General features: G+C 65.1%; 99 protein-coding genes and 1 pseudogene. 47 read left to right on the forward strand and 53 right to left on the reverse strand.

Going from position 1 to position 115,214, the window contains the following annotated elements:
• Nucleotides 1-762 (reverse strand): FUSC family protein (locus ABY44_RS22405; RefSeq protein WP_431642149.1); only part of this gene is annotated, 762 nt, incomplete at its 3' end.
• A 142-nt stretch (nucleotides 763-904) separates the two neighbouring features.
• Between ABY44_RS22405 and ABY44_RS22410 the strand changes: the two genes are divergently transcribed.
• From ABY44_RS22410 to ABY44_RS22440, 7 genes are all read left to right on the forward strand, one after another.
• A complete protein-coding gene (locus tag ABY44_RS22410; protein ID WP_060173415.1) occupies nucleotides 905-1,807 on the forward strand; it encodes a LysR family transcriptional regulator in 903 nt (300 codons plus the stop codon).
• Nucleotides 1,808-2,220: 413 nt separating this feature from the next.
• Nucleotides 2,221-3,780: a DHA2 family efflux MFS transporter permease subunit gene (locus tag ABY44_RS22415; RefSeq protein WP_027791881.1), complete on the forward strand. Its 1,560-nt coding sequence runs from the start codon at nucleotides 2,221-2,223 to the stop codon at nucleotides 3,778-3,780.
• A gap of 154 nt (nucleotides 3,781-3,934) precedes the next feature.
• The gene (locus ABY44_RS22420) at nucleotides 3,935-4,264 is read left to right on the forward strand and encodes a hypothetical protein (RefSeq protein WP_060173416.1); all 330 of its coding nucleotides are present in this window, start codon (nucleotides 3,935-3,937) and stop codon (nucleotides 4,262-4,264) included.
• A gap of 257 nt (nucleotides 4,265-4,521) precedes the next feature.
• The gene (locus ABY44_RS22425) at nucleotides 4,522-4,857 is read left to right on the forward strand and encodes a hypothetical protein (RefSeq protein WP_021161344.1); all 336 of its coding nucleotides are present in this window, start codon (nucleotides 4,522-4,524) and stop codon (nucleotides 4,855-4,857) included.
• Nucleotides 4,858-4,994: 137 nt separating this feature from the next.
• Complete coding sequence (locus tag ABY44_RS22430; RefSeq protein ID WP_059687091.1) at nucleotides 4,995-6,584, forward strand: ABC transporter substrate-binding protein; 1,590 nt, start codon at nucleotides 4,995-4,997, stop codon at nucleotides 6,582-6,584.
• A gap of 170 nt (nucleotides 6,585-6,754) precedes the next feature.
• Nucleotides 6,755-7,297, forward strand: coding sequence for a class I SAM-dependent methyltransferase (locus tag ABY44_RS22435; RefSeq protein WP_021161346.1), 543 nt, complete (start codon nucleotides 6,755-6,757; stop codon nucleotides 7,295-7,297).
• Nucleotides 7,298-7,324: 27 nt separating this feature from the next.
• Nucleotides 7,325-8,578: a hypothetical protein gene (locus tag ABY44_RS22440; protein ID WP_060173417.1), complete on the forward strand. Its 1,254-nt coding sequence runs from the start codon at nucleotides 7,325-7,327 to the stop codon at nucleotides 8,576-8,578.
• A gap of 32 nt (nucleotides 8,579-8,610) precedes the next feature.
• Here ABY44_RS22440 and ABY44_RS22445 read toward each other — a convergent pair whose 3' ends face one another.
• The 4 genes from ABY44_RS22445 to ABY44_RS22460 all read right to left on the reverse strand — a co-directional run bounded on the left by ABY44_RS22445 (nucleotide 8,611) and on the right by ABY44_RS22460 (nucleotide 13,241).
• Nucleotides 8,611-9,927: an Nramp family divalent metal transporter gene (locus ABY44_RS22445; RefSeq protein ID WP_060173418.1), complete on the reverse strand. Its 1,317-nt coding sequence runs from the start codon at nucleotides 9,925-9,927 to the stop codon at nucleotides 8,611-8,613.
• Between the two features lie 90 nt (nucleotides 9,928-10,017).
• Nucleotides 10,018-11,274, reverse strand: coding sequence for an oxalate decarboxylase family bicupin (locus ABY44_RS22450; protein ID WP_060173419.1), 1,257 nt, complete (start codon nucleotides 11,272-11,274; stop codon nucleotides 10,018-10,020).
• 380 nt (nucleotides 11,275-11,654) lie between these two features.
• Complete coding sequence (locus ABY44_RS22455) at nucleotides 11,655-12,989, reverse strand: type II toxin-antitoxin system HipA family toxin (RefSeq protein WP_060173420.1); 1,335 nt, start codon at nucleotides 12,987-12,989, stop codon at nucleotides 11,655-11,657.
• A gap of 3 nt (nucleotides 12,990-12,992) precedes the next feature.
• Complete coding sequence (locus ABY44_RS22460; RefSeq protein WP_021161351.1) at nucleotides 12,993-13,241, reverse strand: helix-turn-helix domain-containing protein; 249 nt, start codon at nucleotides 13,239-13,241, stop codon at nucleotides 12,993-12,995.
• 259 nt (nucleotides 13,242-13,500) lie between these two features.
• Here ABY44_RS22460 and sapR point away from each other — a divergent pair, with 259 nt between their 5' ends.
• From sapR to ABY44_RS22505, 9 genes are all read left to right on the forward strand, one after another.
• Nucleotides 13,501-14,388, forward strand: coding sequence for a sap1 transcriptional regulator SapR (gene sapR, locus ABY44_RS22465; protein WP_060173421.1), 888 nt, complete (start codon nucleotides 13,501-13,503; stop codon nucleotides 14,386-14,388).
• A gap of 27 nt (nucleotides 14,389-14,415) precedes the next feature.
• Nucleotides 14,416-14,979: a D-alanyl-D-alanine dipeptidase gene (gene ddpX, locus ABY44_RS22470; protein ID WP_027791890.1), complete on the forward strand. Its 564-nt coding sequence runs from the start codon at nucleotides 14,416-14,418 to the stop codon at nucleotides 14,977-14,979.
• Between the two features lie 61 nt (nucleotides 14,980-15,040).
• Entirely contained in the window at nucleotides 15,041-16,642 is a 1,602-nt protein-coding gene (locus ABY44_RS22475; RefSeq protein ID WP_059496889.1) for an ABC transporter substrate-binding protein, read from the forward strand.
• A 10-nt stretch (nucleotides 16,643-16,652) separates the two neighbouring features.
• Nucleotides 16,653-17,723 (forward strand): ABC transporter permease, encoded by a 1,071-nt coding sequence (locus tag ABY44_RS22480; RefSeq protein ID WP_027791892.1) that lies wholly within the window; start codon nucleotides 16,653-16,655, stop codon nucleotides 17,721-17,723.
• A 67-nt stretch (nucleotides 17,724-17,790) separates the two neighbouring features.
• Nucleotides 17,791-18,705: a nickel transporter permease gene (gene nikC / locus ABY44_RS22485; protein WP_027791893.1), complete on the forward strand. Its 915-nt coding sequence runs from the start codon at nucleotides 17,791-17,793 to the stop codon at nucleotides 18,703-18,705.
• A gap of 1 nt (nucleotide 18,706) precedes the next feature.
• Nucleotides 18,707-19,609 carry an ABC transporter ATP-binding protein gene (locus tag ABY44_RS22490; protein ID WP_060173422.1) on the forward strand — a complete coding sequence of 301 codons (903 nt, stop codon included), beginning with the start codon at nucleotides 18,707-18,709 and terminating at the stop codon, nucleotides 19,607-19,609.
• Nucleotides 19,606-20,382 (forward strand): ABC transporter ATP-binding protein, encoded by a 777-nt coding sequence (locus ABY44_RS22495; protein ID WP_060173423.1) that lies wholly within the window; start codon nucleotides 19,606-19,608, stop codon nucleotides 20,380-20,382. Before ABY44_RS22490 ends, ABY44_RS22495 begins: the two co-directional genes overlap by 4 nt.
• A 129-nt stretch (nucleotides 20,383-20,511) precedes the next feature.
• Nucleotides 20,512-20,766 carry a GlsB/YeaQ/YmgE family stress response membrane protein gene (locus ABY44_RS22500; RefSeq protein WP_027791896.1) on the forward strand — a complete coding sequence of 85 codons (255 nt, stop codon included), beginning with the start codon at nucleotides 20,512-20,514 and terminating at the stop codon, nucleotides 20,764-20,766.
• Between the two features lie 327 nt (nucleotides 20,767-21,093).
• A complete protein-coding gene (locus ABY44_RS22505) occupies nucleotides 21,094-21,429 on the forward strand; it encodes a hypothetical protein (RefSeq protein ID WP_027791897.1) in 336 nt (111 codons plus the stop codon).
• 66 nt (nucleotides 21,430-21,495) lie between these two features.
• Here ABY44_RS22505 and ABY44_RS22510 read toward each other — a convergent pair whose 3' ends face one another.
• The 3 genes from ABY44_RS22510 to ABY44_RS22520 all read right to left on the reverse strand — a co-directional run bounded on the left by ABY44_RS22510 (nucleotide 21,496) and on the right by ABY44_RS22520 (nucleotide 24,492).
• Entirely contained in the window at nucleotides 21,496-22,368 is an 873-nt protein-coding gene (locus ABY44_RS22510) for a LysR substrate-binding domain-containing protein (RefSeq protein WP_027791898.1), read from the reverse strand.
• Nucleotides 22,369-22,512: 144 nt separating this feature from the next.
• Entirely contained in the window at nucleotides 22,513-23,412 is a 900-nt protein-coding gene (gene bla / locus ABY44_RS22515; RefSeq protein ID WP_060173424.1) for a class A beta-lactamase, read from the reverse strand.
• Between the two features lie 219 nt (nucleotides 23,413-23,631).
• The gene (locus tag ABY44_RS22520; protein ID WP_060173425.1) at nucleotides 23,632-24,492 is read right to left on the reverse strand and encodes a peptidoglycan DD-metalloendopeptidase family protein; all 861 of its coding nucleotides are present in this window, start codon (nucleotides 24,490-24,492) and stop codon (nucleotides 23,632-23,634) included.
• A 522-nt stretch (nucleotides 24,493-25,014) separates the two neighbouring features.
• Between ABY44_RS22520 and ABY44_RS22525 the strand changes: the two genes are divergently transcribed.
• Together ABY44_RS22525 and ABY44_RS22530 are read left to right on the forward strand one after the other, a co-directional pair.
• The gene (locus ABY44_RS22525; protein ID WP_060173426.1) at nucleotides 25,015-25,911 is read left to right on the forward strand and encodes a LysR substrate-binding domain-containing protein; all 897 of its coding nucleotides are present in this window, start codon (nucleotides 25,015-25,017) and stop codon (nucleotides 25,909-25,911) included.
• A gap of 483 nt (nucleotides 25,912-26,394) precedes the next feature.
• Nucleotides 26,395-28,581, forward strand: a complete 2,187-nt coding sequence (locus tag ABY44_RS22530) for a hypothetical protein (protein ID WP_060173427.1) — start codon at nucleotides 26,395-26,397, stop codon at nucleotides 28,579-28,581.
• A gap of 102 nt (nucleotides 28,582-28,683) precedes the next feature.
• Here ABY44_RS22530 and ABY44_RS22535 read toward each other — a convergent pair whose 3' ends face one another.
• Complete coding sequence (locus ABY44_RS22535) at nucleotides 28,684-29,424, reverse strand: sulfite exporter TauE/SafE family protein (RefSeq protein WP_059697785.1); 741 nt, start codon at nucleotides 29,422-29,424, stop codon at nucleotides 28,684-28,686.
• 192 nt (nucleotides 29,425-29,616) lie between these two features.
• Nucleotides 29,617-30,648: an aldo/keto reductase gene (locus ABY44_RS22540; RefSeq protein ID WP_060173428.1), complete on the reverse strand. Its 1,032-nt coding sequence runs from the start codon at nucleotides 30,646-30,648 to the stop codon at nucleotides 29,617-29,619.
• A 138-nt stretch (nucleotides 30,649-30,786) separates the two neighbouring features.
• Between ABY44_RS22540 and ABY44_RS22545 the strand changes: the two genes are divergently transcribed.
• Nucleotides 30,787-31,698 carry a LysR family transcriptional regulator gene (locus ABY44_RS22545; RefSeq protein WP_048022506.1) on the forward strand — a complete coding sequence of 304 codons (912 nt, stop codon included), beginning with the start codon at nucleotides 30,787-30,789 and terminating at the stop codon, nucleotides 31,696-31,698.
• 43 nt (nucleotides 31,699-31,741) lie between these two features.
• Here ABY44_RS22545 and ABY44_RS22550 read toward each other — a convergent pair whose 3' ends face one another.
• The gene (locus ABY44_RS22550) at nucleotides 31,742-32,896 is read right to left on the reverse strand and encodes a porin (RefSeq protein WP_060173429.1); all 1,155 of its coding nucleotides are present in this window, start codon (nucleotides 32,894-32,896) and stop codon (nucleotides 31,742-31,744) included.
• A 380-nt stretch (nucleotides 32,897-33,276) separates the two neighbouring features.
• On the opposite strand from ABY44_RS22550, the gene ABY44_RS22555 reads away from it, so the two are divergent.
• Nucleotides 33,277-34,374, forward strand: coding sequence for an OpgC domain-containing protein (locus tag ABY44_RS22555; RefSeq protein WP_027791907.1), 1,098 nt, complete (start codon nucleotides 33,277-33,279; stop codon nucleotides 34,372-34,374).
• Nucleotides 34,375-34,435: 61 nt separating this feature from the next.
• Nucleotides 34,436-35,368: an alpha/beta hydrolase gene (locus ABY44_RS22560; protein WP_060173430.1), complete on the forward strand. Its 933-nt coding sequence runs from the start codon at nucleotides 34,436-34,438 to the stop codon at nucleotides 35,366-35,368.
• Between the two features lie 123 nt (nucleotides 35,369-35,491).
• On the opposite strand, the gene ABY44_RS22565 is transcribed toward ABY44_RS22560, so the two are convergent.
• Entirely contained in the window at nucleotides 35,492-36,706 is a 1,215-nt protein-coding gene (locus ABY44_RS22565) for an FAD-dependent monooxygenase (protein ID WP_060173522.1), read from the reverse strand.
• Nucleotides 36,707-36,872: 166 nt separating this feature from the next.
• Here ABY44_RS22565 and ABY44_RS22570 point away from each other — a divergent pair, with 166 nt between their 5' ends.
• The gene (locus ABY44_RS22570; RefSeq protein ID WP_059697463.1) at nucleotides 36,873-37,817 is read left to right on the forward strand and encodes a LysR family transcriptional regulator; all 945 of its coding nucleotides are present in this window, start codon (nucleotides 36,873-36,875) and stop codon (nucleotides 37,815-37,817) included.
• Nucleotides 37,818-37,944: 127 nt separating this feature from the next.
• The gene (locus tag ABY44_RS22575; protein ID WP_060173431.1) at nucleotides 37,945-38,703 is read left to right on the forward strand and encodes an SDR family oxidoreductase; all 759 of its coding nucleotides are present in this window, start codon (nucleotides 37,945-37,947) and stop codon (nucleotides 38,701-38,703) included.
• A 77-nt stretch (nucleotides 38,704-38,780) separates the two neighbouring features.
• On the opposite strand, the gene ABY44_RS22580 is transcribed toward ABY44_RS22575, so the two are convergent.
• Entirely contained in the window at nucleotides 38,781-39,566 is a 786-nt protein-coding gene (locus tag ABY44_RS22580; protein ID WP_027791912.1) for an AraC family transcriptional regulator, read from the reverse strand.
• A gap of 219 nt (nucleotides 39,567-39,785) precedes the next feature.
• Here ABY44_RS22580 and ABY44_RS22585 point away from each other — a divergent pair, with 219 nt between their 5' ends.
• The 5 genes from ABY44_RS22585 (at nucleotide 39,786) to ABY44_RS22605 (ending at nucleotide 47,631) form a co-directional block, all read left to right on the forward strand.
• Entirely contained in the window at nucleotides 39,786-41,462 is a 1,677-nt protein-coding gene (locus ABY44_RS22585) for a cyclic peptide export ABC transporter (RefSeq protein ID WP_034196066.1), read from the forward strand.
• The gene (locus tag ABY44_RS22590; protein ID WP_060173432.1) at nucleotides 41,459-42,289 is read left to right on the forward strand and encodes an ABC transporter ATP-binding protein; all 831 of its coding nucleotides are present in this window, start codon (nucleotides 41,459-41,461) and stop codon (nucleotides 42,287-42,289) included. The genes ABY44_RS22585 and ABY44_RS22590 overlap by 4 nt, the downstream gene beginning before the upstream one ends.
• A gap of 50 nt (nucleotides 42,290-42,339) precedes the next feature.
• Complete coding sequence (locus tag ABY44_RS22595) at nucleotides 42,340-43,260, forward strand: iron-siderophore ABC transporter substrate-binding protein (RefSeq protein WP_230948731.1); 921 nt, start codon at nucleotides 42,340-42,342, stop codon at nucleotides 43,258-43,260.
• On the forward strand, nucleotides 43,253-45,277 hold the full coding sequence (gene fhuB, locus ABY44_RS22600) for a Fe(3+)-hydroxamate ABC transporter permease FhuB (protein ID WP_230948732.1): 2,025 nt from the start codon (nucleotides 43,253-43,255) through the stop codon (nucleotides 45,275-45,277). The genes ABY44_RS22595 and fhuB overlap by 8 nt, the downstream gene beginning before the upstream one ends.
• A 179-nt stretch (nucleotides 45,278-45,456) precedes the next feature.
• Nucleotides 45,457-47,631 carry a TonB-dependent siderophore receptor gene (locus ABY44_RS22605; protein WP_431642187.1) on the forward strand — a complete coding sequence of 725 codons (2,175 nt, stop codon included), beginning with the start codon at nucleotides 45,457-45,459 and terminating at the stop codon, nucleotides 47,629-47,631.
• Nucleotides 47,632-47,635: 4 nt separating this feature from the next.
• Here the strand turns inward: ABY44_RS22605 and ABY44_RS22610 are convergent.
• The 6 genes and pseudogenes from ABY44_RS22610 to ABY44_RS22635 form a co-directional block, all read right to left on the reverse strand.
• Nucleotides 47,636-48,096, reverse strand: a pseudogene (locus ABY44_RS22610) (MFS transporter); the annotation flags it as partial.
• A gap of 233 nt (nucleotides 48,097-48,329) precedes the next feature.
• Complete coding sequence (locus ABY44_RS22615; RefSeq protein ID WP_027791916.1) at nucleotides 48,330-49,712, reverse strand: LLM class flavin-dependent oxidoreductase; 1,383 nt, start codon at nucleotides 49,710-49,712, stop codon at nucleotides 48,330-48,332.
• A 26-nt stretch (nucleotides 49,713-49,738) separates the two neighbouring features.
• Nucleotides 49,739-50,509 (reverse strand): ABC transporter permease, encoded by a 771-nt coding sequence (locus tag ABY44_RS22620; RefSeq protein ID WP_060173435.1) that lies wholly within the window; start codon nucleotides 50,507-50,509, stop codon nucleotides 49,739-49,741.
• The gene (locus ABY44_RS22625; protein WP_060173436.1) at nucleotides 50,506-51,240 is read right to left on the reverse strand and encodes an ABC transporter permease; all 735 of its coding nucleotides are present in this window, start codon (nucleotides 51,238-51,240) and stop codon (nucleotides 50,506-50,508) included. Before ABY44_RS22625 ends, ABY44_RS22620 begins: the two co-directional genes overlap by 4 nt.
• A 4-nt stretch (nucleotides 51,241-51,244) precedes the next feature.
• A complete protein-coding gene (locus ABY44_RS22630) occupies nucleotides 51,245-52,048 on the reverse strand; it encodes a transporter substrate-binding domain-containing protein (protein ID WP_060173437.1) in 804 nt (267 codons plus the stop codon).
• A 175-nt stretch (nucleotides 52,049-52,223) separates the two neighbouring features.
• On the reverse strand, nucleotides 52,224-53,531 hold the full coding sequence (locus tag ABY44_RS22635; protein WP_060173438.1) for an NtaA/DmoA family FMN-dependent monooxygenase: 1,308 nt from the start codon (nucleotides 53,529-53,531) through the stop codon (nucleotides 52,224-52,226).
• 333 nt (nucleotides 53,532-53,864) lie between these two features.
• On the opposite strand from ABY44_RS22635, the gene ABY44_RS22640 reads away from it, so the two are divergent.
• The 6 genes from ABY44_RS22640 to ABY44_RS22665 all read left to right on the forward strand — a co-directional run bounded on the left by ABY44_RS22640 (nucleotide 53,865) and on the right by ABY44_RS22665 (nucleotide 60,921).
• Complete coding sequence (locus ABY44_RS22640) at nucleotides 53,865-55,019, forward strand: MsnO8 family LLM class oxidoreductase (RefSeq protein WP_063809874.1); 1,155 nt, start codon at nucleotides 53,865-53,867, stop codon at nucleotides 55,017-55,019.
• Nucleotides 55,016-55,591, forward strand: a complete 576-nt coding sequence (locus tag ABY44_RS22645) for a GNAT family N-acetyltransferase (protein ID WP_060173439.1) — start codon at nucleotides 55,016-55,018, stop codon at nucleotides 55,589-55,591. The genes ABY44_RS22640 and ABY44_RS22645 overlap by 4 nt, the downstream gene beginning before the upstream one ends.
• Nucleotides 55,592-55,656: 65 nt before the next feature.
• Entirely contained in the window at nucleotides 55,657-57,297 is a 1,641-nt protein-coding gene (locus ABY44_RS22650; protein ID WP_060173440.1) for an ABC transporter substrate-binding protein, read from the forward strand.
• Nucleotides 57,298-57,354: 57 nt separating this feature from the next.
• On the forward strand, nucleotides 57,355-58,365 hold the full coding sequence (locus tag ABY44_RS22655) for an ABC transporter permease (RefSeq protein ID WP_060173441.1): 1,011 nt from the start codon (nucleotides 57,355-57,357) through the stop codon (nucleotides 58,363-58,365).
• 13 nt (nucleotides 58,366-58,378) lie between these two features.
• Nucleotides 58,379-59,248: an ABC transporter permease gene (locus ABY44_RS22660; RefSeq protein ID WP_081072584.1), complete on the forward strand. Its 870-nt coding sequence runs from the start codon at nucleotides 58,379-58,381 to the stop codon at nucleotides 59,246-59,248.
• Complete coding sequence (locus tag ABY44_RS22665; protein WP_060173442.1) at nucleotides 59,245-60,921, forward strand: dipeptide ABC transporter ATP-binding protein; 1,677 nt, start codon at nucleotides 59,245-59,247, stop codon at nucleotides 60,919-60,921. Before ABY44_RS22660 ends, ABY44_RS22665 begins: the two co-directional genes overlap by 4 nt.
• A gap of 38 nt (nucleotides 60,922-60,959) precedes the next feature.
• Here ABY44_RS22665 and ABY44_RS22670 read toward each other — a convergent pair whose 3' ends face one another.
• Nucleotides 60,960-61,982 carry an AraC family transcriptional regulator gene (locus ABY44_RS22670; protein ID WP_431642205.1) on the reverse strand — a complete coding sequence of 341 codons (1,023 nt, stop codon included), beginning with the start codon at nucleotides 61,980-61,982 and terminating at the stop codon, nucleotides 60,960-60,962.
• Nucleotides 61,983-62,040: 58 nt separating this feature from the next.
• On the opposite strand from ABY44_RS22670, the gene ABY44_RS22675 reads away from it, so the two are divergent.
• Complete coding sequence (locus ABY44_RS22675; protein ID WP_060173444.1) at nucleotides 62,041-63,096, forward strand: SDR family oxidoreductase; 1,056 nt, start codon at nucleotides 62,041-62,043, stop codon at nucleotides 63,094-63,096.
• A 37-nt stretch (nucleotides 63,097-63,133) separates the two neighbouring features.
• Here the strand turns inward: ABY44_RS22675 and ABY44_RS22680 are convergent, their stop codons facing one another.
• The 4 genes from ABY44_RS22680 to ABY44_RS22695 form a co-directional block, all read right to left on the reverse strand.
• Nucleotides 63,134-63,595 (reverse strand): MarR family winged helix-turn-helix transcriptional regulator, encoded by a 462-nt coding sequence (locus ABY44_RS22680; RefSeq protein ID WP_060085489.1) that lies wholly within the window; start codon nucleotides 63,593-63,595, stop codon nucleotides 63,134-63,136.
• A 160-nt stretch (nucleotides 63,596-63,755) separates the two neighbouring features.
• Nucleotides 63,756-64,469, reverse strand: a complete 714-nt coding sequence (locus tag ABY44_RS22685) for an SDR family oxidoreductase (RefSeq protein ID WP_059697495.1) — start codon at nucleotides 64,467-64,469, stop codon at nucleotides 63,756-63,758.
• A gap of 72 nt (nucleotides 64,470-64,541) precedes the next feature.
• Nucleotides 64,542-64,916 carry a hypothetical protein gene (locus ABY44_RS22690; RefSeq protein WP_027789306.1) on the reverse strand — a complete coding sequence of 125 codons (375 nt, stop codon included), beginning with the start codon at nucleotides 64,914-64,916 and terminating at the stop codon, nucleotides 64,542-64,544.
• Between the two features lie 33 nt (nucleotides 64,917-64,949).
• On the reverse strand, nucleotides 64,950-65,831 hold the full coding sequence (locus tag ABY44_RS22695) for an NmrA family NAD(P)-binding protein (RefSeq protein ID WP_060173445.1): 882 nt from the start codon (nucleotides 65,829-65,831) through the stop codon (nucleotides 64,950-64,952).
• A 310-nt stretch (nucleotides 65,832-66,141) separates the two neighbouring features.
• Here ABY44_RS22695 and soxC point away from each other — a divergent pair, with 310 nt between their 5' ends.
• Entirely contained in the window at nucleotides 66,142-67,398 is a 1,257-nt protein-coding gene (gene soxC / locus ABY44_RS22700) for a sulfite dehydrogenase (RefSeq protein ID WP_060173446.1), read from the forward strand.
• Complete coding sequence (locus tag ABY44_RS22705) at nucleotides 67,391-67,915, forward strand: c-type cytochrome (RefSeq protein WP_060173447.1); 525 nt, start codon at nucleotides 67,391-67,393, stop codon at nucleotides 67,913-67,915. Before soxC ends, ABY44_RS22705 begins: the two co-directional genes overlap by 8 nt.
• 268 nt (nucleotides 67,916-68,183) lie before the next feature.
• Here ABY44_RS22705 and ABY44_RS22710 read toward each other — a convergent pair whose 3' ends face one another.
• From ABY44_RS22710 to ABY44_RS22775, 14 genes are all read right to left on the reverse strand, one after another.
• On the reverse strand, nucleotides 68,184-69,071 hold the full coding sequence (locus ABY44_RS22710; protein WP_027789310.1) for an ABC transporter permease: 888 nt from the start codon (nucleotides 69,069-69,071) through the stop codon (nucleotides 68,184-68,186).
• Nucleotides 69,068-70,057 carry an ABC transporter ATP-binding protein gene (locus ABY44_RS22715; protein ID WP_060173448.1) on the reverse strand — a complete coding sequence of 330 codons (990 nt, stop codon included), beginning with the start codon at nucleotides 70,055-70,057 and terminating at the stop codon, nucleotides 69,068-69,070. The genes ABY44_RS22710 and ABY44_RS22715 overlap by 4 nt, the downstream gene beginning before the upstream one ends.
• Before the next feature lie 67 nt (nucleotides 70,058-70,124).
• Entirely contained in the window at nucleotides 70,125-71,156 is a 1,032-nt protein-coding gene (locus ABY44_RS22720) for an ABC transporter substrate-binding protein (protein ID WP_059575161.1), read from the reverse strand.
• Between the two features lie 48 nt (nucleotides 71,157-71,204).
• Nucleotides 71,205-72,131 carry a TauD/TfdA dioxygenase family protein gene (locus tag ABY44_RS22725; RefSeq protein WP_060173449.1) on the reverse strand — a complete coding sequence of 309 codons (927 nt, stop codon included), beginning with the start codon at nucleotides 72,129-72,131 and terminating at the stop codon, nucleotides 71,205-71,207.
• A gap of 203 nt (nucleotides 72,132-72,334) precedes the next feature.
• The gene (scpA, locus tag ABY44_RS22730; protein ID WP_060173450.1) at nucleotides 72,335-74,476 is read right to left on the reverse strand and encodes a methylmalonyl-CoA mutase; all 2,142 of its coding nucleotides are present in this window, start codon (nucleotides 74,474-74,476) and stop codon (nucleotides 72,335-72,337) included.
• Nucleotides 74,473-75,306, reverse strand: a complete 834-nt coding sequence (locus ABY44_RS22735) for a Pnap_2097 family protein (protein WP_060173451.1) — start codon at nucleotides 75,304-75,306, stop codon at nucleotides 74,473-74,475. Before ABY44_RS22735 ends, scpA begins: the two co-directional genes overlap by 4 nt.
• Before the next feature lie 5 nt (nucleotides 75,307-75,311).
• Entirely contained in the window at nucleotides 75,312-76,613 is a 1,302-nt protein-coding gene (locus tag ABY44_RS22740) for an MSMEG_0569 family flavin-dependent oxidoreductase (RefSeq protein WP_059496970.1), read from the reverse strand.
• 56 nt (nucleotides 76,614-76,669) lie between these two features.
• Nucleotides 76,670-76,954 carry an MSMEG_0570 family nitrogen starvation response protein gene (locus ABY44_RS22745; protein WP_021156903.1) on the reverse strand — a complete coding sequence of 95 codons (285 nt, stop codon included), beginning with the start codon at nucleotides 76,952-76,954 and terminating at the stop codon, nucleotides 76,670-76,672.
• A gap of 9 nt (nucleotides 76,955-76,963) precedes the next feature.
• Entirely contained in the window at nucleotides 76,964-78,148 is a 1,185-nt protein-coding gene (locus tag ABY44_RS22750; protein WP_060173452.1) for an MSMEG_0565 family glycosyltransferase, read from the reverse strand.
• Nucleotides 78,145-79,128 (reverse strand): sll0787 family AIR synthase-like protein, encoded by a 984-nt coding sequence (locus tag ABY44_RS22755; RefSeq protein WP_060173453.1) that lies wholly within the window; start codon nucleotides 79,126-79,128, stop codon nucleotides 78,145-78,147. The genes ABY44_RS22750 and ABY44_RS22755 overlap by 4 nt, the downstream gene beginning before the upstream one ends.
• Complete coding sequence (locus tag ABY44_RS22760; protein ID WP_060173454.1) at nucleotides 79,125-79,685, reverse strand: MSMEG_0567/Sll0786 family nitrogen starvation N-acetyltransferase; 561 nt, start codon at nucleotides 79,683-79,685, stop codon at nucleotides 79,125-79,127. The genes ABY44_RS22755 and ABY44_RS22760 overlap by 4 nt, the downstream gene beginning before the upstream one ends.
• A 2-nt stretch (nucleotides 79,686-79,687) precedes the next feature.
• Nucleotides 79,688-80,758, reverse strand: a complete 1,071-nt coding sequence (locus ABY44_RS22765; protein WP_060173525.1) for an MSMEG_0568 family radical SAM protein — start codon at nucleotides 80,756-80,758, stop codon at nucleotides 79,688-79,690.
• Nucleotides 80,751-81,773 carry a Nit6803 family nitrilase gene (locus ABY44_RS22770; protein ID WP_027789321.1) on the reverse strand — a complete coding sequence of 341 codons (1,023 nt, stop codon included), beginning with the start codon at nucleotides 81,771-81,773 and terminating at the stop codon, nucleotides 80,751-80,753. The genes ABY44_RS22765 and ABY44_RS22770 overlap by 8 nt, the downstream gene beginning before the upstream one ends.
• Nucleotides 81,774-81,792: 19 nt before the next feature.
• Nucleotides 81,793-82,275, reverse strand: coding sequence for an MSMEG_0572/Sll0783 family nitrogen starvation response protein (locus ABY44_RS22775; RefSeq protein ID WP_006405208.1), 483 nt, complete (start codon nucleotides 82,273-82,275; stop codon nucleotides 81,793-81,795).
• 381 nt (nucleotides 82,276-82,656) lie between these two features.
• Here ABY44_RS22775 and ABY44_RS22780 point away from each other — a divergent pair, with 381 nt between their 5' ends.
• Entirely contained in the window at nucleotides 82,657-84,048 is a 1,392-nt protein-coding gene (locus ABY44_RS22780) for a PLP-dependent aminotransferase family protein (RefSeq protein WP_060173455.1), read from the forward strand.
• A 67-nt stretch (nucleotides 84,049-84,115) separates the two neighbouring features.
• Here ABY44_RS22780 and ABY44_RS22785 read toward each other — a convergent pair whose 3' ends face one another.
• Nucleotides 84,116-85,174 (reverse strand): porin, encoded by a 1,059-nt coding sequence (locus ABY44_RS22785; protein WP_060173456.1) that lies wholly within the window; start codon nucleotides 85,172-85,174, stop codon nucleotides 84,116-84,118.
• Between the two features lie 456 nt (nucleotides 85,175-85,630).
• Here ABY44_RS22785 and ABY44_RS22790 point away from each other — a divergent pair, with 456 nt between their 5' ends.
• Complete coding sequence (locus ABY44_RS22790; RefSeq protein WP_060173457.1) at nucleotides 85,631-86,368, forward strand: helix-turn-helix transcriptional regulator; 738 nt, start codon at nucleotides 85,631-85,633, stop codon at nucleotides 86,366-86,368.
• A gap of 46 nt (nucleotides 86,369-86,414) precedes the next feature.
• Here ABY44_RS22790 and ABY44_RS22795 read toward each other — a convergent pair whose 3' ends face one another.
• The 10 genes from ABY44_RS22795 to mdlC all read right to left on the reverse strand — a co-directional run bounded on the left by ABY44_RS22795 (nucleotide 86,415) and on the right by mdlC (nucleotide 98,403).
• Complete coding sequence (locus ABY44_RS22795) at nucleotides 86,415-87,314, reverse strand: amidase family protein (protein WP_060173458.1); 900 nt, start codon at nucleotides 87,312-87,314, stop codon at nucleotides 86,415-86,417.
• Between the two features lie 197 nt (nucleotides 87,315-87,511).
• Nucleotides 87,512-88,744, reverse strand: a complete 1,233-nt coding sequence (locus ABY44_RS22800; RefSeq protein WP_196487866.1) for an MFS transporter — start codon at nucleotides 88,742-88,744, stop codon at nucleotides 87,512-87,514.
• Nucleotides 88,745-88,892: 148 nt separating this feature from the next.
• Complete coding sequence (locus ABY44_RS22805) at nucleotides 88,893-89,945, reverse strand: carbon-nitrogen hydrolase family protein (protein WP_081072585.1); 1,053 nt, start codon at nucleotides 89,943-89,945, stop codon at nucleotides 88,893-88,895.
• Nucleotides 89,946-90,097: 152 nt separating this feature from the next.
• Nucleotides 90,098-91,057: a helix-turn-helix domain-containing protein gene (locus ABY44_RS22810; protein WP_321917733.1), complete on the reverse strand. Its 960-nt coding sequence runs from the start codon at nucleotides 91,055-91,057 to the stop codon at nucleotides 90,098-90,100.
• Between the two features lie 83 nt (nucleotides 91,058-91,140).
• Nucleotides 91,141-92,286, reverse strand: a complete 1,146-nt coding sequence (locus ABY44_RS22815; RefSeq protein WP_081072586.1) for an alpha-hydroxy-acid oxidizing protein — start codon at nucleotides 92,284-92,286, stop codon at nucleotides 91,141-91,143.
• Between the two features lie 124 nt (nucleotides 92,287-92,410).
• Nucleotides 92,411-93,583 (reverse strand): 4-hydroxybenzoate 3-monooxygenase, encoded by a 1,173-nt coding sequence (locus tag ABY44_RS22820; RefSeq protein ID WP_060173463.1) that lies wholly within the window; start codon nucleotides 93,581-93,583, stop codon nucleotides 92,411-92,413.
• A gap of 114 nt (nucleotides 93,584-93,697) precedes the next feature.
• Nucleotides 93,698-95,044, reverse strand: a complete 1,347-nt coding sequence (locus ABY44_RS22825) for an MFS transporter (protein WP_431642233.1) — start codon at nucleotides 95,042-95,044, stop codon at nucleotides 93,698-93,700.
• Nucleotides 95,041-95,166, reverse strand: a complete 126-nt coding sequence (locus tag ABY44_RS22830) for a hypothetical protein (protein WP_269113174.1) — start codon at nucleotides 95,164-95,166, stop codon at nucleotides 95,041-95,043. The genes ABY44_RS22825 and ABY44_RS22830 overlap by 4 nt, the downstream gene beginning before the upstream one ends.
• 141 nt (nucleotides 95,167-95,307) lie before the next feature.
• On the reverse strand, nucleotides 95,308-96,759 hold the full coding sequence (locus tag ABY44_RS22835; RefSeq protein ID WP_060173464.1) for an aldehyde dehydrogenase: 1,452 nt from the start codon (nucleotides 96,757-96,759) through the stop codon (nucleotides 95,308-95,310).
• A 54-nt stretch (nucleotides 96,760-96,813) separates the two neighbouring features.
• On the reverse strand, nucleotides 96,814-98,403 hold the full coding sequence (mdlC, locus tag ABY44_RS22840) for a benzoylformate decarboxylase (protein WP_060173465.1): 1,590 nt from the start codon (nucleotides 98,401-98,403) through the stop codon (nucleotides 96,814-96,816).
• A 311-nt stretch (nucleotides 98,404-98,714) separates the two neighbouring features.
• Between mdlC and ABY44_RS22845 the strand changes: the two genes are divergently transcribed.
• The 4 genes from ABY44_RS22845 (at nucleotide 98,715) to ABY44_RS22860 (ending at nucleotide 102,425) form a co-directional block, all read left to right on the forward strand.
• Nucleotides 98,715-99,644 (forward strand): LysR family transcriptional regulator, encoded by a 930-nt coding sequence (locus tag ABY44_RS22845; protein ID WP_060173526.1) that lies wholly within the window; start codon nucleotides 98,715-98,717, stop codon nucleotides 99,642-99,644.
• A gap of 304 nt (nucleotides 99,645-99,948) precedes the next feature.
• Nucleotides 99,949-101,301 carry a tyrosine-type recombinase/integrase gene (locus tag ABY44_RS22850; protein WP_081075845.1) on the forward strand — a complete coding sequence of 451 codons (1,353 nt, stop codon included), beginning with the start codon at nucleotides 99,949-99,951 and terminating at the stop codon, nucleotides 101,299-101,301.
• 73 nt (nucleotides 101,302-101,374) lie between these two features.
• Nucleotides 101,375-101,569 (forward strand): KTSC domain-containing protein, encoded by a 195-nt coding sequence (locus tag ABY44_RS22855; RefSeq protein WP_431642254.1) that lies wholly within the window; start codon nucleotides 101,375-101,377, stop codon nucleotides 101,567-101,569.
• A 55-nt stretch (nucleotides 101,570-101,624) separates the two neighbouring features.
• Nucleotides 101,625-102,425 (forward strand): TIGR02391 family protein, encoded by an 801-nt coding sequence (locus ABY44_RS22860; RefSeq protein ID WP_431642237.1) that lies wholly within the window; start codon nucleotides 101,625-101,627, stop codon nucleotides 102,423-102,425.
• A gap of 582 nt (nucleotides 102,426-103,007) precedes the next feature.
• On the opposite strand, the gene ABY44_RS22865 is transcribed toward ABY44_RS22860, so the two are convergent.
• From ABY44_RS22865 to ABY44_RS22880, 4 genes are all read right to left on the reverse strand, one after another.
• Nucleotides 103,008-106,649: a DEAD/DEAH box helicase gene (locus ABY44_RS22865; protein ID WP_431642240.1), complete on the reverse strand. Its 3,642-nt coding sequence runs from the start codon at nucleotides 106,647-106,649 to the stop codon at nucleotides 103,008-103,010.
• A complete protein-coding gene (locus ABY44_RS22870; RefSeq protein ID WP_431642243.1) occupies nucleotides 106,649-107,614 on the reverse strand; it encodes a hypothetical protein in 966 nt (321 codons plus the stop codon). Before ABY44_RS22870 ends, ABY44_RS22865 begins: the two co-directional genes overlap by 1 nt.
• Nucleotides 107,615-107,763: 149 nt before the next feature.
• Nucleotides 107,764-110,319 carry a DEAD/DEAH box helicase gene (locus ABY44_RS22875; protein WP_125331787.1) on the reverse strand — a complete coding sequence of 852 codons (2,556 nt, stop codon included), beginning with the start codon at nucleotides 110,317-110,319 and terminating at the stop codon, nucleotides 107,764-107,766.
• Complete coding sequence (locus ABY44_RS22880) at nucleotides 110,312-111,289, reverse strand: HamA C-terminal domain-containing protein (RefSeq protein ID WP_125331785.1); 978 nt, start codon at nucleotides 111,287-111,289, stop codon at nucleotides 110,312-110,314. Before ABY44_RS22880 ends, ABY44_RS22875 begins: the two co-directional genes overlap by 8 nt.
• A 691-nt stretch (nucleotides 111,290-111,980) precedes the next feature.
• Here ABY44_RS22880 and ABY44_RS22885 point away from each other — a divergent pair.
• The 4 genes from ABY44_RS22885 (at nucleotide 111,981) to ABY44_RS22900 (ending at nucleotide 115,078) form a co-directional block, all read left to right on the forward strand.
• On the forward strand, nucleotides 111,981-112,745 hold the full coding sequence (locus ABY44_RS22885; RefSeq protein WP_227746305.1) for a hypothetical protein: 765 nt from the start codon (nucleotides 111,981-111,983) through the stop codon (nucleotides 112,743-112,745).
• A 117-nt stretch (nucleotides 112,746-112,862) separates the two neighbouring features.
• Complete coding sequence (locus ABY44_RS22890; protein WP_124676057.1) at nucleotides 112,863-113,828, forward strand: DUF932 domain-containing protein; 966 nt, start codon at nucleotides 112,863-112,865, stop codon at nucleotides 113,826-113,828.
• Nucleotides 113,829-113,900: 72 nt separating this feature from the next.
• Nucleotides 113,901-114,893: a YqaJ viral recombinase family protein gene (locus ABY44_RS22895; RefSeq protein ID WP_060061527.1), complete on the forward strand. Its 993-nt coding sequence runs from the start codon at nucleotides 113,901-113,903 to the stop codon at nucleotides 114,891-114,893.
• A gap of 11 nt (nucleotides 114,894-114,904) precedes the next feature.
• The gene (locus ABY44_RS22900; RefSeq protein WP_185723438.1) at nucleotides 114,905-115,078 is read left to right on the forward strand and encodes a hypothetical protein; all 174 of its coding nucleotides are present in this window, start codon (nucleotides 114,905-114,907) and stop codon (nucleotides 115,076-115,078) included.
• Nucleotides 115,079-115,214: the final 136 nt, after the last annotated feature.

Below are 115,214 nucleotides of genomic sequence, written 5' to 3' on the forward strand. Positions count from 1 at the left end.
GGACAGCACGCCCAGCACCGCCGTGCGCAGATGACCGATCGCGTTGCGCACCGGCGGCGCGCCGGTGGCCGCATATTCGGCCGCCGTGTCGAGTTCGAGCGCATCCGCGAACAGCCGGTGCACGGCCGCGACGTTCGGCTCGCGGCGCAGCGCCCCCGCGCCGACCGCCGCCGCGCGGTCGAGATAGCGCTTGAGGCGCGTACGGACATCGTCCAGCGGCGCGCCCGGCGCGAAGACCGTATCGAACAGCGCGCCGCACAGGATGCCGACCACCACGTAGAGGAACCGCGCGACCGCGATGTCGAACGCGTGCAACGGCGCGGATACCGCATCCATCGCGACGATCGCGGCCGTGTAGCCGGCGAGCACCGCCGCGTAGGCGCGGAAATTCCGCTGGAACGTCGCGACGCCCGCGCACAGGCCGATCCAGGCGGCGAGCGCCGGCAGGAACAGTTCGGGGGTCTGCGCGAATGCACCGGTCAGCACGAGCGCGACGACCGCGCCGATCGCGGTGCCGAGAATCCGGTACTGGCTCTTCGACAAGCCCATCCCGCGGCTGCCCTGCGCGACGATCCACACCGTCGATGCGGCCCATTTCGGGTCGTCGAGATTCATCCGGAAGGCAATGTAGAGCGCGAGCAGCGACGCGGCCGTGTTGCGCAACGCGAAGGCGAGCGCACCGGGCGGCAGCGTGGGCCGTGCGTCGCGCAGCACGGTGCGGAAGGCCGCGCGCGGCGGCAGATCGGGCAAGGCGAATTTCATGCGGCGAGCATACGGGGGCGCGCCGCCACTAAGAGGCGCGGACAGGATGCGTTATTGCACCGGGCAGGATAATCGCCGCCGCACGGAGCGATCCGGCCGGCGAAGGTAAGATGCGCGCAGGTCGAACACGGAAGCACCCCGTATGAACTTCGAAAGCATCCGCATATTCCTGCGCGTGGTCGAGCGCGGCAACTTCACCGCCGCCGCCACGCAACTCGACATCCCGCTCAGCCGCGTGAGCCGCAAGGTCAAGCAGCTCGAGGACGATCTCGGCGTCCAGCTGCTGTACCGGACCACGCGCCGCGTGTCCGTCACCGAGGCCGGACGCGACTACTACGAGCGCTGCCTGCGCGCCGAGGACATCCTGCTCGACGCGGACCGCCAGGCCCGCGCGCTGCGCATGGCGCCGGAAGGCACGCTGCGCGTGCTGGTGCCCTACTCGATCGGCCTGTTCGAACTGGAGCCGGCGCTCGCCGAGTTTCGCCGGCGCTACCCGCTCGTCCAGCTCGTGCTGATCTACGACAACAACCCGCTCGATCTCGTCGAGCACGGCTTCGACGTCGCGCTGCGCGCGGGCGTGCTGACCGACTCCAGCTACATCGCACGCTCGCTCGGCTGGTCGCAGGCGAAGCTCGCGGCGAGCCCCGCCTATCTCGACCGCGTCGGCCGGCCCGCCACGCCGCAGGATCTCGCGCGGCACGACCTGCTGCTCGTCGGCCGCGACGCGCCCGGCCTGACGCTGCGGCTCACCAATGCGGCCGGCGAAGTCGCCGACGTGCCGGTGCGGCCGGTGCTGATCACCAACGAATCGGTGACGGTGCTGCGCCAGGCCGCGAGCGGCGGCGGCATCGCGCTGGCCTCGACGCACTACACGGCCCGCCGGCTCGAACGGAACGAACTCGAAATCGTGCTGCCCGACTGGCACCGGGCCGACGACGTCGAACTGCACGTGCTGTACCCGCGGCGCGCGACGCTCGACAGCAAGGTGCGCGCGTTCGTCGATTTCCTCGCGGAACTGTTCACCGCATGGCGAACCGCACCGTAACCGGCTCGGTTCGGCACGGTTCGCACACCGATTATTGCGCGGCGCGAAATCGATTAATGAGCCGGCCCGTGTTGATGGCGGCTCGCCGCATCGTTAGCCTGTCGCGATGCACAACGACTCTACCGGCGACGCCAGCCGCCTGACCGCTGCCCGCAGACGCGTCACGCGCGTCCCGCCTTCCTGACCGGCAGCATCCCGCCTTCCGAAGTCCGTCACGGCTTCGTGCATCCGATCGAGCCGCACATCGCACGCGTCGGCCCCGGCTACCGGGCCGCATCGCGCGCCGTGCGCCCTTCCGTTCAGCAGCCGCGCCGCGCCTGCGTCGCCTTCGCGCGCGTGCGTGCGCGGCGGCGCATGCCCGCCGCGACGGGCCGCAGCCGTCAAGCACCTTACGCTTCTTACGCAGGAAACCCATGTCCACTCCGTCATCTCCAGCCCCGCTGTCGGGCGGCAAGCTCGCGATCGGCACGATCGCGGTATCGCTCGCGATGTTCATGAACGTGCTCGACTCGTCGATCGCGAACGTCGCCATTCCGACCATTTCGGGCGACCTCGGCGTGTCGGTCGACGAAGGCACGTGGGTCATCACGATCTTTGCGGCCGCGAACGCGGTGTCGATTCCGTTGACGGGCTGGCTCACGCAGCGCTTCGGCCAGGTACGCCTGTTCGTCACGTCGATCCTGCTGTTCGTGTTCGCGTCATGGCTGTGCGGGATCGCGCCGAACCTGCCGACGCTGCTCGCCGCGCGAATCCTGCAGGGCGCGGTCGCCGGGCCGCTCGCGCCGCTGTCGCAGGCGCTGCTGCTCGGCGCGTGGCCGCGGCAGAAATCGTCGAGCGCGCTGGCGCTGTGGTCGATGACGGCGCTCGTCGGCCCGATCGCCGGGCCGTCGCTCGGCGGCTGGATCACGTACGACTACAACTGGTCGTGGATCTTCTACATCAACATCCCGGTGGGCTTCTTCGCGGCCGCCGTCACGTGGATCGTGTTCCGGGATCGCGAATCGGCCACGCGCCGCCTGCCGATCGATACGGTCGGCCTGCTGCTGCTCGTGCTGTGGGTCGCATCGCTGCAGATCATGCTCGACAAGGGCAAGGATCTCGACTGGTTCAACTCGCCCGTCGTCGTCGCGCTCGGCATCGTCGCGCTGATCGGCTTCGCGTTCTTCCTCGTGTGGGAGCTGCACGAGGCCAACCCGATCGTCGACCTGCGGCTCTTCACGCAGCGCAATTTCGCGGGCGGCACGATCGCGATCTCGGTCGCCTACGGGATGTTCTTCGGCACGCTCGTGCTGCTGCCGCAGTGGATGCAGGGCTATCTCGGCTACCGCGCGGTCGATTCGGGGCTCGCCACCGCGCCGCTCGGGGTGTTCGCGATCCTGCTCACGCCGGTCATGGGGCGCCTGCTGCCGCGCACCGATCCGCGCTACATCGCGACGCTCGCGTTCGTCGGCTTCGCGGTCGTGTTCATGATGCGCACGACCTTCTACACCGACGTGTCGCGCTGGGACCTCGTGCTGCCGACGCTGCTGCAAGGCATCCCGATGGCGATGTTCTTCGTGCCGCTGACGTCGATCATCCTGTCCGGGCTGCCGCCGGAAAAGATCCCCGCCGCCGCCGGCCTGTCGAATTTCGGCCGCACGTTCTGCGGCGCCGTCGGCACGTCGCTGATCAGCAACGCCTGGAACGACCGCACGATCCTGCATCATGCGCGGCTCACCGAACAGGCGAGCATCGACAACCCGACCTTCGCGCAACACGTCGACACGACGCGCTCGCTGCTGCACCTGAGCCCCGATTCGGCGCTCGCGCTCTTCAACTCGTCGGTCGATTCGCAAGCCGCCGTGATGGGGCTGAACGACATCTTCTATGTATCGGCGATCATCTTCGTCGCGATCATTCCGCTGATCTGGATCACGAAACCGTCGCGCTCGGGCGGCGGCGATGCCGACGCGGCGGCGGCCGGCGCGCATTGATCCGCGTGCGCGGCGGCCGGAGCCCGCGCCGCCACGCGCCGACGTAATAAAGACTTGCAATCGATACAGGCGGAAACGTCAACAGCCGGTGCCCGCGCCGCGTTTTCTGGACAAGCGCCCACGATTCGAGCGCGCAACGACAGGAGAAAACACCATGCGAGCCCTGACCCGCCATCTCGCGATTGCCGCCGCCCTGATGTCGGTACTGACCGGCACCGCGTTCGCCGACACGCCGTGGCAACAGGCGCATCCGCGCCGCGAAGCGGTCAACCAGCGCCTCGCAAACCAGAATCGCCGGATCCGTCACGAAGTGAAGGAAGGCGAAATGTCGCACGCACAGGCCGCGCGCCTGCACCGTGACGACCGCAAGATCCGCCGGGAAGAGCGGGACATGGCTGCGCAGGATCGCAGCCACATCACGAAGAGCGAAAAGCACGTGCTGAACCAGCAGGAAAATGCGGTCAGCCACCAGATCGGCCAATAAGATCGACAACACCGGCAGGTGCCCATTCGCCACCACCTGAAACGCCCGCTGCCGCCGCGCGGCAGCGGGTGCTTGTTGTGTATCGAATCGTTTCAACGCGTCAACGGCGTCAAATGCTGCGGGTATACTCCGTCGTCAGCCGCCTGCCGCATCGTCGTCCGTCAAAAATGGCCCGATTCCGGGCGGTTTCGTCGCGAAGCTTCGCGTTTCGCCTACCCCGCGCCCCAGCCTCGATACGAGACCCACGACGACCCACCATGAAACGATTCCTGCTGCTCCTTCCCGCCGCCCTGCTCGCCGCCTGCGGTTCCGCGCCGTCGTCCGACTCGGCCGCCTCGTCCGGCGCGGCGCCGATGATGTACGTGTCGTCGCAACGTCCGGCCTACGCGATCGCCAACTGCCTCGACAGCCGCCTGCCGGGCACCGAGCAATCGCAGCACAACGGCGTGACCGATATCGCCGTCGGCTCGAACTCGTACTTCGTCACGCTGACGCCGTCGGGCAACGGTTCGGTCGTCAAGGTCGTGCGCGGCTCGGGCAGCGAGCCGCCCGAGGAAACGATGCGCTTCGCGCTCGCACGCTGCCTGATCTGATCCGAACCCCGCCGATGCCGGGCGCCCGCCCGGCTCGCGCCTGCGCGCCGGCCCGTCGGCGCGCACGCTGAATATTTTCATCCGGGTGGCCGTCGATGAGAGAATCGCACCCACGATTCCCTTTCAACGGAGCCCGCATGAAGCACCTGCTGTCCCGGCTGTTCGTCAGCGCCGCGCTCGTCGCGCTTGTTCCGGCGCTGCCGGCGCAGGCGGCCACGCCGCCCGGCATCTTCGTCGTCGCCACGCAGCTCGGCGAATTCACGACCCTCGACCCGAGCGGGATTTACGAACTGGTGCCATCGGAGTACGTCGCGAATACCTACGAGCGGCTCGTGCGCGTCGACCTGAAGGACCCGACGCGCTTCGACGGGCAGATCGCGCAATCGTGGACGGTCGGCGCCGACGGCGTGACCTACACGTTCAAGCTGCGCCCCGGCCTCACGTTCCATTCCGGCAACCCGGTCACCGCCGACGACGTCGCGTGGTCGCTGCAGCGCACCATCCTGCTCGACAAGGGGCCGGCCGGCGTGCTCGCCGACCTCGGCCTCACGAAGGCGAACGTGGCGCAGAAGGTGCGCGTGGTCGATCCGCAGACCGTCGTGCTCGAAACCGACCGCAAGTACGCACCGAGCTTCGTGCTCAACGTGCTGAGCGCATGCCCGGCATCGGTCTTCGACAAGAAGCTGCTGCTGTCGCACCAGCAGGGCAACGATTTCGGCAGCGGCTGGCTCCGGACCAACGACGCGGGCTCGGGCCCGTACCAGCTCGTCAAGTGGACACCCAACGAGACCATCGTGCTGCAGCGTTTCGAGAAATACCGCACGCCGTACCCGATGAAGCGCGTCGTGCTGCGCCACGTGCCCGAAGCGTCCGCGCAACGGTTGCTGCTGGAGAACGGCGACGCCGACGCCGCGCGCAACCTGAGCCCCGACAGCCTCGCCGCGCTGACGAAGGCCGGCAAGATCAAGGTCGCATCGTGGCCGGTGTCCGCGCTGCTGTACCTGAGCCTGAACACGAAGAACCCGAACCTCGCGAAACCCGAGGTGCAGCAGGCGATGAAATGGCTGGTCGACTATGACGGCATCCAGCGCAACATCGTCAGCACGACGTACAAGGTGCATGAAACCTTCCTGCCCGAAGGCTTCCTCGGCGCGTCGAATGCGCGGCCGTACAGGCAGGACGTCGCGAAGGCGAAGGCGCTGCTCGCCAAGGCCGGCCTGCCGAACGGTTTCGACGTGACGATGGACATGCCGAACGACTATCCGTACCTCGAGATCGCGCAGGCGCTGCAGGCGAACTTCGCGCTGGGCGGCATCCGCGTGAAGCTGATTCCGGGCGATGCGAAGCAGGCGATCGGCAAGTATCGCGCGCGCCAGCACGACATCTTCGTCGGCGAATGGTCGCCCGACTACATGGACCCGAACAGCAATGCGCGCGGCTTCGCGTGGAATCCGGACAACTCCGACCAGTCGCCGACGAAGATGCTCGCGTGGCGCAACAGCTGGGACATTCCGCAACTGACGAAGGACACCGAGGCCGCGCTCGTCGAGCCGTCGCCCGCGAAACGCGCGCAGCGTTACGAAGCGCTGCAGAAGGCCGTGCTCGCGAACTCGCCGTTCATCATCATGTTCGAGAAGGTCGTGCAGGTCGCGACGCGCCCCGGCGTGACCGGGCCGGAAATCGGGCCGATCAACGACCTCGTGTCATACCGCACGCTGGCGAAATAATGGCGCCCGCCCGCGCGCCCGGCCCTGCCGGCGCGCGGGTAATCGCCGCGGGCCGCCGTGGCGGTGCTATGCCGTGCGGCGCGGGCGATCTACAATGCGCGACGCCACGGACGCCGGCCGCGACCGGCGACGATCGGGATCCGCCAATCCGCTTCGCCAAGGAAAACAGGATGCGCACGCTACAACAACTGCGAATGGAGTTCCTTCAGTACAAGATCGAGCCGATCGGCTGGCTCGGCGACAGCCCCTCCCGCTTCGACTTCTATACGCAAACGGCCGCCGGATGCGACACCATCCTGGAGCTCGGCGTGTTCACCGGGCTGACCACGACGGCCTTCCTGCTCGCGCAGCCGAAGCGCCTCGTGTCGGTCGACATCTCCGACGAGTATTTCCAGATCCGGCCCGAACTGGAGCAGGCGGCGAAAGACCTGTCGATCGACTTCGAATTCCGGATCGCCGACGATCTCGCGATGGAGCCGCTCGCCGCCGACCTGCTGTTCATCGACACCACCCATACGTACGAGCAGACGCTCGCCGAACTGAACCGTTTCGGCCCGCTGGCGCGCAAGAAGATCGTGCTGCACGACATGACCGTGGCCGGCGTGTACCAGGCCGTGTTCCAGTGGCTGTGGGACAACAAGCAGTTTCATATTACGTATCACGACAGCCGCGGTTGCGGCGCGGTCGTCTGCGAGCGCCACGTCGGCTACTGAGCCGGGCGCGCGCAACGGGGGGCGAACATGCAATCGAGCGAACACGCGGTCTGCGTGGCGATCAACGACAACAACCGCGCGTGGTACGAGATGCTCGTGCCGTTCCTGCTGTCGCTGCGGCACACCGGCTACGACGGCCGGATCGCGGTGATCGGCTACGGGCTGTCCGACCGCAAGCGGCAGATCCTCGCGAGCCAGTCGGTCGACGTGATCGACGCGTCGAGCGCGTATGCGCTGCCGGTCGGCCGCTTCATCGAGGCCGCCGAATATTGCGCACGCAACCCGCAGATCCGCAAGCTCGCGCTGTACGACGCCGACATCTGGTTCTGCGCGCCGCCGTTCGACCTGTTCTCGCAGATCGGCGACGACCGGCTCCACGCGTGCCCCGACCCGCTGTTCTGCACGTTCGTCGTCACGCCGCTGATCGGCGAGCGGCGCGACCATCACTGGCGCCTCGTCGTCGACGAAGTCTCCGCACGCCACGGCAGCGCCTTGCAGGCCGGGCTCGTTGCCGGGACCGCCGACGCGTGGGCACGCTACGCCGGCCACCTGCGCGACTGCGCCGCCCGCATCGGCACCGATTTCCAGGAATGCTTCGGGATCGATACGACGTTCCTGCACCTGTGGAGCGCCCAGGGCGAAACGGCGCTGCTCGATCCGGTCCAGAACTTCGTCAGCAAGTACGGCATTCACGAAGCGTTCGATGCCGGCACCGGCACGACGACGCTCCGGTATCACGGCGAGCCGATCCGCGCGCTGCACATGACCGGCGACATCCGCTTCCTCGACCGCTGGCGCTACTACGCGAACCACGTCGACGCCGCGCTGCGCGACGGCGTGCCGTTCGCGTTGTCGGACGGCAGGCCGGCACAGTCCGACGCGGTCGCCGCGCGCATCGCGGCAACCGACTACGTGCGCTCGGCCGGGCTGACCGTTGCGACCGCAACGATCGAGACAAGCGCGGGCGCCTACCTGCAGGCGATCGACGAACCCGGCGGCACGATGCTGATCGGCAGCGGGAACCACGAAGTCGTGTTCACCGCGACACGCGACATCGCGCGGCTGAACGTCTATGTCACGCACCCGTCCGGGTCGCCGTCGCCGCTGCTGTGCGAAGTGCTGGTCGACGGGCAGCCGCAGCGGAAAGGCACCGAGCTGACGGCGCATTTCACGTACCGGATCGCGCCCGGCACCGTCGTCACGCTGCGCTCGACGAGCCTCGGCGGCCAGCAGTGCAATGCGATCTGGCGGCTGCGCGAGGCGCCGGACATGCAGCAGTAGGCAGCGGGCAGCAGGCGGCGGCCCGCCGCCGGTCAATTGAATGCCGCCCACACCAGGTACGCATTCAACCCGACGATCACGACCGTCGCCGCGCCGGCGACGATCCGCAGCGGCATCCGCATCGCGTAAGCGCCCATCACGTCCGCGCGCGCCGACAGCATCAGCAGCGCGATCATCGGCATCGGCAGCACGAAACTCAGCACCACCTGGCTCGCGACCATCGCGCGCGTGACGTCGCAGCCGAGCGCGACCACTGCGAACGCGGGCACGACCGTCACCGCGCGCCGCACCCAGACCGGCATGCGGCGGTGGATGAAGCCCTGCATCACGACCTGCCCGGCCATCGTGCCGACCACCGAACTCGACACGCCCGAGGTCAGCAGCGCGACGAGAAACAGCGCGCCGGCCGCCGGCCCGAGCACCGGGATCAGCGTGTGATACGCGTCGCCGATGTCGGTCATGCCCGGCGCGCTCGCGTGAAACGCCGACGACGCCATCATCACCATCGCGAGATTCACGAACCCGGCCAGCCCGAGCGCGACGACCACCTCGCGATTCGAGAAGCGCACGAGCCGCCGCCGCTCCGTATCGTCGCGCGGCGCGGTGCGATCCTGCGTGAGCCCCGAATGCAGATACAGCGTGTGCGGCATGATCGTCGCGCCGATGATCCCGACCGCGATCGTCAGCGCCGCGCGATCCGGAATCTGCGGAACGACCAGGTGGAACGCGGCCGCGTGCCAGTCCTGCGGCGCGATCAGCAGTTCGCCGAGATAGCACGCGCCGATCACGCCGACCAGCGCCGCGATCGCGGCTTCCAGCGGCCGGAAGCCGCGCTTTTCGAGCGCGAGGATCGCGCAGGTCGCGAGCGCCGTCGCGATCATCCCCGCGAACAGCGACAGGTGGCACAACAGCCCGAATGCGAGCGCGCCGCCGAGGAATTCGGCGAGATCGGTCGCCATCGCGGCGATCTCGGATGCGACCCACATCCCCCATACGACCGGCGCGGGAAACCGGTCGCGGCACAGCTCCGCGAGATTGCGGCCGGTCACGATGCCGAGCTTCGCCGACATCGCCTGGAACAGCATCGCGATCGCGTTCGCGGCCAGCACGACCCACAGCAGCCGGTAGCCGTACGCGGCACCGGCCTGGATGTTGGTCGCGAAGTTGCCGGGGTCCATATAGCCGATCGACGCGATCACGGCCGGGCCGACGAACGGCAGCAGCGCGGCGACGCCGGTGCGGCGCCCTTCCAGCGCGGCACGCGCCGCGCCGTCGGGGTGGCCGGTGTGGCCGGCAGGCAGACTCGGCAGCGCGAAGCCGCCGGCAGGTTTGTTCGTGACGGGAATCATGGTGGTGTTCCGTTCGAATGAAGCAGGATTCCTGAAGGTCTGGCGCCGCGGCCGGCATGTCGGCTGCCGGCCGCGGCGGCAGCGGCGGCGTTACAGCGGCACGACGTCGGGACGGTTGCGCGGAAACTGCGCGATCACGTCCGGCGCGACGTTCAGGTGTGCTTCGACGAGCTTCGGCGGCGTATGCGCGAGCCAGTCGGACAGCGACACTTCCGCATAGCGGTCGGTCTTGAAGATCTCGAGGAACACCAGATCGGTGTTGCCGGTGTTCTGCACGTAGTGCCCGAGGCTTTTCTTCACGTAGCCGACGTCGCCCGCGCGGAAGTCGGCCGTCTGCGCCTTCGGCCCCGTGTCGAACACGGTCATCCGTGCCTCGCCCTGCAGGTAGTACTGCCATTCATCCGCGTTCGGGTGCCAGTGCAGCTCCCGCATGCCGCCCGGATGCACGGTGACGAGCGCCGCCGCGACGGTCGTCGACACGTTGAAGTTCGTGCTGTCCGCGATCCGCACTTCGCCGCCGCGGGTCTTCCTGACCGGTTTCATGTCGCCGAGCGAGAAGATGAACGGATGCGGCGGCGCCCCTGCCGCCGACGCCGATGCGCGCTGGGCTTCCGCGAGCGGGCCCGGTTCGTCGCCCTGGAAGATCCACAGGTTGTCGAGCGGGATGTTCCGGAATGCGTCGGCCGGCACGCCGAAGTTGAGCGCGAGCACGTCGGGCGGCGTGTGCGCGACCCAGTCGGTCAGCAGCAGCGTGTTGAATTCGGATGCGCGGCCGTTATCGAACGCGAGCAGGAATTCGGCGCCGTCGGTGCCGAGGCCCTGCAGCGAATGCGGCAGGCCGGGCGGGAAATACCAGAGATCGCCGGTTTTCACGTCCTGCACCGATGGCCGCCCGAGTTCGTCGAGCACCGTGATCCGGCACCGGCCGTCGAGCATGATGGCCCACTCGGCCTGCTGGTGCCAGTGCATCTCGCGAATGCCGCCGCGCGTCAGGCGCATGTTGACGCCGGAAATGGTTTCGGAAATCGCAAAATCGTCCTGGGTGACTTCACGCGCCCATCCGCCATTTTGAATTCTTTTATGCGCATTATTGAACGAGGCCCAGAATAACGGCATGCCGTTGATATCGGTGGCCGGCGGATCCTGAAAGGACGGAAACTGGTTGGCGATAGCCGGATTTTTGGGCCCCGGATCGGTCAGGCTCTGACGGTTGCGCGCATTGACCGCGCCTTCCGGCGGACTGTCCGGATTGCCGAACGAGGCGGCCTTGGCCGATACCGCAATACCGGCGGCGGCAATGGCGCCGGCCGTATTCGCCAGCATCCTGCGTCGAGAAAGATTCGTCATGACTTCTCCTTCATTCTTGCGATCAAGTGAATTCCCATTACGGAACACATGCCGTTTTTCGGATTATCGAAAATCGAACATCCCGTCACGCAAGTTAAATACAATTCGACGAATAAATTAAATGAATTATTAACCTGAATTAATGACTTAAGCTGATCGGCTTTAAATTTGTAATTATTGCGGTGCAGCGGGATGGCGGGAAGGGAACGGATTTCGGTGAATGAGGGGATAGGATTGCGCCCGGTCGTGACGACCCTGTATGGCGAGAGCACGAGATCGGGATACGACGCGGCCGATTCGAATCACCGATCGTATCGAGCGGGCCTGTGCGGATGCGAATACACCGGATCCCGGCGACCTGCGCCGCGACCGGAAGCGGTTCACTCTCGCGGCATCGCGTCGAGCCGTTGCGCGGCAAACCTCAAGCCGCCCAGAATCCGTTCCGCGACCCGTGCCGGAAAGCCGGGCGGCAACGCCGCGGCGACCGATTCGATCACATGCGGCGTCATCGCGACGAGCCGTTCGACGATCGGCGTCGCGATATCGCCGAGCAGGCAGTGCTCGGCCATCGCGCTGAAGTGCCGTCGCGTGATGTCGCGCATCGCATAGTGCTTGCGCTTGCCGTGCACGGCCATCGCGAGCTTCGCCTTGTGCCACGACCACTGGTTCGCGCCGTCGCCTTCGACCGGCCAGATCGACATCACGTCGTAAAGCGGCGTCAGCCGGAAACGGCCGCCCGCCAGCAGGCGCAGGCTGAAGTTCTTCGCATGCCCGTCCGGTGCGGCAAGCATCCAGAACACGATCAGGGCGGCGAACAACGTGTCGAGATCTTCCCGCGACGTTTCGGAGCGGCGCAGGAGGCCTGCGAGATCGGGCACACCGGGGCCGCCGTGCGACTCGTACTTCAGATGAGGCGGCACGCCGAGCGCCTGGCAGAAGTCCTCCTGTGGCAAGCGCAACAGCCACCCGCCATCGCGATGCAACGCACGATCGAAGCGTGCGACGGACAGAACCTTGTGCGCGCCGAAACGCACGATTTCCGCCTGCGCGACCGACAGGCCGAACGCGCGCAGGATCGCGAGGCACAGCCACTCGTTCTCGACGGAGGCCGTCAGGTCGGCCCGCTTGTTGCCGACCAGCCCGAGCGGCAATTTCAGAATATGCGTCGTCGGCGTCGCGCCATGCGGGCGCATCCAGCGCCCGTCATGAAACAGCAGTGCGGTCTTTTCCTGCGCGCCGGCCAGCGACAGCCGGAAATCGTCGTCGTCCCCGCCTGCCGTCGCCACCCCGCTCGCCTGATCGAGCACGCGTGCCACGTCGTCGTCCGACAGCGGCGTACCGTCGATGCGATTCAGGCCGGTCGGCGCATCGTCCTCGCCGAGCAATTGCACCGCGCCGATGCAGTCGCGGCCGAGCGCGGCAAGCAGATCGAACGGCTCGGTCGTCGCCGTGCCGAACCGGGCGGCCAGGCGGCGCCGAATGGCATCGCTGTCCGGCAGCAGGTTGTCGAAGAAGTGATTCACGCGTTCGCCGCGCAGCGGTGCTTCGCCGACACCGAACGGCAGCGACAGCGACAACGGGCGGCCGACGGCTGATTGTTTCCAGTCGGCGTCGTACAGGAGTTCCATGTCGCCGCGCGCGGGAATCCGCCACGTGCCGACCCGCTGGCCGTTCGTCCAGATCGACAATGCGCGCGTGTGCGTTCTGCGTCCCATCGCTTACCACTCGACGTCGGCTGCGTCGTGCCCGTCCTTCGTGCGAATGCTGAGTTCGAGACCGTATAGCGCGGTCAACTCGAGCAACTGACTAAGTGACAGGCTTTCGGTACGCGTGGTTTCGAGCGACGACAGGCGCGACTGACCCACGCCGATTCTCCCGGCCGCTTCCGCTTGTGTCAGGCCCTTTGCCTGACGCGCGGAAGACAGGATTTCGCCCAGTTGCGCGGACGTATTGACGATGAAGTTCACGGCATGGATCCCCGAAGACAATAAACGCAGTATATGCCTGACAGACATAAACGCAAATTATCTCTATCAGACATAAACGCAAATTATTCCTGAAAGAGATAAAACCATACCCTTTCCGGCGCCGACCGCCCCACCGTCGAACGCACTTCCGACCCTATCACCTATCCTCACACCATAGTTTTTATCCGCTGGCGCGAATGATTTTGGCTTCGTTAGATGGATGACATTCGATCATCAGACGACAACGATCTAACAGCCGATGACCTGCGCGTTCGCCCGTACCGTCGAATCCCGCTACGCCGAGCTCACGCCGACCGCGAAGCGCATCGCGAGCTACATGCTCGCGAACCTCGACCGGCTCGGGCTCGAAACGGCCGACCAGATCGCGCAGCAGGCCGGCACGAGCGGCATCTCGGTCGGGCGCTTCCTGCGCAGCGTCGGCTACCGCAATCTCGACGACCTGAAACGCGAGCTGCGCGGCGGAGGCGATCGCCCGTGGATGATCACCGATCGGCTCGACGAATACCGCCGCATCGCGGGTACGCAACCGGCCCACGGAAACGGAAACGGCGATGCCGGCAACAGCCCGCTCGCATCGTCGCTCGAGCGCGAGCTCAATGCGATCCGCCACGTGTACCGCCTCGCCGAAGGCCCGGTGTTCGCGCAGGTCGCCGACCGGATCGCGCATGCGGACGCGGTATTCATCCTCGGCATCCAGTCGACGCGCGGGATCAGCAACGCGTTCAGCAGCTATCTCGAGTACCTGCGCCCGCGCGTGTTCTATTCCGACGGCCAGTCGGGCTCGTACGTCGATTCGCTGAACTCCGAATTCGAGCAGCCGTACTGCATCGTCACCGACACCCGCGCGTATTCGCGCAGCGCGCGCCGCTATTGCCAGGCGGCCGCCGAGCGCGGGCAGCCGTTCGCGCTGGTCACCGACCTCTCGTGCCCGTGGGCGCGCGACTGGCCGGCCGACCTGCTGCAGGTGAAGACCGACGTCGGCCAGTTCTGGGATTCGCTCGCACCGCTCACCTGCCTGTTCAACCTGCTGATCACGGCCGTGGTCGACCGCCTCGGCCCCGCGATCGACCGGCGCGTCGCGCGCAACCGCGAACTGCAGCACACGTTCGACCAATTCGAATCCTGAGCGAGCCCGACCGAACCCGAACCGCCAATGAACGACCACCGCCTCGTCGAAATCACGCCCGCCACCCATCGCGTCGACATCGACCTCGTCTACGCGACCGACCGCAACCTGACCGGCAAGCCGATCTACCGCCGCGCGCACTGCCTGCTGCTGGCACCGGCCGAAGCCGCGTTGCGCCGCGCGGTGAACGTCGCCGCGCAGGCCGGCTTCACGCTGCGCATCTACGATGCGTACCGGCCGCCGCAGGCGCAGCAGGTGCTGTGGGATTTCCTGCCCGACCCGAACTTCGTCGCCGATCTCGGCCGCGGCTCGAATCACAGCCGCGGCACCGCGCTCGACCTGACGCTCGTCGGCGCGGATGGCGAGCCGCTCGACATGGGCACCGGCTTCGACGAGATGGTCGCCGCATCCGGCCACTTCCACGCGGGGCTGCCCGAAGCCGTGCAGCGCAACCGCCTGCTGCTGCTCGGCGTGATGCACGCGGCCGGCTTCGCGCACATCGACAGCGAATGGTGGCACTACGAACTGCCCGGCTCGCATGCGCTGCCCCAGATCGACAATGCGGCAAGCGGCCCGTGGCGCCTGATGTGATGGCCCGACGCATTCTCCCCACCGTTCACGTTCAACGACTTCAACGACCCATGGAGCGCAGATGAAACCCCTGACATCCCGGCTCGTCGCGGCGCTGGCCGCCGCATCCGTTCTCGCCGCCGTTCCGCTGTCCGCCGCGCATGCGGAGACGCCGAAGGACATGTTCGTGATGGCCACGCTGCTCGACGAATTCACGACGCTGGACCCGGGCGAGGTCTACGAACTGGTGCCGGAGGAATACGTCGCGAACACGTACGACCGGCTCGTGCGCGTCGACCTGCGCGATCCGTCGAAATTCAACGGCGACGTCGCGCAGTCGTGGACGGTGAGCACCGACGGGCTGACCTACACGTTCAAGCTGCGCCCCGGCCTCAAGTTCCACTCGGGCAACCCGCTGACGGCCGACGACGTCGCGTGGTCGATCCAGCGCGCGGTGCTGCTCGACAAGGGGCCGGCGGCCGTGCTGACCGGTATCGGGCTCACGAAGGCGAACGTCGTCGCCAACGTGAAGAAGCTCGACGACCTGACGGTGTCGGTCACGACCGACCAGAAGTACGCGCCGACCTTCGTCCTGAACGTGCTGGGCTCCTGGCCCGCCTCGGTGCTCGACAGGAAGCTGCTGCTGTCGCACCAGCAGGGCAGCGACTTCGGCAACGCGTGGCTGAAGACCAACGAGGCCGGCTCCGGCGCGTACAAGCTGGTCAAGTGGACCGCCGGCGACAGCGTCGTGCTGCAGCGCTTCGACGGCTACCGCCTGCCGCTCGCGATGAAGCGCATCGTGCTGCGCCACGTGCCCGAAGCCGCGAGCCAGCGCCTGCTGCTGGAGAACGGCGACGTCGATGCGGCACGCGACCTGAGCCCCGACGATCTGGCGTCGGTCGTGAAATCCGGCAAGGCGAAGGTGTCGGCATCGCCGCAGGCGACGCTGCTGTATCTCGGCCTGAACACGAAGAATGCGACGCTCGCGAAGCCCGACGTGCAGGAAGCGCTGAAGTGGCTCGTCGACTATGCGGGCATCCAGGGCAACGTGGTGAAGACGACCTACAAGGTCCACCAGACCTTCCTGCCCGAAGGTTTCCTCGGCACGCTGAACGCGAACCCGTACCGGCTCGACGTCGCGAAGGCGAAGGCGCTGCTCGCGAAGGCCGGCGTGCCGAACGGGTTCTCGGTGACGATGGACGTGCGCAACGATTATCCGTACACCGAAATCGCGCAGGCCGTGCAGGCGAACTTCGCGCAGGCGGGCATCAAGGTGCAGTTGATCCCCGGCGACAACAAGCAGACGCTCGCGAAATACCGCGCGCGCCAGCACGACATCTACATCGGCGAATGGTCGGCCGACTACATCGATCCGCACAGCAACGCGCAGGGATTTGCGTGGAACCCCGACAATTCCGACAAGTCGAGCTATAAAATGCTGGCCTGGCGCAACAGCTGGGACATTCCGCAACTGACGAAGGAAACCGACGCCGCGCTCGCCGAACCGACCGCCGCGAAACGCGCGCAACGGTATCAGGCGATGCAGAAGGAGATGCTCGCGCGCTCGCCGTTCGTGATCATGTTCGAGAAAGTCGCGCAGGTCGCGACGCGGCCCGGCGTGAGCGGGCTCGAAGTCGGGCCGATCAACGATCTCGTGTCGTACCGCAACCTGAAGAAGCAATAAGATTCACCGCATGTCGACTCCCGCCTCCTCCCTCGAAGCCCTGCGCACGCTGCCCGCGCGGCGCCCGGCCGTGCGCTGGGCACTGCGCGTGCTGCGCTGGACGCTCACGCTCGCCGTCACGTTCGCGGGGCTGCTCGCGCTGACGTTCGTGATCGGCCGCAAGGTGCCGATCGACCCCGTGCTCGCGATCCTCGGCGATCGTGCGTCGGCCGAGGCATATGCGGCCGAACGCATCGCGCTCGGGCTCGACAAGCCGCTCGTCACGCAATTCCTGATCTATGCGCGCGACGTGCTGCACGGCCATCTCGGCATGTCGCTGCTGACCGCGAACCCCGTGCTCGACGACATCAAGCGCGTATTCCCGGCCACGCTCGAACTGGCGACGATCGCGACGCTGATCGGCATCGCGATCGGCGTGCCGCTCGGCGTCGCGGCCGCCGTGAAGCACAACCGTCCGATCGATCACATCGCGCGCTTCGTCGGGCTGATCGGCAATTCGGTGCCGGTGTTCTGGCTCGGGCTGATGGGGCTGCTGCTGTTCTACGCGCGGCTGCACTGGGTCGGCGGGCCGGGCCGGCTCGATCCCGTGTACGACGGGATGGTCGATCCGCGCACCGGCAGCCTGCTGATCGACGCGGCGCTCGCGGGCGAATGGGACGTGTTCCGCAATGCGGTATCGCACATCGCGCTGCCGGCCGCGATCCTCGGCTACTACTCGGTCGCGTATCTCAGCCGCATGACGCGCTCGTTCATGCTCGACCAGTTGAGCCAGGAATACATCGTCACCGCGCGCGCGAAAGGCTTGCCGGAGCGCCGCGTGATCTGGCGGCATGCATTCGGCAACATCGCGGTGCCGCTGCTCACCGTGATCGCGCTCACCTACAGCAACCTGCTCGAAGGCTCGGTGCTGACCGAGATCGTGTTCGCGTGGCCGGGGCTCGGCTCGTACCTGACCGGCGCGCTGCTGAACGCCGACATGAACGCGGTGCTCGGCGCGACGCTCGTGATCGGCGCGATGTTCATCACCGTCAACCTGCTGACCGACGCGCTGTACCGCGTGTTCGATCCGCGCGCGCGCTGAGGCGCCGACACGACATGACCGCTTCCACCCTGCTTCTTTCATCGCCCATGCCGAAGGTTGTCCAACCATGAACGCCGAGCGTCTCACGCTGCGCGCGTGGCTGCTGTCCGACGCGCCCGCCTCGCGCTCGCAGGCCGCACTCGGCCTCGCGTATCGCCGCTGGCGCCGTTTCGCCGGCAACCCGCTCAACCTGTTCGGGCTCGCGATCCTCGTCGCGCTGATCGTCGTCGCGATCGTCGGCCCGCTGATCATGCCGCACGATCCGCTGCGCCAGGTGCTGTCCGACCGGCTGCTGCCGCCCGGCTCGCCGTCGCACTGGCTCGGCACCGACCAGCTCGGCCGCGACATCCTTTCGCGGCTGATCGCCGGTTCGCGTCTCACGCTCGGCATTGCGCTGCTCGTCGTCGTGATCGTCGTGCCGATCGGCCTCGCGATCGGCACGACGGCCGGCTATTGCGGCGGCTTCGTCGACAGCGTGCTGATGCGCATCACCGACATCGCGCTCGCGTTCCCGAAGATCGTGCTAGCGCTCGCATTCGCGGCCGCGCTCGGGCCCGGCGTGATCAACGCGGTCGTCGCGATCTCGATCACCGCATGGCCCGCGTATGCGCGGCTCGCGCGCGCGGAGACGATCCGCATCGCGCAGGCCGACTTCATCCACGCCGCCCGCCTGCAGGGCGCGTCGGGCCCGCGCATCCTGCTGCGCTACATCGTGCCGCTGTGCATGTCGTCGGTAATCGTGCGCGCGACGCTCGACATGGCCGGCATCATCCTGACCGTCGCAGGCCTCGGCTTCCTCGGCCTCGGCGCACAGCCGCCGAGCCCCGAGTGGGGCTTCATGGTCGCGTCGGGCCGCAACGTGCTGCTCGACGCGTGGTGGGTCGCGACGCTGCCCGGCTGCGCGATCCTGCTCGTGAGCCTCGCGTTCAACCTGCTCGGCGACGGGCTGCGCGATGTCTTCGATCCCCGTCATGGAGCGTGACATGCCGATGAACCCCGCCCCCACGCCCGCGCCGCTGTGCGAGATCGACGGCCTGAAGATCGGCTTTCGCGGGCACGACGGCACCGTCACCGATGCCGTGCGCGACCTGTCGCTGACGCTCGCGCCCGGCGAACGCTTCGGCATCGTCGGCGAATCGGGCTCCGGCAAATCGCTGACGGGCCGCGCGCTGCTCGGCCTGCTGCCCGACGCCGCGCGCTGGTCGGCGCGCACGATGCGCTTCGCGGGCCACGACCTGCTCGCGATGTCGCCGCGCGAACGCCGGCGGCTGTGCGGCAGCCAGATGGGCATGATCCTGCAGGACCCGAAATATTCGCTGAACCCGGTGATGACGGTCGCGAAGCAGATGGGCGAAGCGTTCCGGCTGCACGAGCCCGGGCTGCGCGGCCGAGCGCTGCGCGAGCGGATCGTCGATGCACTCGCGGCCGTGCAGATCCGCGACCCGGCGCGCGTGGCCGATGCGTATCCGCACGAGCTGTCGGGTGGCATGGGCCAGCGCGTGATGATCGCGATGATGGTGTCGACCGGCCCGCGCCTGCTGATCGCCGACGAACCGACCTCCGCGCTCGACGTCGCCGTGTCGATGCAGGTGCTCGCGGTGCTCGACGCGATGATCGCGCGCCACGACACGGGCCTGATGTTCATCAGCCACGACCTGCCGCTCGTGATGTCGTTCTGCGATCGCGTCGCGGTGATGTACGCGGGCCGCGTGGTCGAAACCTGCGCCGCGCGCGACCTGCGCAACGCTTCCCATCCCTATACGCGCGGGCTGCTCGCGGCGAACCCGCCGCTCGCGAACCCGCCGGACGAACTGCCCGTGCTGCGGCGCGATCCGGCGTGGCTCGAACCCGCGCCGCCCGCCGATCGACAGGAGGCCGCACGATGATCGACGTCGATCACGCATCGATCCGTTTCCCGACCCGCACGGGTCACGTCGACGCCGTGCGCGACGCGAGCTTCGCGGTGCGCGACGGCGAGGTGTTCGGGCTCGTCGGCGAATCGGGTTCCGGCAAGTCGACGCTGCTGCGCGCGCTGACGGGCCTCGTGCCGCTCGCGTCCGGCAGCCTGTCGATCGACGGCCGGCCGGTCGGCGGCACGCCCGATCGTGCGTTTCGCCGCCACGTGCAGATGGTGTTCCAGGATCCGTACGCGTCGCTGCATCCGCGCTTCACGGTCGACCAGACGCTGCGCGAACCGCTGTCGATCCACGGCATGAGCGACACCGATGCGCGTATCGCCCGCGCGCTGTCCGAGGTCGGCCTCGGCCCCACGTTCCGGTTTCGTTATCCGCACCAGTTGTCGGGCGGCCAGCGGCAGCGCGTCGCGATCGCGCGCGCGCTGATCGTCGAGCCGCGCGTGCTGTTGCTCGACGAGCCGACGTCCGCGCTCGACGTGTCGGTGCAGGCCGAGATCCTGAACCTGCTGCGCCGGCTGCATCGCGAACACAACCTGACGATGATCCTCGTCAGCCACAACCTCGCGGTGATCGGCTTCCTGTGCCAGCGCGTCGCCGTGATGCAGCAGGGCGAGATCGTCGAGCAGCTCCGGATCGAGGACGTGCGCGCCGGGCAGGTGGCGCGCGACTACACGCGCACGCTGCTGAATGCAACCGAAGGCTATCGTCGTCTCGAGCCTGCGCCGGGCGCGCCGGCCGCGTGACATCCGCACGTCGCGCCGCCATGCGATACTCGGCACGCCACGCGCCGGCTTGCCGCCGCATGGAACCCTTGTGCGCCGCACGGGTCAACTTCGTTTCGTCAACAGCTCAACCGCAATAGGGAGGCGTTCATGCTGCAATTCATCGAAACCCTGGTCGTCGGGCTCATCGTCGGCCTCCTCGCCCGCGCGCTCAAGCCCGGCGACGACAAGATGGGCATCCTGATGACCGCCGTGCTCGGCATCGTCGGCTCGCTGATCGCCGGCTACGTCGGCCGCGCCGCCGGCTGGTACTCGCCGGGCCAGGGCGCGGGCTGGATCGCGTCGATCGTCGGCGCGATCGTGCTGCTCGTGATCGTCGGCGCGGTACGCAAGCGCATGAACTGAACGGCGCACCTTCGCCCCAACGCAAAACGCCGCTCGAGACGAGCGGCGTTTTTGCTTTCCGGACGGCGCGAGGCCGTTGCCCGCACAACGGTCGCGACGACCGTTCGCCGTTCGATCTTATCCCCCCGGCTTTTCCCTGACTTGCGATTACGCAGATTCGGCCTACATTGATTCAAGCAATTCGCAATCGTTTGCCTATAGTCATTATTTCGATTTTTTCATTCAAGAGGCCCAATGGTTTTGCCGTTTACGCATACAGCATCGCGGCGTTGACGGACTGCCACCCGAGCGGCCCCGCTGCGACGCGCTTCCTATATGGAGCCTGTCATGAAGCACCGCCATATCGCCGCCTCGTTCGCCCTGGCTGCCTCGCTTCTGGCCACTTCCTCGTCCTTCGCCGCCGGCGCGTCCGGCATCATCCACTTCTCCGGCATGATCGTCGAGCCGCCCTGCTCGTTCGCGCTCGATACGCCCGATCTCGCCAATGGGCGCGTACGCGCCGACTGTCCGCGCCCGGCAACCGGCCAGATCGCGTTCGTCGACGCGGCGAGCCAGCAGGCGATCAAGACCACGACCTTTACTCAGGCCTCGCGCGCAATCGTTTTACCGAGCCGTCCCGGCAACAATCACGCACCGATGATCGCGGTCGTGACATACCAGTGAAGCCGCTCGCCGGCGCGACGCCCGGCGGGTTCCGCACGCCGGTTCGGTGAACGCGCGCGGCGCCGCTCAGTCGCGGTGGCGCGCGATCCAGTCGCTGAACGCGCGGATCTTCTGCTGGTTGCCGATGTTCTCGGGATAGACGAAGAAGTAGCGCGCGCCCGTCTCGAGCACGAGATCGAACGGCCGTTCGAGCCGGCGCGCGCTGACGTCGTCGTCGACGAGCGTCACGTCGCCGACCGCGACGCCCAAGCCCTGCATCGCCGCGTTCGTCGCGAGATCGAGCGTGTCGAACGTCGGCCCGCGCGCGGGATCGACGCCGCGCTCGCCCGCGTAATCGAGCCAGGCGCGCCAGTCGCGATGATCGCGGGTCGGATGCAGCAACGTGTGACGCACCAGGTCGCCGACCGAGTCGAGCGGCGACGTCTGCCGCAATTCGGGCGCGCAGACGGGCGTCAGCCGCTCGTCGAACAGCGGCAGCGCGAACACGCCCGCGCCCGGCGACGTGCCGTAGACGATCGCCGCGTCGAACGGCTCGGTCGAGAAATCGACGACGTGCTGCCACGCGGTCGTGATCTGCACGTGGAGATCGGGATGCTCGTCCTGGAAGCGCATGATGCGCGGCAGCATCCAGCGCATCACGCAGGTCGGCACTTTCAGCGCGAGATCGGTGCGCTGCCGCGTGAGCTTCATCGAGATGTCCTCGATCCGCGCAAAGCTCTCGTTGACGACCGGCAGCAACTGTTCGCCTTCCGCCGTCAGCGTGAGGCCCTTCGCATGCCGCTTGAACAGCGGAAAGCCGTAATGCGCCTCGAGCGTCTGGATCTGCCGGCTCACCGCCCCTTGCGTGACGCACAGCTGCTCGGCCGCGCGGGTGAAGCTGCGGTGGCGGGCCACCGTCGAGAAGATCTGCAGTGCGTGCAGGGGCGGAAGTCGGTGCATGAAGAAGGCAAACGCAAAAACGGCGCGAAAGGGCCGCGCGCCGGCTCCGGCGCGCGCTGTCCGACACGATAAGCCAAACGCCGGTTTTGCGCGAGGCGCGAGGCGTTAGGGCCTGTTCCCGCTAATAACGGGCTTGCGCTGGCCCTAGGCCGTCGCGGTGAGCGCACCCGCCACGATGCGCGCCGCCGACGCGACGACGTCCGCGCGGGCCGCCGCCGCGGCTTGCGGCTGCGTGAACGATACGGCCATCACGATCGGCGCACGCGACGGCGGCCACAGCACGGCGACGTCGGCCGTCGTGCCGTAACCGCCCGTGCCGGCCTTGTCCGCGATGCGCCAGCTCGGCGGCACGCCCGCCGCGATGCCGGTCGCGCCGCGCGCGCCGCCGACCATCCATTCCGTCAGCTGCGCGCGCTGCGGTTCGGGCAGCGTGTTGCCGAGCACCAGCCGCTGCAGTGTGTCGATCATCGCGACCGGTGTCGACGTGTCCCGCTCGTCGCCGGGCGCCGCGTGATTCAGTTCGGGTTCCCAGTGATCGAGGCGGAACGACGTGTCGCCGCTCGCGCGCGCGAACGACGTGACGGCCTGCGGGCCGCCCAGCACGCCCATCAGCAGGTTGCCGGCCCCCTTGTCGCCCGACTGCAGCATCGCCACGCACAGCTGCTCGATCGTCATGCCCGTGTCGACGTGGCTTTCCGTGACCGGCGAGCCCGACACGATTTCATAGCGGCGGTAAAGAATCCGGCGCGGCAGCAGCGACGCGTCGAGCGAACCGCGCGCGAGCATCGCGGCAGCCGCGACGACCGCATACGTGCCGCACAGCGGGAAGCGTTCACGCGCATGGTGAGCGATGCGCACGCCGTTCGACGTATCGAGCGCGGCGACACCGAGCCGGCCATTCGACGCCTTCTCGAGCGCGGTCAATTCGGCCTGGGCGGCGTGGGCGCGCCCCTGGTCGGCGACCGGCGCGGACGTGCACGCGGCCACGAACGGCGCGGCCACGGCGGCAAGCAACAGCGAGCGGCGTGTCGGAGAGTGTTCCATGGATGAGGTGTGTTCTGTCTTCTGTCTGAAACGATGGCACGAAGCGACGCGGGCACGCCTTAACGAAGCGCCCCCGTTCGCACCGGCGGCCGGCCCGCGACGGCATTCACCGCGCATCCCCGAAAGACGGCCGTCGGCCCCGCGCGAAGCACGGGACTCGCATGAACAGGCCCTAGCGTAGCAGCGACCGCCGCCACGTTCCAGCGAAACGACCCGGCCTCACCCTTGCGACGAAGGCAGGTACGGCATCGGATTGACCGGCTTGCCGTCGCGCCGCACTTCGAACAGCAACGCGACGCGCGAGTTGTCGAGGTCGCCCATCTCGGCGATCTCGTCGCCCTGGCGCACGATGTCGCCCGTCTTCACGAGCAGCTTGCGGTTGTGCGCATAGGCGGTCAGGAAATCCGCGTTGTGCTGGACGATGATCAGGCTGCCGTAATCGTTCAGGCCGGTGCCGGCGTACATCACGCGGCCGTCGGCCGCGGCGCGGACCGGGTCGCCCGGCCGGCCGGCGATCTGGATGCCGCGGTTCTGCCCCGGCCGGAACCCGTCGACGATCTTGCCGTTGGCGGGCCACTTGAGCGCGACGCCGCCTGCATGCCGCTTCGTTTCCTTGACGACCTGACGGTCGCTCGCGGTCGACGCGGTGGCCTGCGCCGATGGCGGGCTGCTCCCCGCGCCATTGCTCGCAGCCGACGAGGCAGCCACCTGCACGCCGGCCGCGCCCGGCGGCGGCAACGGCTGCTGCCTGACGATGCGCAGCACCTGCCCCATGCGCAGCCTGCCGTTCGCGCCGAGCTTGTTCCAGGTGCGCAGGTCGGCAATGCTGCAGCCGTTCGCGGACGCGATGCCCGTCAGCGTGTCACCGCGCTTCACGACGTACTTCTGCGCGACGAGAATCGGCGCGGGAGGCGGGGTGGCGGCCGCCGGCGCAACGGCCGGCGGGCTCGACGGTAATGACTGTGCCGCCAGCGTGTCGCTCGGCGGAACGGACTGCGTGCTTGCACAACCGGCCATGACGAGCACGGCGGCCAGGCCCGGCAGCCACGCCGCGTGACGGTGAATCTCGTGCGATTTCATGGACGATCCGACTCCGGTTTGACAATCTTTCAAGCATCTCAAAAACGGAACGGCCGACGTGTAACCGGATGAAAACAATGATGACAAACGATCACGAACCGGATGCCGGCCGGCATTCGCTACCGGTAATACGGTCCGATTCGGAAAAACTTGATGGTTTTTTTGCGCGGAAACGGAAGAATTTTCGTTTCGCAAAACTATGACGAGCTCGTTTTGATAGGTGTCGCAGCGTGCCACTGCTGCCCGTCGCGACGCTCAACGCAGCCACGCGGCGAGTTCGGAACAGGCCCACGCGATGCCGATGCACAGGAACAGCACGTGCAGCGCGATCTTGAACGACACGCCCCACGACGGATCGATCCGCATGACAGGCTCCCCCGGTTGATGTGCGGCCATGATCCGTCATCGATCGCGCCCCGAAAATACGGAACCGGCGAATCGGGCCTCAGGCTAAGCCTGAGACCCCGGCCGCGGTTCCCTGCTAACTTATCGGCCATTCCAACGCGATCGCCCCCACCCATCATGCGCTTCGACCTGACCGACCTGCGGCTCTTCCTGAACATCTGCGAGGCCGGCACGATCACGAGCGGCGCCGAGCGGACCCACATCACGCTGCAGGCCGCGAGCGAGCGCATCCGCGGCATGGAGGACGAGCTCGGCGTACCGCTGCTGCACCGGACCAAGTCGGGCGCGCAGGCCACCGACGCAGGCCGCGCGCTCGAACACCACGCGCGCACCGTGCTGCAGCAGATCGACCACATGCGCGGCGAACTGCAGCAATACGGCCAGGGGCTGCGCGGGCATATCCGGCTGCTGTGCAACACGGCGTCGCTGAGCGAATACCTGCCCGATGCGCTGGCCGACTACCTGCCGCATCATCCGAAGCTGTCGATCAGCGTCGAGGAGCGCTCGAGCCAGGAGATCGTGCATGCGATCCGCAACAAGACGGCCGAGGTCGGCATCGTCGCCGATTCGGTCGGCCTCGGCGGGCTCGAACAGAAGCCGTTCCGCGAGGACTGGCTGATCGTCGTCGTGCCGGCCGCGCATCCGCTCGCGTCACACGACAAGGTCGCATTCGACACGATCGCCGACGCCGACTTCATCGGCCTCACCGACGGCAGCGCACTGCAGGTGCATCTCGCCGACCAGGCGCGCGCGCTCGGCAAGCGGATCCGCTACCGCGTGCAGTTGAAGAGCTTCGATGCGATCTGCCGCGTGATCGCCAGCGGCGTGGGCATCGGCATCGTGTCGCGCCATGCGGCCGAACGTGCGATGCAGACGATGGACGTGCGGCTCGTCGAGCTGTCCGATCCGTGGAGCCACCGCCGCCTGAAGCTGTGCGCGCGGTCGTTCGACGCGCTGCCGAAGTACACGCGCGAATTCGTCGCGTTCCTGTCCGGCGAAACCGAGCCGAGGTGACGCGCGTCGCTCGCGGTCGATGCCGCGATGCATGGCACGATTCGCTTCGATCCTTATGGATAACGTTTTCTCACAAAATCCGGTGTGTGTATGTCACCGGATAGCCCTTCTGCTCGCCGCGTCCGCATCGACCTTCCGCGCTTTACCTCGTCACGACCGAAAGAAATTCCCGTAATTTTTGCGGCATTCCAATCTGTCTCTCCATTTCCTCGTACCCCGCCATCCGGGTTTTTCCCGGCGCGTTCGACGTGAAAGTTCATTGACATCACGCCGCTCGATGCCTAAATTTGGAAAACGTTTTCCAATGCATCCGCGCGACGCCGGCCACGGCCCGCGCAGGGAGAACGCTTGCCCGCTCGAGTGGTGATTCAGGCCGTCCGTCTTCAGGGATCAGGGTTGCAAGGCGGCGGCCAGGCACGGGCATCGAGCGCGGCGACGGCCACCCCCGCCCGTCCCTCATCACTATTCAAGACTGGAGACACAATGCATCCGCGCAGCAGATTCGCGCTCGGCGCCGCGCTCAGCGCCCTTTCCGTCCTGTTCGTCAGTGCCTGCGGCGGCAACGACATCACCGATCCGCCGTCTTCGTCGTCCCCGCCGTCGAACTCGACGCCGACGTCGCCGCCCGCCTCCGCGCTCGCGGCGAACTCGCTGCAGGCGCTCGTCTACGGCGCGGCCGACACGCGCGTGCCGGCCGGCACGGATACGCCGATCACGATGATGGGCCAGATGCGCGCGCTGTTCGACCTGATCCGGAAGTCGCCCGACTTCACGCAGGTCGTGATGGATCTCGGCGACGGCACGCCCGTCCACGTGCTCGACACGAATACCGGCGACAAATTCCTGCCCGGCAAGCTCGCGCTCGGCCTGTCGTACATCCTGATCGACATGAAGTCGAAGAACGATCCGCAATACGCGAGCTACCTCGCGACCTACCAGAAGATCACGACCGCGATGATGGCGCAGTCGGGCGGCAACTATACGTATGCGAACACGTCGTGGGGCGAGTACTACTATCTCGTCGCGCTGAACAACCTGCAGGCGCACGGGATGCTCAACGAAGTCTTCAGCGACGCGATGCTCGCGACGCTGCAGCAGCGGCTGCGGTTCTGCGACATGTTCGGCCCCGACGCGAGCGGCAAGGTCGATACGTGCCCGGCCGCCGGCACACCGATCGACATCGCGTCGCTCAACACCGCACAGAACTACTATGCGGTGTCCTACGGAATCGCCGGGCTGCGCCAGAAGCTCGGCTGGAGCAGCCCGTCGTTCGCGTCGAAGACCGATCCGTCGGTCGCGACGATGGGTGCGCGCGACGCGCTGCTGTACACGCTCACGAACCATATCCGCAACGACTCGTCGGGCGGGTTCTCGGACGAAGCGTCGAACACGCACACGACCTACTACGACCAGGCGCGCTTCGACCGCTACAGCACGCTGCTGATCGGCGAAGTGACCGAGCGCACGTTCGAGATGGGCAACGAAGCGAATTTCACGCCGGAACTGAAGGGGTATCTGCGCAAGTCCGTCGACCTGATCCTGCCGCAGCTGAACGGCGACGGCGAAGGCTTCAACTACGGCCGCTCGATCGGCCCGTACGGCGATTCCGCGTTCATGGAAGTGCTGACGGCCGCGGCCAACGCCGGCGTGCTGTCCGATCAGGAGAAGCAGGTCGCATACACGTTCATCACGAAGGCGGCGCATCGCTTCGACACGTTCTGGTACGACCCGTCGCTGCCGACGCCCTCGGTGAACATGTGGGTCAAGGGTCGCGGCACGGACGCGTATCGCGGCAAGCCGCGCGTGATGGGCGAGAACTTCAGCCTGCTGCACCAGTACCTGTACGTGAACGCGTGGTGGAACAAGCTCGGCTTCGGCGGCAAGGCACCGATGGCCGACGCCGACTACAACGCATGGCTCGACGCGCTCCCGCGCTACACGCTCACCTGGTACAACCGGCCGAACGACCCCGCGCATCCGTACAGCGCGGCGCTGGTGACCGTGCGCGACGGCCGGCGCGTGATCAACCTGAACCTCAGCCAGGCGCCCGACTACAACTCGTTCACGCCGTACTACCCGGTGCCGTCCTCCGACAAGCTGACCTACGGCACGACCGATCTCGGCTACGCGTTGCTGATTCCGCAGGTGTCGTACAACGGCAGGACCTACATTCCCGTCACGTACTACAGGAACCTGAATGTCCAGCAAGGCAACGGGCAGGTGATCGTGTCGTTCGATACCGCGAAGTTCCGGCTCGCATCGAAGAACGCGGCGTACACGACGGATCTCGACCTCCAGGTGCACACGGTGCTGACGTTCGCGCACGGCTCGGTGGCGCGCAGCGACACGCTGAGCACCGGCACGCTCACCGGCAACCTGTCGGTCGAAACGGACTTCACGTCGTTCGCGGATTTCGCCTCGACGCAGGCCAACGGCGACGGCGTGTCGGTCACGTACGCGAACAGCCCCGCGACCGGCTATGCGGCGACCGGGTTCGACAACTGCGCGCTGTCCGCCTTCGATACGGTGAACGGCACGACGAATCCGCTGTCGACGACACCGATCGGCCAGTTGCATTCGAACTTCGCGTGCACGACGAAGCCGTTCGCACTCGGCGCGGGCGCGACCCGTACGTTCGGGTGGACGCTGAAGTACGCCGATCCGGCCTGAGCGGGGTGACCCGCGCCCGGTGAATGCACCCGAAGCCGGTTTCGTCAGCCGGCTTCGGGATCGTCACGGACAGCGGGCATCACGCTCGCCGGCGATGCCCGCTCACCGCCACCCCGAAACCGCCATGTACGCGCCGAGCGCGATCAGCCCGACGAAGAAGCAGCGCTTGAACGCCTTTTCGCTCATCACGCGCCGCGCATACTGCCCGCCGGCCATACCCGCCAGCGCCGGCACGAGCGCGAGCGCCGACACGCCGAGATCGACCGTCTCCAGCGCACCCGTCACGCGCAACTGCAGGCCGAGCACGATCGTCGAGGCGGTGAACGACAGCCCGAGCGCCTGGATCAGGTCGTCCTTCGACAGCCGCAGCGCCTGCAGGTACGGCACGGCCGGCACGACGAACACGCCGGTCGCGGCCGTCACGACACCCGTCAGGTAGCCGACCACGGCCGACAGCCATTTTTCGTGGCGCCCCGGCGCGGGCAGCCGCGCGGCGGCGAGCCCCCACAGCCCGTAGAGGATCAGCACCACGCCGAGCGCCGCATGCGTCCAGGTGCTGCCCGCCGCGAGCGCGGGCAGCCCGCCCGTCAGCGTGCCGATCGTCAGACCGGCGAGCAACGGCCACAGCCGGCGCAGCAGCGGCCCGAACGACGGGCCGAGCCACAACTGCCACACGTTGGTGATGAACGACGGCACGAGCAGCAGGCTCGCGGCGGCCGACGGCGGCATCGCGAGCGTCAGCAAGCCCATCGCGATGGTCGGCAGGCCGAGCCCGATCATTCCCTTGACCGCGCCGGCCAGCAGGAAAACCACCGCGACGATCGTCAGCGTATGAATGTGCATGAAAGGCATTCCGTCCGGTTGAGTACGGCGCCGATGGTGAACCCCGATCGCGCCGCCCGCCATCTGGCTTTGCCTGAGGCTGGCTCGGGCCTGCCGCGCGGCGCCGGCGCGGCCGGCGGACGCGCGCATTCGCACACCGCGCCGCCGTCCGGCGCACACCCGCCTTCGTTCAACGCAGGTCGCGTGCGTCGGCTACCGGCCCGGTCGATCAGTCCCCGTGAATGTCCCCCGTCCCTGCTCGCTGTCGAGGTGAGCCATCTGTGCGGCCGGATAACGCTCACCGGCAGCCGCCCCGGCGGGAACCGCCGCTTCGATGCGTGCGATGTCATCGACCGTTAGTTGCATCTCAGCCGCCTGCAGCGCGTCCTGAAGCTGCGTGCGCTTGCGCGCGCCGATCAGCGGCACGATATCGCCGCCGCGCGACAGCACCCACGCGATCGCGACCTGCGCGGGATTGCTGCCCTTCTCGTCGGCGATGGCGCGCAGCGCGTCGACGAGCGCGAGGTTGTGCGCGAGGTTCTCGCCCTGGAAGCGCGGGCTCGCCGCGCGGAAATCGCGTTCGCCCTGCCGCGCCGTGCTCCAGCGCCCGCCGAGCAGCCCGCGCGACAGCACGCCGTAGGCCGTCACGCCGATCCCGAGTTCGCGGCACGCGGGCAGGATCCCGGCCTCGATACCGCGCGACAGCAGCGAATATTCGATCTGCAGGTCGGAGATCGGCGCGACGGCCGCCGCGCGGCGGATCGTGTCGACGCCGGCTTCCGACAGGCCGACATGGCGCACGTACCCGGCCTTCACGAGATCGGCGATCGCGCCGATCGTCTCCTCGATCGGCACCGCCGGATCGACGCGCGCCGGCCGGTAGATGTCGATGTAGTCAGTGCCGAGCCGTTTCAGCGAGTACGCGACGAAGTTGCGGATCGCCGCCGGCCGCGCGTCGTAGCCCGCAAACCCGCCGGCCGGATCGCGCAGCGCGCCGAATTTCACGCTGACCAGCACCTGGTCGCGCGCCCGGCCGCGCAGCGCATCGCGGATCAGCATCTCGTTGTCGCCCATTCCGTAGAAATCGCCGGTGTCGAGCATCGTGATGCCGTGGTCGAGCGCCGCGTGCAGCGTCGCGATGCTCTCGGCGCGATCGGCCGGCCCGTAGAAGTCCGACATCCCCATGCAGCCCAGCGCGAGCGCCGATACCCGCGGGCCCGACCGGCCCAGTTCACGCATCTCCATGTCCGTTTCCTCGAGTGATGAATCAACAGGCCGGATTCTGGGCGCATCGCGACGCGCGATAAATGCGAAACACTCCACCAAACCATTCGACGCTGATTAACAATGGAGCCTGTCCATCCGCCCACACCCCCGCCCCGCATGGATCATCTGCATGCAATGCGCATCTTTGCGCGCGTCGCCCATCTCGGCAGCTTCACGAAAGCGGCCGAGCAGTTGCAACTGCCGCGCCCGACGGTCAGCAACGCCGTCCAGTATCTGGAAAAGCACCTGAAGGTCCGCTTGCTGCAGCGCACGACGCGGCGCGTCGCGCTGACGGCCGAGGGGGCGACCTACTACGAGCGCTGCATGCGGTTGCTGGCCGATCTCGACGATGCGGAAACGCTGTTCGAGGACGCCGGCGCGACGCCGCGCGGCGCGATCCGCGTCGACCTGCCCGAGCGCTTCGCGGTGAACCAGATGATTCCGGCGCTACCGGATTTCCACGCCCGCTACCCCGACCTGCGCGTCGTGATCGGCACGACCGACCGCTTCGTCGATCTCGTCGCCGACGGCATCGACTGCGCGGTGCGGGTCGGCACGATGTCCGACACGTCGCTCGTCGCGCGGCGTATCGGCGAGCTAGCGCAGATCAACTGCGCGGCGCCCGCGTATCTGGCGCGCCACGGCACGCCGCGCTCGCCGGACGAGCTGCCGGACCACGTCGCGGTCGGCTATTTCTCGAGCCGAACGGGCCGTGAGCTGGACTGGGAATATGCGGACATGGATACGGGCGAGCTGCATGCGGTCAAGATGCGCAGCGTCGTGTCGGTCAACAGCTCGCAGGCGTATCTCGCGTGCTGTCTCGCGGGCCTCGGGCTGATCCAGGCGCCGCGCGAAGGGCTCGGGCCGCTGCTGGCGGACGGCTCGCTGGTCGAGGTGCTGCCGGAATGGAATGCAGAGCCGCTGCCCGTGTCGGTGGTGTTTCCGACCGGGCGGCATCTCGCGCCGCGCGTGCGGATTTTCGTCGACTGGCTCGCGGAGACGCTCGGCGGCCCGTACCGGGCGGGCTGACGCGGGCTGGGGCCGGGGCACCGGCCCCGGCCGGTCGAAACGCTCAGAACTTGTGGCGGATCGCGGCGCGCACCGCGAACTGGTTCGACGACGCCGACGGGCCGTCCGTCCCGACCACGTAGCCGCCGTCGGCCGCGGTGCCGGTCTTGTCGCCGGCAACCTTCTGCCATGCGCCCTGCAGGTAGACGTCGGTGCGTTTCGACAGGCTGTAGTCGGCCATCAGGCCGACCGTGTGGTACTTCGGCTTGAACGATCCGGCCGCGGCGTCGAACTTGCCGTCCGTGTACACGTACTGCGCGCCGAGATAGAAATCCGACGTGAGCTGGTACTTGCCGTTGATCTCGAAGTTCTGGAACTTCGTCGCGGTCAGCCCGAGGCCGGCGAACGTCGAAGCCGGCAGGTAGACCGTCGATACCGGATTCTTCACGTCCGTCTTCGTGTAGACGAAACCGACCGTGGCCGGGCCGAACGTGTAGTTGACGCCGCCGCCGAAGATCCGCAGGCGGTCGGCGACGAAGTTCGCGTCATCCGCGGTGATCGCGCCCGCGCTGCCGACACCCGGGTTGTTCGCCTGCAGGTACGCAGCCGCGACCTGCAGCCCGGCGAGCGAATACTGCGCACCGAGGCTGTACTGCCGGTTGTTCGAGAAGCCGGTGCTGTTGCTGAAGCTGTACGTGCCGCCGAACGTCAGGCCGTTCCAGTCGGCGCTCGCATACTTGACCGTGTTGTTGACGCGGAACGAGTTGTCCGTGTTGTCGTTGTCGAACGGGTGCGAGAACAGCGTGCCGCCCCAGTTGCCGTTGGCCGTGAGCGGCGCCAGATAATCGACGACCGAGTCGTACTGGCGACCGAAGGTCAGCGTGCCGAAGCGCGACTCGGAGAGCCCGACGAACGCCTGGCGGCCGAACATGCGGCCGCCCTGCCCGAGCCGGCCGTTGTTGACATCAAAACCGTTTTCCAGCGTGAAGATCGCCTTCAGCCCGCCGCCGAGATCCTCGCTGCCCTTCAGGCCCCAGCGGCTGCCCTGCGCATAGCCGCTCGCGAGCTGGTAATTCGACTTTCCGACCCCATTCACATTCACGTTGTTCGTGTAGTTGAAGCCTTCGTCGATCACACCGTACAGCGTCACGCTGTTCTGGGCGAAGACCGGCGCGGCGAAAGCGGCCAGCGCGGCGGTAAAAAAGACGTGCTTCTTCATGACGAATCTCCGGAGCCGGGGCCGGGCGCGTCGCGCGCCCGGCGAATGTTCGATCTGTTGTAGGTGTGGCCCGCAGGGCGGACGACGCGGTGTGCGGCCGCGTGAGGACAAAATGGTGTCACGTCGCAAACCGTCCGTCCATCGGGGCATGTGAACCCTGCGCAAAACGTTGCGCTCGTCCAACTGCCCCGTCGCGCGGACGGCCTGACCCGGCTTATCGGCAGCGGCGGGACGCGCCGCCATCCGCGTAAACCCGAGCCCTGGCGCATCGGTGGCACAATGCGCATCCGTTCGTCATTTCTTCACGAATTCATGCTTCACCCCGATTCATGCGCGGCGTGTGCCGGCCGCGCACGCGGCCCGCGCCGGAAGGCGGCCCGATGACCGCGCCGGCCCGGGCCGGCCGCTACGCCGAGCTCGATTTCTTTCGCGGCCTCGTGCTGCTCGTCATCGTCGTCGACCACATCGGCGGCAGCATCCTGTCGCGCGTGACGCTGCACGCGTACGCGCTGTGCGACGCAGCCGAGGTGTTCGTGTTCCTCGGCGGCTTCGCGACCGCGATCGCGTACAACTCGCTCGCCGAGCGGCACGACGAAGCCGCCGCGCGCCAGCGCTTCATCCGGCGCGCGTTCGAGATCTACCGCGCGTTCCTCGTGACGGCCGGCCTGATGCTGCTGATCACGGCCGTGCTGAACGCGTTCGCGATCGACGGCCCGAACATGCCGACCAACGACCTCGACGGCCTGCTCCACAAGCCGCTCGCCGCGCTGCGCGACATCCTGCTGTTCCGCCGCCAGCCGTACCTCGCGTCGGTGCTGCCGATGTATGCGTTCTTCGCGCTGCTCGTCCCGCTCACGCTGCCGCTCGCACGCACGCAGCCGTGGCTGCTGCTCGCGTTCAGCGGCTCGCTGTGGTTCGCGGCGCCGCATGTCGCGCGCTTCCTGCCGACCGTCGAAGGCGCGCCGTGGGACTTCAACCCGTTCGCGTGGCAGTTCCTGTTCGTGCTCGGCGTGATCGCGCGCTGCCAGCCCGTCTACCAGACGCTCGCGCCCAAGCCGCAGGGCTGGCTGCTGACGGCCGTGTCGCTCGCGATCGTCGCGGCCGGCGCGTATTACCGGCTGCGCATCGAACCGTTCCCGACCGATCCGTCGATCAAGCAGAACCTCGGCGCGCTGCGGCTCGCGAACTTCCTCGCGATCGCGTGGCTCGCGGCCAAGCTCGTCCACCTCGGCTGGATGAAGAAGGTCGCGCACGCGATGCCGTGGATCGGCACGATCGGCCGGCAGGGGCTGCTGTGCTTCGTCGCGGGCACCGGCATCTCGCTCGCGGTCGATTCGCTGCTTTACCAGGCGACCGAGGGCTATCTCGACGTGAAACTCGGGCTGACCGCCGACGTCGTCGCGATCGGCCTGCTGTATCTCGTCGCCAAACTCTACGGGCCGCTCGTCGCGCGGCTGCCGTTCCGATCGCGGCGATGACGCGCCGCGCCGTCATGCGCCGCTGCTACGATAGCCGGCGCCTCTCCTGAAACGATTCGACATGCGCCGACTCGCCCTTCCGTTCGCCCTCGCCCTGATCGCCGGCTCCATCGCCACCGCCCGCGCCACGCCGCCCGCGCCGGCGGTATCGCCCGCGCCGCCGCCGGCCGTCCAGACCGCGACGACCCCGTCGGCCGCCCAGGAGCCCGCGCTCAATCCGGGCAGCAGCGTCGTGCTGCGCACGTTCCGGTCGGCGTCGCTGAAGCGCGACTGGTCGTACACGGTCTACCTGCCGCCCGGCTACAACCCGGAAGGCGCGCGCTACCCGGTGATGTACCTGCTGCACGGCAATGCCGGCAACGCGAACGACTGGGTCACGCAGGGCCGGCTGCAGGCCACCGCCGACACGCTGATCGAGCGCCGCGAGATTCCGCCCGTCGTGATCGTGATGCCGCAGGGCGGCACCGACTGGTACGTCGACCGCAAGGAGAAGATGCAGAGCGCGTTTCTCAACGACCTGCTGCCCGAAGTCGAAGCGCACTTCGCGGTGTCGAACCAGCGCGCGGGCCGTGCGATCGGCGGCGTGTCGATGGGCGGGTTCGGCGCGCTGCGCTTCTCGCTGCTCGAACCGGGGCTGTTCTGCGGCGCGATGCTGCTGAGCCCCGCGATCTACGCGAACGAACCGCCGCTCAATTCCGCCGCGCGCTACGTCGGCGTGTTCGGCGACCGGCAGTTCGACCCGCGCGTGTGGCACGAACTCAACTACCCGGCGCTGATGCGCGGCTATTTCGCGCGCACCTGGCGAATCCCGATGTTCATCGCGGCCGGCGACGACGACCTGACCATCCAGGCCGAATCGAGCGTGCTGTACACGCACCTGCGCCGCGCGCAGAACCCGGCCGAACTGCGCATCGTCGACGGCGGGCATACGTGGGACGTATGGCGCGGACTGCTCGCGCCGGGACTGAAGTACGCGCTCGAGTGCGTGAAGTGACGGCGGGCGGGCGCTACCCCGCCCGATTTCACCCGGCGCGACGGTGACCGGCCGGCCGCAGGCCGGCGCCCCGTCCCATGCGCCGCGCACGCCGTCCCGGCGCGCCCGGGCCTGACGGCGGGCTCAAAGCCACGTGCCGCCCTGGCGCTCGTCCGGCTCCCCGGCGAGCGCATCGAAATCGTGAATCCAGTCCAGGTGATGCAGCACGCTGTCGCGCTCGGCCAGACGCGCATTGCGTGCCTGCGCGGCCGGCCCGTCGGGCAGGTGCAGCACATCGGCCACGGAAATCGACGCGTACTGCACCTTGCGCGTGCGGCCGCGACGCAGCCGCTCGTACGCTTCCTGCGCCTCTCGCCAGTTGCCCGGCCCGGCCTTCGCCAGTTGCGCCGCCAGCACCACCGCATCCTCGATCGACTGGTTCGCGCCCTGCCCGTGGTGCGGCACCAGCGCATGCGCGGCGTCGCCGATCAGCGTCACGCGCCCGCGGCTCCAGCGGCCGAGCGGCGGCCGATGGAACAACCCCCAGCGCTGGCTGATCGGCACCGCGGTGATCATCTGCACCACCGCCGGATGCCAGTCCCTGAATACACGCAATTGCTCGCCCTCTTCCGACGGCATCACCCAGTCGCGCGACGGCCACGGTGACGGATGACGCTCGACCAGCAGGAAATTCTGGTCGCCGCCGTCGCCGATCGGATAGTGCAGCAGGTGCCCGTGCGGCCCGATCCAGTATTGCAGCGTTTCGGGATCGGGCAGCAGGCTCAGCCGCGCGGCCGGCACCACGCCGCGAAAACCCGAACAGCCCGAATACAGCGCATCGTCGTAGCCGAGCATCCAGCGCCGCGTGATCGAGCGCGCGCCGTCCGCGCCGATCACGAGATCGGCGTCGATGCGCACGCCGTTGTCGAACGCCAGCGTGACGCGATCGACGTGCTGCACGAGATCGGTCAACCGGTGGCCGAGATGGATGCTGTCGAGGCCGACCGCCTTCGACAGCAGGGCCTGCAGATCCGCGCGATGCACGCCCCAGTACGCGCCGCCGAATTGCCGGCGATAGTCGGGCTCGCCGCGATGATGACCGATCACCGCGCCGCTGCGGCCGTCGCGATAGACGAGCCCCGGAATGTCCGCGCACACCGCGTCGAAGTCCGCACGCAGGCCCATGCGTTCGTAGAAGCGCGTCGCATTGGCCGACAGCGCGACGGCCGCGCCGACTTCGCGCAGCACCTCCGTCTGTTCGTAGATCTGCGCGTCGATGCCGTGCTCGCGCAGCGCGAGCGCGAGCGTCAGCCCGCCGATCCCGGCGCCGACGATCGCAATCTTCAGGTTCGTCTGCATGATGACGGTGTCTCCGATATTCCGATGTGGGGTGTGCGACGTGCGCAGCGGCCATGCCGATTGCATAGGCCGTACCGGTATTCTCGGGAGCCGTCTTTCATTCCACAATAAAATGAAATGAATCTGCATCATCACTGGATGCAATGAACCGGGCGAGGCAAAACCCATGGAACTGAGCGATATCGACCTCAACCTGCTGCTGCTTTTCCAGCGGCTGATGCAGGAACGGCGCGTGTCGAGCGTCGCCGAGCAGATGAACATGAGCCAGCCGGGCGTGAGCAACGCGCTCGCGAAGCTGCGCCGCCGGCTCGGCGATCCGCTGTTCGTGCGCGGGCCGGGCGGCGTGGTGCCGACGCCGTTCGCGCTGCGCCTGGCGGAACCCGTGTCGCACGCGCTCGCGACCCTGCACGCCGCGCTCAATCCCGAGACCGGTTTCGATCCGCTGCGCGCCACGCGAACGCTGACGATCGGCATGACCGACATCGGCGAAGTCGTGTTCCTGCCCGCGCTGCTCGAACACCTGTCGCAAGCGGCGCCGGGCATCGCGCTCAATACCGTGCGCAACACGAGCATCAACCTCGGCGACGAAATGGCCGACGGCCGCGTCGATCTCGCGATCGGCCTGCTGCCGCAGCTCAAGGGCGGCTTCTATCAACGCCGGCTGTTCGATCAGCGTTATGTGTGCCTGTTCCGGCGGGGGCATCCGCTCGAGGACGCGCCGCTGACGGTCGACGCGTGGCGCAATGCCGAACACCTGGTCGTGGTGTCGGCCGGCACCGGTCACGGGCAGGTGGACGAATGGCTGAGGCGCCGCCGCGTGGCGCGCCAGGTGCGGCTGACGGTGCCGCATTTCATGAGCGTCGGCTACATCCTGCAGCGCACCGACCTGATCGCGACGGTGCCCGAGCATCTCGCGCAGCAGCTCGCCGCACCGTTTTCGCTGGGCTGGCGCGCACTGCCCGTCGCGCTGCCGGGGACGCCGATTCACATGCTCTGGCATGCGCGGGTCAACCAGGACGAGGGGAACCGGTGGCTGCGCGACGTCGTGGTCGATCTGTTTGCGCAGACCGGCACGCGGGCACGAAAGGCCGCGCCCGGCCGGACGAAGTAGTCAGCCGAACGTGCGTTGCGATGTCGCCCGGACATGCGCACCGTGCATTTCGACTACATTGCCGAATGCGGCGATGATCCCGGTCATCGGCCGCCTCGCCTTCTTTCAACCAGCAGGAAATCAAGCCATGTCTGTCTCGAAGAAATTCGCAGCCGTCACGGGCGCCGGCTCCGGCATCGGTCGCGCAGCGGCCGTCGCGCTCGCCCAGGCGGGATTCACCGTCGCGCTGCTCGGTCGCACGGAGGCCTCGTTGCGCGAAACGCAGGACGCAATCCGCGCCGCCGGCGGCGACGCGCACGTGTTTCCTGCGGACGTCACCGACGAAGCATCGGTCGACCACGCGTTTGCGCAGATCGCGCAGCAGTTCGGCCGGCTCGACGTGCTGTTCAACAATGCCGGCCGCAACGCGCCCGCGGTTTCCCTCGACGAATATGAATTCGATCTGTGGAACAGCGTCGTCGCGACGAACCTGACCGGCGTCTTTCTGTGCGCGCGGGCCGCATGGCGCGTGATGAAAGCGCAAACGCCGCAGGGCGGCCGAATCATCAACAACGGCTCGATCTCGGCGCATGCGCCGCGCCCCGATACGATCGCGTACACGGCCACCAAGCATGCGGTGACCGGAATCACCAAGGCGCTGGCGCTCGACGGCCGCCGGTACAACATCGCGTGCGGCCAGATCGACATCGGCAACGCCGCGACGTCGCTGACGGAACGGATGACGCAAGGCGTCCCGCAAGCCGACGGCAGCCTCGCGCCCGAGGCGCGCATGGACGTCACGCACGTCGCGAACGCGATCGTCCAGATGGCGAACCTGCCGCTGGATACCAACATCCTGAACATGACGATCATGGCGACGGCCATGCCGTTCGTCGGGCGCGGGTAAGCGCGCGGCGAGGAATCCCGATCGGGCCGCATGTGTCCGGCGCGCTGCGTCGCCGGGCCGGCCCGAATCGTGCCTGTTCAGCTCGCTGCGAGATATCGCTGCGGCGATTCGCCCGTGATCCGTCGGAACATGACGATGAACGCGCTCGCGCTGCGATACCCGAGATCTTTTGCCACCTGCGCAACCGACTGGCCGAGCGCAAGGCGCGTGATCGCTTCCGCGACGCGCATCTGCTGCCGCCAGGCCACGAACGTCAGCCCCGTCTCGGCATGCAGCCGGCGCGCGAGCGTACGGCCGCTCGCGCCGAATTGCTCGCCCCAGAAGTCCAGCGTGAGATCGCTCGCGGGGTCGTTCATCATGTGCTCGCACAGCTTGAGCAGGCGCTCGTCGCGCGGCAAGGGCACACCCGGCTCGGCGAGGCTCGGCGTTTCCGCGAGCACTTTCATCAGCAACGACGCGGCGAGCCCGGCACGGCTCGTGGCCGTATAGGTATCCGCCCCGTCGACCACCGTGAGCGCGAGTTCCCGCAGCAACGCCGACACGGCGATGACCGCCGGCTCCTCCCAAGGCCACGGAAACACTTCGGGTTCCACATAGACGCTGCATAGCGCGGTGTCACCCACCGCGTGCAGTTCGTGATCGACGTCCGACGGCAGCCACACCGCCCGCGACGGCGGGAGCGTCCATGTGCGGGCCGGCGTGAGCACGCGGACGACGCCCTTCGCTGCAAAGACCAGCTGGCCATGGCGATGCTGATGCCAAGCCACGCGTTCGCCTTGACGGTAGTTCACGAGGGTCGCGGCCACCTGGCGCGGCAGCGGCACCCGCGCCAGCGGATAGCGCTTGAGCAGAAAAGCCTTCATCGGAGACGGTCGAAAGGAAGTGCGCCATGATATTTCAAAATCACCAAATTCTGTCAAAAAATCGATATCGCCTGTCTACCTTTCGGCTGCGGGAGGCATTAATCTCCTTACCCATCAATGGTTACGGCCAAATCCCGCTCGCCATATTTAATACGTCTCATTCTTATTTCTGAGACACAACACGTGCAGCCAGCACGTCCGCACGACCTTCGACGACTTATGCCTCTCATTGCCTCATTGCTCCGCTACTCACGCTGGTTGCTGCCGGTCGCGCTATTCGCGAGTCTCGCGAGCGGCTTCGCGAACGCGGCGCTCGTGGCACTCATCAATCAGGCGTTGCAAGCGTCGGGCGCACAGCTGATGCACCTGGGCATGCGCTTCGTACTGCTTGCCGCGCTGGTGCTCGTGACGCGCATCGGCTCGCAGGCGCTATTCATGTATCTCGGTCAGCGCGTCAAGGCTCAACTGCGCATGCAGACGATCGGACGCATTACCGCCGCGTCGTTCCGCGATCTGGAGCGGTGCGGCGCGGCCCGCGCGGTGGGCGCGCTGACCCAGGATCTCGACAGCATCGTCGTGTTCTTCGTGAGCCTGCCCTCCATTGCGATGCAGGGCGCCGTGATCGTCGGCTGTCTCACGTACCTCGGCATGCTCTCGCTGCCGATCCTTGCGGTCGCGCTGGGTGTGCTCGGGGCCGGCACGCTCGGCACGCAGCTGGTGAGCGCCCGTGCGCTGCGTCATCTGCGCGCATCGCGCGACCGCGAGGACACGCTGCTGAACCAGTTCCGTGCATTGTTCGACGGCGCCAAGGAACTCAAGCTGCATCGCGCGCGCGCGGACGCGTTCGTCGGCAGCGAGCTCGCACCGCACGTGGAAGCGGTGCGCGTGCAGCGCACGCGCGGCTATGTGCTGCACGCGCTCGCGGCAAGCTGGGGCAATTTGCTGCTGTTCGGCTTCGTCGGCCTGACGACTTTCGTGCTCGCGCATCTGTTCGGCGCCGACGCACACGTCATGTCGGGTTACGCGCTCGTGTTCCTCTATCTGATCATGCCCGTCGAAGGGCTGCTCGCGGCGCTACCGTCGCTCAACTCGGCACGCGTTGCGTTCGAGCGCATCGGCGCGCTTGAAGCGGCGCTGCCTGCCGAACCAGGCAATCACGCCGATTCCGCCCCAGCCCCGGCCGAAGGATTCTCGCGCATCGCGTTCGAAGGTGTCGAACATCGCTATGTGCGCGAAAGCGACGACGGCCTGTTCACGCTCGGGCCCATCGATCTGACGTTCGACGCCGGAGAGCTCGTGTATCTCGTCGGTGGCAACGGCAGCGGCAAGACCACGCTCGCGAAGCTGCTCGTCGGCCTTTACGCGCCCGAGCGCGGCCGTCTGCTCGTCGACGGCGTCGCCGTGGACGACACGACGCGTGCCGCGTATCGACAGCGTTTCTCGGTGGTCTTCAGCGATTTTCATCTGTTCGATTCGCTGCTCGGCCTGACCGGCGAACGCGAAGGGATGGCGCGTACGTTGCTCGTCGCGCTGCAACTCGACCACAAGGTGCGCATCGAGCGCGGCACGTTCTCCACGCTCGCCCTTTCGCAAGGTCAGCGCAAACGCCTCGCGCTGCTGGTCGCATTCCTGGAGGATCGACCGTTCTATGTCTTCGACGAATGGGCTGCCGATCAGGATCCGGCCTTCAAGGACGTGTTCTATCGCACGCTGTTGCCCGCGCTGAAGGCGAACGGCAAGACCGTGCTGGTCATCACGCACGACGATCGCTACTTCGATCTCGCCGACCGGCTCATCAAACTCGAGAACGGGCGAATCGCCGCGATTACCGCGGACACGGCCGGCGCGGACAATGCGCGGCGTACGGGGGGCAACGACATGGCGAGCGCGGCATGAGCCATATCGTGCGCGACGAAGCAGCCCGCTCCGCATGCGGCGACACCGGCAATGCCGCGACGTTCTCGCTCGAACGCGTGTCGTACGTCGCCAGCGGCCGTCCCCTGCTGCAATCGATCACTCTCGCGATCGAACCCGCATGCGTGACCGGGCTGGTCGGGCACAACGGTTCGGGCAAATCCACGCTCGTCAAATTGCTCGCCCGTCAGCTCGCCCCCACTGCCGGCACGATTCGCTACGCGGGCAAGCCGCTCGCCGGCTGGGGCGCACGCCAGTTCGCGCGCCAGGTCGCGTATCTACCGCAGCAGACGCCGCCCACCGACGGCATGACCGTGCACGAACTGGTCGCCCTCGGGCGTTATCCGTGGCATGGCGCGCTCAGACGCTTCGGGGAAGAAGACGCCGAGCACGTCGAGCACGCGATGCGTGCAGCCGATGTGCTCCGTCACGCCGATCGTCCCGTCGACGTACTGTCGGGCGGCGAGCGTCAGCGTGCATGGCTGGCGATGCTGGTCGCACAGGACTGCCGCTGCATGCTGCTCGACGAACCGACGTCGGCGCTCGACCTCAACCATCAGCTCTCCGTGCTCGAACTCGTGCGCACGCTCTGCGCGACGAGGGCGATGAGCGCCGTCGTCGTTCTGCACGACGTGAACATGGCCGCGCGGTTCTGCGACCGCATCGTTGCGCTGCGCGAGGGCCGTCTGCTGATGCGCGAGCGCGCCGCCGACATCATGGACCCGGTACACCTCGAATCGATCTACGGCGTGCCGATGCGCGTGAGCGCCGATCCGGTCAGCGGGCGGCGCCTGGGGTTTCCGGCATGAACCCGCTCGTTGCGAATCCGCGCCGCCGGCAACTGCTCGTCGCGCTCACCGTGCTCGCCGGCTCCGGCACACGGTTCTCCGCGCCATGCGTCGCTGCCGCGGTCACACGGTTCCCGCACCGCATCGTGGTGCTCAACTGGGAACTGACGGAAACGCTGCTCGCGCTCGGGCGCGCGCCCGTCGGCATTCCGTTGCCCGACTGGTATGCGAGCGGCATCGTGACGCCGCCGTTACCGCCCGGCGTCGCCGATGTCGGCCTGCTCTATCAGCCGAATTTCGAGGTGCTGCTCGCGCTCGCGCCGGATCTCATCATCGTCACGCCGGCGCATGCGGCGTTGATGACCCCGCTCCGACGCATCGCGCCGACGCTCACGCTGGGCACATACATGAGCGTTGCACGGCCTCTCGAGGTGCTCTGCGACGAAACCTCCGCGATGGGGCGCGCGATCGGGGCGCCGCTATCCGCCACCGAACTGATCGCCGCCGCGCAACAGGAATTCGCGTCGGTGGCCACCCGGATCGCGAGCACCGGGGCTCACCCGGCGCGAGCCGTGATCGTCGCCGAAGCACTCGACGAGCGACATTTTCGCGTCTATGGCGCGGGTAGCCTGTTCGACGACGTGCTCGCGCGCATCGGCGTCGACAATGCGGCCCACCCTCGCGACGCGGCGAGCCGCGCGGCCTCCACGCCATGGCGCACCTCCGTAACCGGCTCGGCCACCGTCGCGCTGGAACGCCTGTTCGATGTCCCGCACGCGGACATTCTGCTGATCGGGCCGCTGCGCGCCGCCGTGCGTGCCGCGCTGAACCAAAGCCCGTTGTGGCGTGCGCTGCCTGCCGTGCGCGAGAAACGCGTCGCGGTACTGCCGGTGATCGCGGCCTTCGGCGGACTCGTGTCGATGCGCCGCTTCGCCGCGGCCGTCTCGATCGCCCTCGCCACACTTGAGCACGGCGGAGGCAGCCTTGCGTAACCTCGTGCTGGCCGGACGCGTCGCGCGGACAAGCGATCGGCACCTGGCGCTGGTCGGCGCCATGGCCGTACTCGCCGCATGCCTCACCGCCACGGACGTGCATCGCGCACTGGCAGGCGCATCCTTTTGGCGCGCGCTCGCGGCCACCGCCGACACGCAGGACGTGGGGGCCTTGCTCGTCCACTACAGCCTGCTGCCACGCGTCGCGATGACACTGCTGTGCGGCGCCGCACTCGGTCTCGCGGGCACGCTGATGCAACAGGTGCTGCGCAATCCGCTCGCTGAACCCATGACGCTCGGGGTGTTCCCGGGCGCGTACCTCACGCTGTCTGTCGCGACGATCTGGATGCCCGGCTGGTTGGCCATGGGTCGAAGCACGCTGGCGCTGGCGGGCGGCGCGGCCGCGATGCTCGTCGTGTTCGCGCTGGCATGGGCGCAACGTATGTCGCCGCTCGGCGTGATCCTCGGCGGCATGGTGGTGAACCTGTACTGCGGTGCAATCAGTCTCGCGATCTCGGTGGTGCATTTCGACAGGCTTGCGGGCTTGCAGATCTGGGGCGGCGGCGCGCTCGACCAGAACGGCTGGCAACCGACGCTGCATCTGGGCATGCAGCTCGCCGCCTGCGCGGGCGGCGCCGCCCTGCTCTATCGTCCGCTGAGTCTGTTCGACGCAGGCGACACGACGGCGCGCCATCTCGGTGTCGCGGTCGGATGGGTGCGCGGCGCCGCGTTGTTCGTCGCGGTCGCGCTCACGGCGTTCGTGGTCGCCGAAGTGGGCGTCATCGGCTTCATCGGCCTGGCCGCGCCGCTGCTGGCCCGCCTGGCCGGCGCGCGGCAATTGCGCGCGCGGCTCGTGTGGTCACCGCTCACCGGCGCGGCGCTGCTGTGGCTCACCGATGAAATCGTGCGCACGGCCGCGCGGGCCGACCTGTTTTCCGCACACGTGATCGCGACCGGAAGCGCGACCGCGATCGTGGGCGTGCCGCTGCTCGTCGGGTTGCTGCCGCGTTTGCGCTCGCGACCCGATGCGCATGCTGCAGCGGGCCCCCGGCATGATCGCCGCGCGCCTCGTGCGATGGCGCTGGTGTGGGCCATGCTGCTGCCGCTCGCATGCCTGCTGTCTCTGGCGGTCTCTCGCGGCCCCACCGGCACGAGCGTCGCCACGCTCACGCAAATCGAGAGCCTGCTGTTCTGGCGCGTACCTCACCTCGTCGCGGCGCTGGCGGCGGGCGCTCTGCTGGCAGTCGCGGGAACACTGCTGCAACGCATGAGCGCGAATCCGATGGCGAGTCCCGACGTGCTCGGTGTGGGTTCCGGCGGCATGTTCGGCATGGTCGCCGTGCTGTTTCTCGGTCACCGCCTCGTTCCCGCCGCGCTCGTGGCTGGCTGCGTGGCCGGCACGTTCGCGACGTTGATGCTGCTCGTCTGGTTCGGACGGCGCGCGCGATTCGCGCCCGAGCGCCTGCTGCTCGTCGGGCTGTCGATCAGTGCGCTGTTCAGCGCGGTAGTCGGCGCGCTGATGTCAAGCGGCGATCCGCGCGCGGGCGTGCTCGTCGATCTGCTGATCGGATCCACCTACTACGTCGCGCCCAACATCGCATGGAGCGTCGCGGCACTGGCGCTCCTCACGCTCGCCGTTGCACCGCTGACCGGACGCTGGCTCGCCGCCCTTGCGCTCGGCACGGACGTCGCGGCGAGCGTCGGCGTGCCCGTGGGTCGCGCGCGCTTCGCATTGCTGCTGCTGGCGGCCATGTCAACGGCGGCGGCTACCGTGATTGTCGGACCGTTGTCGTTCGTCGGGTTGATCGCGCCGCATATCGCACGGTTTTCCGGTGCGCGCCGCCCCGTGCCGCAGCTCTATCTGGCCGCAACCCTCGGCGCGCTGCTGATGGTGACGGCGGACTGGCTCGGGCGGCAGATCGTTTTTCCGCAGGAAATCGCGACCGGCCTCGTCGCCACGCTGCTCGGCGGACCGTGGCTCGTCGCGCTCGTGATGCTGCGCGGGTTGCGGCGGTAATTGCGTCACGGGTCGCGGGATCGACCACGATGTCGGCCCGGCGATTGTTCGGTAGTGCATGGACTCAAGACAGACGAGGCCGTCAGATGCCCGTCGATAAAGATCGTCCCCCCCATTTTTCAACCCGCCGCTGGCGGGAGGAAGCAGTTCGACATTTTTCAACATCGGGATGATCAACCATGACAACGAGAATAGACCACCCGCGCGCGCGGCGCGTGACGACGGGACGACGCAGCGGTGCCCCGCTCGCCTTTTCGGCGCTGTGCCTCGCCTCCTCGTGGGCGAACGCGCAAGGCTCGCCCGCCCCGGCCGGCGGCATGCTGCCCGCCTTGACGGTGGTGGGCACAAAGGACGCCGATGCGACAACCGAAGGCAGCGGCAACTACGCTGCAAAGTGGGCCACCATCGGCGGAAAAGTCGCGCAATCGATCAAGGAGACGCCGAACTCGGTCTCGGTGCTCACGCGCGAGCGGATGGACGACCAGAACATCACGACCATCCAGCAGGCGTTGCGCTCCGTGACCGGCGTCAGTTCGATCGACTACGGCGACGGTACCGCGTACTTCCGCGCGCGCGGCTCGCAGCTCGGCATTGAATTCGATGGGGTCCCGACGCTGAGCGGCCTGCAGTATCAGTTGCAATTCGATCTGGCGATGTACGACCGCGTCGAAATCCTGCGCGGCCCGGCAGGCTCGATCGATGGCATGGGCGAGCCGGGCGGCGTCGTCAATCTCGTGCTCAAGCGCCCTCAGGATCAGTTCCATCTCGGCACGGAAACACAGGTCGATTCGTTCGGCAGCGTGCGCCAGATGATCGACGTCACCGGGCCGCTGAACAAGGACGGCACGCTGCGCGGACGCGCCGTTCTCGTGGGCAGCACCGGTATGCAATCCATCGAGCGCACGCGCAGCAAGGAGGTGATGGCCTATGGTGCGCTCGATTGGGACCTCACGCCGCGCACGACGCTGTCGTTCTCGGGCGGCTATCAGGTCTCGCCGATTTCCGGCATCGATTACGGTGCGGGCGGCGTGCTGAACAGCACGCGTACCGCGCTCACCGGGCGCGTGCCGAGCGAATATACGCGGAACTTCAGTCCGAGCTGGAACTACGCGTACACCTCGTTGCAGGAGGTCAACGCCAACCTCGTGCATCGGTTCGAAAACGCGTGGCAATCTTCGACCACGCTGTTCTACCGCCACGAACTCTCCAAGGCCTACTACGCGTACTCCGGCCCCGGCGCGACCGCAAACGGCCTCGCGCGCTTCGGAGACCAGCGGCAGCGCACGAGCTATGACTGGTTCGGCGCGGACACCAACGTATCCGGCCCGGTCCGCCTCTGGGGGCAGACGCATACGCTGACCATCGGCGCGAACTACGCCGTGATGACATCGGGCGCGCAATCGGGTTACCGCGCGTTGAGCGGCCCGTACGGTGGCGCCTACAGTCTCTACGATCCCAATGCGGTACCTGCCGTGGACGTACCGTACACGTTCGGCACCAATCACCGCACCGTGCAATACGGCGTCTATGCGCAGGCGCGTATCAAGCTCGCCACGCCGCTGACGCTCGTGCTCGGCGGCCGCGAGGCGTTCCTGCAAGACCGCACGCAGTCGACGTTGCCGAGCGTCGCGGACTGGACGACCAACGCACAGGTCAATCATCGCTTCCTGCCGTCCGCCGGCTTGCTGTGGGACATCGTGCCGTCGCTGACGGTCTACGCCAACTACGCGCGGTTCCTCGATGCGCAAACGCAAGGCACGTACTCGGGGCCGGGCCTGCCGCCGCGCTCGGGAGAGCAGTACGAAGTGGGCATAAAAAGCAGCCTGCTCGATGGCCGCCTGAATGCGAACGCCGCGCTGTTCCGCATCAACGACGACAACCGTGCCGTTGCCGATCCTGCCCATCAGTTCTATTACGTATCCGCAGGCAAGGCACGCAATCAGGGTATCGAACTCGAACTCACTGGCCAGCCGACGCCAAACTGGAATCTCTATGCCGGCTACACGTATCTGAACGCACACTACGAGAACGACTCGCCCGATCTCACCGACGGCACGGATCCGAAGCATTTGTTCAAGCTGTGGACCCGATATACGCTCTCGCAAGGCCCGTTACGCGGATTCTCGATCGGGGGCGGCATGCTCGCTCAAACGCGGATTTCACGCGGCGTCGAACAGGGCGGCTATGCGGTTTTCGACGCACAAGCGGGATATCGTTTCACCAAGCACGTGACGGCGTCCTTGCAATTGAATAACGTGTTCAATCGCAGGTACTACATTCGTCCGCCCAGCACCTATTACAGCGTATTCGGCGATGCGCGCAACGTGATGTTGACCGTGCGTTCGGATTTCTAGGTGCCGCCGCGACGATCTGCCCGAGCACGACACCCAACTGCTCGGCAAGCTGCGTATACGACAGCACTTTTTCGAAGCGCTGCTGCGGAAAAATCTGTGGCAGCAGCACCTCGCGAGCGACAAGCCCCTGACTCGTGAGTGCGCCACAGACGGCGGACAACGCGATCAGCCACCCGATTCCGCTCCAGGCGACATAGCCGGCGATGCCGATCATGCAGGCGATGGCCCGACTGGTCTGGCTCGCTCGCTCGCAGCACGCGAACGGGCGGCACGCGGTCGCTCAATGCACCGCAGACCGGAAAGGCGATGAATCGCGGCAACGCTTCGATGAAAAATGCGAGCCCGGGCCACGTCGCTTTATGCGTGATCTGAAAGACGACGAGCGGTACCAGAAAGAGCAGCATCTGGTCCGCGATCCGCGACAGAAAAAAGGGAACCCAAGAAGGCCGGCTGATCGATGCGCATCAAACGTGTGCCCCGCGAGAATGATCAGGACACACCGGGGTGAGCCTGCTTCACCAGGCTTCAGTACGCCTTGCATCGCTCATCAAGGCGCACCCTCGCTTGTCGTTTTAGTACACGAAAAACTTGCACCTCACCACCCGCCAAGCGGATCAACCCCCGACCGTCGTCCGAACGTTCCACGACACGGGAGCGTCGGTTGCGCGCTGAAGATACCGGCACCGAATGACTTGAGGTCAGACCAACCCCACGGCCGAGTGTCTGAATGACGAACCATACGCAGTATCGGGCAACCGATCCCGTCCGCTCAGGCGTGAACGGAAAGTACCGGCCGGTGCCGTCGTCCGGTACAGGCCGCGCTTCTTCAGTTCCGGCACGATCAGTTCGGCGAAATCGTCGAGCGTGCCCGGGCTGATAAGCGGATTGAGCATGTAACCGCTCGTCGTCGACTGCCGCGCATGCTCGGCGAGTTGATCGGCGACCTCGTCGGGCGAGCCGACGAGGATCAGGTCGGTGCCGCGCGTGACGCTCGCGAACTTGCGCCGCACGTCGCCGGCGGTGAGCGGCTTGCCGCTGCCGTCGGGCCTCATCACGTAGGACGTGAGCCCTTCCGTCTGCGTCGTAAGCGGTTCGTCGTCCGCATAGCGGTCGATGTCGATGCCGGTGTCGCCCGCGTAGCTGACGAGTTGCGCGTGTTGGTGATAGTGCTGCTGCAGCAGGTGGTATTTCTCCTTCGCGTCGCTCGACGAGCGCGCCGTCACGATCCGCAGCACCGTCAGCGACTTCACGTCGTCCGCCGACCGGCCGCGTTCAGCCGCCTGCCGGCGAATCTCGTCGAGGCCCGCGCGGATCTCGTGCGGATTCGACTTCGCGACGAACACCACCTCCGCGTGCTTCGCTGCGAATTCGCGTCCGCGCCCGGACCAGCCGGCCTGGATCAGCACCGGCGAGCGTTGCGGCGACGGCGCGCAGACATGCGGCCCCTGCACGCGATAGTGCGTGCCTTCGTGCGCGATCGGCCGCACGCGGTCGCCACGCGCATAGCGCGGCGCGTGCTTGTCGGCGACGACCGCGTCGTCCGCCCAGCTCCCTTCCCACAGCTTGTAGACGACGTCGAGAAACTCCTCGGCGCGCGCATAGCGTTCGTCGTGACCGATCATCCGGTCGAGCCCGAAGTTGCGCGCCGCGCTCGTCAGGTAGGACGTCACGATGTTCCAGCCGATCCGGCCGTTGCTCAGATGATCGAGCGTGCTGAAGCGGCGCGCGAGCGCGAACGGATGCTCGTAGGTCGTGCTCGCGGTCACGCCGAACGCGAGCCGCTCGGTCTGCGCGACAAGCGCCGGAATCAGCATCATCGGATCGTTCGCGGGCGACTCGACCGCCCACTGCAGCGCGGCATCGGCCGACCCGCCATAGACGTCGTACAGGCCGAGCACGTCCGCGAAGAACAGCATGTCGAGGTCGGCCTGTTCGGCCGTGCGCGCGAGGTTCGACCAGAACGCGAGTGTATTGGCGCGCAGCCGTTCATCGGCGGGATGGGTCCACAGGCTTGGTGCGCCACCGCAACCGACACTGGCTTGTTCATACAGGGAAAACAGCAACGGGCGAGGATCGGACATCGTCGAAATCGGTATCAGGGAAGGAATCAGTTGGGTGCCGCCCACGCGCCCGACGACGCGCGGCGGCGGCGCCGTGCTGGCGTACGCTCGTCTGGCGCGCCCGTAAGGTAGCGATTGACGTGCTGCTCGAAACGGCCGGCAGGAACGATCAGCAGCGCGACCAGTACGACATAGACGATCGCCGCGCCGGCCAGCGGTTCGTACACGCGCAACGTCTCGAAGCGCAGCGTATTTGCCGTTCCCATCACGTCGAACACGGTCACGGTCGACGCGAGGACGGTCGATTTCAGCAGCAGGATCGCCTCGCCGACGAGCGCGGGCAGCGCGAGCCGCCACGCGCGCGGGCCGACGATGCGGCGCAGCACCTGCGCGCGCGTCATGCCGTATGCGTGCCCGGCTTCGATCTCGCCGGCCGGCACGCCGGCGATCGCGCCGCGCAGGATCGTCGCGACATACGCGCTCTCGTTCACGCTCAATGCGACGATCGCGTACCAGAACGCGTCGCGCAGCAGCGGCGATGCCCAGCTGTCGCGCATCCATTCGCGCGGCACGATTTGCCCGAATCCGTAGTACAGCAAATAGAGCTGAACGAGCAGCGGCGTGCCGCGAATCAGCATGATCCAGCCGCGCGCGGACCAGCGCAGCGGCGCATGGCGCGCACCGGCGGCGAGCGCGAGCGGTACGCCCAGCAGCACGCTGGCCACGCCCGAAAAAAGTGTCAGCGCGAGCGTCGTCGGCACTGCGGCGAGCAGCTTCGGCATCACCGTATCGAGCAGGAACGGCAGCGAGAACATCATGCGGTTGCGCGCCTCGTGCCACGGTTCGCGTGCCGCTCGAGCACCGCGAAGATGCCGGTCGACGCGATGCTCAGCAGCAGGAACAGCGCGGCCGTGACGAGATAGAAGAATACGTAGTGACGGGTCGCGCCGGCCGCGAGCTGGCTCGCCTTCAGCAAGTCCGTGAACGAGCCGAGCACGCTGATGAACGACGCGTCCTTGGTCGCGTTCAGCCACACGTTGCCGACACCCGGCAATGCGAGCCGCGCGGCGGCCGGCAGCCGGATGCGCGTGAACGTCCGCCATGGCGTCATCCCGTATGCATGCGCGGCTTCGATCTCCCCGATCGGCACGTTGACGAGCGCCGCGCGGAAGATGTCGGTCAGATACGCGCCCTGGATGAAACCGAGCGACAGCGCAGCAACGAGGAACGGCGGGAACGCGAAGCCGTCGGGCACCAGGCCGCCGCGGCGCAGCGCGACCTCGACGGCAGGCGCGAGCGCATAGAACGCGAGCAGCAGGCACAACAGCTCGGGCAGCGCACGCACCAGCGTCGTGTAGAGCCGCGCGAGCCATGCGAGCGGCGCGTGGCGCGACAGCTTGCCGAGCGCGCCGGCGATGCCGAGCAGCACGCCGGTGCAGAACGACGACGCCGCGACGCCGAACGTCAGCGCGAACGCGCCCGCGAACACACGGCCATATCCACCGTCGTCGAATGCAAGCAGCGCGAGCAGCGAGTCGTCCGCGGCCATCGGGTCAGCGGCCCTTCTCGATCGTGCCCTTCAGGTTCGGATAGCGGGCGGTGATCGCATCCCACGTACCGTCCTGCTGCAGTTGCGCGATCGCGGTCGACAGCTTGCCGCGCAGCGCATCGCCTTGGCGCACGCCCGCGCCGATACCGAGGCCCAGCACCGGGTTGTCCGCGCACGTCGCCTTGACCTCGAAGTCCTTGCCGTCGCGCGACGCGAGGAAGGCCGTGAACAGACCCTTGCCTTCCTGCACGTAGTCGACCCGGCCGGACACCAGATCCGCGAGCGCGTTGTCGAACTTGTCGAACGCCTTGATCTGCGCATCCGGCTTGAAGCGGGAATCGAGGAACGCCGAGAAGTTCGTGCCGGCCTCGACGCCGATCACGCGACCCTTGAAGCTCGCGGGCACCGCGCAGTCGACGCGGCGCCGATCGCTTTTCGCTCCGACGAACACCGTCGGCGATTCGTAATACGCGCGACTGAAATCGATTGCCTTCTGCCGCTCGCCGGTGATCGTCATCGACGACCAGATCACGTCGATCTTGCGGTTCTGCAACGCCGGAATCAGGCCGTCCCAAGCAATGTCGGTGAGTTCGCACCGCACGTTCAGTTTGCCGCACGCGGCATCGAGCACGTCGATTTCCCAGCCCTTCCACTTGCCGGCCGCATCCTTCGAAAAGAACGGCGGATACGATTCGGCGTCGATTCCGACGCGCAACGTCGGCTGGGCCGCATGGGAAGCCGGCACGAGGCCGACCACAAACAACGCGGCCGCGGCACGGCGGACACTGGAACGCATCAAACGATTCATGTGGCGAATTTCTGAAATAACGTCGGAACGACCGGCGTCGCAGCCGGCAGGAGGCGAGACTGTAATGCGCGCCGACGTGTGTACCAAATGGTTATTTTTTCGATGAATATCTGATCGCGCGATATGGCGGAACGGCGCACCGCCGAACGCGCAGCACGGTGCATCGTTCGCCCGCTCACGCCTCCGCTGTTTCGCACTGCAACGCCGGCAACTCCAGATTCGCGCGGAAATCACCGCCCACGTAGTCGGTATCGAGCAGCGCGCGACGACGCAATTCGGGCAGCAAGCCATTGAGCAGCAGGTCCTCCTGGTCCGGCTGACCGAGCCCGTGCAGCGACAGCACGTCGACGAGCCCCGCGCGATAGCGCGCCTCGATCGCATCGGCGAGCTGCTCCGGCGTGCCGGCGACGAACCAGTGGCCGGTCTCCTGCGCGCGGACGATCAGCTCGCGCAGCGTCAGCCGCTGACGCGCATAGCCGACGAAGATCGCAACACGCCCTCGCCGGCGATGCACGCTGTCGATCGCCGGCAGCAGCGACCCCGGCAACGGCTGGTCGAGCGGCAGGTCGCGCAGGTCGACGCCGCCGCCGAGCATGTCGGCGAGCTTCAGCCTGCCTTGTTCGTAATCGATGCGTTCATGCTTGTCGCGCAACCGTCGCGCGACGTCGGCATCGGATTCGCCGATCACCGAATGGAACGAGTTCATCACGAGCGGCAGCCGGTCGCCGCGGCCGAACGCGATGGCCTGCCGATGCAGTTCGGCGACGAATGCGCGCGCGTCTTCGTGCGTCGGCTGAGACGTATACACGACCTCCGCGTACCTCGCGCCGAGCGATACGCCGCTGGCCGACTGACCCGCCTGAAACAGCACCGGCCGGCGCTGCGGCGACGGCGGCACGTTCAGCGGCCCCTGCACCTGGAAGTGCTCGCCGTGATAGTCGATCGCCCCGAGCTTGCGCGGATCGACCGAGATGCCACCTCCCTGCCCGCGCCGCGTCGCGCCCGGATCGTTCGCGTCGAACAGCGCGTTGACGACCTCGACGAATTCGGCCGCACGTGCGTAACGCCGTTCGGGGTCGGGCAGCGCCGCATCGCCGAAATTCTCCTCGCCGACCGACGACGTCACCGCGTTCCACGCAGCACGGCCGCCGCTCACGTGGTCGAGCGTGCCGATCAGCCGCGCGAGGTTGTACGGATGGTGATACGTCGTCGACACCGTCGCGACGAGGCCGATCGTCGACGTCGCCTGGCTCAGCGCCGCCAGCGCGACGATCGGCTCCTGGCTGCCCGTCGTGCCGGCGAGGCCGGCCGAATCGGCCTGCAGCAGGTCGGCGGTAAAGAGGCCGGTGATCTTCTCGGCTTCCGCCTTGCGTGCGAGCGACGCCGCACGTCGCACACCGTGCACGGCATCCGCATCGCCGGGTGCGTACAGCACGCTCGCCGCGCCGACGAGCGTCTTCAACCGTCTACGTGCGCCGCTCATGACACGGCTCCGTTCGTCGCGCGATGGCGCGTAACGAGGGTTAGCGTCTCACGTAGTACGCGTTTGTCATTCATCTGTATTCCTCTTGATTCCGTTCGATCTGACACTTCATGTCGGCATCGTGGCCCCGCATCGCCCGGCAGGCGCCGGCCACACGCCGCGAGACGACGCGCAGTCAACGACCATAATGCAAGCCCCCCGGTCGGCCGGAACGAATATTTTCGGCTTTCGATATTCTTCTTGATTGTTTGACCGTGCGAACGGCGCCGCAAAATAATTCGGCATGCCAAACCCGTTGATCAGGCCGTTTCGACCCGCGCCGATCGCTTCATCATGACGTTCGACGCCATCCGCTCCGACTCCGATTCGTCCGTTTCGACCGCGTTGCCGTTCCGCTTGAGCGTGCTCGACAAGAGCCCGGTCGCGCCGGGAGAAACGGCCGCCGACGCGCTTGCGCGCAGCGTATCGCTCGCGCGCTTCGCCGATGCCGCCGGCTATCACCGCTACTGGCTCGCCGAACATCACAACACCGCCGCGCTCGCGTGCCCGTCTCCGGAGATCCTGATCGCGCACGTGCTCGCGCATACGCGGCGCATTCGCGTCGGCTCGGGCGGCGTGATGCTGCAGCACTACAGTCCATACAAGATCGCGGAAAACTTCAACCTGCTCGCGTCGCTGGCGCCGGGCCGCGTCGATCTCGGTATCGGCAAGGCGCCGGGCGGCCTGCCGCTGTCGACGCGCGCGCTGCAGGCCGGCTACGATCCCGCGCGGCGCGCGTCGTTCGCCGATCTGGCCGACGAACTGAATCGTCATCTTCAGGGCGCAGCCACGGCTGCCGATACGACCGGGCAGGATGACGCCACGCTGCATGCGACGCCGCGCCCGCCCGAGCCCGCACAACCGTTCCTGCTCGGCGCCAGTGCGGAAAGCGCCGCGCTCGCGGCACGGCTCGGCTGGGCGTTCGTCTACGCGTCGCATTTGAACGCCTCACCGACCGATCTGGAACGCGCGTTCGATGCATACCGCAGCGCATCCGGCGGCCGCACGCCGCTGCTCGCGGTCTCCGCGATCGTCGCGGCAACCCGCGACGCGGCCGCGCAGCTGGCGAGCGGACATCAGGGCTTTCGCGTGCAGGTGGGCGACACGCCTGCCGTCAACGTCGGCAGCCTCGATCAGGCGCACGCCTATATCCGGCAGGCAGGCGGCGGCCCGCATCGCATCGATCCGCGCGAAACGCGGATCGTGCACGGCACGCGCGACGACGTGCTGCACGAACTGCACGCATTGCATCGCCGCCACGGGATTGACGAATTCGTCATCGATACGCCGCTCGCCGATGCCGCACCGCGTATTGCGTCGCTGCGGCTGCTGGCAGGCGCGTCGACCGACGAGCACGGTGCGGCGGCGTCGCGGTACCGGCCCGATGCGCGTGAATCGCGCGAGCGCGCCGCGACGCCGCAATCGGACTTCGAGGGCACCGCGCGATGACCGATACGATCCGCATTGCCGGCGCGGACGACGTGCCGGCCCTTTACGCGCTGCTGCAGGATGCGTATGCGCCGCTCGTGCCGCAGGGCGTGCTTTTCACGATCACGCGCTCGCCGATCGAGCGCGTCGCGCAGACCGTCGCGCGCGAAACCACGTTCGTGCTCGAACACACGACACCGGAAGGCCGACTGGCCCTCGCGGCCACGCTGACCGTGCGCTTTCCATGGGTATCCGGCGAACGCCACCGCATGCCGTATCCGTTCCTCCACTGGTTCGCGGTCGCGCCCGCGTTCAAGCGGCAGCGGTTCGGGCACGCACTGATCGGGCACGTCGAATCGCGGTTTCTGGCCGCGCAGGTGAAGGCGCCCGCGACCTATCTCGCGACCGCGACCAACCATCCGTGGCTGCAGCCGTACTACGAACGTAACGGCTACCTGCCGTTCGATCGCTCGACGAATGCGCTCGGCACGCCGCTCGTCTGGCTGCGGAAAATCCTGCTCCCGGAGCTCTATCGCGATCCGGCGACAGACGATGCCACCGCGCACGACGTGCCGCTCCACGCAAACGCGTGACGCCCCCTCCTCCGGGCTTCGCGCACCGCATCCCCTGCTACCCACCTCGTGAAAGGCTGCCACGCATGACATTCGCATTTCCGGATTCCGCTCTCCGCGCTTCGAGCCGTACCGCCTCGGCCGCGCTGCTGGTCGCTCTCGCGTTCCCGTATGCGGCGTTCGCACAGGGCACGCCCGTCTCCGGAGGCGCGCTGACCTGGGGCGTCGAAACGGAGCCGCGCACGCTGAACCCGCAACTGAACGGCCAGGACAAGGTCGAGCTGCTCCTGCGCAACGCATACGAAAGCCTGCTCGCGCAGAAGCCGGACGGCAGCTACGTGCCGTGGCTCGCGACCGGCTACAAGGTCTCCGCCGACGGCAAGACGTATACGTTCACGCTGCGCGACGGCGTGAAGTTCACCGACGGCGCGCCGTTCGACGCGAAGGCCGTGGCCCGCAATTTCCTGAACGCGCGCGAACTGTCGTACTCCGCCGGCAGCCAGCTCGCGCGACTGATCTCGCACGTCGCGGACGTGAAGACACCGGACGAGCACACGGTCGCGATCACGCTCGATGCGCCGTACGCGCCGTTCCTGACATTCGCCGGCCGGCTGCCGCTGCTGTCGCCGAACGCGTTCGACCGACCGAGCCTGAAATCGGGCGGCCCCGACATCGCGGGCACCGGCCCGTTCATCCTGCGCCGCTACGTCAAGGGGCAGGAAATCGAATTCGCGAAGAACCCCGACTATCGCTGGGCGCCGCCGACGGCGGGCCACCAGGGCCCCGCGTACCTGGACCGGATCGTCTACCGGTTCCTGCCCGAATCGTCCGTGCGCACCGGCGCGCTGCTGTCCGGTCAGGTCGACGTGATCGAAGGCGTGTCCGGCAACGACGCCGCGCTGATCCGCAAGAACGCCGATTTCACCTACCGCCGCGCGCTCAACACCGGCACGCCCTACTCGCTGTTCCTGAACGTCGGCTACGGTCCCACGCAGGATGTGAAGGTGCGCCGGGCGCTGCTGGAAGGCCTCGACATAACGGGCATCGTGCAGTCGATCTACCGCGGCGAGCGCACGCGTGCATGGGGCGTCACGTCGCCGATCGATCCGCTCTATGTCGCATCGATCGAAAAGACTTACGGTAACAACCCGAAGCTCGCGAACCAGTTGCTGGACGAAGCCGGCTGGAACGTCCGCGACAGCGGCGGCTACCGCACGAAGAACGGCGAACGGCTGACGATCGCGGTGATCCAGGCGCAGGCAACGGTGCGCGACCAGCGCGACGTGCTGCTGCAGGCACTGCAGGCGCAGGCGCGGCAGCGACTCGGCGTCGACCTGAAGATCCAGTACGTCGACGACGGCACGTACGTCGAAGCGCGCAAGAGCGGCAAGTTCGGCTCGATCGCGAATTCGAACACACCGCCGGACGGCATCGACATCGAAGGCCACTACCTGCCCGTCGATCGCGGCGGCGCGTTGAACTACAGCCGTGCGGCAGCGCCCGAGCTGACGCGCTGGCTGCAGGCGGCCGCACGCACGCAGAACATCGCGGAACGCAAGAAGCTGTACGGCGAGCTGCAGCACTTCGCGATCAACGAGCAGGCGTACGCGGTGCCGCTGTACGAGCCCGAAGACCAGATCGCCGCCGCGAAGGCCGTCCAGGGGCTGCGCTTCCGCTCGTTCGCGCAGATGCCCGAGAACCCGTACGACGTGTGGATCAAGAAGTAGGCGGGCGCGTCGAGCGTTGCCCCGCACGCCGCGCCAAACCGACAGGAGATATCGCACATGAACCCTTCGCCTTCCGCTCCCGTCCCCGTCCCGGACGCGCTGCCGGCCGCACGCTCGCCGGCCCCCTGGCGCCGCTGGCTGCATTCGCCGGTCACGACGCGGCTCGCGACCGGCGCGCTCGTACTGTGGGCCGCGGTCACGCTGTCGTTCGCGGCCGTGCATCTCGCACCGGGCGACATCGTCGGCATCCTGATCGGCGAGCAGCTGAGCACGCCGGAGATCGAAGCGGCGATCCGCCGGGAATGGGGACTCGACGAGCCGCTGCCGCTGCAATACGTGCACTACCTGTGGCGCGTGCTGCACGGCGAGTTCGGCCGCTCGTACATCCTGAACACCGACGTCGCACCGCTCGTGCTCGGCCAGCTGTGGCCGACGCTGAAGCTCACGGGCGCGGCGTTCGTCGTGACGATCGCGTTCGCGGTCGGCCTCGCCGTGCTGACGGCCGGTCGCCGCTGGGCGGGGCGCGCGGCATCCGGCGTCGAGCTGCTGCTCGCGTCGACGCCGTCGTTCTGGCTCGGCATCATGCTGCTGTTCGTGTTCAGCTTCACGCTGAAGCTGTTCCCGGTGGCCGGCGATCGCGGCTTCGCGTCGCTCGTCCTGCCCGCGCTGTCGCTCGGGCTCGCACAGGGCGCCGTGATCGGCCGCGTGCTGCGGCAAGGCATCGAGCGCGCGCTCGACGAGCCGTATGCGCTCACGGTGCGTTCGTGGGGCATCGGCGGCCTCGCCCTGCGCGTGCGCCATGCGCTGCGCCATGCGGCGCTGCCGGCCGTCACGCTCGCCGGCTGGCTCGTGGGCGGGCTGCTCAGCGGCGCCGTCATCACCGAGCAGGTGTTCGGCCGGCCGGGCCTCGGCAAGATAACCGTCGACGCGGTGCTGTCGAAGGACATGCCGGTGATCCTGGCGATCGCGATCCTGTCCGCGGCGATCTACGTCGCGCTCAGCACCGCCGTCGACCTGCTGTACCTGCTGATCGATCCGCGCCTGCGCGATCGCCGCGCACCGCGTTGAACCGGAGGCTTCGATGTCCACTCCCGTCGATCTCACATTGCGCGCCCCGGCGACATCCGCCGCAGCCGGCTGGCTGCGCCGCCATCCGGGCCTCGCGCTGGCTGCCGTCTATCTGTTGTTGAACGCGATTGCGGTCATCGCACCGGGCTGGCTCGCGCACTACGATCCGCTGGCCGCCGATCCGCTGTCCGCGCAGCTCGGCAGCAGTGCCGAGCACTGGCTCGGCACCGACCAGCTGGGCCGCGACATCTTCTCGCGCGTCGTGTACGGCGCACGCTACTCGCTGTCGATCAGCGCGGCCGCGATCGGCGTCGCGACGCTGTTCGGCACCGCGCTCGGGCTGTTTGCCGGCCTTGCGCGCGGCTGGCTCGACGAGCTGATCACGCGCGTGCTCGACGTCGTGTCCGCATTCCCGGACCTGCTGCTCGCGCTGATGCTGATCTCGTTCACCGGCCCCGGCGCGGTGAACCTCGTGTTCGCGCTCGGCGTCGCGTCGGTGCCGCGCTTCGCGCGCGTGGTGCGGGCGCAAACCTTCGTCGTCGCTGCTTCCGGCTACGTCGAGCACGCGCGCACGCTCGGCCTCGCGCCGGCGGTGCTGGTCTGGCGGCACGTGCTGCCGCATGCGATCGCGCAGGTGCCGGTGCTCGCGACGATCGGGCTCGGCACCGCGATCATCGGCACGTCGGGACTGAGCTTCCTGGGCATGGGGCCGCAGCCGCCCGCCGCCGAATGGGGGCTGATGCTCGCCGAGGGCCGCAACTATCTGTACAACGCGTGGTGGATTGCGGTGTGGCCCGGCGTCGCGATCACCGCGGCCGTGATCGCCGTGAATGCGCTCGGCGGCTACTGGCAGGCGCGCTTCGAACGCAGGGAGGCGGCATGAGCACGATCGCATCCGCTGCACCGGCAACGCCGGCCCGCGCCGCACCGCTGGTTCGCATCGAGCGCCTGACGATCGGCTTTCGCGGCGCGCACGGCACGCAGCCCGTCGTCGGACCGCTCGACCTCGCCGTGCATGCCGGCGAATGCGTCGCGCTCGTCGGCGAATCGGGTTCCGGCAAGTCGGTCACCGCACGCAGCCTCGTCGGGCTGAACGGACCCAACGCGGTGATCGACGCCGAACGCTTCGAGATCGCCGGCGCCGACGCGCGCCGCCATCGCGAACGCGACTGGCGCTCGATACGCGGGCGCCGGATCGGCTACGTGCTGCAGGACGCGCTGGTGTCGCTCGATCCGCTGTGGCGCGTGCGCGACCTCGTCGCGGAGGCGCTGCGCAACACGCGCGGGCGCGATGTCGCGGCGCGCAGCGCCGAGCTGCTGCGTGCGGTCGGCATCGACGATCCCGAGCGGCGGCTGCCGCAGTATCCGCACCAGTTGTCCGGCGGCTTGCGGCAGCGCGTGCTGATCGGCACCGCGATCGCGGGCGGCGCATCGCTGCTGATCGCCGACGAGCCGACCACCGCGCTCGACATGACCGTGCAGCGCCAGATCCTGTCGCTGCTGCGCGCGCGCCGCGATGCCGGCGACGCGGTGCTGCTGATCAGCCACGATCTCGCGGTCGTCGCCGAGCTCGCCGATCGCGTGCTCGTGATGCGCGCCGGCCAGGTCGTCGAACAGGGCCCGGCGCGCGACGTGCTGACCGCGCCGGCGCACCCGTACACGCGCGAATTGCTCGCGGCGATTCCCACCGCCGCATCGCGCGGGTTCCGGCTCGCGACCGCCGCGCGCGTGCCGCTGCCGCCGAAGCGCATCGATGCGCAGGCACCGGTACTGGCCGTCGACGCGCTGACGAAACGCTACGGCGATCGCGCCGCGCCGGCCGCGGTCGACGGCGTGTCGTTCACGCTCGCACGGGGCGAGACGCTCGGCATCGTCGGCGAATCCGGCTCCGGCAAGTCCACGGTCGCACGGATCGTGCTCGGGCTCGTCGAGCCGGACAGCGGCACCGTCGCGCTCGACGGCCAGCCGTGGAGCGGTGTGCCGGAAGCCGCACGCCGCGCGCGTCGCGCCCGGCTGCAACTGATCGCGCAAGACCCGTACAGCTCGTTCGACCCGCGCTACTCGGTCGGACAGATCGTCGGCGAAAGCCTCGACGCGGCCGGTATCCGCGGCGATGCGCGTCGTCGCCGCGTGCTGCAGCTGCTCGACGAGGTGCAGCTCGGCGCCGGTTGCATCGACCGCTACCCGCGTGAATTATCCGGCGGGCAGCGGCAGCGTGTCGCGATTGCGCGCGCGTTCGCGTCGAACCCGGCGCTGCTCGTCGCGGACGAACCCGTCAGCGCGCTCGACGTGTCGATCCAGGCGCAGGTGCTGGATCTGCTTGCCGATCTGCAGGCCGAGCACGGCACCGCGATGCTGTTCATCTCGCACGATCTCGGCGTCGTGCATCACGTCGCCGACAGGATCCTCGTGATGCGCGGCGGCCGGGTGGTCGAAAGCGGCCCGGTCGAGCGCGTGTTCGGCGCGCCGTCGCACCCGTACACCGCGTCGCTGCTCGATGCGCTGCCGACGCTGGCCGGCGCGCGTGCCGCGCCGCCGCTCGTCGCGCTCGCATGATCTTTGCCCATTCCCGCTGACCCTCCGCCATCAGACGGCTACGGCGTCGAACCGGTAGCCCCGGCTTCCACGCGATCGCCGTCACGTTCACTTCCGACGTTTTCGGCAGCCGTTCGCGCGATATGACGATAGGCCGTCGGCGCATGTCCGGACATGCGCTTGAACGCGTTACTGAATGCGCTTTCGGACGAATAACCGAGCGATTGTGCAAGCAGGGCGACCGGAATGCGCTCGTCGCGCAAACGGCGCTCCGCAACCCGCATGCGCCACTGGCCGAGATAGGTCAGCGGCGCGACGCCGGCGCTCGCCCTGAAGTGCGCAGCGAACGTGGTTCGTGACATCGCGCACGCGGCGGCAAGCTCGTCCAGATGCCATGCGCGTGCGGGATCGCCGTGCATCAGTCGCAGTGCGGGTGCGATGCGTGGGTTGCTCAACGCGCGCAACCATCCCGCCAGTGGCGCGGACGTGTTCAGATGGGCGCGCAGTATCTGAATGAAAAGCAGTTGCGAAAGCTGGGCCGAGACGAGCTGCGCGCCGGGCAGATCGGCCGCTCGCTCTTCCACGAGTTGCTCGAGAAGCCAGCGCACCTTCACGGCCTGCGGCGATGCGGCCGGTACGTGAATCCAGGGCGGCAGTACGTCCGACAGCAAGTTGCCGGTTACCGGATCGAGCAGGACGTGTCCACCGATGTGGGCGAAGTCATCGCCGTCACCCAGTTTCACCGCCGACTTGCCCGCGCCCGAGAACAACGTCATCGCATCGACAGGTGGAACGCCAGGGTCGCTCGCGAGAACGAAGGACCGTTTTGCCGTCAGCAGACCGACATCCCCGCCTGCGAAGCGGATTGGCGTTTCCTCTCCGTCGATGGAGACCCAGCACGTGCCCTTCACCACCGCGAAGAATTTGATCTTGTCGGGTGCCGGAAAGCGAATGGCCCAAGCGCCGCCGGCCGAGAAGCCTCCCGTTGCCAGCGATTCGGCGTTCGCGAGTCTCAGGATGTCGGAGAAGGCGTCGTCACTCATCATCGTACTGTCGCGCAAGTAAATCGCACTATAAAGCATTAACACGCGGCAGACCGGCCCTTAACCTTCCGGTTCTTCGTCCCTGACATTCAACGACATGAACAGCACATCCAGCCTCGAATCGGTTCTCGTAACGGGCGGCACCGGCTTCATTGCACAACACTGCATCCTGGCGCTGCTGCATCGCGGCTATCAGGTACGAACCACCGTCCGCTCGCTCGCACGCGAGACGCAGGTGCGCGCCCAGCTCGAAAGAGGCGGCGCAGAACCCGGAGATCGCCTGTCATTCGTCGAGGCGGATCTCCTCGCCGACGACAGCTGGCAACAGGCAACCGCCGGCTGCGCCTACGTCGTGCATGGCGCGTCGCCCACGCCCACCGGCACGCAGACGAGTGAAGACGATTGGGTCAAGCCCGCCGTGGCAGGCACGCTGCGCGTGCTGCGTGCGGCGCGGGACGCGGGTGTCCAGCGCGTCGTGCTGACCTCCGCTTTCGGTGCGATCTGCGCCGGACACGGGCCAATGAGCCGCCCCTTCGACGAAACCGACTGGAGCAACCTGACGGCCGCCGATGTCTGGCCTTATCAGAAGTCGAAGACGTTGTCGGAACGCGCGGCGTGGGACTTCATCGCGCGAGAAGGACGCGGCATGCAACTGTCCGCGATCAACCCGGTGACGGTTGTCGGGCCCGTGCTCGGCGACGACTATTCGCACTCCATCCGCCTGATCAGGGGCATGCTGAACGGCCAGCCCGGCAATCCGCGCATCAATTCCGGCTTCGTCGACGTGCGCGACGTTGCCGACCTGCATGTGCGGGCGATGACCCACGACGCCGCGAACGGAGAGCGCTTCATTGCCATTGCCGGCGAAAGCATGTGGCTCGCCGAAGTCGCGCAGGTGCTCAAGGCGCGCATGGGGGATGCCGCGCGCCATGTGTCCACCCGGGTGCTGCCCGACTGGCTGGTGCGCATCGGCGCACTCAGGGATCCTGCGCTGCGAGGATCGCTGCCGTTGCTCGGCCGCAACCTGAACGCCACCAGCCAGAAGGCCATCAGCTTGCTCGGCTGGTCGCCCCGCCCGCGCGAGGACGCCATTGTCGCCACGGCCGAAAGCCTCGTGCGCCTCGGGCTGCTGCGCGATGCCGGCCAGCGATAACGACAGCGGATTTCATCGCCCGTCGTCGAATGACTACTCAGTCTTGCGACGAGCGCATCGACACGTCGCCGATCTGCACTCCTCTCAACCCTTCTCGCAAGGCCGTCACATTGGCCACACCGTTCAGTTGCTCGAACTCCCGTTGCGCTTCCTGCCAGAGCGGGGAGGCTCTTTCGTGCAGGCGCCGTCCCTCCTCGGTGAGTTCGACGAGGCGGCTGCGGCCGTCGGTGGGCGACGGCTTGATCGTGACGAAGCCGTCGCGCTCCAGGAAGCCAACCATCTTCCCCATCGCCGTTCGTTCGATATCGAGCCGTTCGGCAAGGGCGTTGACCGGCGTACTTCCCACTTCGCGCAGGGCGGCCAGCGTGAGGAATTGCGTGATGCGCAAGCCCGAGGGCTCGAGATGACTATCGTAGAGTCGGGTGATCTGCCTGCTCGCCTTCCTTACGGTGAAGCAGTTGCATTGATCGATGCCAAGCGGCTGGTTGACGGGCAACATCGGGTGCACTCCTGATTTCGGTTCCTTGCGCGAACGCTACGCACGCGTCGCGCAAAGGTATGGTCGTATCCATCGATGATAGCCGGGAGCGACAACGCTGGCACACGATCCGCGCACCTCGTGTCTCGCCGCCGAATCCGGCTCGTGTCGACCGCGGTGTTCAAAGCCCGGCCGGCGGCGTGATGTAGCCGGGTATCTCGGCCGCAAGCGTGCTCTTCAGCACCGCGGTCCCCTCGTCGGCCATGACCTCGCTCTTGCCGGCGGCGAGCGCGTCGTAGGTCCGTCGTACGACGTCACCGGGACTGGCCTTGGGCACGTCGATGCCGTTGGTCAGATCGGTATCCACGAACCCGACGTGCAAGCCGAGAACCTGGATGCCGCGCTCGCGCAGGTGAAAGCGAAGCTGGTTCGTGTAGCTCCAGGCGGCGGCTTTCGACGCGGCATACGGCGTCAGATTCGGCCGCGGGAGCCACACGATGTCGGAAAGCACGTTGATGATCGCGGCATGCGGCTGGGCCGCGAGGATCTGTTCGAAGGCCTGCGTGACGCGCACCACGCCGTAGTAGTTGGTATCGAACAAGCGGGCGGACTGCGCTTGCACGTCGGCCGCCAAAGGCCCGTCGATCAGCGCGGCAATGCCCGCGTTGTTGATCAGCAGGGTCGTGTCGGCCGCCCGTTTCGCGGCCTCGGCGATCGACGCCGGATCCGTGACATCGATCCTGACCGGCACGATGCCCGGCTCGTCGAAACCGCTCGTGTTGCGCATACCGGCGTACACTTTCGCCGCCCCGCGCCGCAGCGCCTCGCGTGCAAAAGCGAGGCCCAGGCCGCGATTGGCACCGGTGATGAAGACGGTGGCGTTCTTGATATCCATGACAAGCTCCTGTTTCAAAAGCCGCGTGCCGGGGGCGTGTCGACGCCCGCCACGAGCACGCGGGTGCCTGGCTCAAAGAAAGACGTGCTCCGGCAACTGCTTCGAAAGCGACTCACGCAGATGGGTCGCGAGCGTCAGTACGGCGCCAAGCGGGCTCATTCGCACGCTGACTCGCGGCACCGAGCCGTCGGCATTGCGATCGACGACCACGACCGCGCTCAGCGTCTCGCCGCTCGTCAGTACGGCCTCGTATTCGAGAAAGAGCCGTGAGCCGACGGCCTGAACAAACGTGGGCGTCTGCGAGACGTAAAAAGTCCCGACGGCGTCGACGGCGAGCCGGATTTCGTCGCGCCCGGTCACGGGCGTGCGCAACACCGAGCTGACCAGTTCGGCATCGGCCGTCAGATCATCGAGAAACGGGTGACGATCAGGCTGGATGGGTGACATGTTCAAACCCCTCGATTCGTTTCAGGGACGTGTTCACACGAATGCGGCCCGATATTTCTCGACGAACTGCTGGACCGACAGCGGCGGCGTTCCGGTGATCTTCTCGACGGCGTCGTTGGTGCCCGAGAAGATGCCGTCTCGGTAGTTCTGCGCGACTTCGACCAGATGCTGCGTGAGGAACGGCGGAAACTTGTAAAGGGTCTCCATCTTGATCCGGAATTCCTCGATGGAAGTCGGCGCGTATTCGATCCGGGCGCCGAGAACCTCGCTCATCGCCTCTGCGATCTCGACGTGGTTCATCTCGACGGGGCCGTGCAACGTGTAGGTCTTGCCCTCGTGGCCTTCGGGTTTGGCGAGGAGGTGGGCGATCACGCGTCCCTGGTCGTCGCTGGCGATGGGCGCGTGACGGCCGTTGCCAAACGGAAATTCGATCTTCTTCGTGGCCCATATCTCCCGCGCAAAATGCGGATAGACGAGCCAGTCGGCAAAGAAGGTCGGGCGCAAATGCGTCGTCGCGACGCCCGACCAATCGAAGACCTGCTCGGAGACCCAGTGATCCTGTGCCGCGTGGCTCAGCGACGCCCGACGCGCGGAAATCTGCGACATGTTGACGATTGCCGTGACCCCCGCTTCCTTTGCCGCCTGTGCGAAATAGGCTGCGGCCCCGATGATCCCCGGCGCGATCGGATGAAGGAAATACGCCGATCGGATGCCTTCCATCGCTGCCCGAATGTCGTCGATGCCGGTGAAGTCGCCGATCGCGACATCGACGCCGCGCTGCCTCAGGGCGGCCGCCCGATCGTCATCGGTGCGCACGTAGGCACGTACGCGTTTGTTCATCTTGAGCAGTTCGTCGATCGCCATACCGCCGGTGCGTCCGGTTGCACCGCTCACAAGAATCTCAGGCTCGTTCATCGTTTCGCTCCGTTCGAAAGTGAGAGCATATGCTCCCTTGAGACGAAGAATAGGAGCATGTGCTCTCAACGTCAAGTTTTTTTGGTTGGCGCCCCGGATAACATCACGCCGGGTTCGGCAGGCGGCATTGTTGGCGAGCATCGAGGCGGAGAGCGTTTCGTCTGAACTCAGCGCTTCGACCGGCCATGCGTTGTACTCCCGCGAAATAGTCGCGATAAGCAAAGCGGGAATCGTTGTTTGCCGCGCCGTGCCCGGTTGCCGAAAATCATCGTTTCCCCGCGCGGCTCCCGCGTGCTACACGCGCTCGACCATGACCGATTCCCGTTTTCCTCCCCGAGCACCGCGCTCCGGCCGGCGCGCGGCGCTGCGCCAGCTCGCCGGCGGCTGGGCGGCCGCGATGCTGCCCACCGGCGGCGCGCTCGCGAGCCAGCCGCTCGACGTGCCTCCGTGGACACGCGCACCCGGTGCGCCGCTGCTGTCGCCACCGTACGGCGCGCCGGGGCCGCACGAGCGCGACGTGATCCGTCGCAGCGCCCGCACGCCCGCGCTGCCCGGCTCCGGCTCGTCGATGACGCCGCTCGCCGACCTGTTCGGCGACATCACGCCGAACGGGCTCGTCTACGAGCGTCATCACGCGGGCGTGCCGGATATCGATGCGCAGCGCCATCGCGTCGTCGTGCACGGCCTCGTGCGCGAGCCGCGCGTCTTCACGATCGACGACCTGCTGCGTTTTCCGTCCGAATCGCGGATCCACTTCCTCGAATGCTCGGGCAACACGGGCAGCGAATGGAACGGCCCGAGCGGGCTGCCCGTTCAGTTCACGCACGGGTTGCTGTCGTGCTGCGAATGGACCGGCGTCCGGCTGTCGACGCTGCTCGATGAAACGGGCGTCGATGCCGACGCACGCTGGCTGCTCGCCGAAGGCGCGGACGGCGCGGCGATGACGCGCAGCCTGCCGCTCGACCGGATCCTCGAGCGCGCGCTGGTCGTCTATGCGCAGAACGGCGAACGGCTGCGCCCGGAGAACGGCTACCCGGTGCGGCTGATCGTGCCGGGTTTCGAAGGCAATACGAACATCAAGTGGCTGCGACGGCTGAAACTGGTGCGCGCGCCGGAGATGACGCGCGAGGAAACGTCGAAATATACGAATCTGCTGCCCGACGGCTGCGCGCGCCAGTTCGTGTTCGAGATGGACGCGAAGTCGGTCATCACGCGGCCATCGGCCGGGCACCGGCTCGCCGCGCACGGGTATTACCCGGTCAGCGGCTACGCGTGGTCGGGCCGTGGCCGAATTCGCGCCGTCGACGTGTCGACCGACGGCGGTCGCACGTGGCGGCCGGCACGGCTCGCCGGCGACGTACGCGACCGCGCATTGACGCGCTTCGAGGCCGACTGGATATGGCGCGGCGAGCCGGCCGACCTGCAAAGCCGGGCGACCGACGAAACCGGCTACGTGCAGCCGACCCGCGACGCGCTCGTCGCCGCGCGCGGCCTGAACTCGCAGTACCACTACAACGGCATTCAGAACTGGCGTGTCGGCACGGACGGCGAGGTGCGCAATGCGTAAGGTGTTCGTTTGCCTGCTGGCGGGCTGCGCGATAACGTCGGGCGCGTTCGGCGCCGGCTTCGGCCTCGGACAGCCAGTCGATCGCGCGGCGCTCGCCGCGTGGGACATCGACGTCGCCCCGGACGGCACCGGCCTGCCACCCGGCGCGGGCACGGTCGCACGCGGCGGCCACGTGTTCGCCGACAAATGCGCGATGTGTCACGGCGCCGGCGGCGAAGGCGGTGTCGGCGATCCGCTCGTCGGCGGCATCGGCTCGCTCGCGAGCGCGAAGCCCAAAAAGACGGTCGGCAGCTACTGGCCGTACGCGACGACGCTGTTCGACTACATTCGCCGTGCGATGCCGTACAACGCGCCGCAATCGCTGAGCGCTGACGACGTCTATGCGGTCACTGCGTACGTTCTCCACCTGAACGGCATCGTGCCCGGCGACGCCCGGCTCGACGCGCGCACGCTGCCGCGCGTGAAGATGCCGAACCGCGACGGCTTCGTGCCCGACCCGAGGCCGGGCAAGCTGTGACCCGTCTCGCTCCGCTTGCCGCCGCATCGAGCAGTGCACCCGCGCGCGTCGCGCCATGCGTCGCGCGGATCGACCGCATCACGGGCAGTCATTCGGCAGGCCCCTGTTCCGGTGGATCGGGGCACGTCGCGGCAGCGCGCGACGCGGTATCCGTCACGCCGCGCACGTGACGTGCCGTCCGCAAGGATTGGAACCCACCCGCCCCCGCGTGAAAAGCCGATTTCAGCTTACGTCACGCATGGGCCGGGACTGACCGCGTCCCGACGCGTCAGTGCTGAATGCCCCAGCGCCGCACGGTCGCGCGTTCGAGCGTATCGAACACGAGGTTCTCGACCAGCAGCCCGATCACGATGACGGCCGCGAGGCCCGCGAACACGCGATCCGTGTACAGCTCGTTGCGGTTCTGGAAGATGTACCAGCCGAGCCCGCCTTGCCCCGCGCTCGCGCCGAACACGAGCTCGGCCGCGATCAGCGTGCGCCACGCGAATGCCCAGCCGACGCGCAGCCCCGACAGGATCGACGGCAGCGCGGCAGGCACGAGGATCAGCGCGATCTGGCGCAGGCCGGTGAGCCCGTAGTTGCGTCCGGCCATTTTCAGCGTGACGGGTACGCCGGCGAAGCCGGTATACATGCTCAGCGCGAGCGGCCACAGCACCGCATGCACGAGCACGAACAGCAGGCTTCCGGTGCCGAGCCCGAACCACAGCAGCGCGATCGGCAACAACGCAATGGACGGCAGCGGATTGAACATCGACGTGAGCATCGTCAGCAGATCGCGGCCGATGCGCGTCGATACCGCGAGCGACGTCAGCGCGAACGCCAGCAGCACGCCCAGCGCATAGCCGCGTAGCAGAACCGACATCGAGATGCCCGTCTTGACGAGCAGTTCGCCCGACTCGATGCCCTGCACGAACGCAGCCAGCGTCGCGCCGAAGGTCGGGACGAGCAGATCGTTCGCGACGATGCGCGCGACGATCTCCCAGACGGCGATCAGCACGAGCGCGATGACGCTGCGGCGAAACCACGCTGCGCCGGCGATGCGGCGCAGCAGCGGCGCGGGCGCCGCGCGTTCGGCGTCGGGCAGCGCGTCGAGCGTGCGCGTGTATTCGTCGCGCACGGGCGGCCGCGGCGGCAGGGCCGGATCGATCGTACTCATGATGCGGCGTCCTCGGTCGTCGGTACGTGCGGTGTGTCGGTGTCGAACAGCAGGCGGTGAATCCGGGCGACGTTGTCGCGGAAGTCGCCGGTATCGACGTTGTCGAGCGAATGCTCGTGGCTGTTGAGCTCCGCGCGCACGCGGCCCGGATGCGGCGACAGCAGCAGAATCCGGTTGCCGACCACGAGCGCCTCCTCGATCGAGTGCGTGACGAACAGCAGCGTGAAGCGGAACTCGTCCCACAGCCGCAGCAGTTCCTCCTGCATCTTGCGGCGCGTGAGCGCATCGAGCGCCGCGAACGGCTCGTCCATCAGCAGCACGCGCGGCTGCATCGCCAGCGCCCTCGCAATCGCGACGCGCTGCTTCATGCCGCCCGACAGCGTATGCGGATAGGCATCGGCAAACGTGCCGAGGCCGACCTTGTCGAGATAGTGCAGCGCGCGCTCGCGTGCTTCCGCGCGCGACAGCTTCGCGGCGACGCGCAACGGAAACGCGACGTTCTCGGCGACCGTCTTCCACGGCGGCAACTGATCGAACTCCTGGAACACGACGATGCGGTCGGGCCCCGGCCCGCTTACGGGCCGGCCGTCGAGCGCGATCGAACCCGAGACGGGCTCGATGAAGCCGGCGATCGCCTTCAGCAACGTCGACTTCCCGCACCCCGACGGGCCGAGCAGCACGAAGCGGTCGCTGCCGTACACGTCGAAGCTCACCTGATGCGTCGCGCGAACGATCCGCGCGCCGCTGCGGTATTCGAGGCTGACCTGGTCGATCGCCAGCAGGCGTTCGCTGTGCGTGGCGGCCTGCGCGGCGTTCGCGGCCGGGCGATCGTCGGCACGCGTATCGGGCACGGCAGACGTGGCCGGCGACGCGCCGCCACGTGCCGCATACGGCGGCAACCAGGTTCGGGGAGAAGTGGCGTTCACGATCGAATCTCTTGCGGGAAAAGCATCAACATACGGCCGGGCACCGTGTGGACCAACCATCGATTGCGCATATCGAAACCGCGCCGACGCATAAGCGTCGATCGCGGCGTCACAGCATCGGCGCCGTTCAACTGCCGCCGGCCGTCGCCGGATCGTCGAAGAAATAATCGCGCCACGACTTCGGTTCGTTGCGGATCGCGCCGGTGCGATGCATGAACTGCGCAAGCGGCAGCGTATTCTGCGGCGCGGTCTTGAACTGCACCTGCGGATTGCGCAGGATCTTCAGCAGCAGCGCGCGATCGATCTTCGAACCGTTCACGCGAATATAGGTGTCGGCCGCGCGCTCCGGATCGGCCGCGATCTGCCGTGCGGCGTCGGCCAGTGCGGCGACGAACGCACGATAGGTCTTCGGGTTGTCGTCGCGGAATTTCTCGGTCGCGTACAGCACCGTCGCGGAACTCGGGCCGCCGAGCACGTCATACGAATTCAGCACGATGTGCGCGTTCGGGTTGCCGGCGAGTTCCTGCTCCTGGAACGGCGGATTGCCGAAGTGACCGGTAATCACGTTGCTGTTCGCGAGAATCGCGGCCGTCGCGTCCGGATGCGGAATCGCCTGCGTCAGCGCGTCGAGCTTGTCGAACTGCTTGTCGCCCCACTGCTTCGCGGCCGCGTACTGCAGCACGCGCGACTGCACCGACACGCCGACCGCCGGCACCGCAATGCGGTCCTTCGCGCTCAGGTCGGCGATCGTCTTCACGTTGGGGTTGCTGCTCACGAGGTAGTACGGAAAATTGCCGAGCGACGCGACACCCTTCACGTTCTGCCGGCCGCGCGTGCGATCCCACACGGTCAAGAGCGGACCGACGCCCGCGCCCGCGACGTCGACCGCGCCGGACAGCAGCGCGTCGTTCACGGCCGCGCCGCCCGACAGTCGCACCCAGTCGACCTTGATGTCGAGGCCAGCCTTGCGCCCTTCCTTCTCGATCAGTTGCTGGTCGCGCGCGACGTTCAGCATCAGGTAGACGACGCCGAACTGCTCGGCGATGCGGATGCGGCCTTCCGCGTGCGCGGCTTGCGGGATGACCGCACCCGCGAAGGCGAGCGCGGCGGTGAGCGTGGCCGCCAGCGCGCGACGCGCCGGCAAGAACGAAAACGACATCGGAACTCCGGTCAGGATGGGGCAGGAATGAATGACGCGGCGCGCGGCTCAGAAAGGCGCGTCGCCCTCGATCGTCGTGCGGTACAGCTTGCGGCGCAGGTGGTCGGGCGTGCCGGCGGCGAGATGCATCAGCGAACGGTTGTCCCAGAACACGAGGTCGTGGTCGCGCCATGCGTGCCGATACAGGTGCTCGGCGCGCACGCTGTGCGCGAACAGTTCGTCGAGCAGTGCGCGGCTTTCGTCGTCGGGCAAGCCGACGATGCGCGTCGTGAAATGCTCGCTGACGAACAGTGCCTTTCGGCCGGTTTCAGGATGGGTACGCACGACCGGATGAACGACCGCCGCGACCTGCGCGATCTGCTCGGGCGACAGGTTGGGCCGCCACCGGCTGCGCGCCTGCAGTTCCGCATAGCGGGCGAGATACGTATGCTCGGCGCGCCGCCCGTCGACCGCGCGGCGCAGGTGCGCGGGCAGCGTGTCCCACGCGAGATGCATGTTCGCGAACAGCGTATCGCCGCCTTCCGCCGGCAGTTCCTGCGCGTGCAGCAGCGAGCCGAGGCTCGGTTTTTCCTTGTACGACAGGTCGGAGTGCCAGAAATGGCCGGCATCGCCGAGCCCGACCGGTTTGCCGTTCTCGACGATGTTCGACACGATCAGCACTTCCGGGTGGCCGGCCAGCGCGAACTGGTGCAGCACGTGAATCTGCAGCGGGCCGAAGCGGCGGCTGAACGCGATGTGCTCGTCCGGCGTGATGCGCTGGTCGCGAAACACCAGCACGTGGTGATCGAGATGCGCGCGATGGATGCGCGCGAAGTCGCCGGCGTCGAGCGGTTGCGACAGGTCGAGGCCGATCACTTCGGCGCCGAGCGGCGCGTCGAACGGCACGATGTCGAAATGCTGCGCCGCGCCGTCAGGCCGCAAGGCAGGATGTCCAGCGGATAGCGTCGCGGCGTCGCGGATGGCGGTAGTCGTCACGGCATGGCCCTGATTCGGTCAAAACGCGAATCTACGAGGGCGTGCCGGCGTGCGTCAACGAAGCGATTCGGATACGTTTATCTGCTGTGGTGATAAAGATCGCTGCTCGCGCATACGACGCCGGCGAGCAATACCGTGTGCAGTTGCGCGCCGAAATCGCGCACGCATTCCATCGCGGACTTGTTGCGGCGCACGAGAAAGCGTCAGCTGGCGCTCGCCGCCAGGTGTCCACACCGAGCCCGCTCGATACATGCGCACAGCGCTTCGGCGATAGCGTCGATCGGTGCGCCGGGCCCGAACGTCGCCGCGACACCCTTCATCTTCAGGTGTCGCGCATCCGCCACGGGAAAGATTCCGCCCAACACCACCTGAATCGCGGCGTCATACGACGTCAGTGCGTGGAGTAGCCCCTCGACCAGTTCGAGGTGGGCACCCGACAACGACGAAATGCCCACGATGTCGGCGCCATACGCCTGCGCAGCTGCCGCCACACATGCCGGCTGCTGAAACAGCGGCAGGCGCAGGACGTCGAATCCGGCGTCCTCGAGCGCAGTTGCGACGACGGCCGCACCGCGGTCGTGCCCGTCCTGGCCGAGCTTGGCGATCATGATGCGCGGCCTGCGTCCCACGCGTTTCGCCAGCCGGTCGACGCAGCCCTTCGCCGCCTGCCATGCAGCGTCGTCTCGCCGATGTTCGCCGTAGACGCCTTCGCCGTCCGCTTCCACCGCCACGACATGCCGCGGCCATACCGATTCCAGCGCGCGCGTACACTCCCCGACGGTCGCACGTGCCCGCATGCAGTCGATCGCCAGTGCCAGCAGGTTTCCGGTGCCGTCGCGCGCGGCATCGGCCAGCCGCTGCAACGCCGTCGCAACCCGCGCCGGATCGCGCGCGGCCTTGACGGCTGCGATTCGCCGCGCCTGCCCGGCACGCACATGACGGCCGTCGATCTCGCACACCATGAATTCGCCAGTCGTTTCGTCCGCGACGAAACGGTTCACGCCAACCACGGTCCGGCGCCCCGAATCGACCTGCGCCTGCGTCGCGGCCGCGGCGCGCAGCAAGCGCCGCTTGACCCAGCCGGACTCGATCGCGGCGATCACGCCGCCCTGCGCGTCGATGGCGGCCAGCTCGGCGCGCACGCGTGTCGCGATGTCGTCCGTCAGCGACTCCATCATGTACGAGCCGGCCCACGGATCGACCGTGTCGCACAGTCCCGTTTCATGCTGCAGAATCAGCTGCGTATTGCGCGCGAGGCGGGCCGCCGCCGCGGAAGGCAGTGCAAGCGCTTCATCGTACGCATTCGTGTGCAGCGACTGCGTGCCGCCGAACGCCGCGGCCATCGCCTGCGCCGTCACGCGAACGATGTTGTTTTCCGGCTCCTGTGCCGTCAACGACCAGCCCGACGTCTGGCAATGCATGCGCAGTGCGCACGCCCGGGGCGAACGCGCGCCGCACGCGTGTGCGATCTCCGCCCACAGCAGGCGCGCCGCGCGCAGCTTGGCGATTTCCGTATAGAAATCGCTGCCGACGCCGAAGAAAAAGCTCAAACGGGAGCAGGCTTCATCGGCAGGCATGCCGCGTGCGGCCAGCGTGTCGACGTACGCGCGCGCGTTCGACAGCGTCAGCGCGAGCTCGAGCACGGCATCGGCGCCGGCTTCCTGGAAGTGATATCCCGACACCGACAGCGCATTGAAGCGCGGTGCATGCCGCGCGAGCCACAACGCGACGTCGGCAACGATCCGCATCGACGGCTCCGGCTCGAAGATCCACGTGTTGCGGACCATGTACTCCTTCAGGATGTCGTTCTGAATCGTCCCGCCGATCCGCTCGGGCGGCACGCCCTGCTCCTCGGCGGCCACGACGAACGCCGCCATGATCGGCAGGACCGCGCCATTCATCGTCATCGACACGGTCGTGGCGTCGAGCGCAATGCCGTCGAACAGCCGCACCATGTCCTCGACCGTATCGATCGCGACGCCGGCCACGCCGACGTCGGCCCGCGCCTCGGCGCAGTCCGAGTCGTAGCCCCGCTGCGTTGCCAGGTCGAATGCCACGGACAACCCCTGCGCGCCTTGCTCGAGTGCCGTGCGAAACGCGAGATTGGAATCCGCGGCGTCGGCATGCCCCGTGTATTGCCGGATCGTCCACGGGCGATCGGTATACATCGACGCGTACGGCCCGCGCACATAGGGCCACGCGCCGGGCATGCCGTCGAGATGCGCGACGGCGTCGAGATCGCTGCGCGTGTAGAGTTTCCGCAGCGGCACCGCGCGCGCGCCTCGATCGTTCCGCGCGACGTTCTCCACGCCGGTGCCCGGCTCCATGCATGCCGCTTCGTTCATGCCCGACTCCGGCGCTTTTGCGTGATCACATCGGCAATCTTCGTCCCGTCGCCGTCGCGCACGATTTCGCTCCAGTGCAACAGGCCATCCGCATCGGATCGAGCACGCGCGAAACGCACGGTCAACGAATCGCCGATGTCGAGATTTCCATGAAAGTACAGTTGACGCGCCGCCAGCACGGGTGCCTGCTCGAAGCGGTAATGCTGCCATTCCGCGCGGTCGACGAATGCCTGGAAGCTGGCGAAGTAAAGCAGGTCCGCGCCATTGAAATCCATGTTCGGGCACGGCAGAAACGAGACGCTTGCGCCGTCGCCCTCCGCGAGGCCGGCGAGCGCCGGCACGATCGACGCATCCCGCACGCGCAACTTCTTCGCACGTTCCGCCATCGCCAGCGCATCGGCCGGGACCGGTCCGGTGCGGCCGTCGATGCCGGTCATGCGCGCCTTCGCCACCGAGCGGTTGCTGCCGGCGTGTTCGCGCGTCACGAACGTCGACATCATCCGCACGATACCGGCTTCGTCGTCGCCGTGCCGGATCCGCTGCTCGCTGAAATGGCGAATCGGGCCGACCCTGCGAAGCGCGACATGAAGCGCGAACGTGTCGTTCTCGCGAATCGCGTGATGGCGGTTCATGTCGACGTGCACCGCAACGAACGACGCATAGGCACGCCGCCCCTCGTCGTCGAAGAACTCGGGGACGTCGCGGCCGCCGTGCGCGGCCAGCGCGTCCCAGTGACGCTGCCCGCACTCCTTGAGCAGCCAGTTCTCCGCGAGCCCCGTGTGCGCGAGTTGCGGCATGCCGGCCCGATAGCGATGGATGGCGGTATGCATCGGCGTCAGGCGGCCAGGCTTTCGGCCGAGCGCCGCGCGGCCGTCGTCCCGGCCTGGATCTGGTCGACGATATGGGCGGCATCGCGCGCCACCCCGGAGAATCGCCCGGAACCCCACGTATATAGCCAGGGCAGCCCGACGAAGTAGAGCCCCGGAACCGGCGTCACGCCGCGCCGGTGCGCAGGATAACCGCGGCCGTTGAATACCGGCGCATCCAGCCAGCTGAAATCCGGAGTGAAGCCGATGCACCAGACGACCGATGCGATGCCGCTGGCCGCGAGATCGAGCGCCGTGCGCTCGCCGGCCGGACGCCACACGGGCTCGTAGCGCGTCGCCGGCGGCGCCGCGATCCCGTTCTTCTCGATATGGGCATCGATGCCGGCATTGATCCGGTTGTACGTATCGTCGGCGCTGTCGAGCTGCGCCGACAGATCCGCGGAGAAGCGCAACTGCCCGCCCGCGAAATCCTCCAGCCGGCCGTACAGTTCCATCCCTTCGGCCGCAAAGCGGCGCAGATCGATATCGCGCCCGCCATCGCGGCCGGTCACATAGTGGTTGGTATTGTCGCGCACGCCTTCGCGCAGCGGATGCGCATCGACCGGCATGTCGTAGTACTGCATGTCGGCCAGCCAGTCGACGACGTCCCTGCCCCGGTAGAAACGCGCACAGCGCGGTGCATCGCCCACCGCGAGGAACACCTTTCTCCCGGCGAGGTGGAGGTCTTCCGCAATCTGCGCGCCCGACTGCCCCGATCCGACCACGAGAACCGGCCCGTCCGGCAATGCGGCCGGATTCCGGTATTCCGACGACTGGATCTGCACGATCGTTGCCGGCAACCGCTCGGCCATCCGCGGCACGATCGGCCGATGGTAGCCGCCCGATGCAACGACGACCTGATCCGCCGTGTACGCGCCGCGCGACGTCGCGATGCGATAGCGCCCGTCCGCGTCGCGCGTCACACGCTCGACGGCCGTATGTTCCAGCACCGGTGCATCGACGCTACGGATGAATCCGTCGAGATACTCGACGATCTCGTCCTTCGTCATGAAGCCGTGCGGATCGGCACCGCGATACGGATAGCCCGGCAGCGCGCACTGCCAGTTCGGCGTCACGAGACAGAACGCGTCCCAGCGCTGCTTGCGCCACGTATGCGTCACGGTCTCCTTTTCGAATACGAGATGATCGATACCTGCCTGCTTCAGGTAGTAGCTGATCGACAACCCCGCCTGCCCGCCGCCGATGACGGCTACGCGCAGATGGGAATCGGAATCCGGGAGGCTGGATGAAACAACGGGTTCGCTTGACATGATGCAGTCCTGAATGTGTGTTGAAGAAGACAGTGGATTCCTGCGTGCCTTACGCCTCAAACGAGTTCGATGACGGTCACGGTCGCGTCGCCCTGCGGCGCGAATCGTTCCGCGTTCGCTTCGATCCGTGCCAGCTCGTCCATCGCGGCCGAGCACGCGAATCCGTATTTCTCGCGGACGCGATCGGACGCGATACCCAGCGCGCGTCGGGCTCGCTCGACGAAGTCGTCGAGCGCGTACTGCGTCTCGGGCGTGAAGAATTCCGAAACGACGGTCGAAGGCGAATAGCAATTTGTTTCCGACTGATCGGGCCAACGAACCCGAAAATGCATGACCGGCATGATTCCTCCTCATTCAGTGGACACGGCTCGCGCACGCTGCGCCAGCCGGGTCCGGTAGATATCCAGATGCCTTCGCGCACTCGCTTCCCATGAGTAGCGGTTCAGCACTGCGGGAACGGCATGTACGAAATCGGGAACACGCCGTCCCGAGAGCGCGTCGCGCAGCGCGTCGGCGATCGAATCCACATCGCCGGGATCGGCCCACACACACGCGTGCTCGTCCAGATACTCGGTAAAGGGTTCGATTTCGGACACGACGACGGGCTTTCCGCAAGCAAGCCCCTCGAGCACGACCAGACCGAATCCCTCTCGGACCGACACCATCGACACCACGCCGGCACAATGCATCAGCGCGACCAGCGCCGCGTCGTCGAGCGGCCCCGTCGACACGACGGGTTCGTCGACGCCGATCCCCAGCCCGAGGGCAGCGGCGCGCGCGACGAAGCGGCGTGCGTATGCGTCGTGATCGAGCAGGCTCGCGCCGCCCGCGATCACGAGCCGTGCATCGGGCATCGTGCCGCGCAATCGGGCGAATGCCTCGAGCAACGCGATCGAGTTTTTCCGCTCCTCGATCCCGCCGATCGCCAGGACAATCGGGCCGCCGTGCAGGCCGTACCGCTGCCGCACCGCCTGCATGTCGGCCTGGTCCGCACGAGCGAACCGGGCGACGTCCACGCCGTTGGGCACCACGCTTGCGTCGACCCCGAACGTCTTGCGCATCGTGGCCGCCCACACGGCGCTCACGCACAGCACCTGGTCCGCCGCGCGCCACGCACGTTCCTGCCAGCGCTCGAGCTGCGGGTCGTCGAATACGTCGAGGTGATGCACGGTCCGTACGAAGCCGTCTATTGCGCCTGCCTGCCGCAACTCGGCCAGCGCATTGCCCGTGATGCTGTCCTGTGCATGCAGAACGTCGAACCCGCCCGCCTCGTGCTCCAGCAACGCGCGCCTGATCGCGGCAATCCGCGCGGACACCATTTCCGCGATGCTGCCAGGGCGGCCATCGACGCGCGCCAGCACGACGCGGCACGGGACATCGCGGAACATCGCCTCGCCCGGCGCGGCCGGCGCGAACACGGTGACGTCGCTTCCCGCTTCGTGCAGCGCACTGGCGAGTTCAAGTGCGTGCACGACACCGCCGCGCGGATTCACCGAATGGGTCAGCAGCGCGATGCGCAACGCATCGCCACTCATCGGACACCTCCGCCGCCGGTCATAAACGGCTCGATCCCGAAATCCCATAGCACCGCCGTTTCGCCCGCCTCTTCGACGACGACCTCGCGCGTTGCGTCGATATCGCCGATCACGGCGCACGCGAGCCCGCGCGCCGCGAAGCGCTCCACGATCGCGTCGGCATGCGCCGGCCGGACCGACATCAGGAACCCGTAGCTCGGAAAGGCCGTCAGCCAGCGATCGAAATCGACGCCGGGCGGACGCGGGATCGCGTCGAGTTCGATGCGCGCGCCGACGCGCGAGCATTCGACGAGCATCAGCGCCGTACCGAGCACGCCCGCCATCGAGATATCCTTCGCGGCATCGCACAGCCCGTCTTCGGCCAACGCCGGCAGGATCTCGAGATCGCCGCGCAGCCGGGCCGGCGGCGCGCCGACCGACGCATTCCAGAACGGATACGGATCCTCGAATGCGCCACGCAGGTCGACCGCCATCATCAGGCGATCGCCCGGCCGCGCGCTGAAGCTCGACAGCAGCGCGCGGGCCCGGCCCAGGATCGATACGGCCAGTTGCCCCTGCGCGCTGCGCGCGTTGCTGTGGCCGCCGACGATCGGCACGCCATACGCCGACGCAGCCGCGGCCATCCCGGCGAGCACCGGCCGCGCGGCGTCGATTCCGTCGCTCCACAATGCATCGACGACGGCGATCGGCCGCCCGCCCATCGCGTAGACGTCGCTGACGTTCGCCATCACGCCGCTGTACCCCGCGAACCACGGCATCGACTTGACGAAATCGCCGACCATGCCCTCGATCGCAAACAGCAGGTAACCGTCCGCGTCGGGAATCGCCGCGCAGTCGTCGCCGAGTGCCACCGCCTGCGCGAGATCCCGCTCGCCGTTCGGCAATGCCGCTGCGAGCGATGCGACCACGCCGGAGATGTCGTGCTTGTGCTGGAAGCCGCGACTTGCGCGCAGCGTTGCGATGCGACCGTCGACACTCATTGCCGCACCTCCGAGCGCAGGACGAAACCCTCGAACGGCGTGCCGCACGGCGGATAGTGCGCCAGCCGGGCCTGCATCAGTTGATGAGGATGTCCGAACAACGTTTCTTCGCCGAGCGCATCCCAGTGAAGCCGACGAAACAGCGGCACGTTCTGCGATTGCACGTGTGCGACGAAGGTCCGGCAACCTTCGGCATGCGCGCTGCTGACGGCAAGTGCGATCAGCATCGAGCCGATCCTGCCCTGCCTGCGAAACGCCGGATGCACCGCCAGCCGCGAGCCCATCCAGGTTCCGGGCACGGTTTCATGAATCCGCACCGTGCCGACCACCTGCTCGGGCAGCCCCGCGCAGCAGCTGACTGCGACCAGCAGTTGCGCGTGGCGATCGATATCGTCGCGATCGTCGCCGGCGAAGATCCCCTGCTCGATGCAGAACACCGCCCGGCGCAGCTTGTATGCTTCGTCGATTTCCCACGGAAGCGCCGCCCATTTGATCCGGTATTCGGCGGGCCGGTAGGTGTCGCGGCAGTCGGCCAGTCCCATCTCTGCGCAGTACATGCTCACCCCTCGTAGGTCGAAAGCGACGAGCAGGCGCCGCACTTTCCGCAGCCTGCCTTGATGTCGGCGGAGCGCATGCCGGCGTCGCGCAGCATGGCGCCGAGCGGTTCGAGCACCGCCCGCATGAAGTCCGGCGACGGCGCCGGATGACTCTCCAGCGGCGTGCCGCTGATCGGGACGAACGGCACGACGAACGGATACACGCCCAACCCGATCAGTTCGCGCGACATGTCGAGGATCGCGGCCGCGCTGTCGCCGAGCCCGGCAAGGATGTAGGTGCTGACCTGGCCGCGGCCGAACACGCCGACGGCCGCGCGGAATGCCGCCATGTATCGGGACAGCGGCACACTCGCCTTGCCCGGCATGATCCGTTCGCGCACCGCCGGCGTCACGGCTTCCAGATGCATGCCCAACGTATCGATCCCGCTTGCCCTCATCCGGTCGAACCAGCTGTCGTCGTCGGGCGGCTCGCATTGCGCCTGGATCGGGAGATCGACGGCCGCCTTGATCGCGAACGCGCTTTCGCACAGCACGCGCGCACCGCGATCCGGCGTCGGTGGTGTGCCGGTCGTCAACACCATGTGCTTGACGCCGTCGAGCAGGACCGCCGCGCGCGCAACCTCGGCGAGTTGTTCCGGCGTCTTGCGGGCGATCGTCCGGCCGGCCGCGAGCGACTGGCCGATCGAGCAGAACTGGCAGGTCTTGCGCCGGCTCTCGTAGCGAATGCAGGTCTGCAACACCGTGGTCGCCAGCACGTCGGCGCCATGCAGCGTCGCGATGTGCGAGTACGGCACGCCCTCCAGTGTCTGCAACGCATAGAAGCGCGGGCTCGACGGAAAGCTGATGCTCGCGATCGGGATGGTGCCGCGCGAGAGCAGGCTGACGCCCGCCGCATCGGGCGCCGCCGCGACGAACGGCGAATCCCACGCGGTACTCGTGTGCACCGGCACCATGATGGTCACGCCGTCGACCGTCACGGCCTTGTGATCGGACGGCCCGGCGCCGCCGCGCCGGCTCGCGGCGCCCACCCGCGGATCCGCGAGGCGCAGCCCGACCGACTGCAGTTCAGTCATCAATTGCCGGCTCTGCACCGACGGTTTCGCGTTCGCGCTCATGGCAATGTCCCTCGAAGTCGCGTGCGGCCGGCACGCCGATCCCCATCGGGGTCACCGTCGTCGCCGGCCGATCGTTGATGGCAAGACTCAGCAGTTCCGGCCGCGCATAGTGGCCGACCGAATCCATCATTCGCTTGCGCTTGGTGATCAGCGACATGTCCAGGTCGGCGATCACCATCCCTTCGCCCTCCCGCAAGGGCTCGGCCAGATGCTGCCCTTCCGGTGACACGATCGCGGTATTGCATCCGCCCCGCAGGGCTTTCTGCAGATTCGGATCGCCCGTGATCGACTCGATCTGGGCGTCCGTCAGCCAGCCGGTCGCATTGACGACGAAGCAGCCCGCTTCCAGCGCGTGGTGGCGGATCGTGACTTCGATCTGTTCCGCAAAGATCGGGCCGACCAGCGAGCCGGGAAACTGACTGCAATGAATTTCCTCGTGCTGCGTCATCAGCGCATAACGGGCGAGCGGGTTGTAGTGCTCCCAGCACGCGAGCGCACCGACCCGTCCGACACCGGTCTGCGCAACCTTGAGTCCGGCCGCGTCGCCCTGCCCCCAGATCATCCGCTCGTGAAACGTCGGCGTGATCTTGCGGCGCTTCACCGCGAGGCGCCCGTCGACGTCGAAGATCAGCTGCGTGTTGTACAGGCTGCCGTGGTCGCGCTCGTTCACGCCGAGCACGACCACCATCCCGTGCAGACGAGCGCGCTCCGCAACGGCATGCGTCACGGGGCCCGGCACCGCCACGGCCTGCTCGTACAGCCGCATGTGATCGGCGCCGGATGCGACCGGCGTCCGCACGAACGAGAAGTACGGGTAATACGGCACGAATGTTTCAGGAAAGACGATCAGCTGGACGCCCTTGCCGGCGGCCTCGTCGATCGCCGCGCAGACCTTGTCGAGCGTGCCGCCGGCGCGTTCCAGATCGGGAGCGATCTGGACGGCTGCCGCCCGGACGATACGTTTGTCGGACATGATGGCACCCGTCATTCGATCAAACGGTCCAGGTATGGATGACCAGCGCGTTCTCCTTGCGGTGAAGCAGCTGGATATCCAGCACGTCGAGCGGATTGATCGGTCGAATGCCCTCGATCAGCGACGCTTCGCCATGCCCGTAGAGCGCCTGCAGCGCAAAACGGCACGCGTAGACTTTCCCGCCTTCTTCCATGAACTTGACGAGTTGCTTGTTGAAGTTCAGATGACCGGGAAACGCCTCGTCGCCGAGCGTCGGAAACCCGCGCTGGAGGCCGAGCGTCACGCCGGGGCCATAGAGCAGCACCGACGTCTCGAATCCTTTGCGTTGCAGGCGAGTCGCCTGCAGCAGGTTCACGAAGCCGATCGATCCCTCGAACGCAACCGTGTGGAACGTCACGAGCGCTTTCTCGCCCGGTTCCGCCTTGACGTCTTCGAACACCTTTTCCTCGTAATCGACGAGGAAATCTCCCTTCTTGTGCAACGGCTGATTGACTGCGGGCATGGCACGCTCCGTTTGATAATGAGTTCAGTGATATTCCCGAACACTTTCGAGTCCGGGCGATCTCATTAACGCAACGCATATGCCAACCAGGCACCGACCTGATGCGATCACTCTCCGATCATTCAATCGATAAATGCCGATGCAGCCGGTCCGATCCTTGCGTGACCGAATGCGGTTCGGACAGGAAGTGTCCCGTCCGGGCGACGGCGCGCACCCGTGTGAAGCAACCAGCAAGCATGCGTGCGCATCGAGCGTGCATCCATGCATCAATCCGATACATGATGCGATCAATGCAATCATCTGGCTTCAGAATGGCGATATAGATATTTCCGATTAATGCGCCATGCTAACGTTTTGATGAATCATCAAATGGAAACAGGTATGGATTACATAATCCATCATTGGTCGAAGCGACTCCTGGAAAGCAGGAAGCCGGCGTACCTGCTGATCCCCGACCTGATCGAGGAAGACCTGGCGGCGGGCCGGCTGAAACCACGCGACCGCCTACCCGGGCTGCGCGATCTCGCCGGTGCGCTGAACCTGAACTACACGACGGTGGCCCGCGCGTATGCTGAAGCCCGCAGACGCGGCTTGCTCGATACACGGGCAGGAAGCGGTACATTCGTGCGCGGCCCAACCCGGACGATCCCGCTGTCGGGCGGGAGCAGCATCGAGATGTCGATGAACATGCCACCGGAGCCGCCCGAGATGGCCGGGCGACTGCAGGAATCGGCTGCCGCGTTGTTCGCCGCAGCGGACCCTTACCAATTGATGCGATATCAGGATTTCGGCGGCACACCGGCGGATCGCGCCGCCGGCCGCGCATGGCTGGCCAATCGCCTGCCCGGCTGCAGCAGCGATAGCGTGCTCGTTTGTCCGGGAATCCACAGCGCCCTCGTCGCGCTCGTTTCCCGGCTTGCGAGCCGCGGCGACTCGATCTGCCTCGATTCACTCGCTTACCCCGGCATCAAGGCCATCGCATCGCAACTGGGCGTGCGGTTACAGCCGCTGCCGCGGGACGACGACGGGCCGTTGCCGCATGCCTTCGAATCGCTCTGCCGAAGCGGACAACCCGCTGCGCTGTACTGCAACCCGACCCTGCAGAACCCGAGCACGCTCACGATACCGTTCCGGCGCCGCGAAGCGTTGGCCGATATCGCCACACGCTACAACGTGCCCATCATCGAGGACGACGCCTATGCGATGCTGCCGCAGAGCGCACCGCCGCCACTGGCATTGCTGGCCCCTGAACTGACCTACTACGTGACCGGCATGTCGAAGAATCTCGGCGCCGGGCTGCGAATCGCCTACCTGTTGGCACCGACGGTGCGCGAAGCACAGCGTGTCGCGGGTGCATTGCGCGCCACGACCGTGATGCCGAGCCCGTTCACGATGCTGCTGTCCACCCAGTGGATCAACGACGGCACGGCAAGCGAGATGCTGGCCGCGATTCGATCGGAGGCGCATGCACGGCAGGCGATCGCGGGCCGGATTCTCGGCGCATGGCCTTTCGATGCCCACCCCGACGGTTTCCATCTCTGGTTGCCGATTCCGGGCGAGTGCCTATGGACCGCACCGGATCTGGCGCAGCATCTGCGGAGTCGAAACGTCGCCGCCGTGGCGAGCGCGGCATTTTCGACGGACGGCGACCCGCCGGCGGCGATCCGTATCTGCCTTGGCGGGCCGCAGGATCGGGAGCAGTGCCGGGACGGCCTGGAGCTCGTCGCGGATGCACTGACCGACGCGCATCATCTTTATGGTGCGGCGATGTAGCGGCCGATACCGCGTCGAAGACAAATGGGCGAACCCCCGGTTCGCCATCGCGCTCGACCCGCGACCGTCAGAACTTGTGGCGAATGCCGATCCGTGCCGCAGTCTGAAAACTCGAGCTGGACGGCGATCCGAGCGCTGCTTCGATTTGCGCGCCGTGTGCATGATCATGCGCGAGCGCGCCAACGAAATACACGTCCGTTCGCTTGGAAATGAAGTAATCCGCCCCGATGGTCACCTGGTTCGCACTGCCGACGCCGTTGTTGCGCTGTTGAAACTGGAACCCTGCCCCAAGCGAAATATCGGGCTTGACGAAGTAAGTCATGCCACCGTCGTAGGTCAGCGCCCGAGCCTGGGTGCCGCTGCTCAACTGAACATCGGTCACGACACCAAAAATCTGCGCTTTCCCCAGGCTGTAGGTTGCACCGCCGGCGTATTCGGTCAAATTCGCGGAAGTCGTCGCGTTATGCTGCTTGAAATACGACAGCGATGCGGCGAGCCCGCCTTGGCTGTAGTTCAGCAGAAAATTCATCGAGCTGTTGGTGCCCAACGAGCCGGCGACGTTGCCGAAACCATACATGGCGCCGACACTGAAACCCGAAATCGTCGGCGAAAGATACTTCACCGAGTTGTTGACGTTATCGCCCCACAGTCGGTTGTCGAGCGTATATCCGCCAGCCGCATACGCCGGGATTCCCCACCCCAGGATGCCCGCTGCCGTATTTCCCGCAATCGAGTACGCCGGAAAGATATCGCCGATGAAGTCGTATTGCCGCCCGAGCGTCAGCGTGCCGAAGCGTCCGTCAAGGCCGACGAAGGTTACGCGATTGAACAAAAGCCCGCTCTGCGCCAAGGCCCCGTTGGAAAGTTGAAAGCCGCTTTCGAGCGTGAAGATCGCCTTGAGTCCGCCACCCAGGTCCTCTTTACCCGTCAGCCCCCAGCGATCTCCCTGCGAAGACCCGGACGCAAACTGCACGAGCGCGCCATGTCCGGTGCTCGATGTCGCATTGTTCGTGTACGTAATACCCGCATCCACCAGCCCGTACAGCGTCACTGAGGACTGTGCATGTGCCACACCGCAACCGACCGCGGCGCACACCACCATGCTTCGCTTGATGACCGTATTCATATCGCTTTCCTAATTTTATGCGTAGCTTTCGTTGACGAAAATGACTGAGGAAAACGTCCCGCTGGAAATGCATCGGAATCGTTTGGTCAATGGGCAGGCGTCTCCGGGTAATCCTCCAGCTTGCCTCGCTACAACGAACAGTCTCGGCACGTCCGCTTCCCACTGCGCGTCTACTCTATGAGCACCGTTTTTTGAGCCCCATCGTTAGAAATATCGACAGGGGAAACTCGGCCTGAGCCCGCGCTCAAGAAATGCGGGCGCCCTCGCGAACATCCCTTCTGATCTGCAATAGGCAGTGGACCTGACTGCGGCATGAATACAACGGACAGGCAACGGCAGTGAAGTTCGTTGCTGATCGGGAATTTTTGCCCTGCTATGCTTGATGTGTAATGCGAACCAGTCTTTCGAGGCTGTCGCGCATGCTGTCTCCCGATTCCACCTACCGATGAGGCACCCTTGAAGCCACAAGTTCACGATCTCACGCTCGACGAACTCCGACTTTTCGGTGAGATCATCGGGCGGCTCGAGGAGCTCGGTCCGATCGTGGATGTCAGGCGCGTCGTTTTGTCAGACCTGACCCGGCTGCTGCGATCCGATTTCTGCGTCTCCTACAACTGGGATGCCGAAAAAGGGATGTACGCCGACCCGATTGCAGTCAATGTCGACTCGGATCACGTGCGTCGCTACACGAGCTGGTACCAGCACAATGACCCGATGACGGCGCAACTCTGCAAGCGGCGCAGGGCCACGTTGGTGGAAGAAGTGATGGACCGGCCTGCACTGGAGAAAAGCGAGTTCTACAACGAGTTTCTCGCGCAGGATGGGTTGCATCATGGAATCAACGTGTTTGTCTTCGACGGCGAACGCCAGCTCAGCGACTTGAGAATCTGGCGAACGAGGAATCGGCCTGAGTTCGAGATGCGCGACAAACTCGTGCTCGATGCGATCGAGCCGTTCCTTTGCCGCGCGATCAAACGCCGGACAGGCAGCGCGACAGGGCTCACGGACCGTGAGAACGAGATCGCCCAGCTGGTCGCAAAGGGTTGTACCGATCAGGATATCGGCCGTCTTCTCTGCATCAGCCTGTCGACCGTGCGCACCCATTTGCGGCGGATCATGGACAAGAAGGGATTCTCCAACCGCGCGGAGCTTGCCGCCTCCGTCGCCGCGGCCGGAACGACCCCGCCGTCATGACGATCGAACGGCGCGGTCGACGGCCACGTACGCGCGACGCCGCGAATCATCCGATACAAGAGACTAAACCGCCAATACGGTTTCGTACCGATGCCGGCACGAGCCCTCCAACGCTCACCGCGGCACTTGCATGCAGCGCACGTTCGAGTACCGGCCGGGCGTCGGGTGACAGCCCCTCCCACAACGTCGAATAGGGAACTGCCAGGCGAAAGCCACGTGTATCGTCGACCGCGGGAAGCGTTGAACCGCTTCCGGACAAGATCTCGTCCAGCAACATCACGTCGGCGACGGTGCGGGCGATCGGGCCGACCGTGTCACGCGTGGGCGATATCGGCACGACACCTCCGGACGGATAGCGTCCGTGCGTAGGACGAAAGCCGACCAATCCACACAGCGCCGCCGGTATGCGCACCGATCCGCCCGTGTCGGTGCCGAGCGCCGCCGGCACCGCACCACTCGCCACCAGCACGGCAGACCCGCCGCTGCTTCCGCCTGGAATTCTGGACGGGTCATACGGGTTGCGGGCCGGGCCGAAAAATCCGTTGTGGTTGGTGCAGCCGAAAGCGAGTTCGTGCATGTTCGCTTTGCCCGCGGCCAACGCGCCCGCGTCGATCACGCGTGCCACGACGGGTGCGTCAGCTCGAGGTACGGCGTCGCGGAGCGCTGCCGTTCCCGCGGCGGTCGGCATGCCCGCGCAGTCGATGTTGTCCTTGATGGCCAATGGAATGCCGGAAAGCGGCAACCGGCCCGTTCGGGCTATGAGCGATTCATCGTGTTCCCGCGCCGCTTGCGACAGCGCGTCACGGTTGAAAAACACGAACCCGTTCAGCGACTCGGTTTTGGCGTGTTGATCCACGAGCGCCTGAACGTATTCCAGGCAGGAGATCTCGCGTCGATCGGTCGCGCCTTTTGCGTCGACGACTGAAAGCTGCGGCAGGGTTGGCATCTACGTCTCTCGTGCATTTCGGTCTTCGTAGATTGCGCGTCGGCTTTTTTGTAGCGCATCTTCAGAAATGACGATGGCGTAGCCAACCCTGGCAGCGCCCCTCATCGCCGCGGGTACCGCACCGCGGCCGACGCAGGCGGCCTCGGTCGCGCGAGTCCGCGCAACGATCTGAAATCCGCCTGCGCTTCGACGGACGTTCAGGCCGCGTCGATGTTCGAGACGGAATGCTTCGACGTCGCAGCGGGTACCGTTTCATCGAGAAACATCCCCACGAGCGCGCTCACCAACGACACGCCCCCGACGATCAGCATCGGATAACCCAGACCGAACGTATCGGCAAGCCCACCTGCAACCACGGGCATCAGGACCCCGCCAATGAGTTCACTGACAGCGGTCGGAACGCCTACGGCCGAACCGGTCAGCGTGGACGGTACGGATTCGCAAGGAATCACGGCAAGAAAGAGAGGTGCGATGCCGAAGCCGCAAATCCCGGCAGCAAAGAGGTTGATGAACATCACGATCGGAGAAGCGTGACAAAGAACGAACGCCAACATCAGGACGCCATAGCAAGCCGCCGAGACGACGAGCACGATACGCCGCCCGAGCCGATCCGATATCGCCGGAACGGCGACCATTCCGATAAACCCGCCGAAACCCCATCCGGAAATGATCAAGCCGACCGTGCCGAGGCTGAGGCCCGCGACTTTGGTCAGATAGAGCGCGACGAACGTCGAGAACACGAACAGGCCCGTCTGGAAGAGCGATCCGATGACCGTGGTCAACCAGATGTTCTTGTATCTCAGCACGGTCAACGGGCCGCCCGAGGCCGCCCGGACCTGCCTGTCGCGACCGGCTTCCGTCTTTCGCATGGTCCTGCCGATCAGGAACGTCAGCAAAAGCCCGGGAATACCGAGCACGAAAAACACCCACTCCCAGCGCATGTGCATCACGAGCTGGGTAGCGATGATCGGTCCAAGGCCGATACCCAGAAGCGGGAAAAACGATTGATGAATGCCCAGATTCAAGCCGCGCCGGCTCGGCGTCGATATTTCGTCGATCGTCGCGACGCTGGCGCTGAAGACGCCGCCCTCGCCCACGCCAAGGAGGCCTCGCACGAGCAGCATGCCGTGGAACGACTTGGCGACGCCGGTAAAGGAGGTCATCACCGAGAAGAAGATCGACGACCCCAGCAGAATCTTGCGACGCCCATGGCGATCGGACAGACTCCCGAGCACCCATGTCGAAATGGCCCAGGTCAACGCGAGAACCGACGCGATTGCGCCTGCCTGCGTGTTGTTCAATTTGAGCTCCGGCAGAAGAACCGGAAACAGATACACGATGACCAGACGATCGAGTCCAACGATGCCGAACAGCACCGCAAGAAAGATGACCATCTTCCATTCGTATTCTCTATTTTGTTTGTAGTTCATATCGATATCCTAAATATATCGTCGTGATTGAATGGCTGTTGTTTCAAAGAAAGCCATCCCGCTTCAATCGGTATCGAGCCAATACGGCAGCGACACGAAAACCTCCGTCCGGCTCGCCACGGAATCGCATGGCGAGCCCGACAGGCCGCTACCGATCTCCGCCACTTCTCGCGAGCTCCGGCGAGCAACCGTTGTCCGACGATGTTTGATCATCGGCAACCGTCTCCCCGGGGGAGCCATCGAGGATCTCGGTGACCGGAGGGCGCGGTCGCCGGTCGATCAGCAACCGCAGAACGTCAGGCCGCGAGTAATGCCCCACGGGATCGAAAACGCACTTCGAAAGCGATTGCATGCCGAGGTCGATATCGGCGTAGAGCAGGCCTTCCGCGGTTTCGTCGATCTTGTCGAACAGTTCCGCCCCGTCGGGCCCGTATCCGACGCTATGGCCACCGCCTGCCCGCAACAGCTGACGTTTTTCCTCGGTGTCGCAAAGGCTCTCGACCATTTCCTCGGTGACGACTGTCGAAGGCGCGAGGACGAAGCAACCTCCTTCGACGGCATACGTCCGCGAAACCGCGTTGTTCACCTGGTGGCTCAATGCGCTGGCAAATTCATAGAGCGAGAAGCTCGGCCAGGCCGCAACGTGGACCTGTTCGCCTTGCGCATACATTGCGGCCTTGGTCAAAGGCTGCACGTGTTCGGCACAACAAAGCCCGCCGAGCTTTCCCAACGGACTGTCGATTACGGTCAGGCCACTGCCCTCCCCGTCACCGAAGACCGTCCGCTCGAGATGGGTAGGCTTGAGTTTCTGTCGTTGCAGGAGGGTTTCTCCGTCGGGGCCGATGATCCATTGGGAGATATATAACGAATGGCCCTTGCGCTCCGAGAGTCCCATCACCACCGTGATGCGGTTTTTTCTAGCCGCGGCCCTCAGTGCATCGGCTTCCGGACTGTCGTAGCTCAGCGAGTTGTCGAAATATCGCTGAACATAGCCTTTGCTCATATACCAGGCCGGTGTACCCAGCCAGATGTAGAACGGGTAGCCCGGCAGCCACACTTCAGGGAACGCGATCAGGGCGGCGCCGGCCTGCGCCGCCTCTTCAATCAGGCGTATGGACTTTTCGATTCCGGCTTGAAGATCAAGGAACGCCGGGGCGGCCTGCACGACAGCCGCCTTATATTGGGGATGGTTGAGAGCCAAGATACTCCTCCACGACTCGCGGGACGGGACGCCCGCAACGTTGTAGAGAAAGTGTCCGGGGACAATATGGCGGACGCTTGACTCTGACAGAACAGGATTTTTACTTATGCTGCCAGCCGGCGGGATTACCGCGCAGCCCGCTCAGGGGCGATTCAACTAACGTCGCGATGCTTCGCACGGTAGTCGCGCGCAGACACGCCAAAGTGACGTCGAAACGTACGACTGAAATGCGATGCATTATTGAAACCCCAAGCCATCGCAATATCGGTAATCGAGCGGTTAGCGTACGCGCGTTGCCGAAGCCACTCGCCGCACCCGTTGAGTCTGGCCGTACAGATGGTCTCGCCGATCGACTCCCCGGCCTCGGCGAACAGGCGATAGAGGTAACGGCTGGAAACCCCCAGTTCATCGGCGATCAGTTCGGGTCCCAGTTCCGGGTCGTGAATCCTGTCCTTGATCAACGCGCGCGCCCGCAGCAGATGCATCTCTTTCACGTTGGATCTGGGCAGCGGAACCGTGTTGAAATAATCCGCCAACGCCAGCGCGACCAGGTTGGCGGACACATCGCCAAGCCTCTCGCAAGCGGTCATCGCGCCTTCGTCTGACGAAAGCACTCGGTGCAGCGACGCGATATGGTCCGCGGCGATACGGCGTATCCCGGTGGCCGCAGGAATACGCACCGCGGTGTGCTGCCGGCCGCACGGCACCAATTTCTCCAACGCCTGGCGGGGAAAGCGGATCGTGTAGTGCTGTCCGGAAAAATGCCAGACGAAATGGCGCGACGAGTCGAACAGCACCATGTCGGTAGGGTCGACGAACGCGGTGCGGGCATCCTGCTCGAGTGCACCTCGCCCTTCGATCTGTATCGACACGAGCAGGTAGTCGTCCGCCGTGCGCCGCACGTCGTCCCAGTCATGAGCCGCGACGTGATCGACCGCCGAGATCCGCGACACACACACTCCGCCCGTGTTCACGCTGGAAATCTCGCCATGAAATCCCTGATCGGATTCGGTCCTGAAAACCATGGGGACGCAACTGGCCCGAACCTGATCCGCCCATGCCAAAAGCCGGTCGTCGCGATGGTAATGATCCGTGGTCGTCACTTGATTCATGGCACAAGGTTCCGGCGGCAAATACGCGGGAGCGTCACCCCGAACAATTGCGCATCCAGAATCCGCCGTCAATGCGCAGTTGCCTATGACGGCCGCTTCGAAACATAGCTGCGATCGAGCTCGCCCACCGAGCGACAACCGATGAGGGCGAGCGTCCGGTCAGTTTCCCGTTTGATCATGTCGATGACGTCGCTCACGCCGGTTTCCCCTCTGGCAGCCAGCCCGTACAAGGTGGCCCGCCCCAGCATCACGGCGTGGGCCCCCAGCGCGACCGCCTTGACGACGTCGGTCCCCGTCCGGATGCCGCTGTCGAGAATGACCGTCGTGCCTGAGGTGCGCTCGACGATATCCGGCAGCACGTCGGCCGTCGCGGGCAGGTCGGCGAGTTGCCTGCCGCCGTGGTTCGAAACGATGACGCCGTCCGCGCCGAGCGCGACACAACGCGCGGCATCGTCGGCCGTCACGATGCCCTTGACGAGGAGCTTGCCCGGCCATTCGTCCCGCAAACGGCGCAGGTCGTCCCAACTGAAGCTCGCATCCATCTGCCGGCGAAGAATCGCCGCCTGGGAGGCGGTGTCCGATGCATCGTCCGTGGCGAAATTCTTCAACTCCGGCATGCCGTTCATCAGATAGGACCAAAGCCAGCGCGGGTGCGACAGTCCGTCGACGGCCGCACGTGCACTTGCCTTGAACGGCATGGCAAAGCCATTGCGAAGATCGCGTCGGCGAAAGCCGTTCACCGCGACATCGGCGGTGAGGATCAAGGTCGAATAGCGAGCCGAACGGGCACGATTGACCAGACTCTTCGCGAGGTTGCGATGAACGACGTACAGTTGAAACCACAGGTCTCCGTCGGCCCCTTTTGCCACCTCTTCGATGGACATGTTGGAAGCCGTCGATAGCGCAAACGGAATACCGGCCTTGCCCGCTGCGCGCGCAAGTGCGAGGTCGCCCTTCGGCCAGAACGCGCTATTGAGGCCCGTCGGCGCGATCACCAGCGGTAATGGAATCAGCCGCCCGAAAAGCGGCACCGACTGCTCTCGCGTGCTGACATCCGACAGCCGGCGCGGCAACAACTGCAGCCTGTCGAACGCCGAACGGTTATGCGTCAATCCCGATTCGTCGTCTGCCGCGCCTTCCAGATAGTCGAACACCATGCGTGGCAACCGCCGTCTGGCTTCGTCACGATAGTCGCTGACGGAGAAAATGCCGGGAAATCCTGTTGTCATGATCGGGGTACTGTCAGAGTAAATCGTGATGCGAAAAGCACGAGACGCGCTGCACGCCGGTTTCGCACGTCTCCCTCGGTCATTCGAGGCGGAAGACGACCGGGTAACGACGCAAAGTCGAAAGCTAGACGACAACGCTCCCAACATAGTTTTCCGCCATGGACCTCGCCGCAGTCTCGGACGTAGTCACATGCTCGAGCTCGGCAACCTGCAACTGCTGTTCGAACGGCGAGGCATCGTCGAGACGATGCATCATGCGGGTCATCCAGTAGGAGAAATGCTCGGCGCGCCAGATCCGTTTCAGCGCAAGCTCGCTGTACGAAGCGAGTTGCGCTTCATCGCCGGTCCGGTAATACGCGTCGAGTCCACTGCTCAGGATTCGTACGTCGGAGACTGCCAGGTTGAGACCTTTTGCTCCGGTAGGAGGAACGATATGAGCGGCGTCGCCGGCAAGAAACAGTCGGCCGTGCTGCATCGTTGTCGAGACGAAGCTCCTCATGCCGACGATATTCTTCTGAAAGATCTTCCCGTCGACAACGCACTGACCATCGGCGGAGTCGACGCGTGCGTGCATTTCGGCCCAGATCCGATCGTCGGACCAGTTGTCGACCGAATCTTTCGGGTCGCACTGGAAATACATGCGCTGGACCGTCGGCGAACGGGTACTGACCAATGCAAAACCGCGATCATGACGTGCATAGATCAGCTCGTCTGCGGACGGCGCACCTTCGACCAGAATGCCGAACCAACCGAACGGATAGACGCGCTCGAAATCGCGGCGAACGCTCTCGGGAATCGCCGAACGGGACACCCCTTGCGAACCGTCGCATCCGATCACGAAATCACAGTCCAGCGTATGTGATTGCCCTCGATGCACGAACCGTATCGACGGGGCCGACGTGTCGATGTTGTGAATCGAGACATCCGCGACGCCAAACAGGATAGAGCCGCCTGCAGCAACCCGCGCCGCCACCAGATCCTTGATGACTTCGTGTTGCGCATAGACGGTGATGGCCCGCCCGGTCAACGCCTTGAGGTCGATGCGCCGCCGCTTTCCGTCGAAGGCGAGCTCAAAGCCGTGATGCAACGCTCCTTCTGCCTTCATACGCTCACCGACACCGGACGCTTCAAGCAGGTCCATCGTCCCCTGCTCGAGTACACCCGCCCTGATCGTCGATTCGATCTGCTCGCGTCGGCGGGTTTCGAGCACGACAGACTCGATACCTTTCAGATGCAAAAGATGAGAAAGAAGGAGGCCGGCAGGACCGGCGCCAATAATGCCTACTTGAGTGCGCATGCTATCTCCAACTGAAGGTACTGTCGGACGTTTTCCGTCATTCGGTTCAACATGAGCGACATCGTTACGTGCTCTGCGCGGAGCGCGTGACAAACGTCGCCCTCGACACTGATCTCAAGCGCCCTTGATGGGCGGAATATGACGACGCACGATCATCAGGCAGATAAAAACCATCGCCATCGCGGCACCCAGCATGCCCAGGTACGCAGACGCTCCGCCCTGCGTGATCACGAAGGCCCCCGCGAACGCGCTGAGAATCGCGCCGAGCCGCCCAAACGCGAGCGCGGATGCGGTCCCGGTCGCGCGAATCTCGGTGGGATAGACGTACGCGCAAAGGGCATACATCGTCGACTGAACCGCATTCACGAAGAGGCCGTGCAACCCGATTCCGAACACGAGCAACGTCGTGTGGGCAGAGACGTCGAGACCGCGCAGAAAAAGTGCGCTCGCGGACGCCATCAGGCAACATACGAGCAAAGGCCAGCGCGACCCGAACCGACCGATCGCCACTGCGCAGCCCATTGCGCCCAGTACGCCGCCGAGGTTGTAGGCGGTAAGACCTGAACCCGCCACCGAAGCGCTGAGTCCCTCGCCTGCCAGCATCGTCGGCAGCCAGCTGAATGCGCTGTAGACCGCGACGAGGTTCATGAAGAAAGCGACCCAGATTGCGAGCGTGTCGCGGCCTTGATGGTCCGCGAACAACGCGCGAAAGCCTGGGCGCTGCCCCGCTTTCTGCTCCTTCTGATCGGCGAATACGGCGTGCGGCTGAATCGAGCGGGACATGCGGGACAGCAGGTGACGCAGTTCATTCCAGCGTTCCTGATGACGCACAAGATAACGCGGCGATTCCGGCATGACGAAATACAGCAGGAGCGCCAGTGCGACGGGAAGCGTGCCGCCAATCAGAAAGAGCCCGCGCCAGCCGTAATGCGGAAGCACGACACTCGCGAATAGCCCCGCAAGCATGCCCCCAAGCGGTACGCAAACGATGGTTGCGGTCACCGCGAGCGTCCGCCGGCGAGCCGGCGTAAATTCCGCCGTCATGGTCGTCGCGCTCGGCAGTGCGCCGCCGATACCCAGTCCCGCGAAGAAGCGCAGGACGGCAATGGTCATCACGTCCGGCGACAGCGCAATCGAACTCGTCGCCAAGCCGAATACCAGCACGCTGCCGATGATTGCCCAGCGCCGACCGAACCTGTCCGCGAACAGCCCGGCGAACGCGCTCCCTATACCCATGCCGACGAGGCCGGCCGCAACGGCGGGCGCAAATGCGTTGCGCGTGATGCCCCATTCCTTGATCAAGCTGGGAATGGCGAACCCGATGAGCTGCCCATCGAAGCCATCCATCACGATCGCAAGCGCGGCGAGCAGGACGACCGTTCGCTGGAACGCCGAGAACGGTCCGTCATCGAGGGCACGGCCGATGTCTATGGTCAGCAGAGGTGGATTACGATCGTTCATTTCGCTCTCCCGGCCAGAGCGGCGAAGTCTGAATCGCAGTCCTGCGTAATTCGTTTTCCGACGCGACGGTCGGACTCGAACCGGGTGCGATCGAGCGACGACTCGAAATTGATGACGGGCATTGCAGTCTCCTTAAGCCGGTCGCTCGTCGTTTCAGGAGCGAAGGCGTCTCAACGATATCGGGTTGTTATTGTGTTCGTGCCCACCATCCGGAAGCCCATCGCGTCCATGGTGAGAAACACGTGCCATGACCGCGGCAACGATCAGAACGGATAGTGACGAGGCGTCGTTTGCACGGTGATCCAGCGCAAATCCGTAAATTCCGCGATCCCGGCCTTGCCGCCGAAATGCCCGAAACCACTGGACTTCATCCCGCCAAACGGCATCTGCGCCTCGTCGTGAACCGTCGGGCCATTGACGTGGCAAAGCCCGGACTCGATACGCTTCGCGACCGTCAACGCCCGCGCGACGTCACGGCTGAAGACTGCCGCCGACAGGCCATATTCGTTGTCGTTGGCACAGGCGATGGCCTCTTCGTCGCCATTGACGCGAACGATCGCCTTGACAGGCCCGAACGACTCCTCCCGGTAGATATGCATGTCCGCCGTCACGTGATCGAGCAACGTGGCCGGCATGAGCGTGGTCTCGGATTTCCCTCCGCATACCAGGGTCGCACCTTTCGCCAGCGCGTCGTCGATCAGGTCGTTGCATCTCCTGACCGTCGCCATGTCCACGACGGAGCCGAGCACGGTCGGCCCCTTTCTCGGATCGCCAAGCGGCAGGCTCCGTGCCTTTTCCGCCAGTCGCGCGACGAATTCATCGGCGATCTTCGTGTCGACGACGATGCGTTCAGTCGACATGCAGATCTGGCCGGAATTGGCGAACGCCCCGAATGCCGCGCCTTGAACCGCCGCTTCGATATCGGCATCGTGAAGCACCAGAAACGGCGCCTTTCCGCCGAGTTCGAGTACCGAAGGCTTCAGATATTTCGCGCACTGGGTCGCGACGATGCGGCCGACGCGCGTCGAACCCGTGAAGTTCACCCGCCTGACCGTCGGTTCGGCAATGATCGCTTCGACGATGTCGCCCGCATTCGCCGGCGCGTTCGTGACGAAGTTCACGACACCGCGTGGCAGTCCGGCGTCCTGTAACGCTTCGATGATGAGGCCGTGGGTCGCGGGGCAGGTTTCGGAACCTTTGAGCACGACGGTATTGCCGCACGCCAGCGGCAACGCGATGGCACGCACGCCGAGGATGACGGGCGCGTTCCACGGTGCGATCCCGAGCACGACGCCGGCGGCCTGCCTCACGCCGAGCGCAAGACTGCCCGGCACGTCCGACGGAATCACCTCGCCGGAGATCTGCGTGATCATCGCGGCCGCTTCGCGCAGCCCGTCGGCCGCAAGCTTGACGTTGAAATCCGCCCACAGGCGGGACGCGCCCGTTTCGGTTGCCATTGCCAGCGCGAAAGCGTCGCCTTTTTCTTCGAGCGCATCCGCGGCCCGATTCAGTAGAGCACGTCGCTCGCCGGGGCCCATCGCCGACCATGCGGGAAACGCGGCGGCCGCCGCATGCACCGCCGCTTGTGCATCGGCGACAGTCGCGGCCGGCGCCGTAGAGGCAACCGTGTCATCGAGCGGGTTACGGCGCTCGAATGTCGCGCCATCGCGAGCCATCGCACGCTCGCCGTTGATCAACATCGTTACCTGATTCATTACCGTCTCCTGGAATATTCTTGAAAACCGGCCTGCCGAATCACCGACTCGCGGTCAGGCCACGACAATTTCGACGACGCGTGTTTTTCCCGAAGACAACGCGTCTTCCAGCGCGGGCTTCAGCGACAGCGCGTCGCTCACTCGAACGCCTTCGCACCCCATGCTGTTGGCCAGGGAAACGAAATCCAGCCCTGGCAGGTCGGTGCCCTGTACCGGATCCGACGCGGCGAAGCCGAACACGGGCGCGAATTCCTGCAAGGCAGCGTAGCGCGAGTTATTCAGGATCACGAATGTGATTGGAAGATCGAGCTGGACCGCGCTATAGATCGCTTGCGGCGAATACATCGCCGAGCCGTCGCCGATGAGGCCGATCACGCGGCTGCCGGGTCTGGCCAAGGCGACGCCCACCGCGGCGGGCATGCCGTAGCCCAGACCGCCGCTTGCCATCGTGTAGAACGTCTGACTGCGCGTGAACGGCAGATAACGTTGCATGACGGGGCGCGAACTGGGCGCCTCCTCGACCACGATATCGGCTGCGTTGCGGACTTCGGACAGCGTCTGCAGCGCATAAGCGACCGACATCACTGCCGTGGGCTCGGCTCGCTCGACCGCCTCGCGCGGCGCCGGCAGGGGCCGGCCTCGCGGTGCCGGCCGGGCGAGCAGGTCCACCAGCCCCAGGCGAATGTTCGCCACCACCGACGTGCCGACCGGGGTCCAGGCAGCGGTAGCCGGATCGTCGATGAGCTGGTACAACGCCGCGCCATCGGGCACATGCGGGCCACTGCCTTCGACGTGATACGCAAAAGCCGGCGCCCCGACGACGAAGATCAGGTCATGCCCGTTCAGCGTCCGAACGATTTTTTCGCGCATCGCCGGCAGGAAGCCGGCGAAAAGTCGATGATCTTCAGGGAAGCTGCAGCGTGACGACATCGGCGCAACATAAACCCGCGCGTTGTGGCGCTCGGCCAGCTGGATGGCCTCGCTCCACGCATCGGCACGATCGAGTTCCGCGCCGACGACGAGGGCCGGCCGTTCGCAGTCGTCCAGCGCGTCGCCGATCTCCGCGATCCGTACCGGATCAGGGCGGAACCGGGTGCTGATCCGGGTCGCCTCGACGAAGTCGGCCGGCTGATCCCAGTCGTCGACCGGAACGGACACGAACACCGGACCACGCGGCTCCTGCATCGCCACGTGGTAAGCACGGGCGAGGGCCAGCGGAACATCCGCGGCACGAGCCGGTTCAATGCTCCATTTCACATAGGGCCGCGGCAGCTCGGTGGCTTGCGATGCCGACAGAAACGGATCGAACGGCAGAATCGAACGGGCCTGCTGGCCGGCCGTGATGATCAGGGGCGTCCGGTTCTTGAAAGCCGTGAAGACGTTGCCCATCGCGTTACCGACACCGGCTGCCGAATGCAGGTTGACCAGCGCGGCATTGCCGGTGGCTTGGGCATACCCGTCCGCCATACCGACCACCACTGCTTCCTGCAATCCGAGCACGTACCGGAAGTCCTGCGGGAAGTCGCGGAACATCGGTAGCTCGGTCGAGCCGGGATTGGCAAACACGGACGTCAATTCGAGGCGCCGCATCAAGTCCACGACGGCATCGCGAACGGTCGGCTGCCCACTTGTATTTCGTTGCATCTCGAATCCTCTGCGGTTCGCCACTCAGGCTGGCGGTGATGGGATGAGCCGCAGTATGGGATTCGGCACCCTGTTTGAAAATTGCCAAAAAAGCTCAAAGTCATTACATTTTGGCATGCGTCTATCGGAATGCCGGATCGGCCAATTCCGCCCGGATGCCTTGTCGGAAAAGGCTGTTCGCCGTCATCGGGGGCTCGGCGGTGGCCGCAATGAGCGGGCACCGCGAGCCCTTGCAGGGAAGACCCCTAGCTGGCGCCGGGCGCCCCGGAATCTCGTTCGCCCCTTCCCCTCTTTCAATCTGGTTCGACACGATGAGTTTCAATCTGCAGCAGTTGATGATGTTCACCACGATCGTCTCCGCAGGTAGCCTGGGACGAGCCGCGGCCATGCTGAACATGACCCAGCCGGCGCTGAGCAGATCGATCAAGCGGCTCGAGGAGTCCGTCGGGGGGGCGCTTTTCGAGCGTCACACCAAGGGGATGCAGCTGACCGCGCTGGGCGAAGCATTGATGCCGCATGCGATCTCGCTGCAAAGGGAAGCCGAACAGGCGCGCGAGGAACTGGACGCGATGCGCGGCCTGGCGAAAGGCGTGATCAAGGTCGGCGCGGTGGGCAGCATAGCGAGCCTCGTCTTGCCGATGGCCATCGCGTGTGTGCTGGAGAAATGGCCCAATCTGCGCGTCGAGGTGATCGAAGGCGTGTGGGATCGTCTCGTCGAGGGCCTGCTCGCTTATGAAATCGACCTGGCGCTTTGCACATCGGGAATCGAAACCGAGGATGTCGCTGCGATCTCCGATTGTTCATGGACCGACAGGAGTTTCGTGGTCGCGGCACTCGATCATCCGTTGCGGGCGAAGCGCGGCCTTCGACTCGACGACACATTGACACAACGGTGGGCACTCACGCCCAAGGGAACCGGACCTTATGCCCACATGCAGGAAACCTTCAGGGCCCGCGGCCTGCCAATGCCGGCCATCGCGGTCGAGACCCGTTCGGTCACCGTGCTCAAAAGCCTCGTAGCGCGATGTGGCTTTGTCTCGTGGATGGCCGAACCGATGTACGACACCGAAAGCAAAGCGGGCGTCATCGACGCCCTGGATATCGAAGGCCTGGATGCGCAACGCACCCTGACGGCATTCCGGCGCCGGCGAGGCACGCTACCCGCGCCCGCCGTCAAGCTGCTGGACGAATTGCGTCACCTGACGGGGTCTTTGCGCAAGGAAGGGCAAAGCCTGTCTTGATGGCCGTGAATCGGGCGTGCCCGCGAGTCGTGCGTTTTGGCATGACACAACGCACACCCGGCCTTGTTCAATGGAAATCAGCCATAAATCATTGAACCAATTGATTTTATAAGAACAACCAAGCATCAAACATCCGGATCCGGAATCCGAGTGTTTATAAATTCCTCGGGATAGATCGATGTCGACGCATGCTCCAAGAAGCCTATCCCACAAGGATTCTGCGGGAAATTCTCGAATTTTTAGATTGACTGACATGGATCGATTTCCGTAGCATTTGCCTACACGACGCCTACATGGACGGTAAATGACCAAGCAAAACTTCACGGTCGCCCGAGTCGAGGGATTCGAGTGCGAGCCCGGCAAGCAGCAAACGATCTATTGGGATGCGAAAGCTCCCGGCCTCGGACTTCGCGTCACGGCCGCAGGCGCACGATCCTACATCTTCGAGTCACGTCTGTTCGGCAAAACGGTTCGCCTAACCATCGGGAATATCCGGACCTGGGATTTGGGCCGGGCACGCACCGAAGCCGCCCGGCTCAAGACGTTGGTCGACGACGGTAAAGATCCGCGCGAATTGCGGGCGGAACAGCAAGCTGCCCACGAAGCCCGACAAGTTGAAGCGCGACGTCGAGACGTGACTTTCAGCGAAGCCTGGGACCAGTACGTGGAAGTTCGGAAGCCGTTTTGGAGCGAGCGGAGCTATAGCGACCATCTGCAACACTCCCAGGTGGGTGGGCTCCCCAAAAAACGCGGAAGAGGAACAACGCGCCCTGGTGCACTAGCTGAGCTTCGCCCGCTGAAAATGTCCGAATTGACCAGCAACCGGATCTCAAATTGGTTGACCTCGCAGTCCGCACATCGCCCCACGGTGACAGCACATTCGTTCAGGTTGTTGAGAGGATTCATTCGTTGGGCGGAAGACACCCCTCCGTACCAAGGGATTACCCCATCCGGCGTCTACAAGATGCGAGAGGTCCGTGACGTCATTCCTCGGGTAAAGCCCAAGGAAGGTGATTCGTTACAACGCGAACAGCTCCATGCTTGGTTTCAGGAGGTTCGAAAGATCGAAAATCCAATTCGGAGCACCTACCTGCAAGGCTTGCTGATCACAGGTGCCCGACGTGAGGAATGGGCTGCGTTGCGCTGGGAGGATGTCGACTTCCGTTGGCGAAGCCTCCAGCTCGACGACAAGATCGAGGGAACCGGTGGCCGCATCATCCCCCTCACTCCATACTTGGCCAGCCTCCTGCTCGAACTGAAACGCTCGAGCGAAAGTCCACCTAACAAAAGGCAGGCGGCACGCCTCGCCAAACAGGGAAAGGACTGGAAGCCGTCCGAATGGGTATTCGCGAGCAAGAGGTCCGAAGACGGCAAGATCGCGGATCCCCGCGACGCACATGTCAAGGCATTGGCTTCAGCCGAACTGCCTCACGTAACACTGCACGGTTTGCGGCGGTCCTTCGGTACGCTCTCGGAATGGGTCGAAGTTCCGGTCGGCGTCGTTGCCCAGATTCAAGGACACAAACCGTCTGCGATCGCCGAGAAGCATTATCGGCGACGACCCCTGGACCTTCTTCGCATGTGGCATGACAAAATCGAGTGCTGGATCTTGGAACAGGCGCAGATCAGGTTCGAGCCATCCGAAAACGGGAGATGAAGTATGCTACCCCCGATAGCAAAACAGATCGGGGCCCATACAGCCCCACCGAAAGTCGGGGGTAGCAATGGAAATGATTCCAGTGAGATCAAGCGCTATTCGCGCAGTGGGCTACGACCAGGGCAGCATGCGCATGAGAATACTTTTCACGCAAGGGCATAGTTACGATTTCTGTCGAGTTCCAGCTGATGTCTACAGGGGATTAATGAGCGCGCCCTCGATGGGTAGTTACTACAACAACGTTATCAAGGACAGGTTTCACTGTTAGCCTTGCTGCCTATCAGCGCCTCAACCGCTCGACAGAAAAAAGCAGGAAAAACAGCATGGCCATGTTCACACAAGGGCAACTCGAAGCCATTGCCGATGCACTCGGCGATACGACAGAGGGTCTCACCGGCACGGAGATAGGCTACCTGATCCAGTCATGCCAAATGAGCGAACCAACCAATCCGCCCAACAAGCGCACCAGGATCTATAACGCCTTTGCCCAAAGCCAGAATGAGCGGCAAGAACGAACGCGGATCCTGGGATTCATTCGCAAAGCGATGAATCCCGCGCGGCACAGCCGCGAGCCCCATCGTTACGAGCCTATGCGAGCAAACGTCAACCGAGCACTTTCGTTCGCCGGGCTCAAGGTGACTGACGCTGGTGAGCTTCAAGAAGTCGAACCTGCCACCACGCTATCCGAGGCTGAGAAACGGGCACGCGAACTCCGATCGGATCTCGAAATCCGCAACGTACACCCGGACGTCTTGCGCTTCTGCAGCGAGGAACTACTTGTTGACGACTATTTCCATGCGGTTCAAGAAGCCGTCAAAAGCGTCGCCGATAAAATACGTCAAAAGACGGGGCTGACGGATGATGGCTCAACACTGGTCGATCGAGCACTTGGCGGCGATCTGCCTCTTCTGGCCATCAATGCTCGCAAGACATCGAGTGAGCGCAGCGAACAAAGTGGCCTCGCAAGCCTGATCAAGGGTGCATTTAGCATGTTTCGCAACCCGTCGGCCCACGAGGCGAGAATCCATTGGCTGATGACAAAAGCCGACGCGGAAGACCTGCTGACCCTGGTATCGTTGATCCATCGGCGACTGGATCGCGGTCATATGCCGCCGCGCGTTTAATCAAATCAGCGCTATCTCACAGGCCACTCGCGTTCGTCACGGTGTATGTCGTGACGTCGAACTCTGCCATGTCACCGCCAGCCGGCAATCTCGTGCGAGCCCCGGCGGGGTTCAAATATGACCGCCAATCCGTTATCAGAAAAGCATTCTCGCCCTACGAGGAAATAGTTGCCCCCAAAGTTGCCCCTACACTCGCGCCACTGCAATGAACTCGAGATCTAGCAGGCGATACTATCCAATTCGCATTCGCTGCCTCAATCGAACGTCGCACATCCACAACACCATGCGTACTCACAAGTACGATGGTAGTTGACGGATCTCACTGACTTGTTAATCGGCCGACAAGGAATAGAAACACCCGTGTCGTGCCTGTATCGTCGCTAAATACAGAGCGATCAAGCTGAAACCAGATGACAAGTTCTTGGCATACCTTTGCTTTCACGACAGGCGGCCTCGCGCTTAGCGTCGATCATCCCACGGACGAACTGACAAAGATCGCGGACCACAAAGATCCACGAATGTGGATCCATTGCCACTATGTGGTGGTCAACACCCATAAATCCAACCAATCCAGCGTCCGCCTCAGGTAGGTCTGAACAAGCGCCTCACCGTCGGTTCGGCACCGCCAGTGATCAACTCGAAATCATTGCGGGAAGCTCGCGTTCCAACTCGCGCCACGGGGTGGCTAATCGCAAGCTCGAATCCAGCTGGGTCAAGCCAAGCTGTCCTGTCGCCCCGCTGTACCGGGATAACGGCATAGCGCCCGCGCGCACCGGTCGTGCCGGTCAGCGCAGCCCGTATCTGGGGCGCGGCGGCGGCGGCATCCTCGGCATGCGCTAGAGACTCCTGCCAGCGCAGGAACAATTGCGGGTGAATTCGGTCCTCGCTCGTAGGATTGCCCTGTGCCTCGTTTAACCAGACGTCGAATTCCCCGCGCCTCGCACTGGCCGCCTCACGCGTCGGGGCTAGGCCTTGCGCTAAGCAGAAAGCCACAAATGGATCATGTGTGCCCCATCGCAACAGCTCGCGCGCCCAGAACCCTATCCAGGGAAGGCCAGTAGTGATCTTCCAATCTGCCAGGCTTGGCAGCGTCAGCTCGTCCTCTGCACCATCGCTCCATGCCTCCGCGACGACCGCTCCGATAGCTACGCCCAGGCGGAACTCTAGGTTGTCGGAGACGAAGCGCTGCCAAGCCCGAAGCTCGCTGGGGGATGGGCCCTCAACGCCTGGCTCGTTCATCCACCAGCCAAGTACATCACGCCACCGTTCCAAAAGTGCCTCGTCAGTGTCGGTACGACGGACTCGAAAGCCAAATCCGCGGTCCCCAGAAACCAAGTTCCCTAGCGCTTCGAATAGGTCGATTCTCGCCGTTGGGTCGGCTGAGCCGTATCCATCCGCTGCGGTGAGCAGCTCACGCATTTGTCGCGCTGCCGCCCTAAAACGCCGACCAACCACCGGCGGCAGGCCATACTGATAAAGGCGGCGGCGTTCATCCGGATCCGGATAAATGTGTTCAATGATGCCGGCGCCTCGGCGCACGAACGCATGTTCCAGCCAAGCCTCCTGCGCGGTCGCCACCGCGCTGAAAGTCGTTCGCCAAAGCGCCTCGAGCTTCGCTTCAGCACGGGCACGCGTCATGGTTTCATCATCGATACGCGCAATCTCTTCGAGCGAGGTGAGCAGAATCGTATCCAATTCATCCATTGCGTCAGCCAACCTAGCTTCGCCGCTGCTCTCGCCTCTACCTGCCTCCGGACTGACGACCGTCGGCGCTGTCGCCTCGAGCCAGTTGAGGAATACGGCCGGCACAACACTTAGAAGTCGGTGGGCCTGATCCCTAATACTGTTAAGCAGGAGTGCGAGTGGGCTGTGCACCTCGTCGGCATCCCTTTCCTCGATTACCAAAGATGCGCGCAACCGGTCATAATCCTCATGCAATTCCGCACGCTGCCGGCGTTGGGTCGCCCTTCCTGCTGCAGCTGTCGTGGAAATCTGAGTCGGAAGTGCGATAAGGGTCATGCCTTCGATGCCGCGGGCCGCGCCGGGACGCCCGGCGCGGCCCGCGAGGTTCCGAAACTCCGCGGTGGTGAGCGGTGCGACTACTTGCTGCTCCTCGACTGGATCCCAGGACCGACGCTTGAGTGATGTTAAAAAAATGAGATCGAAAGGTAGATTGACCCCTTCGGTGAGAGTCGCAGTGGCAACAGTGATCGGACAGACTTTCCGATCGATGAGCTCGACCATAAGGCGACGCAAGCGCTGCGGCATTTGTCCGTGACTGGTGGCGATGCCATGATCAAGCAGGAAGAGTTCATACGAGTCGGCGCCACAGTAGTCTAAACAGGCCGCCCGAGCCTCATCGAAGCGTACCCGGAGCGAACCTTCGGGCGGTTGAAACCGCACCACGCCCCTCCAGTCCGCCCGCTCGAGAGCTTCCTTGTACCACCGCATCGTCTGTTCAGGCTCTTGCGCTACCGAGATGAGGACACGTTGATCGTCGTCGGCGAGGTGCAAGGCGGTCCAAAGGACACTCAGGCAATTGAAGCGATTGAGGCTATTTCGCCACGATGCAGGTAGCTGCGGCATAGCACCAATCTGCAGGCGGAGATAGACCGGATCCTCCTCGCCACGCAGGTACAGGGGCAACCCGTTCATCAGGTCGAGCAATATCCGCCCTTGGGCATTGGGTGCAGTTTCAAGTACGCCGATGATCTGGCGTGTACTGCGGTAACGCCCACCCACCGGATTGGCGTCGAGCCGACCTTCGACCCAACGCGCGACGGGAACCGCGGCGCCACCAGCTACAGCCGTGAGTGCGATCCGAACGACGTCTGGGCGCTGCAAAAGTATACGAGACACAAGCCCTTCGAGGCGGAGCGATCGATTGCTATGGTCGGAAAAGCTCAGCAATGTGGCCTTGTTCGCCTCCGGGACCACTTGATGCGCCTCGTCGATAATGAGGAGACTCAAACGGGCCAACAGCATGTGCCCAAGGTAGCGCATTAGCGCCTCCGCCTTCTCGACGGTGACGATCAGCACGACGGGACTTTCACTGGTAAGCCAAAAGTCGGTGATCCCCCAATCCGCGCCACCATAGAGACCAGTGACCCTGATGTCTCGACCAAGTTCTGAGGTCAACTTTGCCTCAACTTCACCGGCAAGGGCCCGGGAGGGCACGATATAGAGCGCCAATGGTCCGAGCAAGTTGCCATGCTCCCGCAGCAGTAGTTCCTTGATGAGGGCGAGGTTCGCAACCAACGTCTTCCCTGAGCCCGTGGGTGTACAAAGCGCGAAGGAGCTTTCTTCGAGGAGGCGTTGAATGCCACGCTGTTGGGAGGTCCAGAGGATACCGCGGCCACGGCTGAATTGGTCACGAGCGTAAGCTAGAAGCCGTGAACTCCTCTCAGGCCGCAGGGCGCTGAGCGCCCGTAGCGGTCGATAGATAGTAGCCTCGACGAAACTGTCGGCGACAGCCCGCATGATTGCAATAACCATCGAAGCATCGTCACTGAATGTGCGGGTCGCCATGGCATCGAGCGCGTGGAGCTTGTCCATCGCGACAGCAAGGCGCTCGTCATCTCCTCGGCGGAGACAGTCAGCGATCAGCCCGAGACTTCTAACCAACTCTACGCTGAAGGCCCAGGCAACCGTTGGGGGCGCTTCACCGTTAGCCACCTCACCCCGCATGGCAGCGAACAGCATCGCACTGGCGTCGGCGGACGTAAGATTGGGGTTACGGCTCCAGAACGCAGCAGCGCTGCGCAATACACTATCGAAGTCCGCTCTTAGAAATGCACCGTATAACCGAACGCCGTGGTAGTCCGCACTAACTTGTGACAATAGCCCGGATGCCATTGCCGGCAGCCCCCCTAGCTGATAAGCCCCTGCGGCCAACAGCTCGATCGGAACCACGCTCCGGACGTTGTCAGCCGCGCGCGAAAGCCACTCTAGGATTTCGCCGGTTCGGCGATAACAGTCAATCGCACGCAGTGACGTCTGACCTTCAATGGAGCGGAAGATGTGCGCCGCGTGCAAAAGCCGGCGCGCGTCAGCAAGCTGACCTGCGGAATCGCGCTCGGTCCACAGGATGGCCGGCACCTGCCAGCTCGCTTGCAGGCAACGGACGTAATTTTTTGCTTGAGTCCGGCTCAGTTGGTTCTCGATGGCGAGTTCGCGTCGTACGCGCTCTGCGGCCTCGAGTCGGTCTTGGTCTCGTTCTGGCATCAGGCGTCCTGCCACAGGGTGGCGTAGAGTTCATCGATAAGCTCATCACCGCCCTCGAGGATGATCTCCACAACCTGGAGGTCATGAGGTGCCATGTAGTCTTGCGGCACCTCTTCCCAAGGAATCAGGCAAGTCAAAGCCTCGCGTCGTTTCGCCCCATTCCCAACAATAAGCACCAAGTTCGTTCGACCCGGCAATGGGCCCTGGCCGAGCACCGCGCGATCGATCGACAAGATGGCATTGGCATACCCATCGGGGTCTCGGTGCTCCAACAGTTTTTGCAACTGTCGCAAGCCGTGCGGGATTGGTGTATCCCGGTTCACCTCGAACCAGATGCCTCGTCCGTTGTGTACCTTTTCGCCCGTGTCTTCGTCTTTCTCCTTCGGACCGAAGAGCAAGCTTTCTACAACGGAAGCAGTCAGTGACGTGCGCCATTTGGCCTCACCAGCAATCACGCGTACGACCTCGCCCTGAGCGTTGAGGGAAATGCCGATGAAGTCAGAACCATGACGGCCATAGATCTCGCGTGTGCGAGTCGGATCAAATCGGAGCGCCCACAGGTACTTCTCGACGTCGTCATGCTCGCGGAACAGAAAGATCGGCACGCACCAGATGTGACCGCCAACGAACTCGCTTTGATAGGCCTCCGTGACCAAACCGGCAACCACTTCGCCAAAAAGGCCGCGATGGGCTTTCAGGGGTAAGCAGTTTGGATAGTTGACTGGAAGCGGCCCACCCGCTGCGTCCGGATGGAGCGAAATCCCGATCTGCGCGTGGAAATATTCGCGCGCATCGAGATGAGCGGACTCGAAGTACGGCCGCAGCGCGTCAATGAGGTCTTGGTCGATGCCCCCTTTCTGCTCCAGAAGCAGGTGCCCGTAGTTTTTTTCCACGGTCCCATAGGGTTCGAGCCATTGATCCAAGGCGCCGGTGGGCGGAGGACACGTGTGCATCGATTCAGCCATATGCAGCCTTTTTCTAGTACAGAAGATAGAGCAATGCTAGGACTCTGTTCCTGGCAGCCATGCACGCAATCCCGATTAAGATTCTCGACATCCACAAACGTCTAAGGAACCGTAGCTACCGTCACTTACTAGGCAGGATGTCACGCATCTTAAGCTCGGTAGAGACCGAACTTCTGAAGCTCTGCGAGAACAAGGCGCGGCAGTGTCTGAAGCTCTTTGTTCATAGAACGCAACCGGTGCCGCAGTGCTGCCGCAGATTGGGGTGCCCGGTGGGCCGACGGAAATAGACGACTAAGCTCCTTCGCCGCCACTCGCGACAAACCGAGACTCATCGCCTGAATCATGACAGGGTTAGATGCACCCAGCTCAAGGAAAAGTGGAATGGGCGGAATTTCCGACGCCGCATCGATTCCTCGTTGGGCAAGTGCATACTGGAGTATATTGATATAACACCCCAAATATTTTACGTAGTGAAATCTCAAAAATTTATCGATGCTTTTCAGTGTTTCACGAATTATTTTTCCAGAATTAACAGGCTTTCCATCATCACCATCTTTTTTCTTGATCTCGTGATCGATCTGCATTTGGATGATGTTTTTTAATCCTGTCCCATTCATCCAAAGAAGGGAAAACCACCCAAAAAAATTCTCTAGCTTGTTATCCACACCTTCGAGATGTATTCGCGAAAAACGCATAATCTCAGTGATACGCTCTTTTGCGCCTTCCCTCAAAGGATGATGAGGAATAAGATGACGATATCGACCACGCCTCAATGAATCATCAAAAAAATCAAATAATGCCTGCTGACGGATAGGAGAGATCAAATTGTTCTTGGAGATGACCTCAATCGGAAGAGTCACCCGATCAAGTTTTTCAAAGATTACCCGCTTCACTTCACTAACGTCTAGTGCGCCATCGCCGAATGTTGCTCGCTTAATCGTCTCATCGAAGCGACCTAGTTTTGCGTCGATAAAAAGTCTGCAAAAAACACTCTCAACAAACTGATAGTCCTCATCGCCAGATGGATGATTCGAATCACGCGCATAATCCACGATCTCGCTTTGCCTGGATTTTAGGGCATGAGATAACGAAGACACAACCTCTCGTCGCTCGCTCTCTTCGACAGGCCGTGATTCCCAATCCTCGTACTCGATCAAAAAGACGTTTCCATGCGTATCCTTCTGCATACGTCCGGCTCTGCCGGCAAGGTTCCAGAAATCAATTCCGTTGATTGGCTTTCCCTTTCCCTTGGTTGGCTTGTGCAGGAAGATATTTCGAGCCGGCAGGTTGACACCTTGCAACAAAGTCGACGTACAAACCAGGTATGGGAGTTTGTTTTCGCGAAAATATTGCTCGACTGCGGAGGAAATGGCAGACGGCATATGGCCATAGTGATATCCAACCCCACTCAAGACCGACTTCACGAGCGCATACTCTGGATGCACATGCTCAGCGACAAATTCAGACAGAATCTCAAGGTCAGCAGTAGCTGTCACCGTCTCCGCTCTATGGCCAGAAATAGCTAAGGCGATCCGCTCCGCCGAATCCGCTCCTCCGGCATATACGAGGCTTTGTCCACCCCCACCGAGTTCTATCGCGGCGTCTACCAGACGTTTATGTTTGGCCGAGAATTTACGTTTTGCCTTGTAAGCCCCAATCTCCAGTGGTTCAAGGCCGGGACGGTGCAATTTTAGAGATATTTCTCTGACTCTAGCCTGAAATTTAACATAAATGAGATTCTGCCTTACTGGCTTTAGATCGCTCTGAATAGCTAGCAGATGCTTCAAACCGAGAAGCCCATTCATAGACGCCGCGGATTTCGAATGCGGCGTGATAAAAAGCAACCGGACGTCTGGTGAGCGACGGATTGCCTCCTCCAAACAGTTGAGCAGTAGCATACCGCGCGCGTCGTCAGCGATCTGCTGTGCTTCATCGACGATGATGATCGCGGGCTCGAGATCAGACCGATCAAGCGCTGTCCTCAGGCGTTCCTGAGTGAAAACAAGGACACGTGATTGGGCATGGTTGAGCTCATCATCAATAACAGGCACACTGGACACGGTCACACTGTCGCCCAGCGATACTAGCGACTTTCCTAGTGATGCGGATACCTCTTGAATCAGTGAGCGTGTTGGGACAAGGTAGACGATGTCTTGAAATCCATCATACGACTCTAACGCATCAAGGATGAACGCTTGGAGAACGAACGATTTTCCTGCTGACGTAGGCGCAGATACACTCAGATAGCGGTTACTTTTCAATCCACGCCAGATGTCCGCCTGAAAATCTGTGAGCACCCGCTGCTGCCCCATCACCTCAATTGTATTATCTACTTTTCGAAGTTCTTCATCGAGTTGCAGAGTCCACGGAAGTGCCTTGTTCGTTGCTTCTGGAAGCAAAAAATCGGCTGCAGGGAAATTGCCCAGCGTTGCAAGGACATGGCTGCAAACCTCTCTCTGCTCTGCTGTCAGTCGCAATGATGCCAGCGCATATGCAATGTCCTGAGCGAGCATCCAGTTCTTTGTATCGCTGGCCTGCGCCAGAATCAGTGCTGACCGAGCCAATTTTCCGACGGTCTCAATGCTTAAATGGACTTCCTTCCCGATTACATCGGAAAGACTCGCTTGCTGAAGTGCTTCATATGCAATTTTGAATCGTGGTGTTTGAGCTACGCGGGCCGCTAACAAGTTTCCGAAGTTACTCACAGAGTGCCCTCTCGAATTTTGTCCGAAAATCGTCAACCGAAGGAATCGGGAACATGAAGAGATCAACGCTTGCCAAGGCAATACCTCCTTTCGAAAGCTTCGAGGACGCCTTCTGGATCGCATCTTTGACAACCGATTCGTACAGTTGCCTAAACTTCTCTTCCGCCTCATCCAACCTCAACGAAGCCACTTGATTGTATTGCTTAGCATCAAATCCCAAGAGAATTGCGAAGCGTTCGAGCCGTTGATTTCCCTCTTCTGTTTCGAATGGATTCAAGAATTTTAGCAGGTGTTCCTTTATACGACTCGGAAATCCATCAAGATCGATATGATGCGACGTCAACAAGAGCTCATGATCGTAGCGACCGTTAACGTTATTCACGAAATCTTCGAGCGAAGCAGCTGCATCCGCCACTGCACTGTCAAATGTTTTGTGAAATTTTGACTCTCCGAAAACAGTAACCAACGTATTTCTTTCATCATCCCAGAATGCATGAACCCCATCAGTTCCGTGGACTGGCATGTTTGCACTTGTTTTCAAGCGCATCTTCGACAGAACAATCGGTGCATTCAAGAAATGTTCGATAAGAACGAATAAAAGCAGCTCGCCCCCCTCTCCCGACCTTGAATGGTTCTGACGCACGCTCATGAATAATTTTCTGGCGCTCCGGGCCAGCCTATCCATTGCGGGTGAATCATACGGAAGATTCTTGTCAGCGAGTTTCGCCTTCCGCCGCTCCTCCTTCGCGATGCAGAACGCAGTAATTTCCCCCATAAGCATCTCAACGAGCGGCCCGACGGTTGGCTTTCCGTTTCGAAAGGCTGGATAGAGGAAATATGCGTTAAGTTCGACATCGTCACCAGCGTCGACGGTCAGACGTCGGATACGCTCGTCAACCAAGTGCCGACCGACTAAGCGACGGATATGCTTTGCTACTTCACTACCTGACACGGATGGCTTTTTATTCATGTTTTCGTTCTATATTTCTCGTGAGGAAGCTACACGTAGTCATTGCTAGCCCCGCATCCACATATCTTCCCCGCAAAGTTCCCCGCGGCCTCTAGATGCATCCCCACGCTTCTGCGACGATTCCCTTACCCCAACATAGCGCGATGATGTGTGATGTCCGGTGCTTGGTTAAACAGTCTACCAATCTACTCGGCGGAGAACCTTTGCATCATGGATTTCCCTTTGCTTCGCTCACACTGCCGATTACTCACCATCAAGCGGAACGGCAGGATCGTACAAGTGAACACCGCGTCACACGAAACACGTCAGTGCCGTGACTGGTTCACGAAGAACCGTTCTATTGACATCACATGAGATATCGGCAGCACGAGTCAATTTCTTAAACTGAAAAATGACATGCGGTGTCCTCGATCCCTTTCCGAGAATCATATCAATCCTACCTCAAAGACACCTAGACGTGCGGCCAGACACACTACTGTTTATTTGAACAGGTCAAATGAAAGCAAATTTATGTCCTGAGACAAGGGAAACTCTCGTTGACATTTGTCCTTTCGATCTGCAGTACAAGTCTACTGATCTCGTGGAAGCCTAATCCAGATTTTTTCAATGACATATCACCTCCACGAGCATGGCTACCTACGGCCGCTCCGCTTCGGCAATCCCGCCGGGGCGCACTTCGCTCGGAGGTTTCATGTACCCCAGCAATCTTCATATCGTTACGATCGCAACGGCATTTGCGCTCGTTGTGGTCGTTATCCTGATCGTCTGGCGACAACGTTCCAAACCAATGCCGCCGACCACACCCCCAGCCAGTTCTGTGGCGCCTGCGCTCGCAGCTTCACCACCGCGATACGCTGCGGATGACGAATGGGAAGCTCAGGCACCCTACCCTGACCATGCTTTGCATGCGATCCGGGCAAACGAGTGGGCGTCACGACACGCACCTCGTCTCGAGACACGCTATCGGTCGCGCAATCACTTCACGTTCGACGATGCGGATCCATTCGGACTCGACGAACCGCCCTCTTTTCATCGGCCCGATCAACGATCCGCGGCCGATGCCGACTTCTTCTCCTACGCGCCGCCGAATGCCCATGACTTGGCAACGTCGGCATCGAGCGATGCTGCACAACGTTGCCCGCACTGCAACTCATCGCGCGTCGACACGCTGAACATCGGTCGCAAAGCCGGCAGCACGATCGGTAGCGTCGCGGGTGCGACGAGCGGTATGGCCATGGCATTTTCCGGCGCCGAGGCTGGCGCCGCCGTCGGCGCGATTGGCGGACCACTCGGCTCGGTTTTCGGTGGCCTCGCCGGAGCTGTAATCGCTGGCCTACTTGGCAGCGCGGCCGGCTGCGCTGCCGGATCTGCTGTCGGCGCAGCCATCGACGAGAACGTCCTCGATAACTATCGGTGCATGTCGTGCGGTCACACCTTCAGCACGCAGCCCGACTGATCTTCGCAATCGCCGTTCTTATCCAGCCGCTCCGGCTCTTTCGTCCCTCCCTTTCCATTCCACGACTGCCTGGCCCTCACCAGGCGTTACGCCTTCTCTATTTCCACGGAGTTCAGCATGCACCTCGTCCAAACCATGGCTTACGTCGGCCAAGAGCCGTGGCACGGTCTCGGCAACAAACTCGCCCCCCAACAACCCATCGAAGTCTGGGCCGATCACGCCGGCATGAACTGGACGATCGAATCGTCCGAAGTCCGCTACGTTTCCGGCTCCTCCGGCATCGGCTCGATCCACGCCTTTCCCGACCAGAAAGTGCTTTATCGGTCGGACACCAAGGCCCCGTTGTCCGTCGTCTCCGCACGCTACCAGGTCGTCCAGCCCCGCGAGATCCTGGAGTTCTATCGGGATCTGACGGAAGTCGGCGGTTTCGAGCTCGAAACGGCGGGCGTGCTCAAGGAAGGTCGCAAGTTCTGGGCACTCGCCAAAACCGGCCAGTCGGGCTCGCTCAAGGGCAAGGATCACGTCAAGGGCTACCTGCTGCTAGCCACCGCGTGCGACGGCACGCTTGCCACGACCGCGCAGTTCACATCGGTCCGGGTCGTCTGCAACAACACGCTGGCAATCGCACTCGGTGACGGCACGGGCGTCGTCAAGGTGCCGCACCGCTCCCAGTTCGATGCAGCCGCGGTAAAACGTCAGCTCGGTATCGCAGTGTCGTCGTGGGATGCATTCATGGTCCGCACCAAGGCAATGGCCGAACGCAAGGTAACCGATTCGGCTGCCGACGCCTTCTTCCGGCGGGTGTTGACCTACACCGTTACGAATCCCGGCGAGCGCGACGGGATGACCGTCAACGAGCGCGCGGTCCGTGCGGTCGGCGAACTCTATGCCGGGCGTGGCAAAGGCGCGCAGTTGCCCTCCGCGTCCGGTACGGCGTGGGGGTTGCTCAACAGCATCACCGAGTATGTCGATCATCATCGCCGCGCCCGCAGCGACGACCATCGTCGCGATGCCGCATGGTTCGGGCAAGGCGCGCTCATCAAGCAAAAGGCCTGGGACGAAGCGCTCAAACTCGTCGTCTAGCACTCGTCCCGTATTCACTCATCTCGGCCCGGTCAGGTTCGCCTGCCGGGCCGTTCTGTTTCTGGAGGTTTTATGAGCATTCCATCCAGTCGCGTCCGATCGCGACGACCTGCATTAAAGCTCGTCCGAACGGACGAGCTATCGCGCGAGGACTGGCTCGCAGTTCGACGCACCGGCATTGGCGGATCGGACGCCGCCGCCGCCGTCGGATTGAATCCCTATATGAGTCCGCTCGAGCTGTGGCTCGACAAGACCGGTCGCGCGGACGGTCTACCCGGGCCCGATCCGGACGACACGAATTCTCCGACCTACTGGGGCACGCTGCTCGAACCCATTGTTGCCGCGTCCTACACGAAGCAGACCGGCAATCGGGTTCGACGCGTCAATGCCGTGCTGCGTCATCCGACGATCCCTTTCATGCTCGCCAACCTCGACCGGGAGATCGTTGGCGTGCCCGACGTCCAGATTCTCGAATGTAAGACAGCGGGAGAGTTCGGGGCCCGGCTCTGGCGGGAAGGCGTGCCCGAGTACGTACAAATTCAGGTTCAGCATCAGCTTGCAGTAACAGGCAAATCTGCTGCACACGTCGCCGTCCTGTTGTGCGGCCAGGCACTGGAAGTTCATCGGATCGAACGGGACGAGGCATTGATCAAGCGGCTGGTCGAACTCGAAGCCCGTTTCTGGCGTTTCGTGGAGAGCGATACGCCACCGCCCGCCGACGGATCGGAGTCGGCCGACCGCGCCCTACGCCATCTGTATCCCGGCAACGGCGAAACGATCGATTTCAGCGGTGATCGTCACCTGTCTTCCGTGTTTGCCGATCTGGTCGCCGTACGGACCGAGATCGAGACGCGCCAGCAGCTCGAGGCGCAGTTCAAGCAAGCAATCCAGGAAGCCATGGGTGATGCCACGCGCGCCCTGTTCGAAACCGGTTCGGTCTCGTTCAAGCGCAGCAAGGATTCGTCATCGATCGATCTGGAGCGGCTACTGGCCGATCACCCCTCGCTCGAACAGCAATACGCCATCTCGAAACTCGGTTCTCGGCGCTTCCTTATTTCCACCTGACCCGACCGGCCATGACAAATCTCGAATGTCTCACCGACATCATGACTTTTTCACGATATGGCGCGCTTGCCCAGCCGTTCGTCATGGACGCGCTCAGCAAGCATGCCGAGTGGGTTGCGACGGTGCCACTCGACCAGTTGCAAGCGCAATTCGGCGTTCACCCGATGATCAGCGTTCAAGCCTAGCAAGGCGTCCCGCGCGAGATCCACGACAAGCTCGAAGCACATTTCGCTCGGTAGCCAGTGCGGCAACTCGAAATCGCATCCCTCCACTTTACCTATTCAGCTTAGAGGCCATCATGCTCAAAGGTCTTGCTATCAC

Source organism: Burkholderia sp. ZZQ-2 (assembly GCF_050768715.1).
In the GTDB taxonomy this organism is placed as follows: domain Bacteria; phylum Pseudomonadota; class Gammaproteobacteria; order Burkholderiales; family Burkholderiaceae; genus Burkholderia; species Burkholderia cepacia.

Bases quoted from the DNA above. Each gene is read 5' to 3' on its own strand.
- ABY44_RS22745 (WP_021156903.1), bottom strand. From the start codon at position 76,954: ATGCCGGTCATGCATTTTCGGGTTCGTTGGCCCGATCAGTCGGAAACA.
- ABY44_RS22740 (WP_059496970.1), bottom strand. From the start codon at position 76,613: ATGTCAAGCGAACCCGTTGTTTCATCCAGCCTCCCGGATTCCGATTCC.
- ABY44_RS22490 (WP_060173422.1), top strand. From the start codon at position 18,707: ATGCCGATGAACCCCGCCCCCACGCCCGCGCCGCTGTGCGAGATCGAC.
- ABY44_RS22510 (WP_027791898.1), bottom strand. From the start codon at position 22,368: ATGCACCGACTTCCGCCCCTGCACGCACTGCAGATCTTCTCGACGGTG.
- ABY44_RS22760 (WP_060173454.1), bottom strand. From the start codon at position 79,685: ATGTACTGCGCAGAGATGGGACTGGCCGACTGCCGCGACACCTACCGG.
- ABY44_RS22425 (WP_021161344.1), top strand. From the start codon at position 4,522: ATGAAACGATTCCTGCTGCTCCTTCCCGCCGCCCTGCTCGCCGCCTGC.
- ABY44_RS22570 (WP_059697463.1), top strand. From the start codon at position 36,873: ATGGAACTGAGCGATATCGACCTCAACCTGCTGCTGCTTTTCCAGCGG.
- ABY44_RS22710 (WP_027789310.1), bottom strand. From the start codon at position 69,071: ATGAGTACGATCGATCCGGCCCTGCCGCCGCGGCCGCCCGTGCGCGAC.
- ABY44_RS22720 (WP_059575161.1), bottom strand. From the start codon at position 71,156: ATGTCGTTTTCGTTCTTGCCGGCGCGTCGCGCGCTGGCGGCCACGCTC.
- ABY44_RS22690 (WP_027789306.1), bottom strand. From the start codon at position 64,916: ATGTCACCCATCCAGCCTGATCGTCACCCGTTTCTCGATGATCTGACG.
- ABY44_RS22545 (WP_048022506.1), top strand. From the start codon at position 30,787: ATGGATCATCTGCATGCAATGCGCATCTTTGCGCGCGTCGCCCATCTC.
- ABY44_RS22755 (WP_060173453.1), bottom strand. From the start codon at position 79,128: ATGAGTGTCGACGGTCGCATCGCAACGCTGCGCGCAAGTCGCGGCTTC.
- ABY44_RS22440 (WP_060173417.1), top strand. From the start codon at position 7,325: ATGCAATCGAGCGAACACGCGGTCTGCGTGGCGATCAACGACAACAAC.
- ABY44_RS22870 (WP_431642243.1), bottom strand. From the start codon at position 107,614: ATGGCTGAATCGATGCACACGTGTCCTCCGCCCACCGGCGCCTTGGAT.
- ABY44_RS22410 (WP_060173415.1), top strand. From the start codon at position 905: ATGAACTTCGAAAGCATCCGCATATTCCTGCGCGTGGTCGAGCGCGGC.
- ABY44_RS22895 (WP_060061527.1), top strand. From the start codon at position 113,901: ATGAGCATTCCATCCAGTCGCGTCCGATCGCGACGACCTGCATTAAAG.
- ABY44_RS22450 (WP_060173419.1), bottom strand. From the start codon at position 11,274: ATGACGAATCTTTCTCGACGCAGGATGCTGGCGAATACGGCCGGCGCC.
- ABY44_RS22900 (WP_185723438.1), top strand. From the start codon at position 114,905: ATGACAAATCTCGAATGTCTCACCGACATCATGACTTTTTCACGATAT.
- ABY44_RS22455 (WP_060173420.1), bottom strand. From the start codon at position 12,989: ATGGGACGCAGAACGCACACGCGCGCATTGTCGATCTGGACGAACGGC.
- ABY44_RS22575 (WP_060173431.1), top strand. From the start codon at position 37,945: ATGTCTGTCTCGAAGAAATTCGCAGCCGTCACGGGCGCCGGCTCCGGC.
- ABY44_RS22445 (WP_060173418.1), bottom strand. From the start codon at position 9,927: ATGATTCCCGTCACGAACAAACCTGCCGGCGGCTTCGCGCTGCCGAGT.
- ABY44_RS22530 (WP_060173427.1), top strand. From the start codon at position 26,395: ATGCATCCGCGCAGCAGATTCGCGCTCGGCGCCGCGCTCAGCGCCCTT.
- ABY44_RS22590 (WP_060173432.1), top strand. From the start codon at position 41,459: ATGAGCCATATCGTGCGCGACGAAGCAGCCCGCTCCGCATGCGGCGAC.
- ABY44_RS22620 (WP_060173435.1), bottom strand. From the start codon at position 50,509: ATGATGTTCTCGCTGCCGTTCCTGCTCGATACGGTGATGCCGAAGCTG.
- ABY44_RS22865 (WP_431642240.1), bottom strand. From the start codon at position 106,649: ATGCCAGAACGAGACCAAGACCGACTCGAGGCCGCAGAGCGCGTACGA.
- ABY44_RS22580 (WP_027791912.1), bottom strand. From the start codon at position 39,566: ATGAAGGCTTTTCTGCTCAAGCGCTATCCGCTGGCGCGGGTGCCGCTG.
- ABY44_RS22705 (WP_060173447.1), top strand. From the start codon at position 67,391: ATGCGTAAGGTGTTCGTTTGCCTGCTGGCGGGCTGCGCGATAACGTCG.
- ABY44_RS22680 (WP_060085489.1), bottom strand. From the start codon at position 63,595: ATGTTGCCCGTCAACCAGCCGCTTGGCATCGATCAATGCAACTGCTTC.
- sapR (WP_060173421.1), top strand. From the start codon at position 13,501: ATGACCTGCGCGTTCGCCCGTACCGTCGAATCCCGCTACGCCGAGCTC.
- ABY44_RS22685 (WP_059697495.1), bottom strand. From the start codon at position 64,469: ATGGATATCAAGAACGCCACCGTCTTCATCACCGGTGCCAATCGCGGC.
- ABY44_RS22735 (WP_060173451.1), bottom strand. From the start codon at position 75,306: ATGCATACCGCCATCCATCGCTATCGGGCCGGCATGCCGCAACTCGCG.
- ABY44_RS22565 (WP_060173522.1), bottom strand. From the start codon at position 36,706: ATGCAGACGAACCTGAAGATTGCGATCGTCGGCGCCGGGATCGGCGGG.
- ABY44_RS22480 (WP_027791892.1), top strand. From the start codon at position 16,653: ATGTCGACTCCCGCCTCCTCCCTCGAAGCCCTGCGCACGCTGCCCGCG.
- ABY44_RS22845 (WP_060173526.1), top strand. From the start codon at position 98,715: ATGAGTTTCAATCTGCAGCAGTTGATGATGTTCACCACGATCGTCTCC.
- ABY44_RS22795 (WP_060173458.1), bottom strand. From the start codon at position 87,314: ATGCCAACCCTGCCGCAGCTTTCAGTCGTCGACGCAAAAGGCGCGACC.
- ABY44_RS22675 (WP_060173444.1), top strand. From the start codon at position 62,041: ATGAACAGCACATCCAGCCTCGAATCGGTTCTCGTAACGGGCGGCACC.
- ABY44_RS22815 (WP_081072586.1), bottom strand. From the start codon at position 92,286: ATGACAACAGGATTTCCCGGCATTTTCTCCGTCAGCGACTATCGTGAC.
- ABY44_RS22585 (WP_034196066.1), top strand. From the start codon at position 39,786: ATGCCTCTCATTGCCTCATTGCTCCGCTACTCACGCTGGTTGCTGCCG.
- ABY44_RS22820 (WP_060173463.1), bottom strand. From the start codon at position 93,583: ATGCGCACTCAAGTAGGCATTATTGGCGCCGGTCCTGCCGGCCTCCTT.
- ABY44_RS22560 (WP_060173430.1), top strand. From the start codon at position 34,436: ATGCGCCGACTCGCCCTTCCGTTCGCCCTCGCCCTGATCGCCGGCTCC.
- ABY44_RS22435 (WP_021161346.1), top strand. From the start codon at position 6,755: ATGCGCACGCTACAACAACTGCGAATGGAGTTCCTTCAGTACAAGATC.
- ABY44_RS22505 (WP_027791897.1), top strand. From the start codon at position 21,094: ATGAAGCACCGCCATATCGCCGCCTCGTTCGCCCTGGCTGCCTCGCTT.
- mdlC (WP_060173465.1), bottom strand. From the start codon at position 98,403: ATGCAACGAAATACAAGTGGGCAGCCGACCGTTCGCGATGCCGTCGTG.
- ABY44_RS22670 (WP_431642205.1), bottom strand. From the start codon at position 61,982: ATGCTTTATAGTGCGATTTACTTGCGCGACAGTACGATGATGAGTGAC.
- ABY44_RS22625 (WP_060173436.1), bottom strand. From the start codon at position 51,240: ATGGCCGCGGACGACTCGCTGCTCGCGCTGCTTGCATTCGACGACGGT.
- ABY44_RS22715 (WP_060173448.1), bottom strand. From the start codon at position 70,057: ATGGTTGGTCCACACGGTGCCCGGCCGTATGTTGATGCTTTTCCCGCA.
- ABY44_RS22825 (WP_431642233.1), bottom strand. From the start codon at position 95,044: ATGAACGATCGTAATCCACCTCTGCTGACCATAGACATCGGCCGTGCC.
- ABY44_RS22830 (WP_269113174.1), bottom strand. From the start codon at position 95,166: ATGCCCGTCATCAATTTCGAGTCGTCGCTCGATCGCACCCGGTTCGAG.
- ABY44_RS22770 (WP_027789321.1), bottom strand. From the start codon at position 81,773: ATGTCCGACAAACGTATCGTCCGGGCGGCAGCCGTCCAGATCGCTCCC.
- ABY44_RS22780 (WP_060173455.1), top strand. From the start codon at position 82,657: ATGGATTACATAATCCATCATTGGTCGAAGCGACTCCTGGAAAGCAGG.
- nikC (WP_027791893.1), top strand. From the start codon at position 17,791: ATGAACGCCGAGCGTCTCACGCTGCGCGCGTGGCTGCTGTCCGACGCG.
- bla (WP_060173424.1), bottom strand. From the start codon at position 23,412: ATGGAACACTCTCCGACACGCCGCTCGCTGTTGCTTGCCGCCGTGGCC.
- ABY44_RS22615 (WP_027791916.1), bottom strand. From the start codon at position 49,712: ATGTCCGATCCTCGCCCGTTGCTGTTTTCCCTGTATGAACAAGCCAGT.
- soxC (WP_060173446.1), top strand. From the start codon at position 66,142: ATGACCGATTCCCGTTTTCCTCCCCGAGCACCGCGCTCCGGCCGGCGC.
- ABY44_RS22800 (WP_196487866.1), bottom strand. From the start codon at position 88,744: ATGAACTACAAACAAAATAGAGAATACGAATGGAAGATGGTCATCTTT.
- ABY44_RS22605 (WP_431642187.1), top strand. From the start codon at position 45,457: ATGACAACGAGAATAGACCACCCGCGCGCGCGGCGCGTGACGACGGGA.
- ABY44_RS22635 (WP_060173438.1), bottom strand. From the start codon at position 53,531: ATGAGCGGCGCACGTAGACGGTTGAAGACGCTCGTCGGCGCGGCGAGC.
- ABY44_RS22850 (WP_081075845.1), top strand. From the start codon at position 99,949: ATGACCAAGCAAAACTTCACGGTCGCCCGAGTCGAGGGATTCGAGTGC.
- ABY44_RS22415 (WP_027791881.1), top strand. From the start codon at position 2,221: ATGTCCACTCCGTCATCTCCAGCCCCGCTGTCGGGCGGCAAGCTCGCG.
- ABY44_RS22810 (WP_321917733.1), bottom strand. From the start codon at position 91,057: ATGAATCAAGTGACGACCACGGATCATTACCATCGCGACGACCGGCTT.
- ABY44_RS22880 (WP_125331785.1), bottom strand. From the start codon at position 111,289: ATGAATAAAAAGCCATCCGTGTCAGGTAGTGAAGTAGCAAAGCATATC.
- ABY44_RS22540 (WP_060173428.1), bottom strand. From the start codon at position 30,648: ATGGAGATGCGTGAACTGGGCCGGTCGGGCCCGCGGGTATCGGCGCTC.
- ABY44_RS22495 (WP_060173423.1), top strand. From the start codon at position 19,606: ATGATCGACGTCGATCACGCATCGATCCGTTTCCCGACCCGCACGGGT.
- ABY44_RS22890 (WP_124676057.1), top strand. From the start codon at position 112,863: ATGCACCTCGTCCAAACCATGGCTTACGTCGGCCAAGAGCCGTGGCAC.
- ddpX (WP_027791890.1), top strand. From the start codon at position 14,416: ATGAACGACCACCGCCTCGTCGAAATCACGCCCGCCACCCATCGCGTC.
- ABY44_RS22555 (WP_027791907.1), top strand. From the start codon at position 33,277: ATGACCGCGCCGGCCCGGGCCGGCCGCTACGCCGAGCTCGATTTCTTT.
- ABY44_RS22520 (WP_060173425.1), bottom strand. From the start codon at position 24,492: ATGAAATCGCACGAGATTCACCGTCACGCGGCGTGGCTGCCGGGCCTG.
- ABY44_RS22855 (WP_431642254.1), top strand. From the start codon at position 101,375: ATGATTCCAGTGAGATCAAGCGCTATTCGCGCAGTGGGCTACGACCAG.
- ABY44_RS22420 (WP_060173416.1), top strand. From the start codon at position 3,935: ATGCGAGCCCTGACCCGCCATCTCGCGATTGCCGCCGCCCTGATGTCG.
- ABY44_RS22535 (WP_059697785.1), bottom strand. From the start codon at position 29,424: ATGCACATTCATACGCTGACGATCGTCGCGGTGGTTTTCCTGCTGGCC.
- ABY44_RS22430 (WP_059687091.1), top strand. From the start codon at position 4,995: ATGAAGCACCTGCTGTCCCGGCTGTTCGTCAGCGCCGCGCTCGTCGCG.
- ABY44_RS22660 (WP_081072584.1), top strand. From the start codon at position 58,379: ATGTCCACTCCCGTCGATCTCACATTGCGCGCCCCGGCGACATCCGCC.
- ABY44_RS22860 (WP_431642237.1), top strand. From the start codon at position 101,625: ATGGCCATGTTCACACAAGGGCAACTCGAAGCCATTGCCGATGCACTC.
- ABY44_RS22650 (WP_060173440.1), top strand. From the start codon at position 55,657: ATGACATTCGCATTTCCGGATTCCGCTCTCCGCGCTTCGAGCCGTACC.
- ABY44_RS22640 (WP_063809874.1), top strand. From the start codon at position 53,865: ATGACGTTCGACGCCATCCGCTCCGACTCCGATTCGTCCGTTTCGACC.
- ABY44_RS22550 (WP_060173429.1), bottom strand. From the start codon at position 32,896: ATGAAGAAGCACGTCTTTTTTACCGCCGCGCTGGCCGCTTTCGCCGCG.
- ABY44_RS22695 (WP_060173445.1), bottom strand. From the start codon at position 65,831: ATGAACGAGCCTGAGATTCTTGTGAGCGGTGCAACCGGACGCACCGGC.
- ABY44_RS22630 (WP_060173437.1), bottom strand. From the start codon at position 52,048: ATGAATCGTTTGATGCGTTCCAGTGTCCGCCGTGCCGCGGCCGCGTTG.
- ABY44_RS22835 (WP_060173464.1), bottom strand. From the start codon at position 96,759: ATGAATCAGGTAACGATGTTGATCAACGGCGAGCGTGCGATGGCTCGC.
- ABY44_RS22475 (WP_059496889.1), top strand. From the start codon at position 15,041: ATGAAACCCCTGACATCCCGGCTCGTCGCGGCGCTGGCCGCCGCATCC.
- ABY44_RS22775 (WP_006405208.1), bottom strand. From the start codon at position 82,275: ATGCCCGCAGTCAATCAGCCGTTGCACAAGAAGGGAGATTTCCTCGTC.
- ABY44_RS22525 (WP_060173426.1), top strand. From the start codon at position 25,015: ATGCGCTTCGACCTGACCGACCTGCGGCTCTTCCTGAACATCTGCGAG.
- ABY44_RS22665 (WP_060173442.1), top strand. From the start codon at position 59,245: ATGAGCACGATCGCATCCGCTGCACCGGCAACGCCGGCCCGCGCCGCA.
- ABY44_RS22765 (WP_060173525.1), bottom strand. From the start codon at position 80,758: ATGACTGAACTGCAGTCGGTCGGGCTGCGCCTCGCGGATCCGCGGGTG.
- ABY44_RS22500 (WP_027791896.1), top strand. From the start codon at position 20,512: ATGCTGCAATTCATCGAAACCCTGGTCGTCGGGCTCATCGTCGGCCTC.
- scpA (WP_060173450.1), bottom strand. From the start codon at position 74,476: ATGAACGAAGCGGCATGCATGGAGCCGGGCACCGGCGTGGAGAACGTC.
- ABY44_RS22645 (WP_060173439.1), top strand. From the start codon at position 55,016: ATGACCGATACGATCCGCATTGCCGGCGCGGACGACGTGCCGGCCCTT.
- ABY44_RS22750 (WP_060173452.1), bottom strand. From the start codon at position 78,148: ATGAGTGGCGATGCGTTGCGCATCGCGCTGCTGACCCATTCGGTGAAT.
- ABY44_RS22885 (WP_227746305.1), top strand. From the start codon at position 111,981: ATGTACCCCAGCAATCTTCATATCGTTACGATCGCAACGGCATTTGCG.
- ABY44_RS22785 (WP_060173456.1), bottom strand. From the start codon at position 85,174: ATGAATACGGTCATCAAGCGAAGCATGGTGGTGTGCGCCGCGGTCGGT.
- ABY44_RS22655 (WP_060173441.1), top strand. From the start codon at position 57,355: ATGAACCCTTCGCCTTCCGCTCCCGTCCCCGTCCCGGACGCGCTGCCG.